Here is a 96,234-nt window from a genome sequence, read left to right on the forward strand (position 1 = left end):
GAGATGACAAAGGTCGCCCCCACCGCGATGATTGCGATAAAGGCGGACCGGGTGACCACATTGGCAATATTGGTGCCGCTGAGAAAGCTGGAGTTGAGCATCACACCGGCCAGGATCACGATGGCCAGCGCAAGGAACGGGCCCATGTCGGCCCAGCGAAAGCGGCGGGGAGCGGCGGCGGCTTCGGTCAGAACACTTGTGGTCATGCTGTTTTCCTTCCGGCCTGCGCCGATCCGCTGGTGGCGGCGTAAACCACATTCTGTTCCGTCACCTGATCGCCCGAAAGCTCCGCCACGATGCGGCCTGCGCGCATCACCAGCACCCGGTCAGACAGGCCGACCAGTTCAGGCAATTCGGATGAAATCACGATGCAGGCCTTGCCCGCGCGCACCAGTTGGTTGATGAAGTCGTAGATCTGGCTCTTGTTGCCGATGTCGATGCCGCGTGTGGGCTCGTCGATGATCACCACCGAAGGATCGGTCATCATCACCTTGGCAAGCAACAGCTTTTGCTGATTGCCGCCCGAAAGCTGGCCGGCATCCAGATGCACCGATCGCACGCGGATGTCATAGGTTGCGACGGCCTGTTCCAGCGCCGTCGATTCCTTGCGGCGGTCCAGCGTCAGGCGGCCGTGCACGATGTCCATGGCCTGCAGCGTGAGGTTCGGGGCCAGCGGTTCATCCAGCAGCAGGCCCTTGCCCTTGCGGTCTTCGGTCAGGTAGACCAGCCCCGCGGTCTGCCACGCGCTGACCGAACGATGCGCAACTTCCTTCCCGTTCAATATGTAGCGGCCCTGCGCCGGGCGCAGGCCCAGCAAGCCTTCGAACAATTCCGTGCGTCCAGATCCGATCATTCCGCCGATACCCAGCACTTCGCCGGGGTGAACCGCAAAGCTGCCCTCAACAGCCCCATGATCGACCACAAGGTTGCTGACCTGCAGCACCGGGACAGCTGACGGAGCTGGCCGCTTGGGCGGGTAGAGCATGTCCAGCTTGCGACCGACCATCAGCTCGGCCATGTCGCGCTGCGACAGACCGGCGGCGGGCCAGGTGCCGATCATGCGGCCATCGCGCAGTACGGTGATACGGTCAGCCAAGGCTTCGACCTCATCCAGCCGGTGCGAGATATAGAGCACCGCGACGCCCTGCTCGCGCAGGCCACGCACCACGGCCAGCAGGGCGGCCACCTCGTCATTTGCCAAAACGGCGGTAGGTTCGTCAAAGATCACGACTTTGCGCTGTTCCAAGAGCGCGCGGGCAATCTGCACCAGCTGCCGCTGCGCCAGCGGCAGGCTGCCGACCCGGTCGGACGGGTGGCAATGCGCGCCTATGGCCGACAGAATCCGAGCCGAACGCCGGTTCATTTCGCGGTCGTCGACCACCCATCTCCGGGTCAGCTCCCGGCCCAGAAACAGGTTCTGCGCGACCGACAGATCACCCGCCAGAAGAATTTCCTGATGCACCAGCACCACACCGGCCGCCTCGGCCGCCGCGGCATCTGCAAAGCCGACCCGATGGCCAGCCATTTCCAGATGCCCGGCTGACGGCTGGACATGGCCTGACAGCAGTTTCATCAAGGTTGATTTTCCAGCACCATTTTCGCCGATGATCGCGTGAATCTCTCCAGCACGGACATCCAGCCCCACCTCTGACAGAACCGTGATCGGACCGTAGGCCTTGCCCAAGGCCACCGTGCGCAGGGCCGGTGCCGCCGCTGTCGGCAGAGCGGCAGCAGAGCCGGGTATGGGCAGGGTCTGAGCCATCGTCATTCAAACGCAGAGAGCAGGCGGTCACGCGACCGCAGAATGTGTTCGCGCATGGCGGCCTCGGCGGCAGGCGGGTCGCCCGCGCGGAAGGCGGCAAGCAGGCTTTCATGTTCGCCCAACGCCTCTTGGGTGACGCGGGTGTGAAACATCAGGCGGAAGATGTGCAGATGCACATGCTGATTGAACAAGGTGAAGCGGATCACATCATTCCCGGCAATTTTCAGGATGGCATCGTGAAAATAGGCGTCGGCGCGGGCAAAGCGGGAATAGCGGCTGGTGCGGTCCACCGGGGGTTCTCCGTGGCCCATGTCTGCCGCCGCATCCTCCAGCAGTTTCAGTGAGTCAGGCGTCATGTTCAGCGCAGCCAGCCGTGCACCCTCGGGCTCCAAAAGAAGCCGGAAGGTGTACAGATCATCAAACTGTTTGCGGGTCAGCTGCGGTGCTGCCGAATAACCGATCAGATGTTCCTTGCGCACCAGCCCTTCACGTTCCAGCCGCGACAATGCCTCCCGCACCGGTGTCTGCGACACGTTCAGATCGCGGGCGATGACATCAATCGGAATGCGCGCACGCGGCGCAATTTCGAGCGACATCAGCCGTTCGTAGATGTTGTCGTAAACACCATCGACCACACTCGCCGGGCGTATGGTTGCTGCCCTGTCCTTCGTCCGGTCCGCTGCGACTGCCATCTGCTCACCCTTTTGATTTGCGGCTTGATGCGTCGCAATGAGTCGCAAATATGATATCGAATGTCAAACACAATATCATATACGATCTGATATAGGATTATGGACCAAGATGTATTACACCCGGTCACATGGGTCGTCGCACCACAGGTTTGCGGGCACTGTACAATGCCTGCCCCAAACGGGAGGAAACGGAAAACATGGAATATTTCGGTACAATCAGGGCGCCGCGAGAGATTCTGTTCGGCTTTGGCCAACGCCGTGCACTTGGCGCCATCGCGCGTCGTTTGGGGCGGCGCGCCTTGGTGGTCACGGACACGCGGCTGGCCGCTGATGCAGACTTCCGTGCCATGATCGCGGACCTGGAGAGTGCGGGGATCGTGGTGCGCATCGAAGCGGGCACCTTGCCGGATGTTCCGGTTGAGTCCGCCGTTGCCGCGGCTGCGGCGGCGCGTCCTTTCGACCCCGATCTGGTCATTGCGGTTGGCGGTGGTTCTTGCCTCGACATGGCCAAATGTGTCGCCCTCCTTCTGTCGCATGGCGGCAAGCCGCAGGACTACTATGGCGAGTTGAAAGTGCCCGGCCCGGTTTTGCCGCTCATCGCCATACCGACAACTGCAGGAACCGGGTCGGAGGTGACACCGGTCGCGGTGCTGTCCGATGCCGAGCGCAGTCTGAAAGTCGGGATTTCCAGCCCATATCTGATCCCCGACATCGCGATATGCGACCCGGACCTGACCCTGACCTGCCCACCGGGCCTGACGGCAATAGCGGGGGCCGATGCTTTGACCCATGCGATCGAGGCGTTTACCGCGGCCCGGCGCCCGGTCACTGATGGGTTGACCCAGGAACGTGTCTTCATCGGCAAGAACGCCATTTCAGATCAGTTCGCGTTGCGGGCAATCGCCTTGCTGTGGGAGGGGCTGGAAGCGGCCTGCGCCGTGAGCACGGACCTGACGGCCCGCGCGCAGGTGATGCAGGGTGCCACATTCGCCGGACTGGCCTTTGGCGTCGCGGGCACCGGGGCGGCGCATGCGATCCAATATCCGGTGGGTGCGCTTACCCATACTGCGCATGGGCAGGGCGTGGCCTGTCTGATGCCCTGGGTGATGGATTGGAACCGCCCAGTGATCGGCCGTGAACTGGGACAGATTGCCACTGCCATCGGGCTGGCAAGCGGAGATGACGTCATCCCCGCGGTTTCCGCCCTGTTCCGGCGCATTGGAATTCCGCCAACCCTTTCAGACCTTGGCCTTGCACAGAACCGTCTTGCCTGGGTCGCCGAACAGGCCTGCAGCATTGAACGCCTGATCCAGAACAATGCACGCCCCATTGCCCGCGCCGACATGCTGCGCCTGTTGAGCTCTGCCTTTACGGGCAATCGCAGCTTGATGGCCACAGCCTGACCCATCTCTTCAAGGATAGATCATGCCACTCGAATCTCTCACCCAAATCGCGTTTTCAGATCCCGCTCTGCATGCCAAAGGTCTTTTTATCGGAGGGGAATGGCTGCCCGGACGCGGCATCCCTGTCATCAACCCGTCAACTGCAGAACAACTGGCCGAGGTGGCGGACGCCTCGGTTGCCGATGCGATGAATGCGGTCGCTTCCGCCCAGACCGCTGCGGCAGGCTGGCGGGCGACGCCACCCCGCCAGCGTGCAGAGGTTCTGCGCCGCTGGTTCGGGCTGATGACCGACCATGCCGAAGATCTGGCCATGCTGATCTCGCTCGAGAATGGCAAATCCCTGACCGATGCCCGGGGCGAGGTCGCCTATGCCGCTGAGTTTTTCCGCTGGTATGCCGAAGAAGCTGTCCGCATCGCGGGCGAATTTCGGCAGGCCCCTTCCGGAGCGAATCATATTCTTGTCGATCACGACCCGATCGGCATAGCGGTCCTGATCACACCGTGGAACTTTCCGGCCGCAATGGCGACCCGCAAGATAGGCCCTGCGCTTGCGGCCGGCTGTACCGTTATCCTGAAACCGGCCTCTGAAACGCCACTGACCGCCTACGCCATGGCACGTCTGGGCGCGATGGCGGGCGTTCCTGCCGGTGTGGTCAACGTGATCACCACCAGCCAGCCGGGCCCCGTGGTCAATGCCATGCTGGCAGATCCACGCGTGCGCAAGCTGTCCTTTACCGGATCCACCGGGGTGGGCCGGGTGTTGATCGCCGAGGCAGCAAGGACCGTGGTATCTTGCTCCATGGAACTGGGCGGCAATGCGCCGTTCCTTGTCTTTGATGATGCGGATTTGGACGCCGCTCTCGATGGCGCCATGATCGCCAAAATGCGCAACGCAGGTGAAGCCTGCACGGCAGCCAACCGCTTTTACGTGCAGGCCGGGATTCATGATGCCTTTGTCGCGGGCCTGACCAAACGCATGGCTGCGCTGAAGGTGGGGCCGGGAACAGACCCGGCCACACAGGTTGGCCCGATGATCACCACAAAGGCGGTCGCAAAGATCGACCGGCTGGTGCGTGACGCAGTAGCGGGCGGGGCCAATGTGACCACGGGCGGCATGCCCCTGCCCGGGTCAGGATATTACTACCCACCAACGGTTATCGAGAATGTCAGCGCAAACGCCGAAATCGCGCGGGAAGAGATTTTCGGGCCGGTGGCACCCGTCTACCGCTTCGACAGCGAGGCGCAGGCGATCACGCTCGCCAATGCCACCGAATACGGGCTTGCGGCCTATGTCTATTCGCGCGACCTTTCGCGTGCGCTGCGGGTGGGCAAAGGCATAGAAACCGGCATGGTCGCCATCAATCGCGGCCTGATGTCGGACCCGGCCGCCCCCTTTGGCGGGGCCAAGCAAAGCGGGCTGGGGCGTGAAGGCGGGGTTACCGGGATCATGGAATATCTGGAACCGAAGTATTTCGCTGTAAATTTCTAAGAGGGCCGATGACACAGGATCTGTACCGCAACCGAGATTTCATTCCGGATTTCGATGCGCTGATGGCGGAAATTGCGGCAAGGTCAGCCGAGCTTGCCGCCAGGGTGACCGTGCAGGCCGATGTCCCCTATGGCCCGGACCCAAGGGCCCGGATGGATATTCTGTTTCCCCCAGGCGTGAAGAATGGGGCCCCCGTGCACATGTTTGTCCACGGGGGATATTGGCGGTCCGGCAGCAAGGCTGATCACCACCTTGTCGCGGCCCCGGTTCATGCTGCAGGGGGCATTGCTGTCATCACCGGCTATGGTCTGATGCCCTCGACCCGGTTGGGGGCAATCGTGGCCCAGATCCGCAGCGCGGCCCGACATATACTTGCGCTGGCCCCCACCCTTGGGGCTGATCCTGCGCGCTTTACCGTCAGCGGTCATTCTGCGGGTGCCCATCTGGTAAGCTATCTTGCCGCCCGAGGCCTGAAAGAACGCCCCGCGCCCGACCTTCCTGACATTCGGGGCATTCTCATGGTCAGCGGAATTTACGATCTGTCCGGCATTCCGACCAGTTTTCTCAGGGATGAAACTGCAATGACTACAGAGGAAGCCCGTGCCTGGTCGCCTCTGAGTGCCGCTCATCGGCCGGGCGTTTCGAGAGTCCTCACCCGGGGCACCCTTGAAACCGCACCATTTCAGGATCAGGCGCGTGCTTTCGCGGCCCTTCTTGATCACCATGGTCGGCCTAGCACCTTGCGCGAAGAGGCCGGCCTGAACCACCTGAGCATTGTTCTGGCCCTCTCCAACCCATCCAGCGCGCTTGGCGGTGTTCTGTCAGCGATGACAGCGGGTGAAGCCTAATCCGTCATCTGCCCATAGCAGTTCCAAACAAAGGTTCCTCATCGCGCTTTCTCGTTAATTTTCACCACATAAGCGCCGCGCTTGCGGAGATGCAGGTATGTCCGATAATCTTGCATTATCGGATCCAGAGGTAAGACGCTTGAAAATGCCAGTGGCCAAGCATGGAAGCCGCCTTCCACCCCTGCCCTGCCTGCGGCATGCACTTTGGCTAAAATGGGTTCTCCAGCATCACACCGGTTGGCACGAAGTCACTGACATTCCCGGTCACGACCGTGGCACCGCGACGGAGCGCCGATGCCGCGATCATGAGATCGGCCCCGTTGTGACCGATCTCTGCAGTCAGCCGACCCCAGATCCGCGCATCCTCGGCCTCAAAAAACAAAATGCGGTCTGAGAACAGGAGCACGGTTCGATCAAGCCAAGCCTTCAAATCACGCGCGAAGTCTGGATCTCTTGCCTGTTGTTGACGAATGCCGCGCTCAATTTCGCCAAGTGTTATGACGCTCAGATACAGGTCTTGTTCCGCCCTCCCCCGCAGCCATGCCGCGACTTTTGGTGCGCGGTCCGGACGGCGAACCGCAGAAATGACATTGGTGTCGAGGATGTACATCAGAAAGACACATCGCGTGGCTTTGCTTCGAGGCGGGCAAACTCCCCTCCTGGGAAGGCCATCAGATGATCGGCAAAACTCATCCGCGCGCTGACCGCACCCTCAAGCAGCCGATGGTATTCATCAGCCGACAGGATCACCACTGCGGGCTTGCCCCGTCGCGTCACTTCTTGCGGCGTTCCGGCGAGCGCCGCGTCGACGACCGCGCTGAACTTGTTCTTTGCATCCTGAACCGTCCACATTGCCATTTACCTGTCTAGCTGGATGTCTAGCTAGATATCGTGCAGCGTGATGCGGTTGTCAAGACAAGCTGTCCCGTATCGCTGTTTGAACGGTTGGTGATGAAACTTACTCCCCATCAAATCTGGCGCTGCGCGATTCATGCTTTAGCCTGACGAAGCCTGATCAACATCCGCACGCACGGGATAATGTTTCCATCAGACCGCGCTGGTGTGGCGGAAGGGTTCATCCTCCAAGAGCACCTCACCCCTGCCCCAAGCCCGGACTTGATGCACATGATTGCGTTCACCCAGAAGGTCTTCTGCTGCTCCGGCGACATTACGGCGCAGATCTCATTCAGGGCAGAGGCCACTTCGGTCTTTTTCGCGGCCTTCGCATCGGGTGGGGCGACTTAACAGCTGTTAAGTCATGCGAGGAATGCCCACGTACATTTGATGCATTAACAGCTGTTAAGCCGCATTGCGTCTGGACATCAGCGCCATGACCATTGGCCCGCAAGAGAACTCGCCCGCAGCGGCCTTGTTCGTCAGAGCGCGCAGATATCCCCCCGGCGATTTGATCTCAGCAAAGCGCTCCAGCATCGCGACAACAACTATCGACGCCTGTTCTGGGCCCATGCAGCGCTGTGCTTCGTCCCAAGCGGAGGCGCTGATCCCCATTGCCGGGCGCACTTGGCTGGCCGCGGCGAAAAGCTGATGCCAGTGTCGGATTTCGCCTGGATAAAAGGTCTTGAGGGACGGACAGCCCGCAATCACCAAATGGAGCGGGATCTTGGGTATCCGTCTGGTGTCTGGCGCTTCACTGTCAGCCTCAGCCTCGACAAGGACCGCTTCAGGCTCATCGATATCCGCCTTGCCGTTTTCCAAGGCATGTTCAAAATCTATAGAGTCTTTATTTGAATTATGATGGTGATGCTCAAAACGGGCATCATTGGTGACCATATTCTCTGTTTCAGCGCCATCGATACGGTTGCGCGCCTGGTCGAGCAGCGTCTCGAGAGAGGTCCGGTAAGTCTTCAGATCGTCAAGAGATAGCTTGCGCCGAAGAGCGCGCGCTATGAGGGCCGCCGTGTCGTTCAGCTGGTCCCAGAGGCCAAGACCGGGAAGCATCTCTTCGCCGAACTCTGCCAAGGCCGCCACGTCGCGCCGCATGAGGCTCACAATCTCCCTGAGCCGGCGCACACGGTCTTCAGCTTCACGCACAGCCTCTGCAGCGCGTGCAATCTCTTCTGCCCGGCAATAGAGCGGAGAAAGGTCGAAGCCGAAGGCCACGCGCTCGTCACCATGCTTGCGGATGTAGCGCTTCCCGTTGGGACTGTCGCGCCGCATGAGCAGCCCAGCCCCAACCAGACGGCTGAGGTGGCGCCGCATCGTCGAGCAGGGCATGCCGTTCAGTCGTTCGCAGATCGTTTTGTTGGACGGGAAAACGACCATTTCAGCATCGCCCCCAAGTGCATCATTGGGAAAGAAGCTGAGCAGCCCTTGCAGAACGGTCAGATCACGCTCAGAGACCCCAAAGGCAGCCTGCGCCTTGGACAGTTCGCGAAGAAGCGTCCACTTGTTTACGGGCTTGCCGGGCACAGAAGCTACTGGACGCTCGATCACACGCAGATGCGCATACGAGATCGGCCGCTTGAACGGCGAAATCGGTGTATACTCCATGATGTCATTCACGAAGGCAAAATTTCCCTGGCCCGCGAATCGCTTTACGCTTGCGGGAAAAGGGCCAGATCGCTACAGTCAGAGGTGCGAAAACTGAGTTTTGTAGCGGGCTGGTCCCATACGAAACCTAAGAAAGGTCTCGTGAAGCATGCTTCTCGGGGCCTTTTTCTTTTCTGCCTGTCTCGTGCCTCCTTTTTTTGGTGTTGCTCTTCCTCAGTCTTCCGAACGCTTCCAGCGCTCGTGAAGTTCGGCAATCAGCTGCGGGGCCTTGCCCTCAAGCCAGCTGACAAAACCCGGGTCATCAGCCTTCAGGTCAAGCTTGAGCTGCCTGCCGCGACGTGCGGTAATGACCACCGCAGCACCGACACCTGGAATGACCACACACGGCTCATTTCGGGGCTGCGATACGGGGGAGGGGCGCTTGGCCTTAGCCGCTGCCGCCAACACTGCTAAAAATGCTGCATCAGAGGCCTCCTCCACACCTCGAGAATGGGAGGACTTGGCTCCGGTCGCCACTGCCGCGAGGTGTTGACGGTCGATCTGCGCATCGCTCATCGCCTTCTTCAGATCTTCCCATCGGGGCCGCCCGATGCCGGGCGCCGCTCCAATCGCAAGGATAAGATCTTCGCCGACAGTGCGCACGACGCCCAACAGCTGCGAAACACCAGCTTCGGTGAGATTGAGAACCTCTGCCACACCCTTGTTGGTGCGTTCAGTCTCGCCGAGGTGATCTCCATTCAGCAAAGCGGATGCCACCAAGGCGCGTTCGATGAAACTCAGGTCCCGCCGCTCCTGGTTCTCCACCAGCTGATCCCGGAGCGCCTGATCCCCGTCCATTTCTGTGACGATGGCACGGACCCTGAGTCCAAGCTCCCGGCACGCCTCCAGCCGGCGCCGACCATAGATGAGGCTGTAGCGATCCCCGTCAAGCGGGCGCACCAAGATGGGCACCCGCTGTCCGCTTCTCGAAATCGAGGCTTTCAGGCCATCAATCTCGATCTGCAAGCGGTCGTCCAGCCTGCCGGTGGTCTCTATCGTGTCTGGATCAATCTCGAATACGCCGCCCCGAAGTCGGCGCCCCTCAAGGGCGTCTGGCGCGTTGCGCAAGGTCTGCAGCGGCAGTCCCAGTTTAGGCCTTCTTGCCATTGCGTCCCCACGTGCTTTGAACAATCGCAGCGATCTCGTCGTTGACGGCGTTCATAGACTCGATTGCGCGGTCAAACGTCTGGCGCGTGAAGTCCTTCTTGTCTGCTTCGTAAAGGGTCTGCTTGGTCAGCCCGGCATCCGAGATCGCCGTCGACTCGACCATATGGTTGGTCAAGACCGACCGGCCAAAAAGTCCCCGAATGAAGGCAATGACCTCCGTCTGAGGCGCATCACCCACCTTGTATCGGGTGGGCAGAAAGCGCAGCCAGTCAAAGCGCAGATTGGCGCCTGCATCACGGATCACACCGAGCAAGTCTGCCGTCATGCGCAAAAACTGCGACATGGACATGAGGTCGAGCATTTGAGGATGCACGGTGACCAGCACACCAGAAGAGGCAGACAGCGCAGACATGGTCAGAAAGCCGAGTTGCGGCGGGCAGTCGATCACGACCACATCGTAGTTGCTCTCGACACTGGCGAGCGCGTCCCGAACTCTTGCAAAAAAAGCGCGCGCGCCGCCGCGCTGGATCGCAGCCGGTGTCTCGTGCTCAAACTCCATCAGCTCAAGGTTGCCCGGAATAAGGTCAAGGCCGCGGATGTAAGTCTTTCTGATCACGTCGGAAATAGGAACGGGGTCGTCGTATCGAACCGCGTCGTAAAGTGTCCCGCCTTCCATCAGATCAAGTTCGGGCTGGATACCATGCAGCGCAGACATGGAAGCCTGAGGATCAAGGTCGATCGCCAGAACGCGATACCCCTTGAACGCCAGTCGCTGCGCAAGATGCGCCGATGTGGTCGTCTTGCCGCTTCCGCCCTTGAAGTTCACGACAGAAATCACTTGCAGCTCATCACCAGCGCGTCGCCCTGGCACATATGTTCCAGGCCTCTTAGCATTTGCCTCCAGGCTATGCCGAATCTCCCAGATATCATCGAGCGTGTAGCGTCTGTGGCTGCCCGCCGTGGTCTCCACATCCGAGATCTTTCCTTCGCGGTGCAGCTTGCGAAGGTAGGTGTGATCGACCCCAAGGAGTTCTGCGGCCTCGCCACTGCTGAGGCTGCGCATAACCTTCTTGGCATCTGGCGGAAAGTGAGCCGTGCGCTGCGCACGCAAATTGGAAGCAAGGAGCTCCGCAAAATGGCCAATAGCGATGTCGAGGTCTTGTTCTACTGCGCTCATACCCTGCTCGATCCGTGGGCGCGGTTTTTATGTGTCCGCGCGGTATTTTTCGAGACTATTGCCCGAGCAATCAGATTCGCGCAAGCTCTTTCTAGATCTGGTGCGGTAGCGTACAACACCCACAAGGATCACGGGACCCCAAAGTCAGACCTGTACAGTCACCAGGTGCCGCGAGAAGTTTGCGTCATAAGGGTTCGCAAAGGCGGGCGGGGCAGGGGGCTTTTGCCGATGTGCGGAATCACATCAGCCATTCGACCGGCAGCCAGCCGACGACCCTCACGGCAAGGCGCTTCAAGGCGGTAGAGCCTGGCTCGTCAGTCACTACAATCTGACGCGCCGTATCGGTCCAGATCACCTGGCCATGCCGGAGACCAACCTGCCAGGCGGCCCCTGACAGCCCCATGTCAAACACAGCATGAAGCGCCCCCGCAAGCCGCGGACTTTCGATCAGGATGCCCATCTCGGTGTTCAGCGTGGTCGACCGGGGGTCAAAATTGAACGAGCCGACGAACAGCCGCGCGTCATCAACGGCAAAGGTCTTTGCATGCAGACTGGCCTTTGACAGGCCCATGCGTCGACGCTTTCTGCCCGGGCGGTCAGGCGCCGCACCGGCATGCAGTTCGAAAAGCCCAAGGCCGGCGCGTAGCATCGCACGACGACGCTTTACATAGCCTGCATGTACGGCGACCACATCGGTTGCCTCAAGACTGTTGGTCAACGCGCGCACCGCCACACCGCGCGATGTCAAGGTGGTAAAGGCGTCTAGCCCCGCCTTGCCCGGCACCAGATAGGGAGACACCAGATCGATCCTTCGCTCGATCCGACCGACAGCCTGCATCAGGCGCGTGGCCAAAAGATCTTCTAGCGGCACCGCACCCAATCCTTTGACCGGATCATCGCTGACAAGCACCGCATGCGTCCATTCCAGCTCCAGACGACCGTTGTTGATTTCGGCACAGAGTTGGGCGCTGTTCAGGCCTGCAAGGTGATCACCAAAATGCGGGCTGTCACGAAACCGTGCCAGCCCATGTGCGATCGGGCTGCCCCCGGTCGCCGTTCCGATGATGGGACCGGCCGGATGCGCCGAAAGGCAAGCCCAGTAGCGGTCAAAATCCTCGGACACCGCAGGCACGATGGCACCCGTCGCCAGCACATCCAGATCGACGAACAGCGCATCGTCGCCAGTGTCAAAATACCTGTCGCCCACATTGCGCCCGCCCAGGATCGTCACAACACCATCGACCGTGAAGGACTTGTTGTGCATGCGCCGGTTCAATCGAAAGAAGTCGAAGGCATAGCAAAGGGCCTTGGCCCGACGCAGAGGAAAAGGGTTGTAAAGTCGCACCTCAACATTCGGATGCGCTTCAAGCTCTGCCAGTTCCGGATCAATCCCCGCAGTGCCGAGGTCATCCAAAAGCAGGCGCACCCGCACACCGCGATCGGCTGCACGCCGAAGGGCGTCCAGCAACATGTATCCGGTGAGATCGGCGTACCAAATGTAGTATTGGGCATCGATTGACGATACCGCCGCATCGGCAAGGGTGATGCGTGCCGCAAAAGCCTCGGTCCCGGTCGACAAGGGCCGGACGCCGGTCAACCTGCCCGGCGCCTCCGCGCTATGCCCGATGGCGCGGGCGATGGCGCCGGTGCCAATCGGGGGCAGGGCGGTGCTGTTGACACGGCCGGAGAGGGGCGGTGTCCGGAACGTCCTGCGGGCCAGAACCACGCAAACAATGGCAAACGCCAGTCCGACCAGCAGATATGCGGCCGCGCCGGTCATTCCGCGCCGGCCATTTGCGCCAGGCTGGCATGCGCCAGATGCCGGAAGCGCGCGATAATCGGGCGATGATCCGACGCGATGATCGCCTGCGGCTCGACAACAACGCTGCTGCTCAGCAATTCCAGATCGCGGCTATAGGCGATGCGGTCAAGGTTGAGAAAGGGGCGGCCCGAGGGAAAGGTGGGTCCGGGGCTGTGCAAGCGCAGCCAGTCGGGCAGCGTTTCAAATCCGCGCCGGTCGCGCCATTCGTTGAAATCGCCGGCGATGACCGTTGGCCTTGGGTCAAGCTCGGCGAGCCGCGCGGCGATGAAGCCAAGCTGCTTGCGGCGATTGCCGCGCAGAAGGCCCAAATGCACCCCGACAACGCGCACCGCATGATCACGCACCTTCAGATCGGCGATGACCACACCACGCGGCTCCAGTGCCGGCAAGTCATGCAGATAGATCTTGTCGACCTCGATCCCGGGTCGCTTCAGCATGGCGATGCCATGCCATCCCAATCCGACCGCTGTCGGGGTCAGATCGATCACCTCAAAGGGCCCGATCCTGCCATGAAGGCGCGGCAGGGCGGCAGGACGGGGGTGCATGCGAAAATCGGCTTCCTGCAACAGCACGACATCGGCGTCAAAGCCAACGATGGCGTCAATCGTCCGCGCCGGACGGCGACGAAAATCGCGGCCAAGCCCGGCGCGAATGTTCCAGCTGGCCACCGTAAGCTGGGTCATGACTGCAGATCCATTTCGGGCTGGGGCTGGCTGTGTAGCGGGGTCATGGGCGAAACCTACGCATCTTTCGCCCGCTTTCCAAGGGCCAGGTCAGGCTGCGCCTTGCCCTGTCGGATCAGCCGGTCTCGCCGCCCGTCCAGACCGGGCGCTTGAGCAAAAACGTATCGCGGCTGCGCACCCAGTCTGACCCGTATGAGCGGGCGACCAGATCGAGCGCCGGGGTGTCGATATGCGCCTGATCCGGATTGAGAATGAAGCGATCCTCAATGTGAACCGCGATCACCCGGCCAATCACCACAAGCTGCGCCGGTCCGGTTTCAACAATCGTATGCGTGCGGCATTCGAAGGCCACCGGACTGTCCGCGATGCGGGGCGGGGCCACATGGGTGCTGGGCGTGGTGGCCAGACCGGCAAGGGCCAGTTCATCCACACCGTGCGGTGCGTCAATGGCGGTAAGATTCGCCGCCGCTGCCAGCCGTTCCGGCACAAGGCACACCACGAATTCACCACTGTCGAGGATGTTGCGCGGGCTGTCCTTCAGCCCGCGTGCCGGATCGGCCAGCATGCCAAGCGCGATGGTGGGCGGGGCAGACCCCATGACGTTGAAAAAGGAATAGGGCGCGGCATTGATGCTCCCCGTGCTGTCTTGGGTCACCACCCAGGCGATGGGCCGCGGCATCACCGTTGCCGCCAGCAGCTTGTAGGCGATCGCGGGCGCGACCTGATCAAGATCCCAGCGCATCAGACCTCGCGCACCGCATGTTTGGCCCGGGTGTCGACGGTAAGCTGGAACACGTCCGGGCGGGCGTAATGGCCGGTCACGTCGAAATCATATTTGGCCCGCATCACGTCTGCCGGGTCGATCTGCGCATAAAGGATCGTCTCGCCCGAGAAATCCGGGCCAGCCAGAACCTGTCCCAGAGGCCCGATGATCGCCGAGCCGCCGCGCATCATTACCGTGTCGGGGTCATCCCCCAGCGCGCTTTCGTGCGCGGCGCCATAGGCGGCACGGGTGATGTGCTGACAGGCGGTGAGAACGAATGTGCGCCCCTCCATCGCAATATGTTGCATGGTCGGCAGCCAGGTGTCGCGATCATCGGCCGTGGGCGCGCAATAAAGGCTGACGCCCTGGTGATACATGTGCATCCGAAGCGCGGGCATGTAGTTTTCCCAGCAGATCACCGCGCCGATCGTTCCCAGCCCGGTCTTGAACACCGGCAGGGTCGAGCCATCGCCAAAGCCCCAGATCAACCGTTCGGCGGCGGTGGGCATCAGTTTGCGATGCTTGCCCACCAACCCCTTGTCACCGTCGAAGTAGAGCACGGTACAATAGACGGTCGCCCCGTCCCGCTCGATCACCCCGACCACGGCAAAAGCGCCGGTCTCCGCGCAGGCCTCGGCCAGCAGCGCGACTTCTGGCCCGTCAAGATCAATGGCCGCCGCATGATAGCGGGCAAAGGCCGCCCGGCCTTCGGGTTTGCGCATGCCGATGGGCGCGCCGAAGCTGGCCCCCTTGGGATAGCCGCCGATCAGCGCCTCGGGAAAGACCACCAGCCGCGCCCCCTTGGCCGCCGCCTCACGCAGGCGGGCGACGGCGGTCTGGGCGGTGGCCAGCGGATCATCGGGGCATGAGGCCATCTGGACGACGGCGGCGGTAAAGGGGGTCATGGGGTCACTCCGGTGTGGCGTCAATGATGGCGTGGCGCAGTGTGCCGATGCCTTCGACGCAAGCCACCAGCCTGTCGCCCGGCCACATCCACTCCTGCGGGCTGCGTCCCGCGCCCACGCCCGCCGGCGTGCCGCTGGCAATGATGTCGCCCGGCTCCAGCGTGATGCCCTGGCTGATATCGGCGATCAACTCATCGACCTTGAACAACATGTGCGAGGTATTGGACCGCTGCTTTTCCTCGCCGTTCAGCGTCAGCCACAGATCAAGCACCTGCGGGTCCGGAATCTCATCCGCCGTCACGATGCAGGGACCCATCGGGCAGAAGGTGTCCTGTCCCTTGGAATAGATCCACTGGCCGGCGCGCCGGCAATCGCGGGCAGAGATGTCGATCAGGACCGTATAGCCGAACACATGCGCCAGCGCCGCCTCACGCGCCACGCGCCGCGCGGTGGAGCCAATGATCACGCCAAGCTCTACCTCCCAGTCCAGTTGTTGGGTTATCTTCTTGTTGTGGTGGATCGGGCCATCCGGCCCGATCACCGATGTCGGTGGTTTGGAAAAGATCACCGGCTGTTTTGGCAGCGCAGCGTCGGTGTCCAGCGCCGCCGCGCTTTCTGCGACATGATCGAGATAGTTCAGCCCGATGCCGAACACGTTCTTGCGTGGCCGTGGGATGGGGGCAAGCAGCGTGACATTGGTCAGTGCCGTCGCGGTGCCGATCGGCGGCACGCTGCCTGCCCGTGCCAGCAGGGCTGACAGGGCGGCAAGGCCGGCGCGGCCCGAGTCGATCAGCCCCAGCATCGTGTCGGGCATCGCCTCGCCGAACGCCGCGCCAAGATCGGCCACATCCAGAACCAGATCTTCCGAGATCACCCCCAGGCGGGCGGCAGCTTCCACGCCAGTTCGATAGGTCACAAGCTTCATGGTTTATCCTTTAGGGGCTGATGGCCGTTGGTGTCAGTGAACGCCTGTTCACGATAAAGGCCAAGCGCGCGCATGACCGGCAGATCAGACAGGCAGAACAGGACGGCGTCTTCAGTGGCAGAGGCATTGGCATGTTCGTGCCAGGTCCAGGACGGCACACAGAAGATGTCGCGCTCTGACCAGTCATAGCGCTTGCCGTCGATGATCGAAAAGCCCGCCCCCTTGGCGCAGTGATACAGATAGCTGCCGGTGTGCCGGTGCGCGCGCGTCTGCTGGCCGGGGGCAAGGCGCTGCATCGACGCGCCCATGGTCGGCATCACCGGGCCATTGGTCGCGGGGTTGACGTATTCCAGCAGATGGCCATCGAAGGCCGAGCCCTCACTGGCCTCGGCATATTTCAGCAATGCCTCATAGGTCGGGGCCCATTCATACTTGAACATCGGGCTGTAAGGCTTTGACCAGTCAGCACTTGGCCGCAGACCCGGATTGCCCCAGGTCTTGGTCATGTCATCGACCGGAAAGGCGACGGGTTCGGTCCCCTGCGGGTGCACCTCATAGAAGTTCGCCTCCATCGCGTTGACAAAGGGAATGTCCAGCCCGTCCTGCCAGATGCAAGGCGTGCCGGAGGGGTCAACGGCGTGTTCGTGCCAGGTGCCGTTTGGGGTCAACACAAAATCATTGCGGCCCAACGTCATCTTGTGGCCGTCCACCACGGTATAGGCGCCCTCGCCCTCCATGATGAAGCGGATGGCGCTTGCCGAATGGCGGTGCGCGCCCGCCTTCTCGCCGGGGTTCATCACCTGCAGGCCGGCATAGAGCCAGCCCACTGCCGCCGAGACATCGTGACGCCCGGGATTGGCCAGATAGATCACCCGCCGACCGGCCTTTTCCGGTGTCACCAGTTCGACCGAGCGCAGCACATGGTCGCGCAGATCTTTGTAGCGCCAGACAACCGGCACAGATTGCGACTTGGGCTGCCAGGGCTCGATCTTGTTGGCGACCGTCCAGAGCGCGCCCGCATCAAAACGGGCCAGTTCGTCGTAATAGGCCAGCAGCTCTGGCGTATCCTCGACATTGGCGCGGCCCGCGACATCCTCGCGGTGGTTTTCATGCGGTCTGGCCATGGCGGTCTCCTTTCGGTTGCGGTCAGGATGGCGGCGTGGGTGGCATCCGGCAAGTCAGACTTTGGCGCGCAGATGAAAGCGCTGGATCTTGCCGGTCTGGGTCTTGGGCAGAGCGGTGGTAAAGACCACGCTGCGCGGGTATTTGAAGGGGGCAATCACCTGTTTGACATGGTCTTGCAATTGCTTGACCATCAAAGCATCGCCCTGATGGCCGGCAGCAAGCACCACATGTGCCTCGACGATCTGCCCGCGCTCGGAGTCGGGGGCGCCCACAACGGCACATTCGGCTACCGCCGCGTGTGACAGAAGCGCCGCCTCCACCTCCGGCCCGGCGATGTTGTAACCCGCCGACAAGATCATGTCGTCAGTACGGGCGGAAAAGTGGAAATAGCCTTCCTCGTCTTGCCAGAAGGCATCGCCAGTCAGATTCCAGCCGTCGCGGACATAGGCCGCCTGCCGCGGATCATCCAGATAGCGGCACCCGGTCGGCCCGCGCAGGGCAAGCCGGCCGATTTCCCCGCGGGGGACCTCATTCATCGCGTCGTCGACCACTTTGGCCTCATATCCGGTAACCGGTTTGCCGGTGCAGCCGGGGCGGTGATCGTCAAAGCGGTTGCTGATGAAAATGTGCAGCAGTTCGGTGGCCCCGATCCCATCCAGCATCGGCTTACCGGTGCGCTGTTGCCATTCCTCGTATACCGGAGCGGGCAGGGTTTCACCGGCACTGACAGCGGCGCGCAGGCTCGAAAGATCGGCCCCCTCTGCCATTGCCTTGAGCATCACGCGGTAGGCGGTGGGGGCGGTAAAGCAGACGGTGGCGCGGTGTTCCTCGATCATGCTGATCATGTTGGTGGGGCTGGCCTGTTCCAGCAGCGCCGCCGTGGCCCCAAACCGCAGGGGAAACACCGCCAAGCCGCCAAGGCCAAAGGTGAACGCCAGCGGCGGGCTGCCGATGAACACATCCTGTGGCGTGACGTTCAACACTTCTTTGGCATAGCCGTCAGCGATGATCAGCAGATCCCGGTGGAAATGCATCGTGGCTTTGGCTTCACCCGTCGTGCCCGAGGTAAAGCCCAGCAGCGCCACATCGTCGCGCCCGGTGCGCGCCGCCTCAAACCGCACCGGCTTTTTCAATGCGGCGCGGTCGAGTTCGGCATCATGATTGGCGGTACCGTCAAAGCCGATCACGGTTTTCAAGAATGCGCTGTCACGCGCGCACAGCGCCAGCTCGTCCATCAGCCGGGTGTCGCACAGCGCAAGGGTGATCTCGGCCTTGTCGACGATCTTTTTCAGCTCGCCCGCCCGCAACATCGGCATGGTATTGACCACCACCGCCCCCGCCTTGGTTGCCGCCAGCCAACAGGCCACCATCGCCGGGTTGTTGGCAGACCGGATCAAGACACGGTTGCCGGGTCGGACGCCATAATCGTCAACCAGGGCGGCCGCAATGCGGTTGGTCCAGTCGGCCAGTTCCTTGTAGGTGCGGCTGCGCCCGTTGCCGATCAGCGCGGTATGGTCGCCAAAGCCACGCTCCACCATCCGGTCGGTCAGCTCCACCCCGATATTCAACCAATCGGGGTAATCGAAACCCGCCAGATGCAGCACCGGCCAGCCCTCCGGCGCAGGCAAACGGTCGCGGGTGAAGGTGTCGGTGTGCCCTGTCGGACCCAGCATGTCGGTAACTCCCGGTTGGCCCCTGCCGTCTGACGCGGCGTTGCGGGGGTGGATGTCAGTCTGGAATGATGGCGGTGGCCTCGATCTCCACCTTGGCGCGGTCCTCCATCAGGGCGGTCACCTGCACCACGGCCATCGCCGGATAGTGCGGGCCGATGATGGCCTTGTAGACGCGGCCAAGACCCTTGAGGTCGGCATGGTATTCGTCCTTGCTGGTGATGTACCAGGTCAGTCGCACCAGATGCTCGGGCCGGGCCCCGGCGCAGGCCAGTACGGCGACAATATTGTGCAGGGTCTGTTCGACCTGGCCCACGAAGTCATCGGTTTCCCAGACACAGTCGGCGTTCCAGCCGACCAGCCCACCGGTGAACACCATGCGGCCCCGCGCTGCCATGCCATTGGCATAGCCCCGTGCCGGCTTCCAGCCTTCGGGATGCAGGATCTGTGCGGTCATGTCGCCTCCATGAATGAACGGATCGCCAGACGCATCGCGTCGGTCCAGGGTTGCGGGCGGCCAGCCGACCCGACGAAGACCAGCGTCAGCGCGGCCGTGATGCGCAGTCCGTCCGGCCCATGCGCCTCCATCCGCAGGTTCAACGACGAGGCACCCAGACGCAGGATCTCCATCCGCCAGTCCAGAAGATCACCCAACCTCGACGGTTTGTGGAAGGTGGTTTCCAGCTTTGCAGTGGGCACGCCTTCACGGCGGTCCATCATCGCCTCATAGGGCTCCTGCACCACGTCGCGGAAGAAATTTTCGGCGACCGAATTGGTCATCTCGAAATAGCGCGGATAAAACATGATGCCCGCAGGGTCGCAGTGGTTGAACTCGACTCTGATCTTGCGTGAATAGATCATGACGACGCCCCCAGAACTGACCGGGCGATCACGATGCGCTGCACATCACTTGCGCCTTCATAGATGCGCAGCGCGCGGATCTCGCGGTAGAGGCTTTCGACCGCAAAGCCCCTGCGCACACCGTCGCCACCATGAAGTTGCAAGGCGGTGTCAATCACACGCTGTGCGGCTTCGGTGGCGTAAAGCTTTGCCATCGCCGCCTCACGCGTGATCCGCGCCGCGCCAGTGTCCTTGGTCCAGGCCGCGCGGTAGATCAGCAGCGCCGCAGCATCGATCTGCACCGCCATATCGGCGATGTGGCCTTGGACCATCTGATGCTCGGACAGGCTGCCTCCGCCGGCGCGAACCCGCGCCACCCGCGCCAAGGCCTCGTCCAGGGCGCGGCGGGCAAAGCCAAGGGCCGCCGCGCCGACCGTCGAGCGGAACACGTCAAGCACCGACATGGCAATCTTGAACCCGTCGCCGCTGCGCCCGATCAGCGCCGATCTTGGCAGGGTCACATCTGTCAGCCGCAGATGCGCCAGCGGGTGGGGGGCCATCACGTCGATCCGTTCCACCACCTCCAGCCCCGGCGCATCTGCGGGCAGAAGGAAGGCCGACAGGCCACGCGCGCCGGGTGCCTCGCCGGTGCGGGCGATGATGACATAGACATCGGCAATCCCGCCGTTCGAAATATAGGTCTTCTCTCCGGTCAGCCGGTAGCCGCCCTGGACCGCCTCGGCCACCGTCGCGGTCTGCGCCACATCCGACCCCGATCCCGGTTCGGTCAGCGCGAAACCCGCAATTGCAGTCCCGGCCCGCGTCCTGTCGAGCCATTGGCGCTGTTCCGGCGAGCCAAACAAGGACACCGCCCCCATGCCAAGCCCCTGCATGGCAAAGGCGAAATCGGCCAGCCCATCATGTCGCGCCAAAATCTCCCGTGTCAGGCACAGGCTGCGCACGTCCAACGCGTCGCCTGCGGTGTGCTGCAACAGCCCCTTTTGCCCCAAAGCCGCGACCAGCCCGCGACAGGCCGCATCCACGTCGGAATGATCGACCGGCAAATGCGCTGCCGCCCAGTCCTCGATGACCGCCGCCAACTCCCGGTGGCGCGGCTCGAAAAAAGGCCAGTTGAGGAATGTCACATCACTCATGTCATTACCTGTTCACAAATATCCTCTGGGGGTCCGGGGGGCGAAGCGCCCCCGGTTCGCCCTCAGTCCCCTTGAAACACCGGTTTCTCTTTCGCGACAAACGCATGATAGGCGCGCTCGAAGTCGCGGGTCTGCATGCAGATCGCCTGGGCCTGGGCCTCGGCCTCGATCGCCTGTTCCAAGCCCATATTCCATTCCTGGTTCAGCTGGGTCTTGGTGATGCCATGTGCGAATGTCGGACCCGCCGCCAGCCGGTCCGCCAGCGCCAACGCCGCCGCCTCCAGTGCCTCGGGCGCGTGCAGACTGTTCCAGAAGCCCCAGGCGTGGCCCTCCTCGGCCGAAAGGCTGCGCCCGGTATAGAGCAGCTCTGCAGCCCGGCCCTGTCCGATGATCCGGGGCAGCATCGCACAGGCCCCCATGTCGCAGCCCGCCAGCCCGACGCGGGTGAACAGGAACGCGCATTGTGCATCGGGCGTCGCCAGCCGAAGATCGCTTGCCATGGCGATGATCGCCCCGGCACCCACACAGATGCCGTCCACCGCCGCGATGATCGGCTTGCCGCATGCGATCATCGCCTTGACCAGATCGCCCGTCATCCGGGTGAAGGCCAGAAGCGCCTTCATGTCCATCCCCACCAGCGGCCCGATGATGTCATGCACATCACCGCCCGAGCAGAAATTGCCGCCGTTCGAGGCAAAGACGACAACATCCACATCGGTTGCATAGGCCAATGCGCGAAAGGTGTCGCGCAGCTCGGCATAGCTGTCAAAGGTCAGTGGGTTCTTGCGGTCGGGACGGTTCAGCCGGATCACGGCAACCCTGCCGGCGATCTCCCACAAAAAGTGCTGCGGTTGCAGCCCGGCAAGCTCTGTCATTGTGATCCTCTGGCGCGTTTCAGGATATCGGTCATCAGGTCAACCTCTTCTTCGGTCAGCGCGCCAAAGATACGGTTTACCTCTGCCTCGTGTTCCGCGGCATAGCGGTCAAAACGCGCCAGACCCTCGGGCGTGAGCGCGACATAGATTGTTCGGCGGTCAGCATCGGAGGGCGTCCGCCGGACCAGCCCGTCCTTTTCCAGCCGGTCGACCACCGCCGTCGCATTGCCGTTTGACACCAACAGCATGCGCGACAGGTCGCTCATGCTGATTCCATCGCGGCGACGCCACAGCGCAGCCAGCACATCAAAGCGGGGCAGGGTGGTGTCATGCCTGACCCGCAGGAATTCGCGCAGCTCGCCCTCGGCCGAGCGGGTGACACCCAGAAGGCGCACCCAGAGTTTCAGCCGGCGCTTGGACAGCGGATCGCTCACAGCTCGCCCCCGGCAATCGCAATGGCCTGACCATTGATAGACTCGGACCCCGGCGCGCAAAGCCAGAGCGCGGCTGCGGTGACCTCGGCGGGCCGGATCAGGCGCTTTTGCGGATTGGTCGCAGCAAGGGCGGTGCGGGCCTCTTCGGCTGTTTTGCCGGTCTTTTCCGTAATGGTCGCGATGGACCGGTCGGTCATCTCGGTGTCAAGAAATCCGGGGCAAAGCGCGTTGACGGTGACCGGCTTGCGCGCCACTTCCAGCGCCAGTGAGCGGACAAGGCCAACCGTCCCGTGCTTGGCCGCCGCATAGGGTGCGGCATAGGCATAGCCCTTGAGCCCTGCCGTAGAGGCAATGGCAATAAGCCGCCCCCAGCCCGGCAGCTGGGCAAGCCCTGCCTGAAAGGTCAGGAACACGCCGGTCAGGTTGGTGGCGATCATCGCGTTCCAATGCTCTGCCGTGACCTTGCCAAAAGGCGCGCTGTCGGCGGCTCCGGCATTGGCGATGACGATGTCGCACGGCCCGGCTTCGGCAAAGGCGCGGGTCAGGTCGGGGACCGAGGTCACATCGGCCAGCACGTGACGCGCGCCCGTCGCTTCGGCCACCGCGCGCAAGGGCGCCTCGCGTCGGCCGCAGATCACCACCTCGGCTCCCGCTTCGGCAAAGCCGTGCGCAAGATCGGCCCCCACGCCGCTGCCGCCCCCGGTGATGAAGGCACGTTTGCCGGTCAAAGGGGCGCCCGCCAGCGTCATGCCCGGATCGTCTCTTGCTGACGCTGGCGCAATCGGAAGGCCAGATCGCGCCCGCCCTTGTAAGGGGCTGGCCAGTCGCTGGCGGTGTCGCCCTGTTCGGCGGCGGCATGCAGAGTCCAGTACGGATCGGCCAGATGCGCGCGTGCAAGGCAGACCAGATCGGCGCGCCCGGCCATCAGGATGCCGTTCACCTGATCCCAGTCGGTGATATTGCCCACCGCCATGGTCGGGATGCCCGCCTCGTTGCGGATGCGGTCGCTGAACGGGGTCTGGAACATGCGGCCATAGACCGGTTGTTCCGCCGGGTCGGTCTGGCCAGAGGATACGTCGATGATATCGGCCCCCGCAGCGCGAAATGCGCGGGCAATCTCCACCGCCTCCGACGGGGTCACGCCGCCCTCAATCCAGTCATGCGCCGAGATGCGCACCGACATCGGCTTCGCTTCGGGCCAGACGGCGCGCATGGCGGTGAACACCTCCAGCGGATAGCGCAGGCGGTTTTCCAGACTGCCACCATAGGCATCGGTCCGGGTGTTGGTCACCGGGCTGAGGAAAGACGCCAGCAGATAACCATGTGCCGCATGCATCTCGATCATGTCGGCGCCAATGCGTTCGGCCATCCGGGTGGAGGCCACGAACTGCGCCGTCACTTCGGCCATGTCCGTTTCGGTCATCGCGCGGGGGGCTGCATTTTCCGGCTTGTAAGGAATGGCAGAGGCCGAAAGGGTTTCCCAGTTTCCGCTGGTCAGAGGCAGATCCATGCCTTCCCAAGCCACGCGGGTCGAGCCCTTGCGGCCCGAATGTCCGATCTGCAGGCAGAATTTCGCGGTGGTCTCGGCATGGATGAAATCGGCAAGCGTTTTCCACGCCGCCTCGTGCTCGGGCGCATACAGTCCCGGACAGCCCGGTGTGATGCGCCCCTGCGCCGAAACGCAGGTCATCTCGGAATAGATCAGCGCTGCCCCGCCCTTGGCGCGTTCGGCGTAATGCGCGAAATGCCAGCCGGTCGGACAGCCATCCACCGCCTTGTACTGCGCCATCGGCGACAGCACGATACGGTTTTTCAGCTCCATTCCCCGCAGACGATAGGGCGCAAACATCGGGTGGCGCCCGGGCTGGCCGCCCGCCTGGCTCTGAAACCAATCCTCAGCCTGCCCCAGCCAGTCCGGATCTCGCAGGCGCAGGTTTTCATGGCTGATCCGCTGCGACCGGGTCAGCAGGGAATAGGTGAATTGCACCGGGTCCATATCGAGGTAGCGTTCCACCTCCTCGAACCACTCAAGGCTGTTGCGCGCCGCCGATTGCAGCCGCAGCACCTCGATCCGCCGCTCGTCCTGATAACGCGCAAAGGCAGCCTGCATGTCGGGTTCCGCGTGCAGATACTCGGCAAGCGCAATCGCACTGTCAAAGGCCAGCCGCGTGCCTGACCCGATCGAGAAATGCGACGTTGCCGCCGCATCGCCCATCAGCACCACATTTTCGTGATACCATCGGTCGCAAATCACCCGCGGAAACTGCATCCACACCGCAGACCCGCGCAGATGGGCCGCGTTCGAGATCAACGCATGCCCGTCGAGATGCGCAGCAAAGATCGCACGGCAGGCCTCGACCGTCTCTTCCTTGGTCATGTCTGGAAAGCCCAGCTTTTCCCAGGTCTCGGGCATGGTTTCGACGATGAAGGTCGCGGTATTGTCGTCGAACTGGTAGACATGGGCCCAGACCCAGCCATGCGCGGTCTTCTCGAAGATAAAGGTGAAAGCCCCGTCGAATTTCTGATGCGTGCCCAGCCACACGAATTTGCAGGTGCGGGTGTCGATGTCGGGGCGGAACACGCTCTCGTATTCGCGCCGGACCACGCTGTTCAATCCGTCGCTGGCGACCACCAGATCGTAGTCCTGCCGGTACTCCTCGGCCGATTTGAACTCTGACTGGAATTGCAGGTCGATCTGCAACTCCCGCGCCCGCTCCTGCAAGAGGATCAGCATCTGCTTGCGCCCGATCCCGGCAAACCCATGTCCGCCGGACACTGACCGCACCCCGTCATGGATCACGGCCAGATCGTCCCAATACTTGAAGTGGCTGCGGATCGCGTCCGTGCTGACAGGATCGTTCTTCTGCATCCGGCCAAGGGCCTCGTCCGACAGAACGACACCCCAGCCAAAGGTATCGTTGGCCTTGTTGCGTTCAAGCACGGTGATCTGATGCGACGCATCGCGCAGCTTCATGGAGATCGCAAAGTAAAGACCCGCAGGACCGCCGCCAAGGCACAGAACCTTCATCGCCAACTCTCCCTTGCTTTGGCTTCAAGGTTGCACCGGCCCAAAATAATTTCAAGCCTAAAATATTCGAGCTTGAAGCAAGCCGGACTTCGTGCCTTTCTTGGGGGCATGGAGCATCTTTTGATAACCACGATGGGCGGCTGGACCCGTCTGACCCTGAACCGCCCGCATGTGCGCAATGCACTGAACACCGGGTTGCTGGCCGATATTGCGGACGCGCTGGCAGTAGCGGCGGCCGATCCGGCCTGTCGCGCGGTGCTGATCGGTGGGGCAGGCGGCGATTTTGCCGCAGGGGCCGATGTAGACGAGATTGCCACCAAGACCTCTGCCGAAGGCGCGGTCGATCCGCGCAAGGGGCATTGGGCGTCAATCCGCGGTTTCGGCAAGCCGCTGGTGGCCGCGGTCGATGGCTTTGCCCTTGGCGGCGGGCTGGAACTGGCGCTGATGGCCGACCTGCTTGTGGTGGGACCAAAGGCAAAGCTGGGGCTGCCCGAAACCAGTCTGGGCCTGATTCCCGGCGCGGGCGGCGGGCAAAGGGTGCTGGCGCGGGTCGGGCCCGCGCGCGCCGCACGGCTGGTGCTGCTGGGCGAGATCATCGACGGGCCCACCGCGCAGGACTGGGGCCTTGCGTCTCATCTGGCCGAAGACCCGCTGGCCGAGGCCGAGGCGCTGTGCGCCCGCGTTGCCCGGCGCGCACCGCTGGCCTTGCAGGCCGCCAAGGCCGCGCTGATTGCCGGGGCCGAAACTGCGCTGGCCCTGCAAGCCGAACGCGCAGGCTTCGAGGCGCTGCTCGACACCTCTGACAAGACCGAAGGCATCCGCGCCCTGAAAGACAAGCGCAAACCGGAGTTTCGCGGATCATGACCACCATTGCCGTTGCAGGTCTGGGCACCATGGGCCTTGGCATCGTGCAGACCTATGCAGCTGCCGGGTTTCACGTGCTGGCGACTGACAGCTTTGCCACCGTGCGCGACAGCGCGCCGGACCGGTTGCGCAATGGCCTTGCGCCGCGGGTGGCGGCGGGCAAGCTGGCCCAGACCGAACTGGACGCGTTGCTGGCGCGCATCCAGATCGTGTCGGGCCCAAAGGCGATGGGAGCGGCACAGTTGGTGATCGAGGCAGTGGTGGAACAGCTTCCGGTAAAACAGGCGCTGTTCGCGGCACTGGAAGACGTGGTTGCCCACAATGCGGTGCTGGCGACCAACACCTCATCGCTGCGGGTCGCCGCGCTGGCAGAAGGCATGGCCCATCCCGCGCGGCTGCTGGGCCTGCATTTCTTCAATCCGGCCCCGGTCATGAAACTGGTCGAACTGGTTGCGCATCCGGGCACCTCTGACGCTGCTCTGGCAACCGCCCGCACGCTGACCGAAGCGGCGGGCAAGACCGTGATTGCCTGCCCCGACCGACCCGGCTTCATCGTCAACCGCTGTGCGCGCCCGTTTTATGGCGAGGCCCTTGCCTTGCTGGAAGAAGGGCGCAGCGCGGCCGAGATCGACGCGGCGATGATGGCGGCGGGCTACCGGCTGGGGCCCTTTGCGCTGATCGACCTGATCGGGGCCGACATCAATCTGGCCGCCACCCAAGGGCTGTCAGCGGCAATGGATGGGCATCCGCGCTATCACGTGTTCGATGCCCTGAAGCAGCAGGTTGCCTCAGGTCATCTGGGGCGCAAGACCGGGCAGGGGTTTGTTTATCCCTCTGCCGCGCAGAACGCACCCGCGGATGCCGCCGCCATCGCCGCCCGGATCGAAGCCGCACTGGCAAACGAGGCGGCCTGGCTTCTGGCCGAAGGCGGCACAAAACCATCGGGCATCGACACGGCCATGATGCTGGGGCTGAACTTTCCACGCGGGCCATTCCAGATTCTCACATCTCGGCCGGGACTGCGGGCTGATCTTGCAGCGCTGGAGGCCGCGGCTCCCCCGTACCTCAAGGGCCGCTACAAACCTGCCCCGCTCATTTAGCGGGGCTATCCGCCTTCCGCCGTTCGGGCCGACTGGCGAAGGGCCGCGATCATCGTCTCGGCGGCAGGCGACAGGCGCGCGCCGGCGCGGGTCGAAATGCCGATGGGGCGCTGCGTTGTCGGCAAGGGAATGTCCAGCACCTGCACCCGGCCCGACCGCGCCTCGAACCGTGCAAGCTGAACCGGCCAGACCACCAGATAATCCGCCTGCAACACCAACGCGAGGTTGGTCAGGATTGACACAGACTCCACGCTGTGCGGCGGTGCCGGCAACCCCGCCGCGCGAAAGCCTTCGTCAATCTGTCGGCGCAGGCTGGTTTCCTGCGGCGGCAGGATCCAGGGCTGATCCATCAGATCCGCCAGCCTGAGCCCAGGCCGCAACACCGGATGCCCGTGCCGCACCACGATCTGCGCGAAATCTTCGGCCAGTTTCTCTTCAGCCACCCCGCTGCCGCTGGCGAAAGCGGGCAGACGGCCGATGACAAGATCGATCTCTCCGGCCCTCAGCAGTGGCATCAGAACGTCATTTGTGCCCTCGATCACCTTGACGGCCAGATTGGGGCGCGCCTTGCGGACGGCAGCGATGGCATCAGGCAGGATCGACACCGCCGCCGAGACCAGCACCCCCACGGCCACCCGACCGCCAGAGCCGGTGCGCAGATCCTCCAGTTCTTGCCCCGCATGGCGCAACTGGGTCAGCACCAGCCGGGCATGGGCCACCAACACCGCCCCCGCCGCCGTTTCGCGCACGCCGCGGTTGGTGCGGTCAAACAGCCGGGCGCCAAGCACGGCCTCGGCCTCTTGCAGCGCCTTGGTCACCGAGGGCTGCGTCAGGTTCAACGCCTGCGAGGCACCCAGCAGCGTGCCTTCGCGGGCGATGGCATCGATCAGCATCAGGTGGCGCAGCGACAGATGGGTCTCAAGCCGGGCCAAATTTGATATTCCTTTTGCGACTATCCAGCTTCGATTACTTCATTTGCTTTTATAGAGCCACTGCGGATTGATGGAGCAAGGCAACCGACAGGCTTTCCTATGACCGACTATCCCGATCTGCAGCTTTTCATCGACGACCGCTGGCGCAATACCGCTGACACGCTGCCGGTGCTGAATCCGGCGACCGAGGCCGAGATCGGGCGTCTGCCCGTAGCGCGCCAATCCGATCTTGACGATGCACTGGACGCGGCCGAGCGCGGCTTCCGGGTCTGGTCCCGCACGGCGCCACGCGTCCGCGCGCAGATCATCCTGCGGGCGGCCAGCCTGTTGCGAGACCGGGGGCCGCAGATCGCGCCTGCCATCACGATGGAAAACGGCAAACCACTGGTTCAGGCGCGGATGGAGGTGATCCGGGGGGCCGAGTTTCTCGAATGGGACGCGGGCGAAGCGCAGCGGCTTTATGGTCATGTGGTGCCATCGGCTCCGGGTATCCGCTACAGCGTGCTGCGTGAACCGGCAGGCGTGGTGGCCGGGTTTTCGCCATGGAACTTTCCGCTCAGCCAGCCAGCCCGCAAGATCGCGGGCGCTTTGGCGGCGGGCTGCGCCATCATCCTCAAGGCGGCAGAGGAAACCCCGGCAGGGGCCATTCATCTGGTGCGGGCCTTTCAGGATGCGGGGTTGCCGCCTGGCGTGCTCAACCTTGTCTTTGGCCACCCGGCCGAGATTTCCAGCTATCTGATTCCGCAGGACCGGGTGCGGGTGGTGGCCTTTACCGGATCAACCGCCGTGGGCATCAGCCTGACGGAACTGGCGGCACGCAGCATGACGCCGGTTCTGATGGAACTGGGCGGCCATGCGCCAGTGATCGTCTGCGATGATGTCGATCCACAGGCGGCGGGCGTGATGTCCGCTGTCCGCAAGGCGCGGAACTCGGGGCAGGTCTGCACCTCGCCCACGCGGTTTTTCGTCGCCGAAAGGTCATTCCACAGCTTTGCCACCGCTTTTGCGGACCGCGCGGGCCAGGTGCGCATCGGCAACGGGCTGGACGCGGGCACCGAGATGGGACCTGTCGCCAATGCGCGCCGGATCGCGGCCATGGAAGCGCTGGTCGAAGATGCGCGCGGCAAGGGCGCGCGCGTGCTCTGCGGGGGGGTGCGTCCGAAGGGGCCGGGCTATTTCTTCCCGGTCACCGTATTGGCTGATGTGCCACAGGACGCAAGGGTGATGCGCGAGGAACCCTTTGGTCCGATCGCGGTGATCAATCCGGTTTCGGATCTGGACGACGCCATCACCCGCGCCAATGCGCTGCCCTTCGGCCTTGCGGCCTATGCCTTCACCCATTCCGCCGCCAATGTCGACCGGCTGACGGCGGACATCGAGGTAGGCAACCTGTCGATCAACACACTCGAGGCCTCGGTGGCAGAAGTGCCCTTTGGCGGGGTGAAATACTCGGGACATGGGCGCGAGGGCGGGGCAGAGGGGCTGCATCATTACACCGTTACCAAGACCATCTCGCACCGGATGGAATTGGAAGCCGAGCCAAGCGTTGCAGGGGGAAAGCCATGAAATACAGCCGCAAGGACGCCAAACCCCACGCCTTTGCCCATATGCGCGGGATCTGGGCGGCAGCGTTAATGCCGTTCCGCGACGATCTGTCGATCGACGAAGAGGGCTTTGCCGCCAACATGCACCATTGGATCGAAGACCTGGGAATCGACGGTTTTTTCATCGCCGGGAAACAGGGCGAGTTCTTTTCGATGTCGGTGGATGAGCGAAAGCGCGCGTTCGACCTGGCGGTAAAGGCCGCAGGCGGGCGGGCGCAGACCATCATGTCCTGTTCGGATCAGAACATGGATGTGGTGATCGACCTGGCCCGCCATGCGCAATCCTGTGGGGCGGATTACATTGTGGTGCACGCACCGGTTTTGCACTTCTTCCAGGCGCAGGACGAGACGCTGTTGCGCTATTACGAAACCATCGCCTCAAAGGTGGATATCGGCATCGCTCTGTGGTCGCACCCCGACTCCGGCTATTTGATGAGCCCGCAGCTGTGCAACCGGCTGGCTGATATCGAGACGGTGGTGGCGATCAAGTATTCCACACCCCGCCCGATGTATGTCGAACTGTCGCGCCTTGCCGGAGACCGGATGATCGTCTCGACCGCGTCCGAGGAGGAATGGCTGGACAACATCCTCGACCTCGACTGGCGGCTCTATCTGTGCTCCTCGCCCCCCTATCTGTCGCAAACCGCCAAAGACCGAAGGATGCGCGCCTATACGGACGCGGCCTTTGCCGGACGCGTCGAGGAAGCGCGGCTGATTCGTGACAGCCTTGCCCCGGTGCGCGCGGCACTGCGCGACACCCGTCCGGCCGAAAAGCCCCATGCGCATCAGAAATACTGGCAAGATCTGTTGGGGCAGACTGGGGGCAGGGTGCGCCCGCCCTGCCTTGACCTGACGCCTGACGAGAAAGCCGCGACCGAAGCCGCCTTTGCCGCCTGTGGCCTGACCCTCTGACCCGAAGCACTGAAAGGAAGCTGCCGATGACCCGTCTTGCCGCCTTCAATTTCCAGAAGTGGATCGACGACCACAAGCACCTGCTCAAACCCCCGGTGGGCAATCAGATGGTGTTCAAGGATGCGGGTCTGATGGTCACGGTGGTTGGTGGGCCCAACCAGCGCACCGATTATCATGACGACCCGGTGGAAGAGTTCTTTTACCAGCTGAAGGGCGACATGCTGTTAAAACTGCACGATACTGCGACGGGCGAGTTTTACGACGTGCCGATCCGTGAAGGCGATATTTTCCTGCTGCCGCCCCATATACGCCATTCGCCGCAGCGTCCGCAGGAAGGATCCATCGGGCTGGTGATCGAACCCGCCCGGCCCGAAGGGGCGCTGGATGCGATCGAATGGTATTGCTTTGCCTGCAAGGCCCGGGTGCACCGGGCCGAGGTCGATCTTGTGTCCATCGTGGACGACCTGCCGCCGATCTACGCGGCTTTCTATGCCGATGAGAAAGCGCGCACCTGCCCGCAATGTGGTGAAATTCATCCTGGCAAGGTGCCACCTGCGGACTGGGTGAAGTTATGAATGTTTTAGGCTTGAAATAAATTTCATCCCTGACAGTATGAAGAAAAGAAAAAACAAGATCACACCAACAACCGGGAGACTGAGATGAAGAAACTGCTGACTTCCACCGGCATGCTGCTCGCCCTGATGGCCCCCGCCTATGCCGAAGCGACGAAAATCGGCGTCATCACCACGCTGACCGGGCCTGCCGGCTATTTGGGCGAACAGATCCGCAACGGGCTGACACTGGGGCTGCAAGCGACGGGCGTCGAATTTGAGCTTGTGGTCGAGGATGATGCGCGCGACCCGAATACAGGCGTGCAGGCTGCTGACAGAATGCTGAATGAGGAAGACATCAAGATCCTGACCGGGATCGTGTTTTCCAATGTCTCGGGCACCGTGGTGCCGGAAACGGTCGATTCCGGCGCGATCTATGTCAGCCCGAATGCGGCACCGTCCAGCCTTGCAGGCGCCGAATGTCACCCGAATTACTTCGTGGTCAGCTGGCAGAACGACACGCTGCACGAGGCATCGGGCGCAGCGGCAAAATCGCTTGGCTATACCACCGCCGTGGCGCTTGCCCCGAACTATCAGGCCGGGATCGACGCCATCGCCGGATTCAAGCGCGAATTCGGTGGCGAGGTGACCGAGATCTTCACCGGGGTGGAACAGTCGGACTTCGCCGGTGAGATGGCGCAGATCCGCAATGCCGCGCCACAGGTCGTGTTCCAGTTCCATCCGGGCGGGCAGGGCATTTCCTTCCTCAAGCAATATCAGCAATCAGGCCTGTTGGGCTCGGTGCCGATGGTGCTGTCGGAACCATCCTATGATGGCGTGATCCTGCAGGCCGTCGGCCCTGCCGCCGTGGGCTTGACCGGCACGACGCATTGGAACGCCGATTTTGACAATGAGGCGTCAAAGGCCATGGTTGCCGCATGGGCGGAAGCACATCCGACAACTCCCCTGACCACCTATGGCCAGCAGGCCTATGACACCGGGCTGTTGATCGGGACCGCGCTGAACGCCGTGGGCGGCGACGGCGATGTAGAGGCGCTGCGTGACGCCATCGCCTCGGCCGAATTTGCCTCGACCCGTGGCAACTTTGCCTTTGGCCCGAACCAGCACCCGATCCAGGACTGGTACATGACTGCAATCGAAGCGGATGCAGATGGCAATCCGGTGATTGTGACCAAGGACAAGATCCTTGAGGCGCGTGGCGACGTCTATTCCGCCGATTGCCAGATGTGATCCGGCATGGCTCCGGGGGCATCGGCTCCCGGAGCATCCCGCCCCCCCTTTTTCCGCTGACGGCCTGACCAAGGAGGCAAGCAGATGATCCTGCTCTTCGAGCAGCTTTTGAACGGGCTGCAATATGGCGTCACCTTGTTCTTGCTGGCCGCCGGTCTGACGCTGATCTTTGGCATCATGGGGGTGATCAACCTCGCCCACGGAGCGCTGTACATGGTCGGTGCCTTCGCCGGGGCATGGGTTTCGATCCAGACCGGATCGTTCTGGGCAGGTCTGGTCTCGGGGCTGGCCGCTTCGGCGGTCGCAGGCATTCTGGTAGAGCTTGGCATCATGCGCCGGCTTTATGCGCGCGACCATCTGGATCAGGTGCTGGCGACTTTTGCGCTGATCCTGATCTTCAACCAGTCCACGATCCTGATCTTTGGCCGTCAGCCCCTGTTCACCTCGTTGCCGCCGGTGTTTTCGGGGTCGGTCGAGATCCTGCCGGGGCTACCTTATCCGACCTACCGGCTGTTCGTGATCGCGGTGGGACTTGCGGTTGCGGTGGGGCTCTACCTTCTGATCAACAAGACCCGCGTCGGCATGCTGGTGCGGGCCGGAGCCACGCACCGACAGATGGTGCGGGCTCTTGGCGTCAATATAAAGGGCCTCTACACAGCCGTTTTCGGGCTGGGCGCGCTGCTGGCCGGGCTGGCGGGGGTGATGGCCTCACCCATCCTTGCGGTGCAGGTCGGCATGGGGGACGAGATCATCCTGGCCACCTTTGTCGTCGTGGTGATCGGCGGGGTCGGCTCGGTCAAGGGAGCCTTTGTCGCGGGCCTCTTTCTGGGGATGACCGATACCATGCTGCGCGCCTTTCTGCCGACACTGTTGCAACAGGTCATGCCGGGGCCAGAGGCACAGGCGCTGGGGGTCGGCATTTCTTCAATGGGGATCTATCTGATGATGGCAATCGTGCTGCTGTTCCGCCCACGCGGCCTGTTCGCGGCGCAGGGTTAAGCCAATGAAACGCGAATACCTCGGGATGATCGCCGTTTTCATCGCCCTTGCCCTTGTGCCCTTTGCCGCTGAATGGACGGGGCAATCGAGCTGGGTCAGGCTGGTCGGTCAGGCGTTGATCTTCGGAATGGCGGCGGCAAGCCTGAACTTCATCCTGGGCTATGGCGGGATGATCAGCTTTGGCCATGCCGCCTATTTCGGGATCGGCGGCTATGTGGTGGGCATCCTGTTTCACCACCACGCGGCGGGCACCGCGTTTCTGGGCCTGATCCCCGGCACCGACCAGATGCTGATCACCCTCCCGGCGGCCATTGTGGTCAGCGGGATGGCGGCGGCGCTGGTCGGGGCTCTGTCGCTGCGCACAGGGGGCGTGCAGTTCATCATGATCACACTGGCCTTTGCCCAGATGTTTTTCTTTCTGTTCGTCTCGCTGAAAACCTATGGCGGCGAAGATGGCATCATGGTGCGCCGCACCAATTCCCTGCCCGGGCTCGACATGCGCGACCGCGCCACGCTGTACTGGGTCGTGCTAGTCTGTGCTGCCGCCTATTACCTGTTCCTGCGCCGCCTGGTGCAATCGTCGTTCGGCCAGATCATCGCGGGCATCCGGCAGAACGAACGGCGAATGGCGGCGCTTGGCATCTCGACCTATCGCTACAAGCTGTATGCCTTTGTCCTGTCAGGCATGGGCGCGGGGCTGGCCGGGGCGCTGATGGTCAATTTCCTTCGCTTTGCCTCACCTGACATGATGCATTGGTCGCGCTCGGGCGAGTTCATGATCATGGTTATCCTGGGCGGCGTCGGCACCTTGGCCGGACCGTTCATTGGCGCGGGCGTCCTGTTTTCGGTCGAAGTCACGCTGGCCAAATATACCGAACATTGGATGCTGCCGGTCGGAATTCTGCTTTTGCTGGTGGTGCTGACCGCGCGGGGCGGACTGATGTCGCTGATCCGCCGGGTGACGGGGGGCGGGAAATGAGCCATGTGCTTGACATCCAGGGTCTGACCAAAACCTTCGGTGGGCTGACCGCCACCGACAACGTCAGCCTGACGGTGAACAGCGGTGAAATTCACGCGCTGATCGGGCCAAACGGGGCCGGCAAATCGACCCTGATCAATCAGATCTGCGGCGAGATCCTGCCCAATGCCGGGCGCATCACGCTTGGCGGGCGCGATATCACCGCACTGGCCCCCGCCGACCGGGTGGCACTGGGGCTTGGCCGGACGTTCCAGATCACATCACTGCTGGATGATATGACCGTGCGCGCCAATCTTGGCATGGCGGTGCAGGCGCGCGCGGGTGGCAATTTCCGCATCTTCGACCGTGCCGCCAGCCGCGCCGCCGTCTGGGATGAAGTGGATCAAAGCCTGTCGGGGTCTGCGCTGGCCGTTCGCGCCGATGTGCCTGTGGCAGACCTCGCCCATGGCGAAAAAAAGCAGCTCGAACTGCTGATGGCCCTGTCACAACGGCCGCGGCTTTTGTTGCTGGACGAGCCGATGGCCGGTCTGGGCCATGTGGAAAGCCAGCAGATGATCGACGCCTTGCGCGCCGCGCGCAAGGATTGCGCGATCCTCCTGGTGGAACATGACATGGAGGCGGTCTTTGCGCTGGCCGACCGGATCACGGTGCTGGTCTATGGCCGGGTGATTGCGGCGGGGTCTGCCGAGGACATCCGCGCCAACCCGGACGTACGCGAAGCCTATCTGGGAGAGGAGGACGCCTGATGCTTTCCGTACAGAATCTTCAGGCCGGTTACGGTGCGTCACAGGTGCTGTTCGACATTTCGCTGAGCATCAAGGAAGGTGAAGTTGTTACCCTGATGGGCCGCAACGGCATGGGCAAGACCACCACCGTGCGCACCATCATGGGCCTTCTGCCGCCGCGCGGCGGGGCGGTCGAATACGACGGCCAGGCCATCGGCGGCCTTGCGCCGGAAAAGGTGGCGCGGCTGGGGTTTGGTCTGGTGCCCGAGGGGCGACAGGTGTTTCCCACGCTGACGGTTCGTGAAAATCTTGTGGCCACGGCCGCCAACCGGCTCGGAGCCAAATCGCCCTGGACGCTGGCGCGGATCTATGACCTGTTTCCGCGCCTTGGCGAGCGGGCCGGGCAGATGGCGAGTACGCTCTCGGGCGGCGAACAGCAGATGCTGGCCGTGGGCCGCGCATTGATGACCAACCCGCGCCTTCTGATCCTGGATGAGGCGACCGAGGGGCTGGCCCCGGTGATCCGGTCGGAAATCTGGCAGGTGGTTGAAAGGCTGAAGCGCGATGGCCAGTCGATCTTGCTGATCGACAAGACATTCTCGGTGCTGAAGCGGCTGGCTGACCGGCATTTCATCCTGGAAAAGGGCACGACCGTCTGGACCGGCACCAGTGACGAGCTGACCCGCGATCAGGCGCGGGTGCAAGCCTGGGTCGGCATCTGATGCGGCTGGTGCTCATCGGTTGGGGGGCGATCGGGCGCGAGGTATCGCGGCTTTTGGTTGCACGTGGCGCGGCGGTGTCCCTTGTCGCACTGGGCCTGCGTGAGGCGCGCGCGCTGCCCTATCCGGTGATCACCGACCCTGGCGCACTTGCCGCCCAAGCGCCAGATCTGGTGGTAGAGGTCGCAGGGCGCGCCGCCGTGCTGCCCTGGGGCCGTGCTGCGCTGATGGCAGGAGCGGATTTCGTGCCGGCCTCGACATCTGCCTTTGCCGAGGCGGGCGTGCTGGAGCAGTTGGTCGATTGTGCCCGCAGGGCCGGCCGTCAGGTGTTGATCCCGCCCGGTGCCCTTGGCGGGATAGACGCACTGTCGGCGGCGGCGCGAATGCCGCTTGCGCGGGTGGTGCATGAGGTGACCAAACCCCCCCGCGCCTGGACCGGTACGCAGGCCGAAACGCTGTGTGCGCTTGGCAGTCTGACCGCTCCGTACTGCTTTTTCGAGGGCACGGCAGTCGAGGCGGCCCAGCACTTTCCGCAAAATGCCAATGTGGCCATGATCACGGCACTGGCCGGACTCGGGCCAGCGACCGTGCTGCGCATGATCGCCGACCCCGCAGCATCCACAAACCGCCACCGCGTTGTGGCAGAGGGCGACTTTGGCCGGATGGAGGTGGTGCTGGAAAATGCCGCCCTCGCCCAGAACCCAAAATCTTCCGCCCTCACCGCGCTGTCGCTGGTGCGGTTGATAGAGAACCGCGTAAACCCTCTGGTGATCTGATGCTTGATGCTGACCTGCCCCGTGCTCGGCTCGATGCCGATTACACCGCCCGCGCCACCGTGACAGAAGCGGAGTTCGCCCGCATTCTTGGAGCGTATCAGACCTTGTCCGATGCGGCGCATGACCTGCCCGGCACCCGCGCAGGGCTGACATTCTGTGAAGAGACGAGGTTGCAACTGGACTTGTTCGGCACGGCACCGGGAGAGCTGCGCCCCTTGGTGATCTTCATTCACGGTGGGTATTGGCGGGCGCTGTCGCGGGCACAATCGGCCTTTGCCGCGCCGATGCTGGCAGAACAGGGCATTGCACTGGCAGTGCCGGATTATCGTCTGGCTCCGGCGGCCAGCATGACCGAGATCATCACCGACTGTCGCCGCGCGCTGGCTTGGTTGTGGCACAATGCCGAAGATCTGGGCGTCGATCGCAGCCGCATCACGGTGACCGGATCATCCGCCGGTGGCCATCTGGCGGCAGCGATGGCCCAGCCCGGATGGCAGGCGGCGATGGGCCTGCCCGACCAGCCGCTGCACGCCTGTCTGCCGGTGTCGGGCCTGTTCGATCTTGCGCCGCTGGCGGCCAGCCATGTGCAGGACTGGATGCGTTTCACTCCGGATGAAACTGCCCAAAGCCCGTTGAACCACCCGGCCATCGGGTTGCGCGGCGCGCTCGCCCTTGCCGCGGACAGCGGGGAATCCGCAGGCTTTCACCGCCAGACCGAGGCCTATGCGGCAGTCAGCGGCTGGCCCGTAGACCGGATCGCCGGACGCAACCATTTCGATGTGATCCTCGACCTGACCGATCCGGAAAGCACCCTGTCGCGCCGCCTGCTGGAGCTTGCGCGCTGAAGGTCTGTCGCGGAACCGGAAAGTGGCCGTGGAAAACGCCGCCCGCAGACCGCGAAGAGGCCATGGATCAATCTCTGCTTGAGAAGGCAGGTAAAGAGGCCAACGCTCATGGATGCGCCGCCACCGGCGCTTCAGCCTTTTGCGTGGTGACAGAGCCAGCATTGCACCGCTGATTTCAGGAACCTTTGCCGTCTTGGACGGGTTGATTTTGCATCATCAAGCCTGTGACCAAGCCGAAAGGGATGATCTGTGTCCATCCGCCTGCCAACCAAGCGACCTATCAAAACCGGTCAAGTTTCGCCCAAGCCAATACCCGCCGACGGATCAGACGTCGAAGATCCGGGCAGGTCGGCGCAGCTATGACGGGGGCACAACGCGCATACCGCAAAAGCTGGGGTGCGGAACTGGTTGAGGGCGGGGTCTCCTTTCGTCTCTGGGCCCCGTCACAAAGCCGGTTGACGCTGCGATGTGACGGGCAGGACCACCCGATGACGCCAGAAGGCGACGGCTGGTTTGTGCTGACCGTTCCCGGCATCGGTGCGGGGGCGCAATATGGGTTCGTTCTGGAAGACGGGCGCATGGTGCCCGATCCTGCCGCCCGCGCGCAGGCAGGTGACGTACATGGCCCGTCTGTGGTGACAGATCCACGCGCCTTTGCGTGGTCGCCTTGGCAGGGCCGCCGCTGGCACGAGGCCGTGATCCTGGAGCTGCACGTCGGAACCTTCACGGCGGAGGGCACCTTTCGTGCCGCGATCGAAAAGCTGCCACATCTGGTCGAAACCGGCATTACCGCCATTGAGATTATGCCAGTGGCGCAATTCGCCGGTAACCGGGGCTGGGGCTATGATGGGGTTTTGCCCTATGCGCCCCACACCGCCTACGGCAGCCCCGATGATCTGAAAGCGTTGATCGATGCCTGTCACCAGCATGGTCTGATGGTGCTGCTGGACGTGGTTTATAACCATTTCGGACCGGAAGGCAGCTATCTGTCCACCTACGCACCCGACTTTTTCAATGCCGGCCGCCACACGCCCTGGGGCGATGCCATAGCCTTTACCCGCGACCCGGTACGTCAGTTCTTCATAGAAAACGCCCTGTACTGGATGGAAGAATTCCACCTGGACGGGCTGCGTCTGGACGCGGTGGATCACCTGTACGACACGTCGGACCCCGAGATACTGGTCGACATTGCACAAGCGGTGCGCGCGCGGTTTCCCCATGCTCATCTGACCACCGAGGACAACCGTAACATCACCCATCTGCACCAGCGGGACGGCGAAGGCCGACCACAGCTTTATACGGCAGAATGGAATGACGACTTTCACAACGTTGCCCATGTCATCGCAACCCACGAGAGCGAGGGGTACTATACGGATTTCGTCGAGGATCGCTGGACCCTGTTTGCCCGCGCGCTGGCGCAGGGCTTTGCCTGGCAGGGTGAGGTGATGCCAAGCAGCGGCGTGGCGCACGGAGAGCCTTCGGCCCATCTGCCCCCGTTGGCCTTCGTTGATTTTCTTCAAAACCATGACCAGATCGGCAATCGCGCCTATGGCGAGCGGCTGCTGGCACTGTCGTCGTCGGACATGGTGCGGGCGTTGATGACGATCCACCTGCTGTCGCCCCATGTGCCTTTGCTGTTTATGGGAGAAGAATTTGGCGCGACCCAGCCCTTTGCCTTTTTCACCGATTTTCACGGTGATCAGGCAGAGGCGGTGCGAGGGGGGCGGCGGGAGGAGTTTGCCAGCTTTGCTGCCTTCAGGAAGAAGGAGATGCGGCGTACCATTCCTGACCCGAACGATCCGGCCACCTTTGCCGCCTCGCGTATCGACTGGAACCAGGCCGCATCGCACGCAGGGCGCGACTGGCTGGCCTTTACGCGTGGGTTACTGAACCTGCGACGGATTTGGGTCATGCCGCATCTGGCGGGGGCAAAGGGGCACGCGGGGCAGGTTCTGATGGCAGAGGATGGGCTGGTCGCGGTGGACTGGCAGCTGGACGGGATGCGCCTGCAATTGCGGGCCAACCTTTCCAACGACTCCGCAGATCTGCCACCGGCAACAGGCACCTGTTTCATAGGACAACCCGGGGCGCTTGCGGCCCTGCATGTCGCCGTCTGGGCGGAGCCTTCTTCATGAGTCCAAGCGCGTACCCGACCCTATGACATTCAGTCTGTACTAAGGAGCCTGATGCAGGCAGCAGCGGCAGACAGCTGTGCACGGGCGACAGACTGGACAGAGCGAGCGCACAGATCTGAAGCGGCGGATCGAGGATGGCATAGGCCCAATCGGGCCAAAACAATTCACCTCTACCTGAACAGGGCGGTCACTCTGTCACCGCATAGGGCGGTGTCTGTGGGCCACTGTCCTCCCCCTGAGCGTCCTGACGTGTGCCTGCGATCATGTACAAAAGCAGAGCAGCCAGAACCACGAGGAGAATGACAGAAGGTGCGAGGCGCATGGGACTCATCCTTTGTGTTCATGTTTGCGGGACTGACCCTGCATATGGACTATTCGGGCAGAGCATAGGCCAATATGTAATCACCCGGGTCGGTCCCGACCGATCCGTGCCCGCCAGCGACCATCACCAGATATTGGCGACCGTCCTGTTCATAGGTCATTGGCGTTGACTGACCGCCCGCAGGCAGCCGGGCGCGCCAGATTTCATCGCCAGTGGTCAGGTCGTAACCGCGCAGGTAATTGTCAACCGTTGCACCCAGAAAGGCCATTCCGCCGCCGGTGATGATCGGACCACCGATGCCTGGCACCCCCAGCTCGAACGGCAGTGGCAGCGGGGTCATGTCGCGCACTGTGCCATTCTTGTGCTGCCATAGGGTTTCGCCGGTGCGCAGGTCCACCCCTGCGACATATCCCCATGGCGGTGCCGCGCACGGCACCTGCAGCGGCCCCAGAAACGGACCCATGACCACACCATAGGGCGCACCCTCATTGCGGTTCAGACCCTGTTCGCTGGCGGTTTCGCCCTCCACCGGGTCTGGAATCTGATCGCGCGGCACAAGGCGTACGGTAAAGGGCAGATAGGTTGGCATGCCAAACACCACCTGCCGTACCGGGTCCACCGCGACCGACCCCCAGTTGAACACCCCGAAGTTACCAGGATGAACGATGGTTCCATTCAGCGACGGCGGGGTATAGCGGCCCTCGTAGTTCAATCGGTGGAGTTGGATACGGCAGGCCAGCTGATCCAGCATCGTGATGCCCCACATATCCGCGCCGGTCAGCGGATCGGGCATGAAGGTCAGCGCCGAAACCGGCTGTGTCGGGGCGGTGAAATCCTCGGGGATCGCGCCGCCCGGCGCGGGAACCTCGGTCACATCTATCAGTGGCGTGCCGGTGCGGCGATCAAGAACATAGATGTCACCCTGTTTGGTGGGCTGGACCAGCGCCGGAATGTCAGTGCCATCGGATTGCGTCAGATCAACCAGCACCGGCTGCGCGGGCACGTCCATATCCCAAAGATCATGGTGTACGGTCTGGAACACCCATTCGCGCTGCCCGGTGGCGACATCCAGCGCGACCACCGACGAAGAATGCTCTTCAACCGCGGGGCTGCGGCCCATCCCCAGTTGATCGGGTACCTGATTGCCGAGCGGAATATAGACCAGCCCCAGCGCCTCATCGACGGAAAAGATCGACCAGCTGTTGGGCGAGTTCGCGCTGTAGGTTTCGCCCCCGGCTATGTCGATCGGCTCGGTCTGATCCGGGTTGCCGGCATCCCAGTTCCAGATCAGTTCGCCGGTATCAATGTCGAAGGCGCGGATCACGCCCGATTGCGAATAGATCGAGAAATTGTCATTCACCGCCCCGCCGATGATGATCCGGCCGTCAACGGCGACGGGTGGCGAGGTGGAATAGTAATAGCCTGCCGGATTGTAGGGCATCCCGGCTTCCAGAGGCAGTTCACCGTCATCCGCGAAAAACGTGCAGCGCGCGCCGGTGTCTGCGTCCAATGCGATCAGCCGGGCGTCTGCCGTCGGCATATAGACCCGCCGCGCGCAAAGCCCGTCATCCGTCGCGCCGGCCGGGCTTTCCCAATAGGTCACGCCCCGGCAGGTCTGATGCTGGCGGTCCGGGTTCATCCCGGAATTGGCGTCATAACGCCAGCGCTCTTGCCCCGTCGCCGCATCAAGTGAAATGGCGATGTTGTGGGGGGTGCAGACATACAGGCTGTCGCCAACCTTGAGCGGCGTCACCTGATAGGTGGTTTCGGTCACATCTTCGGGCAACTTTACATCGCCTGTCTGATAGGTCCATTCCAGTTCCAAAGCGTTCACATTGGCCGGGGTAATCTGGTCGAGCGGCGAATAGCGCTGGCCGTACTGGGTGCGCCCGTACTGGTGCCATTCGCCATCCGGGAAATCTGCACCCATCGCGGGATCGGCGTTTACAACCTGATCGGGCAGTCGTCCGGCCAGATCATGCGGGTCCTGAAACATCGCGTAAACCGCCACGCCAACGCAGACCAGAGAGGAGACCGCAACCGGCAGGGCGGGCGGCCCGCTGCGGATAGGGGCCGGGCTGTTCGGGGCGAAGCCACGCCGGTCTGCCCCCCGCGCCGTTGGCACCAGCAGCAAAAGACCCAAAATGACGATGATGCCGCCGCGTGGGGCCAGCTGCCACCAGTCAAAGCCAACCTCCCACAGGGCCCAGCCCAGCGTGCCGACCATCAGCGCCGCGTAGACCCATGTTGCCAGCGGGTTGCGCGTCCGGATCAGCCAGGCAGTCATCAGCAGGACCAGCCCTGCGATGAGATAGTACCAGCTGCCCCCTAAAACAGCCAACCACCCCCCTGCTGCCGCCAGCACACCCCCTAACAAGGCAAACACAATCACCGTCAGTAGTTTCATTGTGGAACGTCCCCCGTGCCGCTTCTGAAATCCCTGCATTGTGAACCGTTCGGGCGAGAGAATGTTCCCTGACAATCAATGCGGCCGCAATATGTCGGGTGACACCGCAGAGATCATGGTAGCACAGCGTCAGAGTAACGCCTGAGCCGGACAGAAACGGCATCCACGAGAAAGGCGCGCAGCGGTCAAGCTGCGCGCCTTGCCCTGTAAGATCGGCGGGTTTTGCATTTCCGCTGATCATCGCCCTTGGCACCAGCACCGCCGTTTTTGCGCAGGACGCCACGAGCGGAACAGGTACCGGCATGGGTGCCACCGGCACGCCACTTGATAGGAGCGACACCATCGATGGAGCCGCCGGAACGGAAACGACCGCCGATGGGACGGGTACGATCACGGGCTCCGGTACAGATGGCACGGCATCCGGAACCAGCGATGCGATGCTGAGCGCTTCGGCAAACGTCAGCCAGATCTGCGCTGTCGTTTCAGATCTCTGACACCAGACCGAGACTGGCAAATCAGAAACCGGCAGCCGGGGCAGGACCGCATCATGCCCCGGCCTTTTCTGGCGAACGGCACCGTATCGCTGAACAATGATCATCTGACGGCAGGAGCATCCGATGCCACAAGGGGACAAATCCAAATATACGGACAAACAAAAACGCAAGGCCGAACATATTGCGGACAGCTACGAAGAGCGGGGCGTCGATAAGGAAGAGGCGGAACAGCGTGCCTGGGCCACTGTCAACAAGGACGACGGCGGCGGCAACAAAAGTTGCTCCGGACGCGGAACCCACACTGGAAACCCGGCCGCAAAAAAGGGCGGCGAAAAGGGTGGTGAGGCCTCTGCTGCACGGCCGGCCGAAGAACGCTCCAAATCCGCGCAAAAAGCGGCTGAAACGCGAAAGAGGAATGAAAGCGGCGGCTGACTCCGCATGTACTGATAAATGGCAGTGCGGTCAGACGCTAGTCTGTCCGTGTTCCCCGCCCCGCTGATCGAGGACCAGAGCACCATCGGGTGAGATCAGGGGTACCGGCCATTGCCCGCCCACCGACGTGGTCAGATCCTTCGCCGCCAGCAAGCATTTTGGGCTGGCAAAGCTCTCAGCTTTTTTGCTGCGTACTGTCCCATATCTCCAGAAACGACAGCAGACGCTGCTCGTCCGCGTGCAATCCTGACATCTTTGTCGCTGTCGATGCAGGAAAGGACTGCTGCCGTTCCCTTGGTTCAAGCGTCGCCAGCTCCAGCACTGCCGGATGAATATAGGAGCTGCGGCAGATGGCCGGTGTATTGTACAGCACCTCTGACGCCGCCTGTGCCATGCCCTTCACCGTCAGGCGACCCTCCGGTGGCAAGGCTTGCGCATAGGCAAAGGCGGCCAACGTCCCGCCCCATGTGCGGAAGGTCTTTGCGGTCACACCTTCGCCCATCACATGGGCAAGCCAGCCATTGACCTCGCCCGATGTCACGGCCCGCGGTCCGCCATCTGCATCAACATAGGTGAACAGCTGCCGCCCCGGCAGATCACCCACCGCCTGCAAGACCCGGTGCAGCTTGCGGTCGCGCAAGACTTTGCGAAGCCTTTTGCCGCCCTTCGATGTGAAATTCAGCCGCACGCCATCCTTGCCGATCCGTACATGCCGCCGCAGCAAGGTGGTGGCTCCAAAAGACGCATTCTGCGCTGCATATTCCGGATTGCCGATCCGCAGAAAGCTGCGGTCGAGAAGCAGGACCAAGGCCGCCAGCGTGAAATCAAGCCCGCCGGGGGCGTGGCGCAAAGCACGATCCAGCCGCGCCCGCAAGGCAGGCAGTGCCCTGCAAAAGGCCACCAGTCCAGCATATTTGGTGCTGGCTTGCGCCATCTGCCAGTCAGGGTGATAGCGGTACTGTTTACGCCCCCGCGCATCGCGCCCGGTGGCCTGCAAATGGCCGTCTCCCCGTGGGCAGATCCAGACATCGGTATACGCAGGCGGCACCCCCAGCTTTTCAACGCGACGCCGCTCTGCCCCGGTCAGAATACTGCCATCCGGGGCGGTATAGCTGAACCCCCGGCCTGCCCGCTTGCGGCGGATGCCAGGCTCGTGATCCGAGACATAGACAAGGGACTTTCCCATCATCGCTCCGTAGGCGCAGGCTGCGCCGGAGGGCAACACCGCGGCGCAGTGCCCGGTTCCGGCGCGACGCAAACAACGGCTTCAGGCCGGGCATATTGCGGCACGGTGGACAGCACCAAAGGTCGCGCGATCGTCCGCCTGCGGCACAAACCGCTGCAGCAGGGAACATGCGGCCCGGCACGGCGTTTGCTTTGCATGATGAACCGGAAGTCCCCCATGCGCCTGCTTGCTGCTTGCCTTGCCCTGCTTTTGCCGCCCTGTCAGGCCATGGCCTTTGAGTTGACGGATATTCCCCAAGCGATAAGACGCGGCGGCAACCGCTTGCTTCAGGCCCTGCCCGATCAGTCAGTGTGGACCGGCTGGGCGGATCTTATGGCCCAGGTGATGTGGGTCTGGTTGGCGGCTCTGGCCGTGCTGGTCCTCGGCCGGGCCGTGATGCTCGGGCGGCGGAAAACACAGGCCATTGCGGCGCGAGCGGCGCTGAGCGGTGCCGGGCGGTGGACAGCGCTTGGCCGCTACGCCTTGGCCGTGCTGGGGCCGGTGTTGTTGGCTGGCCTTGTGCTCATTTTGTGGGCTGTGCTTGCCGCACCGTCTTCCGGCCGGATCAGAATCATGGTGGTGCTAACCTTTCCTGTTCTCGCGGGAGCTTTCGCCGCGGCACTCGCCAATTGCGGCTTCACTCTGCTGGCCGCCCATGGCCGCCAGACCGACCGCGACATCACCCGGCAGCTGCCGCCCCAAGCCGGGCTGATTGCAGGCCTGATCGGTTTTGCCGCCGTTGTGCGCAGCATTGGTTTGAGCCCCGATCCGTTTCTGTCAGATTTCATCGCCACACTGGCCGAAACGATTGCGGCGCTGATCGCCTGGCGTGCCACCAGTCAGCAACGCCTGACGCTGCGCCACCTTTTGCGCGGCGAAAGTCAGACGCCCGATGCCGATCCTCCCACCTTGCCCGAACGGCTGACAGCTGCAATTGCCGACCACTGGCACATCCTGAGTTATCTGTTCATCACGCTGAACCTGCTGGCTCGATACGGGGTTTTCGGTGCTGATCGCCGCTTTGGGATGTTCGGTGATCTGACCGGCAGCCTTGCCCTGCTGACCGCTGCCGGAGTCGGGGTGCTGCTTGCCGAATGGCTGCATGGCCGGATTCTCGCCAGATTGCAGGTAAGGGCCGACTCCGGCCTGCGCGAACGCCTTGCGCTACGACTGGGGCGGGTGCTGCGCACGGGGCTTCAGATCGCTATCTCGCTCTGGGCAGGTGCTGCATTGCTGACCCTGTGGGAGCCAGAGCTCATTCTGCGGCTGACCAGCACTGCACTGTTCGGGGCAGTGACGACCACATTGATGGCGCTGTATTCGCTGTGGTTCATCTGGACATTGGTGGATGCCGTTCTGGACTGGTCCGCCGCGCAAAGCGTCGGGCGCGGTACGCGGATGCGCACGCTGTTGCCGTTTTTGCGGAACTTTGCCTTTGTGGTGGTGGCAACTCTGGCGGGAATATCAGTTCTGTCGAACCTTGGGGTCAACGTCGCTCCGTTGCTCGCGGGCGCAGGTGTGGTCGGGATCGCCATCGGCATCGGTGCGCAGAAACTGGTCAGTGATGTGATCACCGGCATCTTCATCATCTTTGAAGACAGCATTGCCATCGGAGAGGTGATAGAGGCCGCCGATAAAACCGGCGTGGTTGAAGGTCTGACAATCCGCACCCTGCGGCTGCGCGATGGTGACGGTGCACTGTTCTCGATTCCGTTTTCGTCGATCACTACATTGAAAAATGCCTCGCGCGGCTATGGCACTTACACCATTACCGTCACCCTGCTTAATCCCGAAGACACCAATCGCGCCATGGCAGAAGTGGCGCGTATCGGGCGTGAAGTGTCCGAAGATGCGTCATGGGCCCCATTGGTTATTACACCTTTCTCGCTTTGGGGGGTTGATCAGGTTTCGCCTGGGGGCGTTGTCATCAAGGGCAATATCCAGTCGCGCCCAAATGCCCAATGGGCAATAGGGCGCGAAATCAACAGACGCATCGCACTGCGCTTTGCCGAACTGGGGATCGCACAGGTTCATCCGGTGATGCACTGGGGCGGACCGGGGCCAGGAAAGCTGCCGGAGTGAATTTGCCTTCACCGCGCCCCCGGCGAGCCTATTCAATCACCGCGCAGGCAAGACGCTCACCCGCGTCACCGCTGGGCTGAGTGCGGTAATCATCCGGTTGGGCATGCACCATCAGCGCCCGCCCCCGCGCAAGATTATCGCCTTCGGTCAGCACGATAAAGGGGTTGAAAACCTGTGCCTTGGCGACACCTGACGCATCCACCCAAAGATTGGGCATATCTCCGGCATGTGGCCCGAGCTCTGCAAAATAGCCGTGCTCGGTCTGGGACGGGTTGAAATGCTCCCCCGCCGAGTCATGCCCAGTGGCAGGATCGCAGCTGCCGGTCTCATGGATGTGGAAGGCCACCCAACTTTCAGGCGGCAGACCGGACACCTCTACCTCGATCAGCACACCATTTGGCGCGGCACTCAGGATCGCCGAGCCCGCAGGCTGACCCATATTGTCTATGAACTCTGCCGTGGTGTTGTGTTGCGCAGCGAGCGGGGCAGATGCCAATGCAGCCAAGCCAAGGCACAGAACGATGAATTCATAAGGGATGGACTTGGGGGCAAAGAGACGGTGCATCAGATTTCCTTTCATGGACCATTTTCCATTTTGGGGCCGTACCCGTCGCAACTGGCAGCGCCGCCGATTGTTCCCTCCGTCAGAGGTCGGCCGGCTCTTCCCTGACAAAAAGCGCCGCCCGTTTCTCATCCGCCGCACGAAAATCCGCCCCAAATTCATAGCGCAAGACAGACTGGCGTCGCTTCCGGGAGGATCGCGCTGCCGTGCGACTGCTCAGGATTTTCTCGGAACGCAATCCGCCCTTCAGGGCTTCTTCTGTGCAGAGGAGGAGGCCGCACCCGGCAAGATCCTGCACGAAATCCGTGGCGGAGAGATGGCCCGCATGGGCGAAGTGCCGTTCGGGCGGTCTTACGGCGGTGTCGACACAACCCCCTTGTTCGTGCATCTGACGGCAGAATACGCCCGTCGTACCGCTGATGACGCTTTTATCGACTCGATCTGGCCAGCGTTGAAAAAGGCGGTGTCATGGATCGAAACCATCCGTGCGCAGGATAGCAACGGTTTGGTGTCTTATGCCCGCAAGCGCGGCACCGGACTGCGCAATCACGGCTGGAAAGACAGCGCCGATGCGGTGTTCCACGCAGACGGCTCATTGGCAGATGGTCCGGTCAGTCTGGTCGAAGTGCAGGGCTACGCCTATCTGGCGCTGACCGGCATGGCGGCAATGGCAGCCCGACGCGGTGAAGACGCCTAAACCGAAACCTTGCTGACCAGCGCCCGGCAATTGCGCGAGACCGTCGAAGACCGGTTCTGGATGCCAGAGGCGCAATTCTACGCCCTCGCGCTCGACGGAGCGTCGCGGCGATGCGCTGTCCGCACAAGCAACGCGGGGCACCTGTTGTACTCTGGCCTGCCCTCTCAGGTCCGGGGGCAAGCCGTTGCCCGCGCCCTGCTGAAGCCGGATTTCATGTCGGACTGGGGCTTGCGCACCGTGGCCATCGGTGAGGCGCGTTTCAACCCGCTGTCCTATCACAACGGCTCGGTCTGGCCGCATGACACCGCAATCTGCAGTGCCGGCATCCAGCACTATGCGCAACCGGAAACAGCCGCGCGTGCCCTTGCCCGTCTGTTCGAGGCGTCCTTTCATTTCGGCAAAAGGGTGCCCGAGCTGTTTTGCGGTTTTGCGCGGGTGCCGGGCGAAGGGCCGGTCGGCTATCCTGTCGCCTGCGTGCCACAGGCTTGGGCGGCGGCATCTGCCTTTCTGCTGCTTAAAACCACGCTTGGCCTTCAGCTTGATGCGTATGCGCGGGAGGTCAGGGTAATAGATCCCCGCCTCCCCGCAGGGATCGATCAGCTCAGCCTGCGGAATATTGATGTGGCCGGGACAAAAGTCGGGGTCGAATTTCAGCGGAAAGGCGATCAGGTCACATGTACCGCCAACAGGTCCGGCAGCGCCTCTGTTCCTGCAAAGGTAGCCGAAATCATGACGGCCCCGCGATCAGTGCGCTAGGCCTTTTGCGCTCCCTCCCACCGAGCGCTCTGATGACACCGAGGAGCATTGCAAGCCAAGATGAGCGCGCAGGACAACAATTCTGCACGTGATCCTGCGCCGTCAGCGATGCTTGCCACTCATCCGGGCAAGTTGAACCGGCTTCGCAGCTACTTCAATCCGGAACGGTTGACCTCTGCCGCTGCCCACGCCTTGGCAAGGGCGAAGACCGCAACGTTCGACCGGCTGAAGGCTTCTGGGCTCAGCACAATACAGTCCCCGCCCTTCCCCTGCCCCGAACCCCAACGACTGGGATCTGACGCGCCTGCGCGCCATGATCAAACACGAACTGGCCAGAACCGACGTGATCATCGTGTCAAACCGGGAACCCTATGTTCACTCCGCCGGGCCCGATGGACCGCGCTGTTCGGTGCCTGCCGGTGGCCTCGTTTCGGCGCTTGAACCCATTGCGCGTGGATGCGGCGGCACATGGATTGCCCATGGCAGCGGATCGGCCGACCGTGAGACGGTCGACGCGCAGGACCGGATTCAGGTGCCCCCCGGCAACCCCAGTTATACCCTGCGCCGGGTCTGGCTAAGCCCCGAAGAGGAGAGGGGTGGCGCTGTTCCGCATCAATTTCATCGACTGCATAGACCGCACACTGGAAAGCCGCATAAATCACGAAACCTGGTCTGTGCGCTATGGCGGCAAGGTCTCGCGCGTCCGCACCTACCCGATTTCCATAGCCTGGCCGGACCGTCCCCCGCAGCCGCCCCACACACCTTTTGCACGCGAAGCGCTTGGCATGAAGTCGGCCGCAAAGCTGATCCTCGCCGTCGGCAGGCTCGATTATACAAAAGGCATCCCCGAATTCATGCAGGCGTTTGAAGATCTGCTGACACGGCATCTTGAACTCCGCGGCAATGTGCATCTGTATCATGTCGCAGCCCCCAGCCGCAGCGAAGTAGCCTCTTACCGCAGCCTTCATCACAATTGCCTGCGGATCAGCCAGGCGATCAACGACCGTTTTGGCACCGAAGATTACACGCCGCTGCTGTTCGTCGACCGCCATTTCGACCGCGAGGAGCAAGAACATCTATCGCTGGGCAGGACGGATGCTGGAAGATGCGGCGCAGGTGCGCAGCCGCAATCAGATGCTCCGCCGCAGCGGCAGCGCAGCGGATCGTCCGGCGCGTGGCGATGTGCTCGGCCCGTCAGACACTTCTTTTCAGGCGACAGGAAAACCCGATGCAAAAGCCCCCCGTCCCTAACCTGTCCGAAACCGCCCTGTTTCTCGACATCGACGGTACACTTGTTGAACATGCGGCACATCCAGAGGGCGTGCGTGTCGCGCCGGATTTGCCGGATATTCTGGGAAAGCTGAACCTGAAGCTGGAGGGTGCCATCGCCTTTGTGACCGGGCGAACCTGACCATGGTGGAGAAGCTCTTCGGACAGCTCGGGCTTGCGGCCGCGGGCACCTTCGGGATCGAACTGATGCACGGTGACGCGCTTGAAACCGGCGGTGAGGCTGCGGCCCTCGTCGCGCCGGTGTTTGACGCATTGGAAAATTCATTTTCAGGCACCGATGGCGTCTATTTTGAACACAAGGGCGCGGTCCTTGCCATTCACACCCGCGCCGCGCCCGAGGCATTGACGACAGTCATCGCGCGCTGCCGCGAAACCTTGCTGCTGCCCGATGGGTACCGCCTTGTCGAGGGCCACGCGGGCGTCGAATTTCTGCCAGAGGGGGCGACAAAAAGCGCTGCCATCGCGTGGTTCATGACCCGCCCACCCTTTCGCAACCGGGTGCCGGTCTTTCTGGGCGACGATACTTCCGATGAAATCGGCTTTGAATGGACCAATCATAACGACGGCATTTCTGTGCGCGTCGGCGCACCAAAGCCGACAGCAGCGAAACATGCGCTGGAGACCGTGCCAGAGGTGCATGACTGGCTAAAGAAACTTGCGCGCCAGTAGCCCCACCCAATCACATAGAACTAGCCCGTTTCGGGCAGGTCTTTCGCCTCGTTGCCCTCTCGGGCCTGCCGATCCAGCGCGACCTGGAGCTGTTGTGCCATGTCAACCAAGTGTTGGGGCACGGGTTCTGCGGCGATGCCCTTCATAAGATCTGCAGCCATACCCACAAGATCATCGGCGGAAGGGTGTGCCTCATTCTGGCTGGCCGGCATGCTAGTCCCTAAATTCTTGGCGTTACATTTCATATAATGCGCCCCAGAAACTTAGCCAACATCAATGCGTTTTCACATCACACGCTCGTGTCTTTGAAAACAATCGTGAACAGCATGGCAGATCAGGCTTTGCGCCTACGGACGCCATGCCGCGTCCCCACCGATGCCGACGATCTGCCGCAGCAGACGCTGACAAAAGCGCTCGCCAATATCGATAAATTCACGCCGGGTACTTGATTGCGGACCTGGCTTTTTACCATCATGCCAAACATCTTTCACACCAATACCGTTCTGCGGTCCCGGAAAACCACAGGTGGCCGAGCAGCTCGCCCGCAGCACCGCCATCATTGCGCTGAATTTACAGAAAATGCCCTTACAAAAGAACGCCTGACATGCTATTTTCGCATATCCCGTCAATAATTGTGCCATGAACTCCGACCAACACTCTTACTCTGGTGCGCCGGACAGCGCAGACTCGGAACCCTCCCCTGCCGGAGAGGGTGACAGTACCGACGGCAGCGACCGACGAAGCAGCGCGCCTTTGCGCGCTCACCGGCAGACCCTTTCTCAAGCTCTTAGCGCCATCGCGGCAGACCCGGTCCGAGAGGCCATCGCGGACAACGACCAGATCACCTTGCTGGGTGGGCGGGGTCGCGCCGGGCTGATCCTGCGTTTTGCCTTGCCGAATGTGCTTCCTGCCCCGCCGGACATGCCCCACTGGTCCTGGTTGGTCAACCATAGGGCAGAGGGCGTGATCGGAGCCTTTTGCTTGGTGCTGGCCGCTGTCCTCGTGCTGCCGATCCCCTTTGGGAACATGCTCCCGGCCTTTGCGATCTCGCTGATCGCCTTAGGGGTTCTGGAGCTTGACGGCCTTTGGGTCATGATCGGCACAATGACCGGGCTTGTCTCGCTCTTCATCGTTGCGGGCGTGGTCTCTGCGCTGGTCGGGTCAACGATTCTCCTTCTCTCCCACGCCTTCGGCTGATCCAGCCGGATATCTCAATTCAAACGGAACGCACCGCCATGTGGCTCGAAATCCTTCTCGTCTTTACCCTGACACTTGTGAATGGCGTGCTGGCCATGTCCGAACTGGCCATCGTCTCATCCCGCACGGCGCGGTTGAAGGTGATGGCCGACAATGGCAGCCGGGGGGCTGTCACCGCCATGCGGCTGGCGGCTGACCCTGGGAGGTTCCTGTCCAGCGTACAGATCGGCATTACGCTGGTGGGTGTGTTGTCGGGGGCGTTTTCGGGGGCGACGTTGGGTGTGCGTCTGGCAGGAAGCCTTACTGACCTTGGCATGAGCCCGGCGCTGGCGCAGACGCTTGGCGTCGGCGGCGTGGTCGTCGCCATCACTTATCTATCGCTGATCTTTGGCGAACTGGTCCCAAAGCAGATCGCCCTGCGCGCGCCCGAAGCCGCCGCTGTGCGGATCGCGCCGCTTTTGAACCTGATCGCCATCGTGGCGGCCCCGATTGTCTGGGTGCTGAACGGCTCGGGCAAGATGGTGCTGACACTCCTTGGCCAGTCGGGCGACGCGGACCGCAACATGACCGACGAAGAGGTGAAGATGGTTCTGGCCGAAGCGCACTCCTCTGGCGTGATGGACAAGGCCGAGACCGACATGATCGCCGGGGTGATGCGCATTGCAGACCGCACGGCCAAAGGCCTTATGGTCCCGCGCCACGAGGTCGAGACGGTCGAGGCAACCGACAGCCCCGCAGCCGTCATTCGCAAGTTTCGCGACACCGGCCATTCGCGGCTTTTGGTGCGCGAAGGTGATGCCGACAATATCATCGGCGTGCTGAAATCGCGGGACTTTCTGGATGTCGGGAAATCGGGCGTCCCGCATGATCTGCGCGGCCTGTTGATCGAAACTCCGGTGGTGCGCGACGGAATGAACGCGCTTGACGTGCTGGAAACCCTGCGCAAGGCCCCGGCGCATATGGTGTTGGTCTATGACGAATACGGCCATTTCGAAGGCATCATCACCCCGATGGACGTGCTTCAGGCCATCGCAGGCGATTTTGTCGAGGGGGAGGAAACCGAGGCCAAGATCGCGATACGCGAGGATGGCAGTCTGCTTGTCGCCGGTTGGATGCCTGCGGATGAATTCTCCGAGCGCGTCGGCATCACACTGGACGAGGACCGCGATTACGAGACCGTCGCGGGTCTGGTGATCGAGAAAATGGGCAGCCTGCCAAAACTAGGCGAGCATGTCGAAGTGTCCGGCTGGAGGATCGAGGTGGTCGACCTTGACGGTCGCCGGATCGATAAACTGCTGGTCGAAAAGATCACCGATCGCTGAGGACACCCCGACAGCGCCAAAATCCGGTGCGCGCTCGCCTCAGTCCCGACGTTTTGCGCCGCCGGTATCTGGCGTCGGAGCAGGGCCGCAGTGGCCCTGCTCCGCAATCGGTCTGGTCAGATGCTCCTGGCACGCGGCAAGGTGCTGCGCACACAAGGGCGGCAAAACCGATTTACGGAAGATGCCCCTTGAGCGCGCAAGATCCGGCTGCTCAGTCTTCGTCGCCTGCGATCTGCGCCAGAACGGCACCTTTGCCGCGCCAGCGCAGCAATGGCGGCACCACCAGAGCCAGCAGCGCCACACCGAAAAGCGCTGCGGCAAGGGGCGTGCTGACAAGCGTCGTCCAGTCACCCTGTGCAATCGACAAGGCGCGGCGCAACTGTTGCTCTGCCATCGGCCCGAGGATCAGACCGACAATCACCGGCGCAATCGGATAGCCGTAAAGTCGCATCAGATATCCCAATACGCCAAAAAGCATCAGCATGAACAATTCCACTGGCGAGGGATTCAGGCCGATCGTGCCCAGAGTCGCAAACAACAGAATGCCCGCATAAAGCCAGGGGCGCGGAATGGTGAGCAACTTCACCCAAAACCTGATCAGCGGCAGGTTCAGCACCAGAAGCATGATATTGGCGATCAGAAGGCTGGCAATCAGACCCCAGACAAGTTGTGGCGATGTGGCAAACAGCAGGGGACCCGGTTGCAGACCGAATTGCTGAAACCCTGCCAGCATGATCGCGGCCGTTGCCGTTGTGGGCAGGCCCAGTGTCAGCAAAGGCACCAATGTACCGGCGGCGGCGGCATTGTTCGCGGCCTCCGGGCCTGCAACGCCTTCGATAGCACCATGGCCAAATTCCTCAGGGTGTTTTGCACAACGCTTCTCAGTCCCATAGGACAGGAAGCTGGCAATGTCCGCCCCGCCGGCAGGCATGGCACCGATCGGAAAGCCAATCGCTGTGCCACGGAGCCAAGGCTTCCATGACCTTGACCAATCGGCGCGGGTCATGGCGACAGAGCCTTTGATCGCATGCACTTTTTCTTGCATCGCAGGCCCTTGGGCCGCCACGAACAAGGCTTCGCCAAGCGCGAACATGGCAACGGCGAGCGTGGTCACCTCGATCCCGTCCAGCAGCTGCGGCACACCGAATGACAGCCGGGCCTGCCCGGTCAGCCCGTCGATCCCGACAATGGCAAGGGCAAGACCAACGAACAGCGATGTCAGCCCCTTCATGGTGCTTTCGCCAAAGGCCGCCGAAACGGTGACGAAGGCAAGGACCATCAGCGCAAAATATTCCCGCGGGCCGAAGACCAGCGCCAGTTTCACGATATGCGGGGCCAAAAAGGCCAATGCCAGCGTGGCCAGCAGCCCCGCCACGAAAGACCCGATAGCAGCGGTGGCAAGCGCAGGTCCGCCCCGTCCGGCGCGGGCCATCTTGTTGCCCTCCAGCGCGGTAACGATGGATGCGCTTTCGCCCGGCGTGTTGAGCAGGATCGACGTGGTCGATCCCCCATACATTCCGCCGTAATAAATGCCCGCAAACATGATCAGGGACCCCGCAGGATCAAGCCCGTAGGTGACGGGCAGCAGCAGCGCTACGGTCAGTGCCGGCCCAATGCCGGGCAAGACGCCGACAGCGGTCCCAAGAGTGACGCCGATCAGCGCGTAAAGCAGGATCATCGGGTCAAGCGCGGTGGCAAAACCCTGCATCAGGAAATCAAACGTGCTCATATCAGCTCCCGAAGATCAGGGTTTCGAGGAAACCCGCTGGCAGGTTCAGCTTCAGCAGCTGGTCGAAGACGCCATAGATCGCCAGGGCAAAGCCAATTCCGACCGGCAGGCTGAGCGCAAAATTGCGCCGACCAAAGGCTGCGGCGGTACAGGCGAAGAGCAGCCCCGAAGCGATGGAAAAGCCCAGCGGATGCAGCAGGATCATCTGCAGGGCCAGACCCCCGATGATGAACAGCACAGGCACCGGCTGCTGGCGCGGAAACCGCGTCCCGCCGTGGCGCAACCCCTTCCAGACATGGGTCAGCGCCAGAAGCCAGAGACAGCCGCCGATAAAAACCGGCACGTCACCCGAGCCGATGCCCGCATATCCGCCCTTGTCGGGGATGATCATGCCTTGCCAGATCAGCAGGCTGCCCAGGCCCGCCAGCAGGGCCGCGATGATGAACGCCGCCCCGTCGGGGCGGCGTTCGAATGCGATATCAGATCCGTTCATTGAACCAGACCGATGTCGGTCAGGATCGCGGTGGTGGCTTCGATGTCCTCGGCCAGTTGCGCGTCAAACTCCGGGCCGGACAGGTAGGTGTCAGCCCAGCCCTTGGTCTCCAGCATGGCCTTCCAACCGGCCGACGTTGCCAGCTTGTCAATGTCGGCGGTCACGGCGGCCTTCTGTTCATCCGACAGGCCCGGTGCGGCAGCGACCATGCGCCAGTTCTGTACGTTCACATCATAGCCCGACTCCATAAGGGTCGGTGCATCCGTTCCCACCCATCTTTCCTCGGTTGAAACGGCCAGCATCCTCAGGGTTCCGGCCTCGACCTGCGGCAGGAATTCACCCACCCCGGAAATGCCCACCGTCACCTGGTTGCCCAGTATGGCTGCCAGTGCCTCGCCACCGCCCGAGAAGGCGATATAGTTGATGCTGGTCGGATCAACGCCTGCCGCTTTGGCCAGCAGGCCCACGGTGATGTGATCCACGCCACCCGCGGAACCGCCCGCCCAGGATACCGCGCCCGGATCAGCCTTCATCATCTCGACCAGTTCGGTGATGTTCTGGATCGGCGACGAGGCCGACACCGCGATCCCGACCGCTTCGCCGGTCAGACGGGCAATCGGGGTGACATCGGCCAGCGACACGGGCGAGTCATTTGTCAGGATCGCCCCGACCATGACATACCCCCCGACGATCAGCTGGCTTGCATCGCCCGCAGCGGATGACGCAAACTGCGCCAGACCCACGGTGCCACCGGCGCCGGGGACGTTCTGCACCTGCACTGAACCAGAGATGCCCTCGGCCTGCATGACTTCCTGCATGGCGCGCGCCGTGCCATCCCAACCGCCACCGGGGGCCGCCGGGGCGATGATGACATAATCTTCTGCAAAAGCCGGCATGGCCAAAGCTGCCGCAAAAGAAACGCTCAGAAGCGTGTGTTTCATAATATTCTCCTCCCAAAGCACGTTTTTCGTGCCAATTGCCCTCAGGTGGCACCTCCTCGTGCCAGCCCTGGCGCAGATCTCAGCACAAATTCCTGTCAAAAAGCTGACAAACCTATTCCAGGGCCAATGCCTTTTGCCAACGGCGCAAAAACAGCTGTCGCTTGGCCTGATCCAGATAGGCCAGAACTCCGGGACTGACGGGAATGGGCCGCAGCTGATCGCCCCAAGCACGCTGCATCGCAACGCCGCTGCCCTCTCCCACGACCTCCGGACTGACCGAGGGCAGCCGCAGCTTTTCGGACAGCAGGGTCTGGCCTTCCACGCTCATGAGAAAGGCCAGAAAGGCGCGGCCAAGATCCGGCCTTGCCGCGGCCCGCGGCACCATGGCGATGCGCGACACAACCACGGTATAGTCGCGCAGCAAGACAAAGCCGATGTCGGGCATCAACCGGGCCTGTTCGGCAGCGTAAGACCCAAGGATGTTGTACCCCAGCACAAGGCGGCCGTCAGCAACCAGGTCGAGAATGCCTTGCGAGGTTGAAAAGGTCTGAAGCCCGGCCCTGCTCATCGCCCGCAGCAAAGACCAGATATCGGGAAAATGCTCGGCATCACGGGCGATGAACAGGTAGCCCACGGCCGAGCTTTCGATGTCATAGGTGCCGATCCGTCGCGTCAGGCTGTCGGGTGCCTTTGCCAGCCAATCCAGCAATTCCAGCCGCGACCGGGGCGGGCCGTCCGGAAAGCTGGGTATGTGATAGGCAAGCACGGCCGGTTCAAACGTCAGCGCAAAGGCGGTGTCCTGCCACTTGGTCCAAGCTGGCCAATTGGTGGCACTCTCCACCTCGACCTGTTGCCCATAACCGTCATTGGCCAGCTTCAGCTGCAGATCCATTGCAGAGGAAAAGACAAAATCCGCCGATGCCAGCCCCGCATCCGTTTCGGCAATCACACGGGCCGCAATATCACTGGCCAGAAGGTCTTCATAGCGCACCGCGACATCTGGACGGGTCGCCTGAAAGGCCGTGATGAGGATCGAAGCGACGCGGTTGTCGAGCGTCGAATAAATCACCAGGTCCTGCGGGCTGTCACCGCGCGCAGGGTAATGGGTGACCTCTGCCATTGCCTGGCTTGCCAGCGTGGCCACAGCGAAAAGGGGTACAAATGACAGGCGCATGCTGCAAATCCTGCCCCAGAAACAGGCGGTTCACAACAGCGCAGCGAGCGCCTAATCTGGGGTGACGGGGGCTTCATGCGTTTGCTGTTGGTTGAAGACGATCTGCCACTTGCCGAGGCGCTGGTGTCGCTTCTGGTCTCGTCCGGGTATGCCGTAGACTGTGTGCATGACGGTGAGTCGGCCAGGGCCCTGGTTGCCGCAGAGACCTTTGACCTGATGATCCTTGATCTGAACTTGCCGGAGCTTGACGGGCTGTCGGTGCTGCGGGCCATGCGGGCCCAAGGCAACCGGGCAGCCGTCATGATCCTGACCGCGCGCGGCACCGCCGAAGACCGGGTCCGCGGCCTTGATCTGGGGGCAGATGATTACATGGCCAAACCCTTTGATGTGCGCGAGTTCGAGGCGCGGGTGCGGTCTTTGCTGCGCCGTCAGGCGGGGTTGCGGTCGTCGACGCTGAGTCTTGGTCCCTTGTCGCTGGATCTGACCAGCCGGCAATTCCTTGCCCATGGCCAGATCATCGATCTGCCGCCGCGCGAGCGCGCAATTCTTGAACTTCTGGTCACCCGTGCGGGCAAGGTTGTGGCAAAAGAGGCAATCGTGCAATCGGTCACCTCGCTGGAGGATATCTTGTCCGACAATGCAATCGAGCAATATATCTCGCGCCTGCGCCGTCGTCTGCATCCGCTTGGGCTTGTCTTGCGGACGATCCGCGGCATTGGGTATCTGCTCGAAAAACCAAGCGAATTGGCATGAGGCTCTATTCGCTTCGCCGCCGGCTTCTGCTTTGGCTCTTGTTGGCGACGCTGGCACTGGGGCTGATCGCCCTGATGGACACCTGGCGCGAGGCCTTGCGGACGGCGCAAAGCGTGTCAGACCGGGTGCTGGTGGGCTCGGCGCTTGCGATTGCCGAACGGGTGACATTGGATGAGGCCGGGGGGCTTGAGGTAGACATTCCGTTTTCCTCGCTCGAGATGCTGACATCGACCGCACAGGACAAGGTGTTCTACCGCGTGGACGGTCCCGTCGGCCACTTTTTGACAGGCTACAAAGACCTTGTCGTGGTTGAGGCCCCCGTTGGCGGGGTGGGGTTTGCAGACGGGTTTTACGGCGATGTGGGCATCCGCAGCGCAACCCTGATGCGCGAGGTTTCAACCGGCGCGGCTTCAATTCCCTTTTCGGTGACTGTGGCGGAATCGACTCTTGCCCGTTCGGCACTGGCGCAGGCCATTCTGGTCCGGTCTGCCCTGCGGCTCGCCGTGCTGATGCTGGGGGTTGCCATCCTTGTCTGGGTTGCGGTCACCGTCGCCTTGCGCCCGTTGACCCGGCTTGGCGATGCGATCGCCGAACGTTCGCCGGGAGATCTGCGGCCCATCACTGCAAACACACCCGAAGAGGTCGAACCCTTGGTGGTCGCGATCAACCTGTTCATGGACCGGTTGCAGACCGCGCTGGACGCCCTGCGCAACTTTACCGGCAATGCCAGTCACCAGCTGCGCACGCCTCTGGCCGTCGTGCGCACCCAACTCGCCCTGATTGACCGCAGCATCGTGCCGGATGAAGCCGCTGCCGCCAGCGGCAAGGCCACATCGGCACTGGAACGGGCAGAGCGCGTGTTGTCCCACCTTCTGGTTCTGGCCCGAGTCGATGCCAGCGCCGGGGCGGCGACCTTGGCCCCGGTGGACCTTGTTGGCATTGCCAAGGAGGTGGTGTCTGAATTGGTGCCGGGCGCGCTTTCCCAAGGCATCGATCTTGGGTTTGAAGGGCCCGATACAGCCAGAGTGGCAGCCGACCCGATCCTGTTGGCGGAACTGCTGCGCAATCTTGTCTCGAACGCGATCACTTATGCCGGGCGCGATGCTGTGGTGACAGTGCGGGTGCAGGCGATGCCCGACCGAATTATTCTCGAAGTCGAGGACAATGGCCCCGGCCTTTCACAAGACCTGATGGCCGCATTCGTCCAGTCCAGACGGGGCGTGTCACGGCCATTGCCGCATCTGGACTTTGGACCAGTCAATGGCATGGGGCTTGGTCTGGCCGTGGCGGTCGAGATCTCCGAATTGTTCGGGGGCAGACTTCACTTGACCAAGGCCCGGTCAGAGACCGGTCTGCTTGCATCGATTGCGTTCGCGCCGGTTGATATATGATCGCGCCCCAGGTCTCTGGGGTGCCGAACGCATCGAAACGTGCCCTATGATCTTTACCCGCACCGAGCCTTGGATCAGCCGGGTGCAAGTCAGCTGTCGGCCGTCCGGCCCGCGCCTGACTTGCCATGACCGATGCGCCGCAAGACAGGCCGCATCACGGCGCAACCACTATCCGTTCACGAGAATGGCAAAGCCGAGCGCCATACCGAGGGCAAAGACCACAACGGCGGCAGCAAGAACACGGGCGTAGGTTTTTCGCATCAGGTTACACCAGATCAAAGACTTCAAGGTCGATCTGCCGTGCGTGCACCCCCATGCCAAGCAGGGCGGCGATCACGGCATCGGTCATCGGTGCCGGGCCGCACAGCATATGTGGCCAGTCGCGTGTTGCCGCGGGCAGGTGGCGGCGCAACAGCGCTTCATCGATACGGCCAGATTCGCCCTGCCAGTCTTCGGGTGGCGTTTCAGGCACATGCACCACGGTCAGGTCAATGTCCCGCGCCATCCGCTCCAATTCTTCACGGAACGGCGCGTCCTCCAAAGTGGCATTGGCATAGATCAATATGACGGGGCGCGCATCTTTACGCGATTGCATGGCGTGCAGGTTGGCGATCACCGGCGTGATGCCAACACCACCTGCGATCATGACAAAGCCATCTGCCGCGCCTTCACGGTCTATGGAAAAGGTTCCGAACGGGCCATCCACATAGGCGATTGTGCCCGGCTGCGTCTGAGTCAAACGTTGAGAATCGTCTCCCAGAGGTTTGATGGAAAAGGATATCTCAGGGCCACGGTCCGGAGCGGTCGAGATGGTAAAAGGGTGTTCTTTCATGGACCACGGTGAATGTCCGACCGAGAGCCAGGCAAACTGTCCCGGGCGCCACGCTGTCAGCGCCTGGCCCTCCGGGCGCAGGGTCAGCGTGTGGACCCCGCCGCGTTCAGCCACGTTTGACACCACGCGCCACGGATTGGCACGTTGCCGCATCGGACGCAGCACCCGGGACCAGAGGATAAAGCCAACCCAGACCAGAGTCGCGCCCAGCCAGAGGGCGCGGACATCCTGCATCGCACTGTACTTGCCAACACCCAGCACATGCGCCACCGCCGCTGCAAAGCCGGTGACAGCCAGCAGCACATGCATGACCCGCCACCAGTGGTAGTCCAGCTTCAGGCGCTTTCGGAGCTCTGACGTCACAATCAAGGCCACGAAGCACAGCAGTGCAACGCGCCCCGACGTCAGCTCCCAGCGGGCTGTCAGCGGGTTCAACTCTCCGAGCGCGGGCTGGTAGAAGATATAAAGCACGCCGAAATGCACCAGCATAAGCGCCACGGTGCCCCAGCTGACAAGGCGATGAAAAACATAGACGATATCTGCGCCAAACGGATTGGTCAGCAGTTTGATCCGCCCCGTCAGCGCGAATTGCATGGCGATGAGGGACAGCGCGGCGAAGCCACAGCCCATCGAGAAATCCCACAGGACAGAGGTGGGCGGCGGGCGAAAATCGCCGCCGAGGAGCACGATGAACGGCAGCGCGATCAGGCCAAAGCCCACGAAAAGCCAAAAAGCGACGCGCAAGGCAACGAATGCAGGCCTGTCGGCCAGTCGGATGAATTGCTCCGGTGGGGAGGCGTGGGGGGATGGTCGGTCCATCGCTAAGAACACCGAAAGAGAACAAACGGTTCCCTGCGACCGGGGTCAGGGCAGCGCGTGAGGCTGATCATGGCTTGCACCTTTCGCGCAGTCAAACACACGGATGACCGCTGCCCTCGCCGTCGCAGCAGTGCAAGAAATTGTAGGGCCAGACTTTCCTGATCGGTCCCACGACGGCCCTAGCGAGAGGACGGGGGCAGTTTTTTCTGCAGCGCCTCAATCAGCCTTTGCAGATGCTCGGGAACCGGAGCTTGAAGATCGGCCTCAAAGGCGAGGCGCAGGTTGATATCTATCTGCTGCGCCATCTGGTTTTGGTGTTGGGACTTGCAGTCTCCAGGTTTGGTCACATCCTATACTCCTGCTTACACGCGCAATTTTCCAGCTTCCGGAGGAAGTGAGTTGCACGTTTTGAAACGCGCCATCGACGCCCGGTTCGGATCACGGCTGCCATGCGCTGGCCTGAGCGGCAGGGGTCTGGTCAAGAGCGCCGCAAGCCGGACAGGGGGAGAAGTCATGGCGCAACATCCCGCAACCGCAGCAACAATTTTGATCCGTGCCGGGCGGCACAACCCCCAGCTGGAGCGGAGGCACAATGGCAAGACCCATGCCGGGATTGGGCGCAGGAAAGGCGGACAACTGACCGGAGGGCTCGATATAGGCATGGCTGATCGAGGCAAGGTTCATCACACCTTTGATCCGCAGCATCTCCATCAGCTCATACGCGCCAATCCGATTGATGTTCAGCCCATCGGTGATGATCCGGCCATCGCGCAGAACTTCGGCTGGCTGGCCGTCGATGATGGCTTTGGCACCTTTCCAGCGCCGGATCGCCCAATCGACCAGTTTGTCGAGGCAGACGATGCACAAGACCACCAGCATCGCCTGAAAAAGGGGGACGTCCGGATAGAACAGCGAGTCACCGACTGCCGATCCAAGAGCGATGACCAGAAGAAACTCTGTGAGCGAAAGTTGCGCAACGCTGCGCCCGCCGATCCAGCGCAGCAGCGCCAGGGTCCAGAGCCAGATGACGGCAATGCGAAACACAATTTCCAGATAGAACAGCGCTGGCTGATCACCCACAAACATGCGCATCCAGTCAAACGCAACAATGGGCTCTTCCATCTTTGTCTCTTTGTCCAAAAAACAAACCGTCCGGCGTGCACTGATGTGAGCGCCGGACGGTTCTTCGGTCAGTGGTGATGTTCGGGCAGCTCTTCAAGCTGTTCCTTGGTCCAGGTCGTCGAGCCATGAACCTTGCCGGCCTCATCCCGCATCAGGTTCAACTGATCGGCGCTCACCAGGACCTGTCTTGCGCCGATCCCAAGAAAGCCGCCAACATCAAGAACAACCTGCATGCCCGCTCCGCTGCCATGCACATGCGATACGGTTCCGACCTTTTCATCATTGACGCCATAAACCGGGGCATTTCTTACCAGTGCCTCTGTCAAGTCAGCTGGCGGAATAAGGGTGTGTTTGCTGTGGTCCATCTGGACCTCCTGTTGCTTGCGGTGCGTATCTGACACCTGAGGGCTCTGTGCTTCTGATGGCGACAGCGATGCCGCGGCCAGCAGAGGCGTTCGGTCAGGGTGAACGGCCCGGAGCCGGAAATGTTCCGGTGCCTCATGGCTTTCCGCCACTTTGCCGACGCCTGGAACATTTGGCCTCGCAAAGGGTTTCTCGGACTGTGCCAACACAGAGGAAGCAGCGCCATGACATCCGACAAACAGCCCGCCCAAGAGCAGGACAGACAGCCCGGTCTGGAATCCGAAATGACTACCGCACCGGACTACGCGCCGCGCTTTGCGGCATCGGGGCGGCTCAAGGGCAAGACGGTGCTGATCACCGGCGGTGACAGTGGCATTGGCCGCGCGTCAGCCGTGCTGTGCGCCCGCGAAGGGGCGAATGTGGCGATCCATTACAAGGATGAACACGCGGATGCAGAGGCGACTGTGGCGTTGATCCGCGAAGAGGGTGCCGAGGGATTTTCGGTGTCGGGTGACATCGGACAGAAAGACGAAGTTGACCGAGCCGTTCGCGCCGTGATCGAAAAATTCGGCAGGATCAATGTGCTGGTCAACAATGCCGCCGAACAGCATGTGCAAGACAAGGTGGAAGACATTCCCGAAGCCCAGCTGAAGCGGACATTCCAAACGAATATTTTCGGCCAGTTCTACATGGTGCAGGCTGTCGTGCCGCAGATGGAAAAAAGCGACGCGATCGTCAACATCACATCGGTGACCGCCTTTCGAGGACAGCCGCAGCTGATTGATTATGCCTCGACCAAGGGGGCGATACTGGCCTTTACCCGCGCGCTTTCAGGCAATCTGGCATCAACCGGCATCCGGGTGAATGCTGTGGCTCCCGGCCCGATCTGGACCCCGCTGATCCCGGCCTCTTTCCCGGCAGAGAAAGTAGAGACATTCGGCCAGAATGTACCGATGGGACGACCGGGCCAGCCGAATGAAGTGGCGTCTTGTGTGCTGTTCCTGGCCTGTGACGACAGCAGCTATCTGACCGGACAGACCCTGCACCCCAATGGCGGGGAATTGGTCGGCGGCTAAGGCAGGGCCGCCGCCAAGCGTATGTTTGAAGCAAGGAAAGGACACGAAATGAACATTGAAATGTTGACCGCTATTGTGGTGTTTGGCCTCCTTCTGGCCATTGCGCTCGTGGGTCTGACCATGTCCATCCGCGAAACCAACCAAAGAGCAGATACTTTGCGCCCGCGTGACATGCAGGGAGTGCAGGGGGAGTATGGAACGCAAAGCCAGCTTGGGATGGGGCGGGCCCCTGCGGTTGCCCCCGAAGATCCGCGTGCGGCAAAAGCCCCGATTCCGCCCATCCCAAGCTAAAAACACGCAGGACGATAAGGGGCGGTACGCCCAGCAGTCTTGCAGAATTCAGCGACGATCAAAGGCTTTCGGCTGGCGCATGCGCGCGTGTGGCGGCAAGCGTGATCGCGCGGATTTCCACCGCCATAGCACTCTGGATCACCTCGGGGCCATCAAGAATGGACCCGGGATCCTCCTGATGGTCTTGCATGACTGACAAAGTGTCCAGCGCGTCCCGCAGATCGCGCGCGCCCTCTTGGTGCAACAGCCGAGACAGGATCAGTGCCAGCACCTTGCGCTGCGCCAGAAGCCGGCCTTCGATCGCTTCGGGCGAAAGGGTCGGACCTGGGTCTGGGTGCACGGTGTCATCTTGTATGGTGTTGTTCATGGATTGCTCCGCTGTTGCTGCCTTGGGGCGAACGCATGGGCAGGGGGATTGTTCCCCGCCGGCGGTGGCGGTGCGGGCATGGTCTTGAAAGTCTTAACCCCCAAACCAAACGACCCCGCCAAGGGCGGGGTCGCAAGTGCCGGAAACAAAACACAGAGGATCGATTGCTTCCGGACTGCTCAGGCGGCTTCAAGGGCCGCTTGATTGACCGAGCCATCGGCCAGCCCGGTCAAAGCCTCATCGGTAGCGGATTCTTCCTGCAACGTCTGGCCCAGAAGCTTGGCGACATCTTTCATGCCCAGAACCTCGGCCCAGCGTTTCAGCGTGCCGTAACGCGCGATCTCGTAATGCTCGACCGCCTGCGCGGCGGCAACGAGGCCCGCATCAAGGGCGGGGGACTCCTTGAAGGTGTCGAGAACCTCTTCGCCCTCTTCGATAATGCCCTCAATGGCCGGGCAAGTCTTGCCCTGGGCCCGTTTGCCCAGAATTTCAAAGACCTGCTGAAGGCGTTCAACATGCTGCTGAGTCTCCTCGGCATGCTTTTCAAAGGCCGCCTTCAGGTCTTGGGACTGCGCCCCACGTGCCATTTTCGGCAGAGCCTTCAGGATCTTGCGCTCGGCGTAATAGATGTCCTTCAGATTTTCTAGAAACAGATCGTTCAAGGTCTTGGTTTTCATCAGTCGCTCCTTTTCGCGGATCGTCAGCTGCCCAGTTGCAGCTTCATCCACCCAACCAGCGGCGCGCCCGATTGTTCCTGCCTGAATTTTCAGGGCTCCCGCAAAAAAAGGCGCAGATCTTGAATTCGAGCGTCAGAATGCGTCTGCGCCCAGATCTTCAATCACCAGCCGCCGGGCCCGGTTGACCCGGCTTTTCACGGTGCCCACAGCACAATCGCACAAGGCGGCCGCCTCTTCGTAGGACGCGCCCAGAACGATCACCAAAATGAGCATTTCGCGGTAATGTGTCGGCAGGCGGCTGATGGCTTCGTGCAACTCGCGCCCGCGCACGGACCATTCCTGAGTCGCCGGTGTCTGCTGCAGGTCAGAAACACAATCTTCCACACCGGTGGTCTCACGGGCCCGCTGAACAGTGTTGGTGTAGAAGCTGTTTCGCATAATGGTGAACAGCCAAGCGCGCAATCGCGTGCCAGGCGTGAATTTGTCAACATTGGCGAGCGCTTTTGTCAGCGTCTGCTGCACCAGATCGTCGGCGTCGGTTGCGTTACGGCACAAAGACCGCGCATAGGCGCGCAGGGCCGGTAACAGATCGATGATATTCGGAACGACGGAAGGATCTGTCATACGGTTCACGACCTTTAAGGACACGATGGTGTGACCCTAAAACGCAGTGCCACTGGTCGCGTTCCCTCGTTGAGATATCTAAACTGCAACTCGGCAAAGATCAGGCAAGATGATGCCCGGCAACCAGACAGAGTCAGACCTCTGCGCGTTGGAGCCTGCGGGTGCCGATGATGACATGCTGCGGGACTTAGAGGCAAAACCTGTGGCACAACACCTTCTCATCCTGGCCGCACAGGTTCAGATCGGAATGGAGCAGCAGGTCCGCAGAGTGAAAGCGGCTACGGACCTGCCAAAAAGTAGGCTAAAGCTACCACAGCTCTGATCTGCGGCATCGGATCCTTATGGCAGCGGATCTGTCAGCCCCCGTCTGCGGCGAATGTCCTCAGGATCGAACTGTTCATCCTGGCCATTGTCGTTTGGATCTTCATCCAGAGCGTCGTTTCCCGGCAGGATGTTGCCCTCATCATCTGCGGGCAGGGTGTCATTTTGCGGCCAAGGCAGATCATTGGTCGCCTGATCAAATACCGGCGTGTCGTCGCCGTCGACTGCGGGTGTGTCTGACGGCGGTGAGGTCGGGGATTGGGCCATTGGAAGCTCCTGTTCACTGTGTGCAGGACCAATCCGCGAGAGCAGTGAATGGTTCCGCTTCTTGAGGACTGCAGCCGCTGTTCACTCCGAGGGCGTGAAGTGCGCCGCGCCGGAACCGGCCTTCGCACCGGCGTGGTGCCCCAGAACATCCCCTCTGCACGGATAGCGACTCAAAACGGCGCGCGCGACACTGCCGCCGCCGCCCGTTACTCCGGGTCTTCCGGCGCTGTGGATCCGGCTGGTGCCGGCGGTGCTGGGACAGTTTCACTTGCGCCCTCTTCCGGTTCTGCTGGGGTCTGGGCGGAAATGCGGTCGCTGTCCACCGGCGCATCGCTGATGCGCCCGTCGGCCGCTGACACGCGCCAGACGGTATTCCCGGCATCATCAGCGATCAGCAACGCCCCTGTGCCATCAATACCAAGGCCAACCGGGCGACCACGGGCCTGATCATCCTGCAAGAATCCCGTCACCACATCCTGTGCCATGCCATCCGGCACACCGTTGGCAAAAGGCACATAAGACACCTTGTACCCATTGAACGTATCACGGTTCCAGCTGCCGCGCTGGCCGACGAAAGCGCCCCCGGCATAGGCGTCAGGCAGGGCCGCGCCATTGGTGAAAACAAGGCCCAAGGCTGCGACATGGCTGGACAGCGCATAATCGGGCGCAATGGCGGTGGCCACCAGGTCGGGCCGCGCGGGCTGCACCCGCTCATCCACATGATCGCCAAAATAGCTATAGGGCCAGCCGTAGAACGCGCCGTCCTGAACCGAAGTCATGTAATCCGGCACCAGATCGGGACCAAGTTCATCACGCTCATTGATCACGGCCCAGAGCATGCCGCTGTCGGGATTAAAAGTGAGCCCGTTGGGATTGCGCAGCCCAGAGGCATAAATCCTTGCAGCACCGGTTGCGCGGTCAATCTCCCAGATCGCGGCACGCCCCTTTTCAGCCTCCATGCCGTTTTCGGCGGCATTCGAGTTGGAACCGACCGAGGCATATAGTTTTGTGCCGTCGGGGCTTAGCGCCAAGTCTTTGGTCCAGTGATGGTTTAACGGCCCGCCGGGTAGAGGCGTCAGCACTGTCGGCGACGCGGTGATGGCATTTTCTCCCAGAGCATAGGGATACGACTCTACCCCATCCGCCGCTGCGACATAGAGCGTGTCGTCGATCCAAGCGACGCCGAAGGGCGAGTGCAGACCGGTCAGCAGATCATGACGCTCATCCACCACGCCATCACGATTGGTGTCGCGCAGCAAAGTGATCAGATTGGTTTCGGGCGGTGGCCCGTCACCGCCTGCTGCAAATGCCATGACCCAGTCACGGATGTAATCCTTCGGACGAAATCGGGGTTTGTCCTCCGGCGCTCTCGACTGCACCACCAGCACATCGCCATTAGGCAGAGTGTGGACAGTGCGCGGATTTACCAGATCGGTTGCATAGGCCGCAATCGTCAACCCCTCGGGCACGGTAGGGGTTTGGCCTTCGGCCCACCCCACCACCTCGGCCACCTTCACGGTGGCCAGAAGGTTGACGTATTTCGGTTCAGGCAAGTACGGATCTGGGCCAATCTGGCGGGTGATATCAAAAGCACCCGAGTCAGGCCCTGGCTCGGCCGCCTGTGAAAGGACAGGAGACGACAGGGCCAGAGCAAACAGCATCGCTGTGCCGCAGAGCACAGGGACGCGCCCGGGATCACAGGTGATGGATAAAGAGGTGGAGTTCATCAGACAGCATCCTTTTCGGGAGCGAAGGTGCGAGGCATAATTGGCGCTAAACATATGGCCGGTGCGCAACAGCGCGCCGCCGCAGCAGGGCAGACGCCACCATCAGCAGGCAGGTCAGTGCAGACAGTCCGACGCCCCATGGCAGGATTGCGGTCCATCCATCACCGGCATGAAGCAGGCTGTTGAGAACAGCACAGATCAGAATTGCGACGTTGAGCACCACAACGCCGGCCATTGGACGGTGGCGGTGAACCGCAAGATCAATCAGCCAGAGCAGCACCGCGATACCGCCCGCGATCAGGCCAAAGAACAAGAGCCAAGAAGAAAAATCCTTCCACATCAGCACTGTGGTCTGAAGATACGCAATGTCGGTGACCAGTGTCAGCACGAAGAATGCTGCAGCGAAATAGGTGAATGTGGTCAAGCCGGGAATCGGAAGATCGTAGGCGCTGGCGTAGGGAGAGCGGGCCGGTGTCATGCAATATCCTTTCGCGAGCGCTGCAAGACTTAAACGCCTGCCCCGCCATTCGGTTCCCGGAAACCCAGACCCGACAGATAAGACCAGCACCCAGGACTGCCGCGCAGAGAGGCCTGCCCTGCCATCGCGCAGTTTTTGCCGACCGTGGCGAATGCGCCCCAGCTTCACTCGCGCCACGCGGGCCAAGGATTTGCGCAGCTACCCGGCTCGCTCAAGGATGGAACACAAATCCACATGCGGGACTTGAACCGGATTGCCTTTGGTTGAGGATGCCGATTGCGATGCTGTCGCCACGGCGGCGTGGTCATTTTTCGTGACCCCGAGGTCAGAAAGTCGTGCAAGTCCGGCCGCATGGGCCCAATTGGCCAGAGCGGCGGGGGCTTGGTCATCGGTCCCGCCAAAGACCTTTGCCACTATCGCGCAGACGCGATCGAGTTTTTCGCGCGCCTGCCCGACTGCCAAGGCGCGGTTCATTGAAAGAACCGGCCCCAGCAGCGCCCCGCAGATTGCGCCATGGGCGGCTCCGGTCCTGCCGCCGATCACACCCGCAAAGCCGTGCACAAGACCCAACCCGGCATTCGCAAGCGCCAGCCCGCCGCAAAGGGAGGCCCAGGCAAGGGCATCACGGGCCCCATCGTTTTCTCCGTCCTGCAGCCGGACCAATGCCCGCAAGGCAGGCTCGATGGCGGGAAAGGCGATGGCATCGGTATAGGGCGTTGCCTTGTGAGAGACATAGGGCTCGATCAACTGGGTCACGGCATCGAGGCCAGAGGCAAGGGTGACAGGCCATGGACAGTGGTCGGTGAGCGCCGGATCAATGATCGCGATCCTGGCAATCATGCGGTCGTCGCGCAGGCTGACCTTCCGACCATGTTCGGGCAGACCGATGACCGCATTCTTGGTTACCTCTGCACCGGTGCCCGCGGTGGTGGGCACAGCGATAAATGGGAGCGGTGCTGCAGCAAGAGGCAAGCCTTTGCCGACACCTTCCAGATGGTCAAGGGCGGGGCCGGGAGCCGGGATCATTGCCGCCAATGCTTTCCCCAGATCCAGCGCCGCCCCCCCACCCATCGCAAGCACCCAGTCTGGCCGGTGCAGACGGGCGGTCTGGGTCGCCGTCTCCAGCATTGCAAGCGTCGGCTCGCTTGCACAGGCTAAGGCCAAGGTGTCCGGGCCAAGTGCGGCAAGCACAGGGGCTGCCCGTACGGGGCTTGCCCCATGGACCACCAGTCCGCGCGGGCCGAAAGTCCGGGCCAGATCTGCCGCCCGGGCAGCTTGTCCTCGGCCAAACAAGATCTGCGCCGGCTGAAGGATGGAAAAGGTCATATCGACATCGTTGCCTGCACCGCCCTGCCCCAGCGGGCATATTTCGCAGTCCGCGTATCGGCGTCCATCTGCGGCTGGAACCGCCGGTCAAGCGCCCAGCTCTTGGCGAACTCCTCGGGGCTGCCGTAGGTCCCGGCCTTGAATCCCGCCAGATAAGCGGCCCCCAACGCGGTGGTCTCTGTCACCTTCGGACGGTCGACCGGTGCGCCAAGGATGTCGGACAGAAACTGCATGGCCCAGTCGCTGGCGCTCATCCCGCCGTCGACGCGCAAGACCCCGTCTGCGGCGGCTCCCCAGTCGGCGCGCATCGCGTCCAGCAGGTCTCGGGTCTGGTAGCCCACCGACTCAAGGGCCGCACGGGCCAATTCGGCCGGGCCGGAGTTACGGGACAGGCCAAAAACCGCGCCGCGGCAGTCGGGCCGCCAATAGGGCGCACCAAGCCCCGTGAAGGCAGGCACAAGAACGACCCCCTGCGCCTCTTCGGCCGCTTCGGCAAGGCTCTGGGTTTCTGACGCGTGGCGGATGATCTTAAGCCCGTCGCGCAGCCATTGCACAACCGCCCCGGCGATGAAGATCGAGCCTTCCAGCGCATAGGTGGGCTTGCCGTTCAACTGATAGGCAATGGTGGTCAGCAGCCGGTTGGTCGAGGGGACCAGATCCGGCCCGGTGTTCAGAAGGGCAAAACAGCCGGTGCCATAGGTGGATTTCATCATGCCGGGCGCAAAGCAGGCCTGTCCCACAGTGGCAGCTTGCTGATCACCTGCAACGCCAAGAATGGGAATCTCGCGTCCGAACAGATCAGCGCGGGCGGTGCCGAAATCGGCGGCACAATCACGCACATCCGGCAGCAGGGACATCGGAATATCCATCAATCCGCAGATTTCCGCATCCCAGGCACCGGTTGCGATGTTGTAGAGCATGGTGCGCGCGGCATTTGTGGCATCGGTGGCGTGGACCCGGCCGCCGGTCAAATTCCAGATCAGCCAACTGTCTACGGTGCCAAAAGCCAGTTCCCCGGCCTCGGCCCGGGCGCGGGCCCCGTCTACATGGTCAAGCAACCATTTGACCTTGGTTGCCGAAAAATACGGATCGAGCAGAAGGCCTGTGCGGGCCGAGATCATCGGCTCGTGCCCCGCGGCCTTCAGCGCCGCGCAGGTGTCTGCCGTACGCCGGTCTTGCCAGACGATGGCATTATGGATGGGTTGACCGGTCGCGCGGTCCCAGATCAGGGTGGTCTCGCGCTGGTTGGTGATGCCGATGGCAGCAATGCGCCCGGCCTTGACCCCGGCCTTTTCCATCGCCGCACGCGCGGTCGCGGCCACGCTGGACCACAGGTCAGTCGGGTCATGTTCGACCCAGCCGGGGCGCGGATAATGCTGTGCAAACTCTTCCTGCGCCGAAGCCACCACCTGCAGCCGCTCATCGAACAGAATTGCGCGGCTGGAGGTGGTGCCCTGATCGATGGCGAGGATATGTGTCATGTCATTGCTTTCAGTGTGGCAGTCATCTGGTCTTAGATATCCCCGCCGGAAGCGGGGATATTTAGGAGCAGATGAAAGGGGCAAGGCGGCGGCCCTGCCCCTTTCAGTGTCAGATCAGTTCCAGGATTTGATCAGCTCGTCATAGCTGATGGTTTCGCCCTGTGGCTTTTCGTTTTCCAGCTTGGCGACCGGTGCACCGGGCGCGTCGAGCCAGATTTGAGCGTCCTGAGGTTCGTTCAGCAGCGGGCCGATATCGCCTTGCACGCCCGCACGTTCGATCCGCTCCATCACGCGTTCCTGCTCTTCGCACAGGGCATCAAGGGCTTCTTGCGGGGTCTTGGCTCCGGACATGGCGTCGCCGATGTTCTGCCACCACAGCTGCGCCAGCTTGGGATAATCCGGCACGTTGGTGCCGGTAGGCGACCACTGGACGCGGGCGGGAGAACGGTAGAACTCCACCAGACCGCCCAGTTTCGGCGCGCGCTCGGTAAAGCTTTCGTGGTCGATGGTCGACTCGCGGATGAAGGTCAGGCCGACATGGGATTTCTTCACGTCCACGGTCTTGGACACCACGAATTGCGCGTAAAGCCAGGCAGCCTGCGCGCGATCGACCGGCGTCGACTTCATCAGCGTCCAGGACCCCGCATCCTGATAGCCGACCTTGGTGCCTTCTTTCCAATAGGCGCCGTGCGGGCTGGGGGCCATCCGCCATTTCGGGGTGCCGTCCTCGTTCATGACCGGCAGACCCTCTTTCACCATGTCGGCGGTGAAGGCGGTGTACCAGAACATCTGCTGCGCGATCTGGCCCTGTGCCGGAACCGGACCAGCCTCGCCGAAGGTCATGCCTTGCGCCTCTGGTGGGGTGTATTTCTGCAGCCAGTCAATGGCCTTGGTCACCGCATAGACTGCTGCCGCATCGTTGGTGGCACCGCCACGTGCAACGCAAGAGCCGACAGGCCGCGAGTTTTCATCGACCCGGATGCCCCATTCATCGACGGGCAGGCCATTGGGTTCGCCCACATCACCCATACCGGCCATCGACATCCACGCATCGGTGTAGCGCCAGCCGAGTGACGGGTCTTTCTTGCCATAGTCCATGTTGCCCCAGGCCGAGGCCGGACCGCCGGCATAGGTCATGTCGCGGCCGGTGAAGAACTCTGCGATGTCTTCATAGGCGGACCAGTTCAGCGGGACGCCCAGTTCATAGCCATAGGCGGCCTGGAAATCTGCCTTGGTCTTTTCGTCGTTGAACCAGTCATAGCGGAACCAGTAGAGGTTGGCGAATTGCTGGGTGGGCAGCTGATACAGCTTGCCATCCGGCGCGGTGGTGAACGACGTTCCGATGAAATCGGCAATATCAAGGTTGGGGTTGGTGACAGCCGCGCCCTCGCCCGCCATCCAGTCATCCAGGATGCGGACCTGCTGATAGCGCCAATGCGTGCCGATCAGGTCAGAGTCGTTGATATAGGCGTCATAGATGTTTTCGCCCGACTGCATCTGCGTCTGCAGCTTCTCGACCACATCGCCTTCGCCGATCAGATCATGGGTGATCTTGATGCCGGTGATCGCGGTAAAGGCCGGGGCCAGAACCTTGGCCTCGTATTCATGCGTGGTAATGGTTTCCGACACCACCTTGATATCCATGCCGGCAAACGGGGCCGCGGCATCGATGAACCACTGCATCTCGGCTTCCTGCTCTTCGCGGGTCAGCGTCGACAGTTCCCCGATTTCGGCATCAAGGAATGCGCGGGCGGCGTCCATGTCGGCCCATGCCGGGGCCGACCCTGTGGCCATCAGCGCAAGCGCCATGGCCGTGGTTGCGTGACGAAGTCTCATTTCATTTCCTCCCAGAAGTGTTGGACTACAGGTATTGGGCCGGAGCGGTTCTTGGTGCCGCGCCCGGTCGTGGCCGTCCTGTCTAAACCCAGCGGAACACCACGGCGGCATAGACAAGGCAGAGGATGAGGGCACCCCAAAGCGGGGCACCGAAGAAGAACAGCCAGCCAAGGTTGATGAAGGCCGAGCCGAGAAGCGAAATAAACAGCCGGTCGCCGCGGGTGGTTTCGATCCGCAGGACGCCGACGCGCGGGGTTTCGGGAAAACGGATCGCCAGCAGGGTGAAGGTCACCAACAGGCAGGCGATGGTCCAGAAGAACAGCGCGACCGGCAGGGTCCAGGCCATCCAGCCGCCCGGAGTCATTGGCGCAAACCAGTCGATGGCCCCATCTTTCTGGGGGGCGGTCAGCAGCAGGGCTGCCAGGCTGCCAGCCATCACAGCAGCGGCGGCAAGGCTGATCAAGGGCCAGTTGGCACGCTTTGCAGTGGTGTCGGTTGTGGTCATCACACCCTTCCCAGGGCAAAGCCCTTGGCGATGTAGTTGCGGACAAAGTAGATCACCAGGGCACCCGGCACGATGGTCAGCACCCCGGCAGCGGCCAGCACGCCCCAATCCATGCCCGAGGCCGAGACCGTGCGGGTCATGGTGGCCGCGATGGGTTTGGCATTCACCGAGGTGAGCGTGCGCGACAGCAGCAGTTCCACCCAGGAGAACATGAAGCAGAAGAAGGCGGCGACACCGATGCCGGATGCGATCAGTGGCATGAAGATCTTCACGAAGAACTTCGGGAAGGAATAGCCGTCGATATAGGCGGTCTCATCAATTTCCTTCGGCACGCCGCGCATGAAACCTTCCAAAATCCAGACCGCAAGCGGCACGTTGAACAGGCAATGCGCAAGGGCCACCGCGATATGGGTGTCGAACAGTCCGACCGAGGAGTAGAGCTGAAAGAACGGCAGCGCGAAGACAGCTGGTGGGGCCATGCGGTTGGTCAGCAGCCAGAAAAACAGATGCTTATCGCCCATGAAACTGTAGCGCGAAAAGGCGTAAGCAGCAGGCAGCGCCACGGCAAGGCTGATCACCACGTTCATCGTCACGTAGATGATCGAGTTGACATACCCCATATACCAGCTGGGATCGGTCAGGATGACCACATAGTTGCGAAAGGTCAGATCCTGCGGAAACAGGGTAAAGCTGGACAGGATTTCGGTGTTGGTCTTCAGGCTCATGTTCACCAGCCAGTAGATCGGCAGCAACAGGAACAGAAGATACAGACCCATTACCAGAGCAGAGGATTTCACGCGCATCACTTGCCCTCCTGCCGGTCAAGGTTGGTCATCACGGTGAAGAACACCCAGGACACCAGAAGGATCACAAGGAAATACATCAGGCTGAACGCCGCCGCAGGGCCAAGGTCGAACTGGCCAATGGCCATCTTGACCAGATCAATCGACAGGAATGTCGTCGAATTGCCCGGCCCGCCACCGGTGACCACAAAGGGCTCGGTGTAGATCATGAAACTGTCCATGAAGCGCAACAGGATGGCAATCAGCAGGACGCCCTGCATCTTGGGCAGTTCGATGTAGCGAAACACTGCCCAACGGCTGGCCTGATCAATCTTGGCGGCCTGATAATAGGCCTGCGGAATCGATTGCAGTCCCGCATAGGCCAGCAGCGCCACCAGAGAGGTCCAGTGCCAGACATCCATCACGATCACGGTCATCCAGGCATCAAACGGGTCGTTGGTATAATTATAGTCGATACCGAGCCCGGCGAGCGTGTGGCCCAGCAGACCGATGTCCACGCGGCCAAAGATCTGCCAGATCGTCCCGACCACGTTGAACGGGATCAGCAAGGGCAGAGACATCAGCACAAGGCAGAATGAGGCCCAAAAGCCCGATTTCGGCATGTTCAGCGCAATGTAGATGCCAAGCGGCACCTCGATTGCCAGGATGATGGCGGAAAACAGGATCTGGCGGCCAAGCGCATCATGCAGGCGCGACGAGGTGACCATTTCCTCGAACCATTCCAGCCCGACCCAGAAGAACTGGTTGTTGCCGAAAGTGTCGTTCATGGCGTAGTTCACCACCGTCATCAGCGGCAGTACGGCGGAAAACGCCACCACCACCAGCACCGGCAGCACGAGGAACCACGCCTTGTTGTTCTGGGTCTTGATCATCACAGAGCCCCCCCCTGCACGCGCCAGTCGTCGGCGTAGACGTTTATCTTCTGCGGCACGAAGGCCACATGGGTCAGATCTGCACCGATTTCCTTGCCTTCGGGGGCAACGATGCTGAAGGGCTGGCCCATGACCTCGGCCCGGATCAGGCGGTGGCGGCCCACATCCTCGACCCGCCGGATCGAGACCGGCAGGCCATCACCTGCGGTCAGCTTCGCATGTTCCGGGCGGATGCCGATCTGCGTGCGGCCAGACAGCGGCGCATAGGTGGCGCCCAGAGCGACGGATTGCCCATAGACATGCGCGCGGCTGCCGTCGATCTGCGCATCGAGCAGGTTCATGCCCGGAGACCCGATGAAATACCCGACAAAGGTGTGTTGCGGGGTTTCGAACAGCTCTTCCGGAGTGCCCATCTGGACCACACGGCCATCATACATCACCACGACCTTGTCGGCGAAGGTCAAGGCTTCGGTCTGGTCATGGGTGACGTAGATCATGGTATGGCCGAAATCGCGGTGCAGCTTTTTCAGCTGGGTGCGAAGTTCCCATTTCATATGGGGGTCAATGACGGTCAGCGGTTCGTCGAACAGGATGGCATTCACATCCTCGCGCACCATGCCGCGGCCGAGGCTGATCTTCTGCTTGGCATCCGCCGTCAGCCCCTGCGCCTTGCGCGACAGACGATCCTCCATGCCGATCATCTGGGCGATGGCTTGCACCCGCTCGGCAATGTATTTCGGGTCCATCCCGCGGTTGCGCAGGGGAAAGGCAAGGTTGTCGCGCACGGTCATCGTGTCGTAGACCACCGGAAACTGGAACACCTGCGCGATGTTGCGCTCGGAGGTGGCGGCGTCGGTCACGTCACGGTTACCAAACAGCACACGGCCCTGCGATGGGCGCAGCAGACCCGAGATGATGTTCAACAGCGTGGTCTTGCCGCAGCCAGAAGATCCCAACAGCGCATAGGCCCCGCCATCCTGCCAGACGTGGTCCATTTCCTTGAGCGCGAAATCCTGGTCCTTGGTCGGGTTCGGGTAGTAGCTGTGCGCCAGATTTTTCAGTGTGATCTGTGCCATGTCACGCGGCCCCCTTCAGGTCTGGCTGCGCATAGGCGGCGGCAGCGGCAAGGCGGCCCTGCGCGTCGAACAGATAGACATGCGCCGGATCGAGCCACAGCGTCACCTCGGACCCGTCGACCAGGTCCTGCACGCCATGCACAAGACCAACCCACTTGTCTGCCCCGTGGTGCAGATGCAGGAACGTCTCCGATCCGGTGATTTCGGTCACCGTCAGTGTGCAGCGGAACGGCAGTGCCTCGGGCGACGTCTGGTGCAAGGACAGATGGTTGGCGCGAAACCCTGCGGTGTAGGTCCCATCCGGCAGCGCAGCGAAGGCACCGGTGGCCGGAGTTGTCACCTCCCCCAAGGCAAGCTGGGCAAAGGTCTTCACGCAGAGCAGGAAATTCATCGGCGGGTCCGAGAACACGCGCGCCGTCGTCATGTCGGCGGGCTGGCGATAGACCTGCGGGGTGGGGCCGAACTGGGTCACGCGGCCTTCGTGCAGGGCGGCGGTGTTGCCGCCCAAAAGCAGGGCCTCTTCGGGTTCGGTCGTCGCATAGACAAAGATCGCGCCCGAGGCTTCAAAAATGCGGGGAATTTCGATCCGCAGTTCTTCGCGCAGCTTGTAATCAAGATTGGCCAGTGGCTCGTCCAGCAGGACCAGACCGGCCCCCTTGACCAGAGCGCGTGCCAAGGCGCAGCGCTGTTGCTGGCCGCCCGAAAGTTCCAGAGGTTTGCGTTGCAGCATCGGCGTCAGGCGCATCATCTCGGCAGTGTCACGCACAGCCTTGTCGATTGCGGCGGCATCGCGACCCATCAGGCGCAGCGGCGAGGCAATGTTTTCGTAAACCGTCATGCCGGGATAGTTGATGAACTGCTGATAGACCATTGCCACCTTGCGGTCCTGCACGCGCATGCCGGTGACATCCGCGCCATCCCACAGGATCCGCCCCGTGGTCGGCGCATCAAGACCCGCCATCAGCCGCATCAGACTGGTTTTTCCCGCCAGCGTCGGTCCCAGAAGCACGTTCATCGTGCCCTTTTGCAGCGTCAGGGTCGTCGGGTGGATGTGCACCCGCCCTTCGACCGACCGTGACACGTTTTGCAATTCCAGAGCCATCGGGGTTCCCTTATTCCGCCGCCGGGCTGGCAGCCCAGCGGGTGGTCATGTAATCGTCGATCGCCGCAATCTGCGGCGGCGTCAGGCGCAGGCCAAGCTTGCTGCGCCGCCAGACCACATCGGCGGCGTGGCGGGCATATTCACGATCCATCAGCCAGTTGACTTCCGCCTCGGTCAGGGTCGCGCCGAAGTCGCGGCCCAGATCGGCCAGCGACCGGGCCTGCCCCAGCAGCGTTGTGGCCTCTGTGCCATAGGCGCGGATCAGGCGCGCGGCGTGAGTATCGGTCAGGTAAGGATGGGCAGCCTTCAGGGCCGCTGTCAGGCTGGCGACGCCATCGACCGGAAAATCACCGCCGGGCAGGGCCTGACGCGCTGTCCATTTGCCTTTGGCACCAGGGAAGAACGGCTGCAGCTTTTCCAATGCGGATTCGGCGAGACGGCGGTAGGTGGTAATCTTGCCCCCGAACACGTTCAACAGCGGGGCCCCGTTCTCATCAAGGCTGAGCACATAATCGCGGGTCGCGGCCGTGGCCGATTTCGCCCCGTCATTGTACAGGGGGCGAACACCGGAATAGGTCCAGACCACATCATCGCGCGTGACAGGCTTGGCGAAGTATTTCGACGCGAAGTCCAGCAGGTAATCGCGTTCTTCATCCGTGCAGACGGCATCTTTCGGGGCACCCTGATGGTCCTGATCCGTGGTGCCGATCAGGGTGAAATCGCCCTCATACGGGATCGCAAAGATGATGCGGCCATCGGTGCCCTGAAAGAAATAGCAACGGTCATGATCATAGAGCTTGCGGGTCACGATATGGCTGCCGCGCACCAGCCGGACACCTTCGGTCGAGTTGATGCGGGCGATGTTGCGGATAATGTCTTCGACCCATGGCCCGCCAGCGTTGACCAGCGCGCGGGCACGGTGGGTGATGGGGCCATCTGGACCGTTGGTGACAACCTCCCAATGATCTCCCGCGCGGGTGGCGCTGATCACAGGGGTTTGTACCATGATGCGCGCACCACGCGCCTGCGCGTCACGCGCATTCAGGACCACGAGGCGCGAATCCTCGATCCAGCAGTCGGAATATTCATAGGCATGCGCAAACTTGGACTGCAGCGGCTTGCCTGCCGGATCGGCCTTGAGATCCAGCGTACGCGTGGCGGGCAGGATCTTGCGCCCGCCCAGCGTGTCATACAAAAACAGCCCCAGACGGATCAGCCAGGCTGGGCGGCGGCCTTTCATCCATGGCATCACCACACCCAACAGGCGGCTTGTCGGGGTGTCGGTATCGAACCGCATGTCGCTGTGCCAAGGCAGGACAAAGCGCATCGGCCAGGAAATATGGGGCATGGCCGTCAGCAGGATTTCGCGCTCTTCCAGCGCTTCGCGCACCAGACGGAATTCAAAATACTCCAGATACCGCAAGCCGCCATGAAACAGCTTTGTCGAGGAGGAAGAGGTCGCCTGTGCCAGATCGCCCTGCTCGGCCAGAATGACAGATAGGCCACGGCCCGCAGCATCACGCGCAATGCCGCAGCCGTTGATGCCACCGCCGATGATGAAGAGGTCGGCCATCTCGGGCTGCCGGGTGTCTGTCACGCTATTCACGCTGTCTTCCTCCTTGGAAGAGTTGCCCCTCCGTGCGGCAACCCTGCCTCACGGATCTGTCATGCGTCAACATGTTTCTTCGTTTATGCGCGATATGCGTAAATACGAACATCTGCGCGGAAAACGAAGTGCCAATCTGACCGGACCTTTAGAACTATGCTGCAAACGCGCAAAAACGAATGCAACTGCAGCAAGGTTTAGACGGTGACAATTCCCGCCGACCTGTGGCAAAAGAAAGGATCGAAAGGGCGCAGGCGTGGCATTGAATTTTCGACAGAGCAGCATTCTTGACATTGCCCGACAGGATGGCCGGGTGGCGGTGGAAGATCTGGCGCAACGCTTTGACGTGACGCTGCAAACCATCCGCCGCGATCTGACCGAACTGGCGGAAGCCGGGCATCTGGACCGGGTGCATGGCGGGGCGGTGCCGCGCACCGGCGTTGCCAATATCGGCTATGAGGCGCGTCGCAAGATGAATGAGGCGGCCAAGACCGCAATCGCGCGCGCCTGTGCGGCGATGATCCCCGACAATTCGTCAATGATCCTGAACCTTGGCACCACAACCGAAGCGGTCGCCCGGGAACTTGTGCATCATCGCAACATTACGGTTGTGACGAATAACATGAATGTGGCCAACGTGCTGGTTGCCAACCCGGGCTGCGAGATCATGGTGGCGGGCGGGGCATTGCGGCGCAGTGACGGCGGCTTGGTGGGCGAGCTGACCACGCAATTCATCGAGCAGTTCAAGGTGGATTTCGCGATCATCGGCACCTCGGCCCTCGACAGGGACGGCGATTTGCTGGATTTCGATCTCGCCGAAGTGAGGGTCAGCCGCGCCATTCTGCAACAGGCGCGGCAGGCCTTTCTGGTCACCGATCACAGCAAACTCGGGAGGTCTGCCCCAGCGCGGATTGCAAGCCTGTCGGAACTGGATGCCGTGTTCACCGACCAGCCCCTGCCAGACGGGCTGACAAGCGCTTGCGAGGGGTGGGGCACACGGGTGGTGGTGGCAGCATAAGGGCAGCGCGGGCCGGTACGGGATCACCCTGCTGCACGGATGGCCCAATGGGCGACAGGACCCTGCCAGACCTGATCACGACACAGATCCGCCAGAAAGGTCGCCGCGCGCCATGTCAGGCTGCAAGATCACTCTGCGAAAGAAGTGCTTGCCAGTCTGCCTTTGTCACAGCGCGCAGCCGCTGTGTCAGCTGTGCGTGATCTGGGTGCCCAGCACCTTCAGACATTCGCGCATGAAGGCCGCCAATCCGGTCCAGCCCTTGGCGGACACCATGGTTCCGTCGACATAGGCCTCATGCGGCTTGACGTCGATATAGGTGCCGCCCGCCAAAGTTACCTCCGGCTCGCAGGCCCCCAAGGCAGCAACCTTCTTGCCCCGGACCACGCCATCAACCGCAATCAGAATCTGGACCCCGTGGCAGATGGTAAAGATCGGCTTTTTGGCCTCATGAAAATGCCGCACCATGGCTTGGATCCGCTTGTCGGTGCGGATGTATTCTGGCCCCCGTCCCCCTGCGCAGTAGACGGCGTCATACTCGTCCGGCACCACTTCGGAAAAGGTCTTGTTGATTTCGGCAAGGTGGCCAAAGCGTTCGATATAGGTCTGATGACCTTCGAAATCATGCAGCGAGGTCTGGATCATCTCGCCCTTCTTCTTGTCGGGGCAAATGACGTGGACAGTGTGGCCTACAGCCTCCATCCCCTGTTGGAAGACAAAGATTTCATACTCTTCGGTAAATTCACCACAAAGCATGAGGATTTTCTTGCCGGGCATCGTCGGTATCTCCTTTTCGCGGGCAATCCGGGGTGCCCTGCAACAGGCACCCCGGCAGGATCAGAACGGGGAATCGGGGAAGTAGAACTGATCCGCATTTTCAGGCGTGATCAGCGGGGCATCCAGCTTGAAGCTGCCGCGCATCGGGGCCTGTCCGGTGAACTGGCCAGCAACCATGTAGATCGCGGTCTTGATCATCGACGGCGGATAGGGGGTTGAAATCGGGGTCATCGGATTTTCATCCATAACCATCTTGACCACGTCTTTCATGCCATTGCCGCCAAGCGCGTACTTGATCTCGCTGCGGCCTGACTGCTTGACGGCTTCGAGCACGCCCAGAAGCATATCGTCATCATTGGCCCAAACCGCATCGATCTGCGGGTACTTGGCCAGATAGTCCTGCATCAGGGTAAAGGCTTCGTCCTGGTTCCAGTTGGCATACTGGATGTCCAGAATCTCGATGTTGGTGTCTTTCATCACATCGGTGAAGCCCTGGATCCGCTCGTCGTCGATCACGGTCGGGATGCCGCGCAGCACCACGACCTTGCCTTCGTTGCCCAGCTGTTCCGCCATCCATTTTGCGGTATTGGCCCCAACGGCAATGTTGTCACCTGCGACATACAGATCCTGGATCGACGGGTCGGTCAGACCACGGTCGACCACGGCGATGAAGGTGCCGTTGGCCTTGACCTGTTCCACGGGACCGGTCAGCTCTTCCGAGGTGAAGGGCAGGATAACCAGCGCGTCGAGCGTTTGCGCTGCGGCCAGATCTTCCAGCGCCGACACCTGCGCGGTAGCGGAGGGCGAGGTTTTCACGATCACGTCGATATTCGGGAACGCAGCCTCGATTTCCTTTTCGGCCTGTTCGGCGTGGTAGACCACGCCGCCGGTCCAGCCATGGGTTGCGGCTGGAATTGACACCGCGATAACCCGCTTTTCCTGCGCCATGGCTGTGCTTGCCATGAGCGCGGCAATGCTTCCCGCTGCAAGCAGGCCAAGCGCCCGTCTGTTGATGAACGTCATTGTCTTGTTCCTCCCTTTGAAGACTCCGCCCCTCCCGGGCGGTTATTTGATAAAGCGGTGTGCCAGCATGGCGAGGATGATGATCACCCCCTGAACCGCCGCGACGAGATATTCGGACACCATGTTCGACAGCACCATCAGGTTGGCGATCACCTCAAGGATGAGCGCCCCGGCGACTGTGCCCCAGACCCGCGCCTTTCCACCGCGCAAGGCGGTGCCGCCGATCACCACTGCCGTGATGACCTGCAATTCCCAAAGTTGCCCCGTGGTCGGCGTGGCCGCGCCCAGACGGGGGATATAGCAGATGGCCGCAACCGCCACGCAGATGCCCTGAATGACAAAGGCTGTTGTGCGGACACGCGCCACAGATACGCCGGAAAACCGCGCCACTTCGGCGTTTGATCCTGCGGCCATGCAGCGGCGGCCATATTTCGTGCGATACAGGATGAATGCGCCGATCAGCACCACGATCAGGGTCAGGATCACCGGAAAGGGGATGCCCAGCACATTGCCAAAGTAAACCGGGCGGTAAGGTTCGCGCAGGGCGCGGTCGATCGGGATAGACCCGCCGTCCGACATCCAGGTGATCAGCGCGCGGAAGATGCCCATGGTGCCAAGGGTGGCGATGAAGGGCTCGATCTTGCCCACCGTCACGATCAGCCCGTTCAGCAGGCCGCAGAGCGCGCCCACCACCAGCCCGACCCCTGCCCCCACCAGAATGGCGTTCGCCCCCATCGACGGTTCCAGCCGGTTCATGGTCAGGATCATGATGCCGGTAACAAAGGCCATCATCGACCCAACGGACAGATCGAGGCCCCCTGATGAGATGACAAAGGTCGCCCCCACCGCGATGATTGCGATAAAGGCGGACCGGGTGACCACATTGGCAATATTGGTGCCGCTGAGAAAGCTGGAGTTGAGCATCACACCGGCCAGGATCACGATGGCCAGCGCAAGGAACGGGCCCATGTCGGCCCAGCGAAAGCGGCGGGGAGCGGCGGCGGCTTCGGTCAGAACACTTGTGGTCATGCTGTTTTCCTTCCGGCCTGCGCCGATCCGCTGGTGGCGGCGTAAACCACATTCTGTTCCGTCACCTGATCGCCCGAAAGCTCCGCCACGATGCGGCCTGCGCGCATCACCAGCACCCGGTCAGACAGGCCGACCAGTTCAGGCAATTCGGATGAAATCACGATGCAGGCCTTGCCCGCGCGCACCAGTTGGTTGATGAAGTCGTAGATCTGGCTCTTGTTGCCGATGTCGATGCCGCGTGTGGGCTCGTCGATGATCACCACCGAAGGATCGGTCATCATCACCTTGGCAAGCAACAGCTTTTGCTGATTGCCGCCCGAAAGCTGGCCGGCATCCAGATGCACCGATCGCACGCGGATGTCATAGGTTGCGACGGCCTGTTCCAGCGCCGTCGATTCCTTGCGGCGGTCCAGCGTCAGGCGGCCGTGCACGATGTCCATGGCCTGCAGCGTGAGGTTCGGGGCCAGCGGTTCATCCAGCAGCAGGCCCTTGCCCTTGCGGTCTTCGGTCAGGTAGACCAGCCCCGCGGTCTGCCACGCGCTGACCGAACGATGCGCAACTTCCTTCCCGTTCAATATGTAGCGGCCCTGCGCCGGGCGCAGGCCCAGCAAGCCTTCGAACAATTCCGTGCGTCCAGATCCGATCATTCCGCCGATACCCAGCACTTCGCCGGGGTGAACCGCAAAGCTGCCCTCAACAGCCCCATGATCGACCACAAGGTTGCTGACCTGCAGCACCGGGACAGCTGACGGAGCTGGCCGCTTGGGCGGGTAGAGCATGTCCAGCTTGCGACCGACCATCAGCTCGGCCATGTCGCGCTGCGACAGACCGGCGGCGGGCCAGGTGCCGATCATGCGGCCATCGCGCAGTACGGTGATACGGTCAGCCAAGGCTTCGACCTCATCCAGCCGGTGCGAGATATAGAGCACCGCGACGCCCTGCTCGCGCAGGCCACGCACCACGGCCAGCAGGGCGGCCACCTCGTCATTTGCCAAAACGGCGGTAGGTTCGTCAAAGATCACGACTTTGCGCTGTTCCAAGAGCGCGCGGGCAATCTGCACCAGCTGCCGCTGCGCCAGCGGCAGGCTGCCGACCCGGTCGGACGGGTGGCAATGCGCGCCTATGGCCGACAGAATCCGAGCCGAACGCCGGTTCATTTCGCGGTCGTCGACCACCCATCTCCGGGTCAGCTCCCGGCCCAGAAACAGGTTCTGCGCGACCGACAGATCACCCGCCAGAAGAATTTCCTGATGCACCAGCACCACACCGGCCGCCTCGGCCGCCGCGGCATCTGCAAAGCCGACCCGATGGCCAGCCATTTCCAGATGCCCGGCTGACGGCTGGACATGGCCTGACAGCAGTTTCATCAAGGTTGATTTTCCAGCACCATTTTCGCCGATGATCGCGTGAATCTCTCCAGCACGGACATCCAGCCCCACCTCTGACAGAACCGTGATCGGACCGTAGGCCTTGCCCAAGGCCACCGTGCGCAGGGCCGGTGCCGCCGCTGTCGGCAGAGCGGCAGCAGAGCCGGGTATGGGCAGGGTCTGAGCCATCGTCATTCAAACGCAGAGAGCAGGCGGTCACGCGACCGCAGAATGTGTTCGCGCATGGCGGCCTCGGCGGCAGGCGGGTCGCCCGCGCGGAAGGCGGCAAGCAGGCTTTCATGTTCGCCCAACGCCTCTTGGGTGACGCGGGTGTGAAACATCAGGCGGAAGATGTGCAGATGCACATGCTGATTGAACAAGGTGAAGCGGATCACATCATTCCCGGCAATTTTCAGGATGGCATCGTGAAAATAGGCGTCGGCGCGGGCAAAGCGGGAATAGCGGCTGGTGCGGTCCACCGGGGGTTCTCCGTGGCCCATGTCTGCCGCCGCATCCTCCAGCAGTTTCAGTGAGTCAGGCGTCATGTTCAGCGCAGCCAGCCGTGCACCCTCGGGCTCCAAAAGAAGCCGGAAGGTGTACAGATCATCAAACTGTTTGCGGGTCAGCTGCGGTGCTGCCGAATAACCGATCAGATGTTCCTTGCGCACCAGCCCTTCACGTTCCAGCCGCGACAATGCCTCCCGCACCGGTGTCTGCGACACGTTCAGATCGCGGGCGATGACATCAATCGGAATGCGCGCACGCGGCGCAATTTCGAGCGACATCAGCCGTTCGTAGATGTTGTCGTAAACACCATCGACCACACTCGCCGGGCGTATGGTTGCTGCCCTGTCCTTCGTCCGGTCCGCTGCGACTGCCATCTGCTCACCCTTTTGATTTGCGGCTTGATGCGTCGCAATGAGTCGCAAATATGATATCGAATGTCAAACACAATATCATATACGATCTGATATAGGATTATGGACCAAGATGTATTACACCCGGTCACATGGGTCGTCGCACCACAGGTTTGCGGGCACTGTACAATGCCTGCCCCAAACGGGAGGAAACGGAAAACATGGAATATTTCGGTACAATCAGGGCGCCGCGAGAGATTCTGTTCGGCTTTGGCCAACGCCGTGCACTTGGCGCCATCGCGCGTCGTTTGGGGCGGCGCGCCTTGGTGGTCACGGACACGCGGCTGGCCGCTGATGCAGACTTCCGTGCCATGATCGCGGACCTGGAGAGTGCGGGGATCGTGGTGCGCATCGAAGCGGGCACCTTGCCGGATGTTCCGGTTGAGTCCGCCGTTGCCGCGGCTGCGGCGGCGCGTCCTTTCGACCCCGATCTGGTCATTGCGGTTGGCGGTGGTTCTTGCCTCGACATGGCCAAATGTGTCGCCCTCCTTCTGTCGCATGGCGGCAAGCCGCAGGACTACTATGGCGAGTTGAAAGTGCCCGGCCCGGTTTTGCCGCTCATCGCCATACCGACAACTGCAGGAACCGGGTCGGAGGTGACACCGGTCGCGGTGCTGTCCGATGCCGAGCGCAGTCTGAAAGTCGGGATTTCCAGCCCATATCTGATCCCCGACATCGCGATATGCGACCCGGACCTGACCCTGACCTGCCCACCGGGCCTGACGGCAATAGCGGGGGCCGATGCTTTGACCCATGCGATCGAGGCGTTTACCGCGGCCCGGCGCCCGGTCACTGATGGGTTGACCCAGGAACGTGTCTTCATCGGCAAGAACGCCATTTCAGATCAGTTCGCGTTGCGGGCAATCGCCTTGCTGTGGGAGGGGCTGGAAGCGGCCTGCGCCGTGAGCACGGACCTGACGGCCCGCGCGCAGGTGATGCAGGGTGCCACATTCGCCGGACTGGCCTTTGGCGTCGCGGGCACCGGGGCGGCGCATGCGATCCAATATCCGGTGGGTGCGCTTACCCATACTGCGCATGGGCAGGGCGTGGCCTGTCTGATGCCCTGGGTGATGGATTGGAACCGCCCAGTGATCGGCCGTGAACTGGGACAGATTGCCACTGCCATCGGGCTGGCAAGCGGAGATGACGTCATCCCCGCGGTTTCCGCCCTGTTCCGGCGCATTGGAATTCCGCCAACCCTTTCAGACCTTGGCCTTGCACAGAACCGTCTTGCCTGGGTCGCCGAACAGGCCTGCAGCATTGAACGCCTGATCCAGAACAATGCACGCCCCATTGCCCGCGCCGACATGCTGCGCCTGTTGAGCTCTGCCTTTACGGGCAATCGCAGCTTGATGGCCACAGCCTGACCCATCTCTTCAAGGATAGATCATGCCACTCGAATCTCTCACCCAAATCGCGTTTTCAGATCCCGCTCTGCATGCCAAAGGTCTTTTTATCGGAGGGGAATGGCTGCCCGGACGCGGCATCCCTGTCATCAACCCGTCAACTGCAGAACAACTGGCCGAGGTGGCGGACGCCTCGGTTGCCGATGCGATGAATGCGGTCGCTTCCGCCCAGACCGCTGCGGCAGGCTGGCGGGCGACGCCACCCCGCCAGCGTGCAGAGGTTCTGCGCCGCTGGTTCGGGCTGATGACCGACCATGCCGAAGATCTGGCCATGCTGATCTCGCTCGAGAATGGCAAATCCCTGACCGATGCCCGGGGCGAGGTCGCCTATGCCGCTGAGTTTTTCCGCTGGTATGCCGAAGAAGCTGTCCGCATCGCGGGCGAATTTCGGCAGGCCCCTTCCGGAGCGAATCATATTCTTGTCGATCACGACCCGATCGGCATAGCGGTCCTGATCACACCGTGGAACTTTCCGGCCGCAATGGCGACCCGCAAGATAGGCCCTGCGCTTGCGGCCGGCTGTACCGTTATCCTGAAACCGGCCTCTGAAACGCCACTGACCGCCTACGCCATGGCACGTCTGGGCGCGATGGCGGGCGTTCCTGCCGGTGTGGTCAACGTGATCACCACCAGCCAGCCGGGCCCCGTGGTCAATGCCATGCTGGCAGATCCACGCGTGCGCAAGCTGTCCTTTACCGGATCCACCGGGGTGGGCCGGGTGTTGATCGCCGAGGCAGCAAGGACCGTGGTATCTTGCTCCATGGAACTGGGCGGCAATGCGCCGTTCCTTGTCTTTGATGATGCGGATTTGGACGCCGCTCTCGATGGCGCCATGATCGCCAAAATGCGCAACGCAGGTGAAGCCTGCACGGCAGCCAACCGCTTTTACGTGCAGGCCGGGATTCATGATGCCTTTGTCGCGGGCCTGACCAAACGCATGGCTGCGCTGAAGGTGGGGCCGGGAACAGACCCGGCCACACAGGTTGGCCCGATGATCACCACAAAGGCGGTCGCAAAGATCGACCGGCTGGTGCGTGACGCAGTAGCGGGCGGGGCCAATGTGACCACGGGCGGCATGCCCCTGCCCGGGTCAGGATATTACTACCCACCAACGGTTATCGAGAATGTCAGCGCAAACGCCGAAATCGCGCGGGAAGAGATTTTCGGGCCGGTGGCACCCGTCTACCGCTTCGACAGCGAGGCGCAGGCGATCACGCTCGCCAATGCCACCGAATACGGGCTTGCGGCCTATGTCTATTCGCGCGACCTTTCGCGTGCGCTGCGGGTGGGCAAAGGCATAGAAACCGGCATGGTCGCCATCAATCGCGGCCTGATGTCGGACCCGGCCGCCCCCTTTGGCGGGGCCAAGCAAAGCGGGCTGGGGCGTGAAGGCGGGGTTACCGGGATCATGGAATATCTGGAACCGAAGTATTTCGCTGTAAATTTCTAAGAGGGCCGATGACACAGGATCTGTACCGCAACCGAGATTTCATTCCGGATTTCGATGCGCTGATGGCGGAAATTGCGGCAAGGTCAGCCGAGCTTGCCGCCAGGGTGACCGTGCAGGCCGATGTCCCCTATGGCCCGGACCCAAGGGCCCGGATGGATATTCTGTTTCCCCCAGGCGTGAAGAATGGGGCCCCCGTGCACATGTTTGTCCACGGGGGATATTGGCGGTCCGGCAGCAAGGCTGATCACCACCTTGTCGCGGCCCCGGTTCATGCTGCAGGGGGCATTGCTGTCATCACCGGCTATGGTCTGATGCCCTCGACCCGGTTGGGGGCAATCGTGGCCCAGATCCGCAGCGCGGCCCGACATATACTTGCGCTGGCCCCCACCCTTGGGGCTGATCCTGCGCGCTTTACCGTCAGCGGTCATTCTGCGGGTGCCCATCTGGTAAGCTATCTTGCCGCCCGAGGCCTGAAAGAACGCCCCGCGCCCGACCTTCCTGACATTCGGGGCATTCTCATGGTCAGCGGAATTTACGATCTGTCCGGCATTCCGACCAGTTTTCTCAGGGATGAAACTGCAATGACTACAGAGGAAGCCCGTGCCTGGTCGCCTCTGAGTGCCGCTCATCGGCCGGGCGTTTCGAGAGTCCTCACCCGGGGCACCCTTGAAACCGCACCATTTCAGGATCAGGCGCGTGCTTTCGCGGCCCTTCTTGATCACCATGGTCGGCCTAGCACCTTGCGCGAAGAGGCCGGCCTGAACCACCTGAGCATTGTTCTGGCCCTCTCCAACCCATCCAGCGCGCTTGGCGGTGTTCTGTCAGCGATGACAGCGGGTGAAGCCTAATCCGTCATCTGCCCATAGCAGTTCCAAACAAAGGTTCCTCATCGCGCTTTCTCGTTAATTTTCACCACATAAGCGCCGCGCTTGCGGAGATGCAGGTATGTCCGATAATCTTGCATTATCGGATCCAGAGGTAAGACGCTTGAAAATGCCAGTGGCCAAGCATGGAAGCCGCCTTCCACCCCTGCCCTGCCTGCGGCATGCACTTTGGCTAAAATGGGTTCTCCAGCATCACACCGGTTGGCACGAAGTCACTGACATTCCCGGTCACGACCGTGGCACCGCGACGGAGCGCCGATGCCGCGATCATGAGATCGGCCCCGTTGTGACCGATCTCTGCAGTCAGCCGACCCCAGATCCGCGCATCCTCGGCCTCAAAAAACAAAATGCGGTCTGAGAACAGGAGCACGGTTCGATCAAGCCAAGCCTTCAAATCACGCGCGAAGTCTGGATCTCTTGCCTGTTGTTGACGAATGCCGCGCTCAATTTCGCCAAGTGTTATGACGCTCAGATACAGGTCTTGTTCCGCCCTCCCCCGCAGCCATGCCGCGACTTTTGGTGCGCGGTCCGGACGGCGAACCGCAGAAATGACATTGGTGTCGAGGATGTACATCAGAAAGACACATCGCGTGGCTTTGCTTCGAGGCGGGCAAACTCCCCTCCTGGGAAGGCCATCAGATGATCGGCAAAACTCATCCGCGCGCTGACCGCACCCTCAAGCAGCCGATGGTATTCATCAGCCGACAGGATCACCACTGCGGGCTTGCCCCGTCGCGTCACTTCTTGCGGCGTTCCGGCGAGCGCCGCGTCGACGACCGCGCTGAACTTGTTCTTTGCATCCTGAACCGTCCACATTGCCATTTACCTGTCTAGCTGGATGTCTAGCTAGATATCGTGCAGCGTGATGCGGTTGTCAAGACAAGCTGTCCCGTATCGCTGTTTGAACGGTTGGTGATGAAACTTACTCCCCATCAAATCTGGCGCTGCGCGATTCATGCTTTAGCCTGACGAAGCCTGATCAACATCCGCACGCACGGGATAATGTTTCCATCAGACCGCGCTGGTGTGGCGGAAGGGTTCATCCTCCAAGAGCACCTCACCCCTGCCCCAAGCCCGGACTTGATGCACATGATTGCGTTCACCCAGAAGGTCTTCTGCTGCTCCGGCGACATTACGGCGCAGATCTCATTCAGGGCAGAGGCCACTTCGGTCTTTTTCGCGGCCTTCGCATCGGGTGGGGCGACTTAACAGCTGTTAAGTCATGCGAGGAATGCCCACGTACATTTGATGCATTAACAGCTGTTAAGCCGCATTGCGTCTGGACATCAGCGCCATGACCATTGGCCCGCAAGAGAACTCGCCCGCAGCGGCCTTGTTCGTCAGAGCGCGCAGATATCCCCCCGGCGATTTGATCTCAGCAAAGCGCTCCAGCATCGCGACAACAACTATCGACGCCTGTTCTGGGCCCATGCAGCGCTGTGCTTCGTCCCAAGCGGAGGCGCTGATCCCCATTGCCGGGCGCACTTGGCTGGCCGCGGCGAAAAGCTGATGCCAGTGTCGGATTTCGCCTGGATAAAAGGTCTTGAGGGACGGACAGCCCGCAATCACCAAATGGAGCGGGATCTTGGGTATCCGTCTGGTGTCTGGCGCTTCACTGTCAGCCTCAGCCTCGACAAGGACCGCTTCAGGCTCATCGATATCCGCCTTGCCGTTTTCCAAGGCATGTTCAAAATCTATAGAGTCTTTATTTGAATTATGATGGTGATGCTCAAAACGGGCATCATTGGTGACCATATTCTCTGTTTCAGCGCCATCGATACGGTTGCGCGCCTGGTCGAGCAGCGTCTCGAGAGAGGTCCGGTAAGTCTTCAGATCGTCAAGAGATAGCTTGCGCCGAAGAGCGCGCGCTATGAGGGCCGCCGTGTCGTTCAGCTGGTCCCAGAGGCCAAGACCGGGAAGCATCTCTTCGCCGAACTCTGCCAAGGCCGCCACGTCGCGCCGCATGAGGCTCACAATCTCCCTGAGCCGGCGCACACGGTCTTCAGCTTCACGCACAGCCTCTGCAGCGCGTGCAATCTCTTCTGCCCGGCAATAGAGCGGAGAAAGGTCGAAGCCGAAGGCCACGCGCTCGTCACCATGCTTGCGGATGTAGCGCTTCCCGTTGGGACTGTCGCGCCGCATGAGCAGCCCAGCCCCAACCAGACGGCTGAGGTGGCGCCGCATCGTCGAGCAGGGCATGCCGTTCAGTCGTTCGCAGATCGTTTTGTTGGACGGGAAAACGACCATTTCAGCATCGCCCCCAAGTGCATCATTGGGAAAGAAGCTGAGCAGCCCTTGCAGAACGGTCAGATCACGCTCAGAGACCCCAAAGGCAGCCTGCGCCTTGGACAGTTCGCGAAGAAGCGTCCACTTGTTTACGGGCTTGCCGGGCACAGAAGCTACTGGACGCTCGATCACACGCAGATGCGCATACGAGATCGGCCGCTTGAACGGCGAAATCGGTGTATACTCCATGATGTCATTCACGAAGGCAAAATTTCCCTGGCCCGCGAATCGCTTTACGCTTGCGGGAAAAGGGCCAGATCGCTACAGTCAGAGGTGCGAAAACTGAGTTTTGTAGCGGGCTGGTCCCATACGAAACCTAAGAAAGGTCTCGTGAAGCATGCTTCTCGGGGCCTTTTTCTTTTCTGCCTGTCTCGTGCCTCCTTTTTTTGGTGTTGCTCTTCCTCAGTCTTCCGAACGCTTCCAGCGCTCGTGAAGTTCGGCAATCAGCTGCGGGGCCTTGCCCTCAAGCCAGCTGACAAAACCCGGGTCATCAGCCTTCAGGTCAAGCTTGAGCTGCCTGCCGCGACGTGCGGTAATGACCACCGCAGCACCGACACCTGGAATGACCACACACGGCTCATTTCGGGGCTGCGATACGGGGGAGGGGCGCTTGGCCTTAGCCGCTGCCGCCAACACTGCTAAAAATGCTGCATCAGAGGCCTCCTCCACACCTCGAGAATGGGAGGACTTGGCTCCGGTCGCCACTGCCGCGAGGTGTTGACGGTCGATCTGCGCATCGCTCATCGCCTTCTTCAGATCTTCCCATCGGGGCCGCCCGATGCCGGGCGCCGCTCCAATCGCAAGGATAAGATCTTCGCCGACAGTGCGCACGACGCCCAACAGCTGCGAAACACCAGCTTCGGTGAGATTGAGAACCTCTGCCACACCCTTGTTGGTGCGTTCAGTCTCGCCGAGGTGATCTCCATTCAGCAAAGCGGATGCCACCAAGGCGCGTTCGATGAAACTCAGGTCCCGCCGCTCCTGGTTCTCCACCAGCTGATCCCGGAGCGCCTGATCCCCGTCCATTTCTGTGACGATGGCACGGACCCTGAGTCCAAGCTCCCGGCACGCCTCCAGCCGGCGCCGACCATAGATGAGGCTGTAGCGATCCCCGTCAAGCGGGCGCACCAAGATGGGCACCCGCTGTCCGCTTCTCGAAATCGAGGCTTTCAGGCCATCAATCTCGATCTGCAAGCGGTCGTCCAGCCTGCCGGTGGTCTCTATCGTGTCTGGATCAATCTCGAATACGCCGCCCCGAAGTCGGCGCCCCTCAAGGGCGTCTGGCGCGTTGCGCAAGGTCTGCAGCGGCAGTCCCAGTTTAGGCCTTCTTGCCATTGCGTCCCCACGTGCTTTGAACAATCGCAGCGATCTCGTCGTTGACGGCGTTCATAGACTCGATTGCGCGGTCAAACGTCTGGCGCGTGAAGTCCTTCTTGTCTGCTTCGTAAAGGGTCTGCTTGGTCAGCCCGGCATCCGAGATCGCCGTCGACTCGACCATATGGTTGGTCAAGACCGACCGGCCAAAAAGTCCCCGAATGAAGGCAATGACCTCCGTCTGAGGCGCATCACCCACCTTGTATCGGGTGGGCAGAAAGCGCAGCCAGTCAAAGCGCAGATTGGCGCCTGCATCACGGATCACACCGAGCAAGTCTGCCGTCATGCGCAAAAACTGCGACATGGACATGAGGTCGAGCATTTGAGGATGCACGGTGACCAGCACACCAGAAGAGGCAGACAGCGCAGACATGGTCAGAAAGCCGAGTTGCGGCGGGCAGTCGATCACGACCACATCGTAGTTGCTCTCGACACTGGCGAGCGCGTCCCGAACTCTTGCAAAAAAAGCGCGCGCGCCGCCGCGCTGGATCGCAGCCGGTGTCTCGTGCTCAAACTCCATCAGCTCAAGGTTGCCCGGAATAAGGTCAAGGCCGCGGATGTAAGTCTTTCTGATCACGTCGGAAATAGGAACGGGGTCGTCGTATCGAACCGCGTCGTAAAGTGTCCCGCCTTCCATCAGATCAAGTTCGGGCTGGATACCATGCAGCGCAGACATGGAAGCCTGAGGATCAAGGTCGATCGCCAGAACGCGATACCCCTTGAACGCCAGTCGCTGCGCAAGATGCGCCGATGTGGTCGTCTTGCCGCTTCCGCCCTTGAAGTTCACGACAGAAATCACTTGCAGCTCATCACCAGCGCGTCGCCCTGGCACATATGTTCCAGGCCTCTTAGCATTTGCCTCCAGGCTATGCCGAATCTCCCAGATATCATCGAGCGTGTAGCGTCTGTGGCTGCCCGCCGTGGTCTCCACATCCGAGATCTTTCCTTCGCGGTGCAGCTTGCGAAGGTAGGTGTGATCGACCCCAAGGAGTTCTGCGGCCTCGCCACTGCTGAGGCTGCGCATAACCTTCTTGGCATCTGGCGGAAAGTGAGCCGTGCGCTGCGCACGCAAATTGGAAGCAAGGAGCTCCGCAAAATGGCCAATAGCGATGTCGAGGTCTTGTTCTACTGCGCTCATACCCTGCTCGATCCGTGGGCGCGGTTTTTATGTGTCCGCGCGGTATTTTTCGAGACTATTGCCCGAGCAATCAGATTCGCGCAAGCTCTTTCTAGATCTGGTGCGGTAGCGTACAACACCCACAAGGATCACGGGACCCCAAAGTCAGACCTGTACAGTCACCAGGTGCCGCGAGAAGTTTGCGTCATAAGGGTTCGCAAAGGCGGGCGGGGCAGGGGGCTTTTGCCGATGTGCGGAATCACATCAGCCATTCGACCGGCAGCCAGCCGACGACCCTCACGGCAAGGCGCTTCAAGGCGGTAGAGCCTGGCTCGTCAGTCACTACAATCTGACGCGCCGTATCGGTCCAGATCACCTGGCCATGCCGGAGACCAACCTGCCAGGCGGCCCCTGACAGCCCCATGTCAAACACAGCATGAAGCGCCCCCGCAAGCCGCGGACTTTCGATCAGGATGCCCATCTCGGTGTTCAGCGTGGTCGACCGGGGGTCAAAATTGAACGAGCCGACGAACAGCCGCGCGTCATCAACGGCAAAGGTCTTTGCATGCAGACTGGCCTTTGACAGGCCCATGCGTCGACGCTTTCTGCCCGGGCGGTCAGGCGCCGCACCGGCATGCAGTTCGAAAAGCCCAAGGCCGGCGCGTAGCATCGCACGACGACGCTTTACATAGCCTGCATGTACGGCGACCACATCGGTTGCCTCAAGACTGTTGGTCAACGCGCGCACCGCCACACCGCGCGATGTCAAGGTGGTAAAGGCGTCTAGCCCCGCCTTGCCCGGCACCAGATAGGGAGACACCAGATCGATCCTTCGCTCGATCCGACCGACAGCCTGCATCAGGCGCGTGGCCAAAAGATCTTCTAGCGGCACCGCACCCAATCCTTTGACCGGATCATCGCTGACAAGCACCGCATGCGTCCATTCCAGCTCCAGACGACCGTTGTTGATTTCGGCACAGAGTTGGGCGCTGTTCAGGCCTGCAAGGTGATCACCAAAATGCGGGCTGTCACGAAACCGTGCCAGCCCATGTGCGATCGGGCTGCCCCCGGTCGCCGTTCCGATGATGGGACCGGCCGGATGCGCCGAAAGGCAAGCCCAGTAGCGGTCAAAATCCTCGGACACCGCAGGCACGATGGCACCCGTCGCCAGCACATCCAGATCGACGAACAGCGCATCGTCGCCAGTGTCAAAATACCTGTCGCCCACATTGCGCCCGCCCAGGATCGTCACAACACCATCGACCGTGAAGGACTTGTTGTGCATGCGCCGGTTCAATCGAAAGAAGTCGAAGGCATAGCAAAGGGCCTTGGCCCGACGCAGAGGAAAAGGGTTGTAAAGTCGCACCTCAACATTCGGATGCGCTTCAAGCTCTGCCAGTTCCGGATCAATCCCCGCAGTGCCGAGGTCATCCAAAAGCAGGCGCACCCGCACACCGCGATCGGCTGCACGCCGAAGGGCGTCCAGCAACATGTATCCGGTGAGATCGGCGTACCAAATGTAGTATTGGGCATCGATTGACGATACCGCCGCATCGGCAAGGGTGATGCGTGCCGCAAAAGCCTCGGTCCCGGTCGACAAGGGCCGGACGCCGGTCAACCTGCCCGGCGCCTCCGCGCTATGCCCGATGGCGCGGGCGATGGCGCCGGTGCCAATCGGGGGCAGGGCGGTGCTGTTGACACGGCCGGAGAGGGGCGGTGTCCGGAACGTCCTGCGGGCCAGAACCACGCAAACAATGGCAAACGCCAGTCCGACCAGCAGATATGCGGCCGCGCCGGTCATTCCGCGCCGGCCATTTGCGCCAGGCTGGCATGCGCCAGATGCCGGAAGCGCGCGATAATCGGGCGATGATCCGACGCGATGATCGCCTGCGGCTCGACAACAACGCTGCTGCTCAGCAATTCCAGATCGCGGCTATAGGCGATGCGGTCAAGGTTGAGAAAGGGGCGGCCCGAGGGAAAGGTGGGTCCGGGGCTGTGCAAGCGCAGCCAGTCGGGCAGCGTTTCAAATCCGCGCCGGTCGCGCCATTCGTTGAAATCGCCGGCGATGACCGTTGGCCTTGGGTCAAGCTCGGCGAGCCGCGCGGCGATGAAGCCAAGCTGCTTGCGGCGATTGCCGCGCAGAAGGCCCAAATGCACCCCGACAACGCGCACCGCATGATCACGCACCTTCAGATCGGCGATGACCACACCACGCGGCTCCAGTGCCGGCAAGTCATGCAGATAGATCTTGTCGACCTCGATCCCGGGTCGCTTCAGCATGGCGATGCCATGCCATCCCAATCCGACCGCTGTCGGGGTCAGATCGATCACCTCAAAGGGCCCGATCCTGCCATGAAGGCGCGGCAGGGCGGCAGGACGGGGGTGCATGCGAAAATCGGCTTCCTGCAACAGCACGACATCGGCGTCAAAGCCAACGA

At 61.9% G+C, this 96,234-nt stretch carries 94 protein-coding genes and 1 pseudogene; 32 read left to right on the forward strand and 63 right to left on the reverse strand.

The genetic code is table 11. From position 1 onward, the window contains the following. The 3 genes and pseudogenes from CXR43_RS16715 to CXR43_RS16725 form a co-directional block, all read right to left on the reverse strand. Positions 1 to 206: pseudogene (locus CXR43_RS16715) on the reverse strand (ABC transporter permease); the annotation flags it as partial. Next, complete coding sequence (locus CXR43_RS16720; protein ID WP_210402118.1) at positions 203 to 1,762, reverse strand: sugar ABC transporter ATP-binding protein; 1,560 nt, start codon at positions 1,760 to 1,762, stop codon at positions 203 to 205. The pseudogene CXR43_RS16715 and the gene CXR43_RS16720, both read right to left, overlap by 4 nt. Positions 1,763 to 1,764: 2 nt before the next feature. Then, complete coding sequence (locus tag CXR43_RS16725) at positions 1,765 to 2,454, reverse strand: GntR family transcriptional regulator (protein WP_103336167.1); 690 nt, start codon at positions 2,452 to 2,454, stop codon at positions 1,765 to 1,767. A 197-nt stretch (positions 2,455 to 2,651) separates the two neighbouring features. Here CXR43_RS16725 and CXR43_RS16730 point away from each other — a divergent pair, with 197 nt between their 5' ends. From CXR43_RS16730 to CXR43_RS16740, 3 genes are read left to right on the forward strand one after another with little or no spacing between them, the layout of a single operon-like run. Then, positions 2,652 to 3,857, forward strand: coding sequence for an iron-containing alcohol dehydrogenase (locus tag CXR43_RS16730; protein WP_103336370.1), 1,206 nt, complete (start codon positions 2,652 to 2,654; stop codon positions 3,855 to 3,857). Between the two features lie 22 nt (positions 3,858 to 3,879). Then, entirely contained in the window at positions 3,880 to 5,346 is a 1,467-nt protein-coding gene (locus tag CXR43_RS16735) for an NAD-dependent succinate-semialdehyde dehydrogenase (protein ID WP_103336170.1), read from the forward strand. 8 nt (positions 5,347 to 5,354) lie between these two features. Next, on the forward strand, positions 5,355 to 6,194 hold the full coding sequence (locus CXR43_RS16740) for an alpha/beta hydrolase (protein WP_103336173.1): 840 nt from the start codon (positions 5,355 to 5,357) through the stop codon (positions 6,192 to 6,194). A gap of 208 nt (positions 6,195 to 6,402) precedes the next feature. On the opposite strand, the gene CXR43_RS16745 is transcribed toward CXR43_RS16740, so the two are convergent. The 19 genes from CXR43_RS16745 to CXR43_RS16840 form a co-directional block, all read right to left on the reverse strand. After that, positions 6,403 to 6,804, reverse strand: a complete 402-nt coding sequence (locus tag CXR43_RS16745) for a type II toxin-antitoxin system VapC family toxin (protein ID WP_103336176.1) — start codon at positions 6,802 to 6,804, stop codon at positions 6,403 to 6,405. Continuing rightward, on the reverse strand, positions 6,804 to 7,046 hold the full coding sequence (locus tag CXR43_RS16750) for a type II toxin-antitoxin system Phd/YefM family antitoxin (protein WP_103336178.1): 243 nt from the start codon (positions 7,044 to 7,046) through the stop codon (positions 6,804 to 6,806). Before CXR43_RS16750 ends, CXR43_RS16745 begins: the two co-directional genes overlap by 1 nt. 447 nt (positions 7,047 to 7,493) lie before the next feature. After that, a complete protein-coding gene (repC, locus tag CXR43_RS16760) occupies positions 7,494 to 8,705 on the reverse strand; it encodes a plasmid replication protein RepC (protein ID WP_103336184.1) in 1,212 nt (403 codons plus the stop codon). Between the two features lie 213 nt (positions 8,706 to 8,918). After that, positions 8,919 to 9,851, reverse strand: a complete 933-nt coding sequence (gene repB / locus CXR43_RS16765) for a plasmid partitioning protein RepB (protein ID WP_103336187.1) — start codon at positions 9,849 to 9,851, stop codon at positions 8,919 to 8,921. Then, positions 9,835 to 11,028: a plasmid partitioning protein RepA gene (repA, locus tag CXR43_RS16770; protein WP_103336189.1), complete on the reverse strand. Its 1,194-nt coding sequence runs from the start codon at positions 11,026 to 11,028 to the stop codon at positions 9,835 to 9,837. The genes repB (CXR43_RS16765) and repA (CXR43_RS16770) overlap by 17 nt, the downstream gene beginning before the upstream one ends. 238 nt (positions 11,029 to 11,266) lie before the next feature. Then, the gene (locus CXR43_RS16775) at positions 11,267 to 12,808 is read right to left on the reverse strand and encodes a phospholipase D family protein (RefSeq protein WP_103336192.1); all 1,542 of its coding nucleotides are present in this window, start codon (positions 12,806 to 12,808) and stop codon (positions 11,267 to 11,269) included. Continuing rightward, positions 12,805 to 13,533 carry an endonuclease/exonuclease/phosphatase family protein gene (locus CXR43_RS16780; protein WP_103336195.1) on the reverse strand — a complete coding sequence of 243 codons (729 nt, stop codon included), beginning with the start codon at positions 13,531 to 13,533 and terminating at the stop codon, positions 12,805 to 12,807. Before CXR43_RS16780 ends, CXR43_RS16775 begins: the two co-directional genes overlap by 4 nt. A 115-nt stretch (positions 13,534 to 13,648) precedes the next feature. Then, the gene (locus CXR43_RS16785) at positions 13,649 to 14,275 is read right to left on the reverse strand and encodes a flavin reductase family protein (protein ID WP_103336198.1); all 627 of its coding nucleotides are present in this window, start codon (positions 14,273 to 14,275) and stop codon (positions 13,649 to 13,651) included. Next, complete coding sequence (locus tag CXR43_RS16790) at positions 14,275 to 15,201, reverse strand: carbon-nitrogen hydrolase family protein (RefSeq protein WP_103336201.1); 927 nt, start codon at positions 15,199 to 15,201, stop codon at positions 14,275 to 14,277. Before CXR43_RS16790 ends, CXR43_RS16785 begins: the two co-directional genes overlap by 1 nt. Positions 15,202 to 15,205: 4 nt before the next feature. Beyond that, positions 15,206 to 16,126: a fumarylacetoacetate hydrolase family protein gene (locus CXR43_RS16795; protein ID WP_103336203.1), complete on the reverse strand. Its 921-nt coding sequence runs from the start codon at positions 16,124 to 16,126 to the stop codon at positions 15,206 to 15,208. Continuing rightward, positions 16,123 to 17,250 (reverse strand): cupin domain-containing protein, encoded by a 1,128-nt coding sequence (locus CXR43_RS16800; protein ID WP_103336206.1) that lies wholly within the window; start codon positions 17,248 to 17,250, stop codon positions 16,123 to 16,125. Before CXR43_RS16800 ends, CXR43_RS16795 begins: the two co-directional genes overlap by 4 nt. Before the next feature lie 54 nt (positions 17,251 to 17,304). Further along, a complete protein-coding gene (locus CXR43_RS16805; RefSeq protein WP_103336209.1) occupies positions 17,305 to 18,924 on the reverse strand; it encodes an AMP-binding protein in 1,620 nt (539 codons plus the stop codon). A 55-nt stretch (positions 18,925 to 18,979) separates the two neighbouring features. Continuing rightward, the gene (locus tag CXR43_RS16810; protein WP_103336212.1) at positions 18,980 to 19,378 is read right to left on the reverse strand and encodes a RidA family protein; all 399 of its coding nucleotides are present in this window, start codon (positions 19,376 to 19,378) and stop codon (positions 18,980 to 18,982) included. Next, positions 19,375 to 19,782 carry an acyl-CoA thioesterase gene (locus CXR43_RS16815; protein WP_103336215.1) on the reverse strand — a complete coding sequence of 136 codons (408 nt, stop codon included), beginning with the start codon at positions 19,780 to 19,782 and terminating at the stop codon, positions 19,375 to 19,377. The genes CXR43_RS16810 and CXR43_RS16815 overlap by 4 nt, the downstream gene beginning before the upstream one ends. Beyond that, complete coding sequence (locus tag CXR43_RS16820) at positions 19,779 to 20,915, reverse strand: acyl-CoA dehydrogenase family protein (protein WP_103336218.1); 1,137 nt, start codon at positions 20,913 to 20,915, stop codon at positions 19,779 to 19,781. Before CXR43_RS16820 ends, CXR43_RS16815 begins: the two co-directional genes overlap by 4 nt. A 62-nt stretch (positions 20,916 to 20,977) precedes the next feature. Further along, positions 20,978 to 21,790, reverse strand: a complete 813-nt coding sequence (locus CXR43_RS16825; protein ID WP_103336220.1) for an enoyl-CoA hydratase family protein — start codon at positions 21,788 to 21,790, stop codon at positions 20,978 to 20,980. Then, the gene (locus CXR43_RS16830) at positions 21,787 to 22,224 is read right to left on the reverse strand and encodes a MarR family winged helix-turn-helix transcriptional regulator (RefSeq protein WP_103336222.1); all 438 of its coding nucleotides are present in this window, start codon (positions 22,222 to 22,224) and stop codon (positions 21,787 to 21,789) included. The genes CXR43_RS16825 and CXR43_RS16830 overlap by 4 nt, the downstream gene beginning before the upstream one ends. Further along, the gene (locus tag CXR43_RS16835; RefSeq protein ID WP_103336224.1) at positions 22,221 to 22,973 is read right to left on the reverse strand and encodes an SDR family NAD(P)-dependent oxidoreductase; all 753 of its coding nucleotides are present in this window, start codon (positions 22,971 to 22,973) and stop codon (positions 22,221 to 22,223) included. Before CXR43_RS16835 ends, CXR43_RS16830 begins: the two co-directional genes overlap by 4 nt. Further along, positions 22,970 to 25,252, reverse strand: coding sequence for a bifunctional salicylyl-CoA 5-hydroxylase/oxidoreductase (locus tag CXR43_RS16840; protein WP_103336227.1), 2,283 nt, complete (start codon positions 25,250 to 25,252; stop codon positions 22,970 to 22,972). Before CXR43_RS16840 ends, CXR43_RS16835 begins: the two co-directional genes overlap by 4 nt. Before the next feature lie 120 nt (positions 25,253 to 25,372). Between CXR43_RS16840 and CXR43_RS16845 the strand changes: the two genes are divergently transcribed. Continuing rightward, positions 25,373 to 26,116 (forward strand): enoyl-CoA hydratase-related protein, encoded by a 744-nt coding sequence (locus CXR43_RS16845; RefSeq protein WP_210402119.1) that lies wholly within the window; start codon positions 25,373 to 25,375, stop codon positions 26,114 to 26,116. After that, positions 26,113 to 27,216 carry a 3-hydroxyacyl-CoA dehydrogenase gene (locus tag CXR43_RS16850; protein WP_103336233.1) on the forward strand — a complete coding sequence of 368 codons (1,104 nt, stop codon included), beginning with the start codon at positions 26,113 to 26,115 and terminating at the stop codon, positions 27,214 to 27,216. Before CXR43_RS16845 ends, CXR43_RS16850 begins: the two co-directional genes overlap by 4 nt. A 5-nt stretch (positions 27,217 to 27,221) precedes the next feature. Here CXR43_RS16850 and CXR43_RS16855 read toward each other — a convergent pair whose 3' ends face one another. Then, on the reverse strand, positions 27,222 to 28,148 hold the full coding sequence (locus tag CXR43_RS16855) for a LysR substrate-binding domain-containing protein (protein WP_103336236.1): 927 nt from the start codon (positions 28,146 to 28,148) through the stop codon (positions 27,222 to 27,224). A gap of 99 nt (positions 28,149 to 28,247) precedes the next feature. On the opposite strand from CXR43_RS16855, the gene CXR43_RS16860 reads away from it, so the two are divergent. The 11 genes from CXR43_RS16860 (at position 28,248) to treZ (ending at position 39,644) form a co-directional block, all read left to right on the forward strand. Then, positions 28,248 to 29,714 carry an NAD-dependent succinate-semialdehyde dehydrogenase gene (locus CXR43_RS16860; RefSeq protein WP_103336239.1) on the forward strand — a complete coding sequence of 489 codons (1,467 nt, stop codon included), beginning with the start codon at positions 28,248 to 28,250 and terminating at the stop codon, positions 29,712 to 29,714. Next, positions 29,711 to 30,664, forward strand: coding sequence for a dihydrodipicolinate synthase family protein (locus CXR43_RS16865; RefSeq protein WP_103336242.1), 954 nt, complete (start codon positions 29,711 to 29,713; stop codon positions 30,662 to 30,664). The genes CXR43_RS16860 and CXR43_RS16865 overlap by 4 nt, the downstream gene beginning before the upstream one ends. Positions 30,665 to 30,690: 26 nt before the next feature. After that, on the forward strand, positions 30,691 to 31,239 hold the full coding sequence (locus tag CXR43_RS16870) for a 3-hydroxyanthranilate 3,4-dioxygenase (protein ID WP_103336245.1): 549 nt from the start codon (positions 30,691 to 30,693) through the stop codon (positions 31,237 to 31,239). 84 nt (positions 31,240 to 31,323) lie between these two features. Further along, positions 31,324 to 32,466, forward strand: a complete 1,143-nt coding sequence (locus tag CXR43_RS16875) for an ABC transporter substrate-binding protein (RefSeq protein ID WP_103336247.1) — start codon at positions 31,324 to 31,326, stop codon at positions 32,464 to 32,466. An 84-nt stretch (positions 32,467 to 32,550) separates the two neighbouring features. Beyond that, positions 32,551 to 33,465, forward strand: a complete 915-nt coding sequence (locus CXR43_RS16880; RefSeq protein ID WP_103336249.1) for a branched-chain amino acid ABC transporter permease — start codon at positions 32,551 to 32,553, stop codon at positions 33,463 to 33,465. A gap of 4 nt (positions 33,466 to 33,469) precedes the next feature. Continuing rightward, entirely contained in the window at positions 33,470 to 34,444 is a 975-nt protein-coding gene (locus CXR43_RS16885) for a branched-chain amino acid ABC transporter permease (protein WP_103336251.1), read from the forward strand. Next, on the forward strand, positions 34,441 to 35,190 hold the full coding sequence (locus tag CXR43_RS16890; RefSeq protein WP_103336253.1) for an ABC transporter ATP-binding protein: 750 nt from the start codon (positions 34,441 to 34,443) through the stop codon (positions 35,188 to 35,190). The genes CXR43_RS16885 and CXR43_RS16890 overlap by 4 nt, the downstream gene beginning before the upstream one ends. After that, positions 35,190 to 35,891, forward strand: a complete 702-nt coding sequence (locus CXR43_RS16895) for an ABC transporter ATP-binding protein (protein WP_103336256.1) — start codon at positions 35,190 to 35,192, stop codon at positions 35,889 to 35,891. The genes CXR43_RS16890 and CXR43_RS16895 overlap by 1 nt, the downstream gene beginning before the upstream one ends. Further along, positions 35,891 to 36,664 (forward strand): aspartate dehydrogenase, encoded by a 774-nt coding sequence (locus tag CXR43_RS16900; RefSeq protein WP_103336258.1) that lies wholly within the window; start codon positions 35,891 to 35,893, stop codon positions 36,662 to 36,664. Before CXR43_RS16895 ends, CXR43_RS16900 begins: the two co-directional genes overlap by 1 nt. Beyond that, entirely contained in the window at positions 36,664 to 37,509 is an 846-nt protein-coding gene (locus CXR43_RS16905; protein WP_103336260.1) for an alpha/beta hydrolase, read from the forward strand. The genes CXR43_RS16900 and CXR43_RS16905 overlap by 1 nt, the downstream gene beginning before the upstream one ends. Before the next feature lie 359 nt (positions 37,510 to 37,868). Then, a complete protein-coding gene (treZ, locus tag CXR43_RS16910) occupies positions 37,869 to 39,644 on the forward strand; it encodes a malto-oligosyltrehalose trehalohydrolase (protein ID WP_103336264.1) in 1,776 nt (591 codons plus the stop codon). Between the two features lie 187 nt (positions 39,645 to 39,831). On the opposite strand, the gene CXR43_RS18195 is transcribed toward treZ, so the two are convergent. Next, positions 39,832 to 39,966, reverse strand: coding sequence for a hypothetical protein (locus tag CXR43_RS18195; protein ID WP_267134650.1), 135 nt, complete (start codon positions 39,964 to 39,966; stop codon positions 39,832 to 39,834). A gap of 49 nt (positions 39,967 to 40,015) precedes the next feature. Further along, entirely contained in the window at positions 40,016 to 42,373 is a 2,358-nt protein-coding gene (locus CXR43_RS16915; protein WP_103336266.1) for a glucose/quinate/shikimate family membrane-bound PQQ-dependent dehydrogenase, read from the reverse strand. A 617-nt stretch (positions 42,374 to 42,990) separates the two neighbouring features. Here CXR43_RS16915 and CXR43_RS16925 point away from each other — a divergent pair. Continuing rightward, entirely contained in the window at positions 42,991 to 43,299 is a 309-nt protein-coding gene (locus tag CXR43_RS16925) for a type II toxin-antitoxin system RelE/ParE family toxin (RefSeq protein WP_103336272.1), read from the forward strand. Positions 43,300 to 43,474: 175 nt separating this feature from the next. Here the strand turns inward: CXR43_RS16925 and CXR43_RS16930 are convergent, their stop codons facing one another. Beyond that, positions 43,475 to 44,485, reverse strand: a complete 1,011-nt coding sequence (locus CXR43_RS16930) for a DNA topoisomerase IB (protein WP_246831440.1) — start codon at positions 44,483 to 44,485, stop codon at positions 43,475 to 43,477. A gap of 216 nt (positions 44,486 to 44,701) precedes the next feature. Between CXR43_RS16930 and CXR43_RS16935 the strand changes: the two genes are divergently transcribed. Then, a complete protein-coding gene (locus CXR43_RS16935) occupies positions 44,702 to 46,606 on the forward strand; it encodes a mechanosensitive ion channel family protein (RefSeq protein WP_168219874.1) in 1,905 nt (634 codons plus the stop codon). Positions 46,607 to 46,634: 28 nt separating this feature from the next. Here CXR43_RS16935 and CXR43_RS16940 read toward each other — a convergent pair whose 3' ends face one another. Beyond that, the gene (locus tag CXR43_RS16940; RefSeq protein WP_103336373.1) at positions 46,635 to 47,171 is read right to left on the reverse strand and encodes a superoxide dismutase family protein; all 537 of its coding nucleotides are present in this window, start codon (positions 47,169 to 47,171) and stop codon (positions 46,635 to 46,637) included. Between the two features lie 322 nt (positions 47,172 to 47,493). Between CXR43_RS16940 and CXR43_RS17780 the strand changes: the two genes are divergently transcribed. The 4 genes from CXR43_RS17780 (at position 47,494) to CXR43_RS16960 (ending at position 50,580) form a co-directional block, all read left to right on the forward strand. Beyond that, positions 47,494 to 47,865, forward strand: coding sequence for a glucosidase family protein (locus CXR43_RS17780; RefSeq protein ID WP_146036549.1), 372 nt, complete (start codon positions 47,494 to 47,496; stop codon positions 47,863 to 47,865). A 9-nt stretch (positions 47,866 to 47,874) separates the two neighbouring features. Continuing rightward, positions 47,875 to 48,621 carry an amylo-alpha-1,6-glucosidase gene (locus CXR43_RS16950; RefSeq protein ID WP_103336283.1) on the forward strand — a complete coding sequence of 249 codons (747 nt, stop codon included), beginning with the start codon at positions 47,875 to 47,877 and terminating at the stop codon, positions 48,619 to 48,621. A gap of 596 nt (positions 48,622 to 49,217) precedes the next feature. Further along, positions 49,218 to 49,985, forward strand: a complete 768-nt coding sequence (locus CXR43_RS16955; protein ID WP_103336285.1) for a trehalose-6-phosphate synthase — start codon at positions 49,218 to 49,220, stop codon at positions 49,983 to 49,985. A gap of 49 nt (positions 49,986 to 50,034) precedes the next feature. Then, on the forward strand, positions 50,035 to 50,580 hold the full coding sequence (locus CXR43_RS16960) for a trehalose-phosphatase (RefSeq protein WP_103336288.1): 546 nt from the start codon (positions 50,035 to 50,037) through the stop codon (positions 50,578 to 50,580). Positions 50,581 to 50,927: 347 nt separating this feature from the next. On the opposite strand, the gene CXR43_RS17955 is transcribed toward CXR43_RS16960, so the two are convergent. Continuing rightward, the gene (locus CXR43_RS17955) at positions 50,928 to 51,221 is read right to left on the reverse strand and encodes a hypothetical protein (protein WP_168219875.1); all 294 of its coding nucleotides are present in this window, start codon (positions 51,219 to 51,221) and stop codon (positions 50,928 to 50,930) included. Positions 51,222 to 51,333: 112 nt separating this feature from the next. Between CXR43_RS17955 and CXR43_RS16975 the strand changes: the two genes are divergently transcribed. Beyond that, positions 51,334 to 51,777: an exopolysaccharide biosynthesis protein gene (locus tag CXR43_RS16975; RefSeq protein WP_168219876.1), complete on the forward strand. Its 444-nt coding sequence runs from the start codon at positions 51,334 to 51,336 to the stop codon at positions 51,775 to 51,777. A 38-nt stretch (positions 51,778 to 51,815) separates the two neighbouring features. After that, a complete protein-coding gene (locus tag CXR43_RS16980; protein WP_103336295.1) occupies positions 51,816 to 53,099 on the forward strand; it encodes a hemolysin family protein in 1,284 nt (427 codons plus the stop codon). Between the two features lie 211 nt (positions 53,100 to 53,310). Here CXR43_RS16980 and CXR43_RS16985 read toward each other — a convergent pair whose 3' ends face one another. The 4 genes from CXR43_RS16985 to CXR43_RS17000 form a co-directional block, all read right to left on the reverse strand. Continuing rightward, entirely contained in the window at positions 53,311 to 54,828 is a 1,518-nt protein-coding gene (locus CXR43_RS16985) for a tripartite tricarboxylate transporter permease (protein WP_103336298.1), read from the reverse strand. Between the two features lies 1 nt (position 54,829). Continuing rightward, positions 54,830 to 55,321, reverse strand: coding sequence for a tripartite tricarboxylate transporter TctB family protein (locus CXR43_RS16990; RefSeq protein WP_103336299.1), 492 nt, complete (start codon positions 55,319 to 55,321; stop codon positions 54,830 to 54,832). Next, positions 55,318 to 56,262, reverse strand: coding sequence for a tripartite tricarboxylate transporter substrate binding protein (locus CXR43_RS16995; protein WP_103336301.1), 945 nt, complete (start codon positions 56,260 to 56,262; stop codon positions 55,318 to 55,320). The genes CXR43_RS16990 and CXR43_RS16995 overlap by 4 nt, the downstream gene beginning before the upstream one ends. Before the next feature lie 112 nt (positions 56,263 to 56,374). Continuing rightward, complete coding sequence (locus CXR43_RS17000; protein WP_210402120.1) at positions 56,375 to 57,436, reverse strand: ABC transporter substrate-binding protein; 1,062 nt, start codon at positions 57,434 to 57,436, stop codon at positions 56,375 to 56,377. A gap of 75 nt (positions 57,437 to 57,511) precedes the next feature. Here CXR43_RS17000 and CXR43_RS17005 point away from each other — a divergent pair, with 75 nt between their 5' ends. Together CXR43_RS17005 and CXR43_RS17010 are read left to right on the forward strand one after the other, a co-directional pair. Continuing rightward, positions 57,512 to 58,189 carry a response regulator gene (locus CXR43_RS17005; RefSeq protein ID WP_103336304.1) on the forward strand — a complete coding sequence of 226 codons (678 nt, stop codon included), beginning with the start codon at positions 57,512 to 57,514 and terminating at the stop codon, positions 58,187 to 58,189. Next, the gene (locus tag CXR43_RS17010; protein ID WP_103336307.1) at positions 58,186 to 59,580 is read left to right on the forward strand and encodes a sensor histidine kinase; all 1,395 of its coding nucleotides are present in this window, start codon (positions 58,186 to 58,188) and stop codon (positions 59,578 to 59,580) included. Before CXR43_RS17005 ends, CXR43_RS17010 begins: the two co-directional genes overlap by 4 nt. Before the next feature lie 265 nt (positions 59,581 to 59,845). Here CXR43_RS17010 and CXR43_RS17015 read toward each other — a convergent pair whose 3' ends face one another. The 4 genes from CXR43_RS17015 to CXR43_RS18105 all read right to left on the reverse strand — a co-directional run bounded on the left by CXR43_RS17015 (position 59,846) and on the right by CXR43_RS18105 (position 62,922). Next, positions 59,846 to 61,156 carry a ferredoxin reductase family protein gene (locus CXR43_RS17015; protein ID WP_168219877.1) on the reverse strand — a complete coding sequence of 437 codons (1,311 nt, stop codon included), beginning with the start codon at positions 61,154 to 61,156 and terminating at the stop codon, positions 59,846 to 59,848. 254 nt (positions 61,157 to 61,410) lie between these two features. Next, entirely contained in the window at positions 61,411 to 61,578 is a 168-nt protein-coding gene (locus tag CXR43_RS17960; protein WP_168219878.1) for a hypothetical protein, read from the reverse strand. 91 nt (positions 61,579 to 61,669) lie between these two features. Then, complete coding sequence (locus CXR43_RS17020; RefSeq protein WP_103336311.1) at positions 61,670 to 62,353, reverse strand: DUF421 domain-containing protein; 684 nt, start codon at positions 62,351 to 62,353, stop codon at positions 61,670 to 61,672. A gap of 68 nt (positions 62,354 to 62,421) precedes the next feature. Further along, complete coding sequence (locus CXR43_RS18105) at positions 62,422 to 62,922, reverse strand: PRC-barrel domain-containing protein (protein WP_246831441.1); 501 nt, start codon at positions 62,920 to 62,922, stop codon at positions 62,422 to 62,424. Positions 62,923 to 62,940: 18 nt separating this feature from the next. Between CXR43_RS18105 and CXR43_RS17030 the strand changes: the two genes are divergently transcribed. Together CXR43_RS17030 and CXR43_RS17035 are read left to right on the forward strand one after the other, a co-directional pair. Beyond that, on the forward strand, positions 62,941 to 63,792 hold the full coding sequence (locus tag CXR43_RS17030; RefSeq protein ID WP_103336314.1) for a glucose 1-dehydrogenase: 852 nt from the start codon (positions 62,941 to 62,943) through the stop codon (positions 63,790 to 63,792). Positions 63,793 to 63,840: 48 nt separating this feature from the next. Further along, on the forward strand, positions 63,841 to 64,083 hold the full coding sequence (locus CXR43_RS17035) for a hypothetical protein (RefSeq protein WP_103336317.1): 243 nt from the start codon (positions 63,841 to 63,843) through the stop codon (positions 64,081 to 64,083). 58 nt (positions 64,084 to 64,141) lie between these two features. Here the strand turns inward: CXR43_RS17035 and CXR43_RS17040 are convergent, their stop codons facing one another. The 15 genes from CXR43_RS17040 to glpD form a co-directional block, all read right to left on the reverse strand. After that, positions 64,142 to 64,450, reverse strand: coding sequence for a hypothetical protein (locus tag CXR43_RS17040; protein WP_103336320.1), 309 nt, complete (start codon positions 64,448 to 64,450; stop codon positions 64,142 to 64,144). 179 nt (positions 64,451 to 64,629) lie between these two features. Further along, entirely contained in the window at positions 64,630 to 65,127 is a 498-nt protein-coding gene (locus CXR43_RS17045) for a YciE/YciF ferroxidase family protein (protein ID WP_103336382.1), read from the reverse strand. Between the two features lie 132 nt (positions 65,128 to 65,259). Continuing rightward, positions 65,260 to 65,751: a sigma-70 family RNA polymerase sigma factor gene (locus tag CXR43_RS17050; protein ID WP_103336323.1), complete on the reverse strand. Its 492-nt coding sequence runs from the start codon at positions 65,749 to 65,751 to the stop codon at positions 65,260 to 65,262. 339 nt (positions 65,752 to 66,090) lie between these two features. After that, positions 66,091 to 66,339 carry a hypothetical protein gene (locus CXR43_RS17060; protein WP_103336329.1) on the reverse strand — a complete coding sequence of 83 codons (249 nt, stop codon included), beginning with the start codon at positions 66,337 to 66,339 and terminating at the stop codon, positions 66,091 to 66,093. A 206-nt stretch (positions 66,340 to 66,545) separates the two neighbouring features. Continuing rightward, positions 66,546 to 68,066 carry a PQQ-dependent sugar dehydrogenase gene (locus CXR43_RS17065; RefSeq protein WP_246831442.1) on the reverse strand — a complete coding sequence of 507 codons (1,521 nt, stop codon included), beginning with the start codon at positions 68,064 to 68,066 and terminating at the stop codon, positions 66,546 to 66,548. Positions 68,067 to 68,112: 46 nt separating this feature from the next. Continuing rightward, on the reverse strand, positions 68,113 to 68,544 hold the full coding sequence (locus CXR43_RS17070) for a DUF2231 domain-containing protein (RefSeq protein WP_103336335.1): 432 nt from the start codon (positions 68,542 to 68,544) through the stop codon (positions 68,113 to 68,115). Between the two features lie 198 nt (positions 68,545 to 68,742). Further along, a complete protein-coding gene (locus CXR43_RS17075) occupies positions 68,743 to 69,870 on the reverse strand; it encodes an iron-containing alcohol dehydrogenase (protein ID WP_103336338.1) in 1,128 nt (375 codons plus the stop codon). After that, positions 69,867 to 71,351, reverse strand: coding sequence for a glycerol kinase GlpK (gene glpK / locus CXR43_RS17080; protein WP_103336340.1), 1,485 nt, complete (start codon positions 71,349 to 71,351; stop codon positions 69,867 to 69,869). The genes CXR43_RS17075 and glpK overlap by 4 nt, the downstream gene beginning before the upstream one ends. A 114-nt stretch (positions 71,352 to 71,465) precedes the next feature. Beyond that, complete coding sequence (locus tag CXR43_RS17085; RefSeq protein WP_103336342.1) at positions 71,466 to 73,187, reverse strand: ABC transporter substrate-binding protein; 1,722 nt, start codon at positions 73,185 to 73,187, stop codon at positions 71,466 to 71,468. A gap of 82 nt (positions 73,188 to 73,269) precedes the next feature. Next, positions 73,270 to 73,692 carry a DUF2160 domain-containing protein gene (locus CXR43_RS17090; protein ID WP_168219879.1) on the reverse strand — a complete coding sequence of 141 codons (423 nt, stop codon included), beginning with the start codon at positions 73,690 to 73,692 and terminating at the stop codon, positions 73,270 to 73,272. Next, a complete protein-coding gene (locus CXR43_RS17095) occupies positions 73,692 to 74,495 on the reverse strand; it encodes a carbohydrate ABC transporter permease (protein ID WP_103336345.1) in 804 nt (267 codons plus the stop codon). Before CXR43_RS17095 ends, CXR43_RS17090 begins: the two co-directional genes overlap by 1 nt. Further along, on the reverse strand, positions 74,495 to 75,367 hold the full coding sequence (locus tag CXR43_RS17100; protein ID WP_103336347.1) for a carbohydrate ABC transporter permease: 873 nt from the start codon (positions 75,365 to 75,367) through the stop codon (positions 74,495 to 74,497). Before CXR43_RS17100 ends, CXR43_RS17095 begins: the two co-directional genes overlap by 1 nt. After that, positions 75,367 to 76,443, reverse strand: a complete 1,077-nt coding sequence (locus CXR43_RS17105; RefSeq protein ID WP_103336350.1) for an ABC transporter ATP-binding protein — start codon at positions 76,441 to 76,443, stop codon at positions 75,367 to 75,369. The genes CXR43_RS17100 and CXR43_RS17105 overlap by 1 nt, the downstream gene beginning before the upstream one ends. Position 76,444: 1 nt before the next feature. Next, complete coding sequence (locus CXR43_RS17110) at positions 76,445 to 77,545, reverse strand: ABC transporter ATP-binding protein (protein ID WP_103336353.1); 1,101 nt, start codon at positions 77,543 to 77,545, stop codon at positions 76,445 to 76,447. 10 nt (positions 77,546 to 77,555) lie between these two features. Continuing rightward, positions 77,556 to 79,118 (reverse strand): glycerol-3-phosphate dehydrogenase, encoded by a 1,563-nt coding sequence (gene glpD / locus CXR43_RS17115; RefSeq protein ID WP_103336387.1) that lies wholly within the window; start codon positions 79,116 to 79,118, stop codon positions 77,556 to 77,558. Between the two features lie 289 nt (positions 79,119 to 79,407). Here glpD and CXR43_RS17120 point away from each other — a divergent pair, with 289 nt between their 5' ends. Beyond that, positions 79,408 to 80,169 (forward strand): DeoR/GlpR family DNA-binding transcription regulator, encoded by a 762-nt coding sequence (locus tag CXR43_RS17120; protein WP_103336356.1) that lies wholly within the window; start codon positions 79,408 to 79,410, stop codon positions 80,167 to 80,169. Positions 80,170 to 80,355: 186 nt separating this feature from the next. Here CXR43_RS17120 and CXR43_RS17125 read toward each other — a convergent pair whose 3' ends face one another. The 5 genes from CXR43_RS17125 to CXR43_RS17145 are packed head-to-tail and all read right to left on the reverse strand — an operon-like array spanning position 80,356 to position 85,243. Continuing rightward, on the reverse strand, positions 80,356 to 80,943 hold the full coding sequence (locus CXR43_RS17125) for a DJ-1/PfpI family protein (protein ID WP_103336359.1): 588 nt from the start codon (positions 80,941 to 80,943) through the stop codon (positions 80,356 to 80,358). A gap of 60 nt (positions 80,944 to 81,003) precedes the next feature. Beyond that, positions 81,004 to 81,966 (reverse strand): substrate-binding domain-containing protein, encoded by a 963-nt coding sequence (locus tag CXR43_RS17130; protein ID WP_103336362.1) that lies wholly within the window; start codon positions 81,964 to 81,966, stop codon positions 81,004 to 81,006. Between the two features lie 42 nt (positions 81,967 to 82,008). Beyond that, the gene (locus CXR43_RS17135) at positions 82,009 to 82,995 is read right to left on the reverse strand and encodes an ABC transporter permease (RefSeq protein ID WP_103336365.1); all 987 of its coding nucleotides are present in this window, start codon (positions 82,993 to 82,995) and stop codon (positions 82,009 to 82,011) included. Then, complete coding sequence (locus CXR43_RS17140; protein WP_210402118.1) at positions 82,992 to 84,551, reverse strand: sugar ABC transporter ATP-binding protein; 1,560 nt, start codon at positions 84,549 to 84,551, stop codon at positions 82,992 to 82,994. Before CXR43_RS17140 ends, CXR43_RS17135 begins: the two co-directional genes overlap by 4 nt. Positions 84,552 to 84,553: 2 nt before the next feature. After that, positions 84,554 to 85,243, reverse strand: a complete 690-nt coding sequence (locus CXR43_RS17145) for a GntR family transcriptional regulator (protein ID WP_103336167.1) — start codon at positions 85,241 to 85,243, stop codon at positions 84,554 to 84,556. 197 nt (positions 85,244 to 85,440) lie between these two features. On the opposite strand from CXR43_RS17145, the gene CXR43_RS17150 reads away from it, so the two are divergent. Genes CXR43_RS17150 through CXR43_RS17160 form a run of 3 tightly spaced genes read left to right on the forward strand, consistent with a single transcriptional unit; the run spans position 85,441 to position 88,983 of the window. Further along, entirely contained in the window at positions 85,441 to 86,646 is a 1,206-nt protein-coding gene (locus tag CXR43_RS17150; protein ID WP_103336370.1) for an iron-containing alcohol dehydrogenase, read from the forward strand. A 22-nt stretch (positions 86,647 to 86,668) separates the two neighbouring features. Beyond that, the gene (locus CXR43_RS17155; protein WP_103336170.1) at positions 86,669 to 88,135 is read left to right on the forward strand and encodes an NAD-dependent succinate-semialdehyde dehydrogenase; all 1,467 of its coding nucleotides are present in this window, start codon (positions 86,669 to 86,671) and stop codon (positions 88,133 to 88,135) included. Positions 88,136 to 88,143: 8 nt separating this feature from the next. Continuing rightward, positions 88,144 to 88,983, forward strand: a complete 840-nt coding sequence (locus tag CXR43_RS17160) for an alpha/beta hydrolase (RefSeq protein WP_103336173.1) — start codon at positions 88,144 to 88,146, stop codon at positions 88,981 to 88,983. A 208-nt stretch (positions 88,984 to 89,191) separates the two neighbouring features. On the opposite strand, the gene CXR43_RS17165 is transcribed toward CXR43_RS17160, so the two are convergent. The 7 genes from CXR43_RS17165 to CXR43_RS17200 form a co-directional block, all read right to left on the reverse strand. Beyond that, a complete protein-coding gene (locus CXR43_RS17165) occupies positions 89,192 to 89,593 on the reverse strand; it encodes a type II toxin-antitoxin system VapC family toxin (protein ID WP_103336176.1) in 402 nt (133 codons plus the stop codon). After that, the gene (locus CXR43_RS17170) at positions 89,593 to 89,835 is read right to left on the reverse strand and encodes a type II toxin-antitoxin system Phd/YefM family antitoxin (RefSeq protein WP_103336178.1); all 243 of its coding nucleotides are present in this window, start codon (positions 89,833 to 89,835) and stop codon (positions 89,593 to 89,595) included. The genes CXR43_RS17165 and CXR43_RS17170 overlap by 1 nt, the downstream gene beginning before the upstream one ends. Before the next feature lie 447 nt (positions 89,836 to 90,282). Next, a complete protein-coding gene (repC, locus tag CXR43_RS17180; RefSeq protein ID WP_103336184.1) occupies positions 90,283 to 91,494 on the reverse strand; it encodes a plasmid replication protein RepC in 1,212 nt (403 codons plus the stop codon). Between the two features lie 213 nt (positions 91,495 to 91,707). Beyond that, entirely contained in the window at positions 91,708 to 92,640 is a 933-nt protein-coding gene (gene repB, locus CXR43_RS17185; protein ID WP_103336187.1) for a plasmid partitioning protein RepB, read from the reverse strand. Continuing rightward, entirely contained in the window at positions 92,624 to 93,817 is a 1,194-nt protein-coding gene (repA, locus tag CXR43_RS17190) for a plasmid partitioning protein RepA (RefSeq protein WP_103336189.1), read from the reverse strand. The genes repB (CXR43_RS17185) and repA (CXR43_RS17190) overlap by 17 nt, the downstream gene beginning before the upstream one ends. A gap of 238 nt (positions 93,818 to 94,055) precedes the next feature. Further along, positions 94,056 to 95,597, reverse strand: coding sequence for a phospholipase D family protein (locus tag CXR43_RS17195; RefSeq protein ID WP_103336192.1), 1,542 nt, complete (start codon positions 95,595 to 95,597; stop codon positions 94,056 to 94,058). Next, positions 95,594 to 96,234 (reverse strand): endonuclease/exonuclease/phosphatase family protein (locus tag CXR43_RS17200; protein ID WP_103336368.1); only part of this gene is annotated, 641 nt, incomplete at its 5' end. The genes CXR43_RS17200 and CXR43_RS17195, both read right to left, overlap by 4 nt.

Origin of the sequence: Pseudotabrizicola formosa, assembly GCF_002900965.1 — a bacterium.
Taxonomy (GTDB): domain Bacteria; phylum Pseudomonadota; class Alphaproteobacteria; order Rhodobacterales; family Rhodobacteraceae; genus Pseudotabrizicola; species Pseudotabrizicola formosa.

Excerpts from the sequence above, each read along its gene's own strand:
- CXR43_RS16865 (WP_103336242.1), top strand. The coding sequence starts at position 29,711 with ATGAAATACAGCCGCAAGGACGCCAAACCCCACGCCTTTGCCCATATG.
- CXR43_RS16820 (WP_103336218.1), bottom strand. The coding sequence starts at position 20,915 with ATGAGTGATGTGACATTCCTCAACTGGCCTTTTTTCGAGCCGCGCCAC.
- CXR43_RS17160 (WP_103336173.1), top strand. The coding sequence starts at position 88,144 with ATGACACAGGATCTGTACCGCAACCGAGATTTCATTCCGGATTTCGAT.
- CXR43_RS17135 (WP_103336365.1), bottom strand. The coding sequence starts at position 82,995 with ATGACCACAAGTGTTCTGACCGAAGCCGCCGCCGCTCCCCGCCGCTTT.
- CXR43_RS16805 (WP_103336209.1), bottom strand. The coding sequence starts at position 18,924 with ATGCTGGGTCCGACAGGGCACACCGACACCTTCACCCGCGACCGTTTG.
- repC (WP_103336184.1), bottom strand. The coding sequence starts at position 91,494 with ATGGAGTATACACCGATTTCGCCGTTCAAGCGGCCGATCTCGTATGCG.
- CXR43_RS17125 (WP_103336359.1), bottom strand. The coding sequence starts at position 80,943 with ATGCCCGGCAAGAAAATCCTCATGCTTTGTGGTGAATTTACCGAAGAG.
- CXR43_RS17040 (WP_103336320.1), bottom strand. The coding sequence starts at position 64,450 with ATGAACAACACCATACAAGATGACACCGTGCACCCAGACCCAGGTCCG.
- CXR43_RS17140 (WP_210402118.1), bottom strand. The coding sequence starts at position 84,551 with ATGGCTCAGACCCTGCCCATACCCGGCTCTGCTGCCGCTCTGCCGACA.
- CXR43_RS17060 (WP_103336329.1), bottom strand. The coding sequence starts at position 66,339 with ATGGCCCAATCCCCGACCTCACCGCCGTCAGACACACCCGCAGTCGAC.
- CXR43_RS16930 (WP_246831440.1), bottom strand. The coding sequence starts at position 44,485 with ATGGGAAAGTCCCTTGTCTATGTCTCGGATCACGAGCCTGGCATCCGC.
- CXR43_RS16875 (WP_103336247.1), top strand. The coding sequence starts at position 31,324 with ATGAAGAAACTGCTGACTTCCACCGGCATGCTGCTCGCCCTGATGGCC.
- CXR43_RS17095 (WP_103336345.1), bottom strand. The coding sequence starts at position 74,495 with ATGCGCGTGAAATCCTCTGCTCTGGTAATGGGTCTGTATCTTCTGTTC.
- CXR43_RS16725 (WP_103336167.1), bottom strand. The coding sequence starts at position 2,454 with ATGGCAGTCGCAGCGGACCGGACGAAGGACAGGGCAGCAACCATACGC.
- CXR43_RS16925 (WP_103336272.1), top strand. The coding sequence starts at position 42,991 with ATGCCACAAGGGGACAAATCCAAATATACGGACAAACAAAAACGCAAG.
- repA (WP_103336189.1), bottom strand. The coding sequence starts at position 93,817 with ATGAGCGCAGTAGAACAAGACCTCGACATCGCTATTGGCCATTTTGCG.
- CXR43_RS17130 (WP_103336362.1), bottom strand. The coding sequence starts at position 81,966 with ATGACGTTCATCAACAGACGGGCGCTTGGCCTGCTTGCAGCGGGAAGC.
- repB (WP_103336187.1), bottom strand. The coding sequence starts at position 92,640 with ATGGCAAGAAGGCCTAAACTGGGACTGCCGCTGCAGACCTTGCGCAAC.
- CXR43_RS17065 (WP_246831442.1), bottom strand. The coding sequence starts at position 68,066 with ATGAACTCCACCTCTTTATCCATCACCTGTGATCCCGGGCGCGTCCCT.
- CXR43_RS16880 (WP_103336249.1), top strand. The coding sequence starts at position 32,551 with ATGATCCTGCTCTTCGAGCAGCTTTTGAACGGGCTGCAATATGGCGTC.
- CXR43_RS16985 (WP_103336298.1), bottom strand. The coding sequence starts at position 54,828 with ATGAGCACGTTTGATTTCCTGATGCAGGGTTTTGCCACCGCGCTTGAC.
- CXR43_RS16905 (WP_103336260.1), top strand. The coding sequence starts at position 36,664 with ATGCTTGATGCTGACCTGCCCCGTGCTCGGCTCGATGCCGATTACACC.
- glpD (WP_103336387.1), bottom strand. The coding sequence starts at position 79,118 with ATGGCCGACCTCTTCATCATCGGCGGTGGCATCAACGGCTGCGGCATT.
- CXR43_RS17030 (WP_103336314.1), top strand. The coding sequence starts at position 62,941 with ATGACATCCGACAAACAGCCCGCCCAAGAGCAGGACAGACAGCCCGGT.
- CXR43_RS17090 (WP_168219879.1), bottom strand. The coding sequence starts at position 73,692 with ATGACCACAACCGACACCACTGCAAAGCGTGCCAACTGGCCCTTGATC.
- CXR43_RS16980 (WP_103336295.1), top strand. The coding sequence starts at position 51,816 with ATGTGGCTCGAAATCCTTCTCGTCTTTACCCTGACACTTGTGAATGGC.
- CXR43_RS16815 (WP_103336215.1), bottom strand. The coding sequence starts at position 19,782 with ATGATCTATTCACGCAAGATCAGAGTCGAGTTCAACCACTGCGACCCT.
- CXR43_RS17780 (WP_146036549.1), top strand. The coding sequence starts at position 47,494 with ATGGGCGAAGTGCCGTTCGGGCGGTCTTACGGCGGTGTCGACACAACC.
- CXR43_RS16825 (WP_103336220.1), bottom strand. The coding sequence starts at position 21,790 with ATGACAGAGCTTGCCGGGCTGCAACCGCAGCACTTTTTGTGGGAGATC.
- CXR43_RS16995 (WP_103336301.1), bottom strand. The coding sequence starts at position 56,262 with ATGAAACACACGCTTCTGAGCGTTTCTTTTGCGGCAGCTTTGGCCATG.
- CXR43_RS16895 (WP_103336256.1), top strand. The coding sequence starts at position 35,190 with ATGCTTTCCGTACAGAATCTTCAGGCCGGTTACGGTGCGTCACAGGTG.
- CXR43_RS16850 (WP_103336233.1), top strand. The coding sequence starts at position 26,113 with ATGACCACCATTGCCGTTGCAGGTCTGGGCACCATGGGCCTTGGCATC.
- CXR43_RS17010 (WP_103336307.1), top strand. The coding sequence starts at position 58,186 with ATGAGGCTCTATTCGCTTCGCCGCCGGCTTCTGCTTTGGCTCTTGTTG.
- CXR43_RS16810 (WP_103336212.1), bottom strand. The coding sequence starts at position 19,378 with ATGACCGCACAGATCCTGCATCCCGAAGGCTGGAAGCCGGCACGGGGC.
- CXR43_RS17955 (WP_168219875.1), bottom strand. The coding sequence starts at position 51,221 with ATGGCACAATTATTGACGGGATATGCGAAAATAGCATGTCAGGCGTTC.
- CXR43_RS16915 (WP_103336266.1), bottom strand. The coding sequence starts at position 42,373 with ATGAAACTACTGACGGTGATTGTGTTTGCCTTGTTAGGGGGTGTGCTG.
- CXR43_RS16885 (WP_103336251.1), top strand. The coding sequence starts at position 33,470 with ATGAAACGCGAATACCTCGGGATGATCGCCGTTTTCATCGCCCTTGCC.
- CXR43_RS16790 (WP_103336201.1), bottom strand. The coding sequence starts at position 15,201 with ATGACCCCCTTTACCGCCGCCGTCGTCCAGATGGCCTCATGCCCCGAT.
- repB (WP_103336187.1), bottom strand. The coding sequence starts at position 9,851 with ATGGCAAGAAGGCCTAAACTGGGACTGCCGCTGCAGACCTTGCGCAAC.
- CXR43_RS16785 (WP_103336198.1), bottom strand. The coding sequence starts at position 14,275 with ATGCGCTGGGATCTTGATCAGGTCGCGCCCGCGATCGCCTACAAGCTG.
- CXR43_RS16870 (WP_103336245.1), top strand. The coding sequence starts at position 30,691 with ATGACCCGTCTTGCCGCCTTCAATTTCCAGAAGTGGATCGACGACCAC.
- CXR43_RS16940 (WP_103336373.1), bottom strand. The coding sequence starts at position 47,171 with ATGCACCGTCTCTTTGCCCCCAAGTCCATCCCTTATGAATTCATCGTT.
- CXR43_RS17145 (WP_103336167.1), bottom strand. The coding sequence starts at position 85,243 with ATGGCAGTCGCAGCGGACCGGACGAAGGACAGGGCAGCAACCATACGC.
- CXR43_RS16900 (WP_103336258.1), top strand. The coding sequence starts at position 35,891 with ATGCGGCTGGTGCTCATCGGTTGGGGGGCGATCGGGCGCGAGGTATCG.
- CXR43_RS17070 (WP_103336335.1), bottom strand. The coding sequence starts at position 68,544 with ATGACACCGGCCCGCTCTCCCTACGCCAGCGCCTACGATCTTCCGATT.
- CXR43_RS16960 (WP_103336288.1), top strand. The coding sequence starts at position 50,035 with ATGGTGGAGAAGCTCTTCGGACAGCTCGGGCTTGCGGCCGCGGGCACC.
- CXR43_RS17150 (WP_103336370.1), top strand. The coding sequence starts at position 85,441 with ATGGAATATTTCGGTACAATCAGGGCGCCGCGAGAGATTCTGTTCGGC.
- CXR43_RS17085 (WP_103336342.1), bottom strand. The coding sequence starts at position 73,187 with ATGAGACTTCGTCACGCAACCACGGCCATGGCGCTTGCGCTGATGGCC.
- CXR43_RS17170 (WP_103336178.1), bottom strand. The coding sequence starts at position 89,835 with ATGTGGACGGTTCAGGATGCAAAGAACAAGTTCAGCGCGGTCGTCGAC.
- CXR43_RS16860 (WP_103336239.1), top strand. The coding sequence starts at position 28,248 with ATGACCGACTATCCCGATCTGCAGCTTTTCATCGACGACCGCTGGCGC.
- CXR43_RS17005 (WP_103336304.1), top strand. The coding sequence starts at position 57,512 with ATGCGTTTGCTGTTGGTTGAAGACGATCTGCCACTTGCCGAGGCGCTG.
- CXR43_RS16795 (WP_103336203.1), bottom strand. The coding sequence starts at position 16,126 with ATGAAGCTTGTGACCTATCGAACTGGCGTGGAAGCTGCCGCCCGCCTG.
- CXR43_RS17045 (WP_103336382.1), bottom strand. The coding sequence starts at position 65,127 with ATGAAAACCAAGACCTTGAACGATCTGTTTCTAGAAAATCTGAAGGAC.
- CXR43_RS17110 (WP_103336353.1), bottom strand. The coding sequence starts at position 77,545 with ATGGCTCTGGAATTGCAAAACGTGTCACGGTCGGTCGAAGGGCGGGTG.
- glpK (WP_103336340.1), bottom strand. The coding sequence starts at position 71,351 with ATGACACATATCCTCGCCATCGATCAGGGCACCACCTCCAGCCGCGCA.
- treZ (WP_103336264.1), top strand. The coding sequence starts at position 37,869 with ATGACGGGGGCACAACGCGCATACCGCAAAAGCTGGGGTGCGGAACTG.
- CXR43_RS16990 (WP_103336299.1), bottom strand. The coding sequence starts at position 55,321 with ATGAACGGATCTGATATCGCATTCGAACGCCGCCCCGACGGGGCGGCG.
- CXR43_RS17165 (WP_103336176.1), bottom strand. The coding sequence starts at position 89,593 with ATGTACATCCTCGACACCAATGTCATTTCTGCGGTTCGCCGTCCGGAC.
- CXR43_RS16720 (WP_210402118.1), bottom strand. The coding sequence starts at position 1,762 with ATGGCTCAGACCCTGCCCATACCCGGCTCTGCTGCCGCTCTGCCGACA.
- CXR43_RS16890 (WP_103336253.1), top strand. The coding sequence starts at position 34,441 with ATGAGCCATGTGCTTGACATCCAGGGTCTGACCAAAACCTTCGGTGGG.
- CXR43_RS16740 (WP_103336173.1), top strand. The coding sequence starts at position 5,355 with ATGACACAGGATCTGTACCGCAACCGAGATTTCATTCCGGATTTCGAT.
- CXR43_RS16780 (WP_103336195.1), bottom strand. The coding sequence starts at position 13,533 with ATGACCCAGCTTACGGTGGCCAGCTGGAACATTCGCGCCGGGCTTGGC.
- CXR43_RS17155 (WP_103336170.1), top strand. The coding sequence starts at position 86,669 with ATGCCACTCGAATCTCTCACCCAAATCGCGTTTTCAGATCCCGCTCTG.
- CXR43_RS16835 (WP_103336224.1), bottom strand. The coding sequence starts at position 22,973 with ATGACGCTGGCGGGCGCCCCTTTGACCGGCAAACGTGCCTTCATCACC.
- CXR43_RS16730 (WP_103336370.1), top strand. The coding sequence starts at position 2,652 with ATGGAATATTTCGGTACAATCAGGGCGCCGCGAGAGATTCTGTTCGGC.
- CXR43_RS17195 (WP_103336192.1), bottom strand. The coding sequence starts at position 95,597 with ATGACCGGCGCGGCCGCATATCTGCTGGTCGGACTGGCGTTTGCCATT.
- CXR43_RS17020 (WP_103336311.1), bottom strand. The coding sequence starts at position 62,353 with ATGGAAGAGCCCATTGTTGCGTTTGACTGGATGCGCATGTTTGTGGGT.
- CXR43_RS16935 (WP_168219874.1), top strand. The coding sequence starts at position 44,702 with ATGCGCCTGCTTGCTGCTTGCCTTGCCCTGCTTTTGCCGCCCTGTCAG.
- CXR43_RS17105 (WP_103336350.1), bottom strand. The coding sequence starts at position 76,443 with ATGGCACAGATCACACTGAAAAATCTGGCGCACAGCTACTACCCGAAC.
- CXR43_RS16745 (WP_103336176.1), bottom strand. The coding sequence starts at position 6,804 with ATGTACATCCTCGACACCAATGTCATTTCTGCGGTTCGCCGTCCGGAC.
- CXR43_RS18195 (WP_267134650.1), bottom strand. The coding sequence starts at position 39,966 with ATGCGCCTCGCACCTTCTGTCATTCTCCTCGTGGTTCTGGCTGCTCTG.
- repA (WP_103336189.1), bottom strand. The coding sequence starts at position 11,028 with ATGAGCGCAGTAGAACAAGACCTCGACATCGCTATTGGCCATTTTGCG.
- CXR43_RS16735 (WP_103336170.1), top strand. The coding sequence starts at position 3,880 with ATGCCACTCGAATCTCTCACCCAAATCGCGTTTTCAGATCCCGCTCTG.
- CXR43_RS17100 (WP_103336347.1), bottom strand. The coding sequence starts at position 75,367 with ATGATCAAGACCCAGAACAACAAGGCGTGGTTCCTCGTGCTGCCGGTG.
- CXR43_RS16840 (WP_103336227.1), bottom strand. The coding sequence starts at position 25,252 with ATGAAGGTTCTGTGCCTTGGCGGCGGTCCTGCGGGTCTTTACTTTGCG.
- CXR43_RS16750 (WP_103336178.1), bottom strand. The coding sequence starts at position 7,046 with ATGTGGACGGTTCAGGATGCAAAGAACAAGTTCAGCGCGGTCGTCGAC.
- CXR43_RS16800 (WP_103336206.1), bottom strand. The coding sequence starts at position 17,250 with ATGGCCAGACCGCATGAAAACCACCGCGAGGATGTCGCGGGCCGCGCC.
- repC (WP_103336184.1), bottom strand. The coding sequence starts at position 8,705 with ATGGAGTATACACCGATTTCGCCGTTCAAGCGGCCGATCTCGTATGCG.
- CXR43_RS17000 (WP_210402120.1), bottom strand. The coding sequence starts at position 57,436 with ATGCGCCTGTCATTTGTACCCCTTTTCGCTGTGGCCACGCTGGCAAGC.
- CXR43_RS17035 (WP_103336317.1), top strand. The coding sequence starts at position 63,841 with ATGAACATTGAAATGTTGACCGCTATTGTGGTGTTTGGCCTCCTTCTG.
- CXR43_RS17075 (WP_103336338.1), bottom strand. The coding sequence starts at position 69,870 with ATGACCTTTTCCATCCTTCAGCCGGCGCAGATCTTGTTTGGCCGAGGA.
- CXR43_RS16775 (WP_103336192.1), bottom strand. The coding sequence starts at position 12,808 with ATGACCGGCGCGGCCGCATATCTGCTGGTCGGACTGGCGTTTGCCATT.
- CXR43_RS17050 (WP_103336323.1), bottom strand. The coding sequence starts at position 65,751 with ATGACAGATCCTTCCGTCGTTCCGAATATCATCGATCTGTTACCGGCC.